Source organism: Mesorhizobium sp. CA4 (assembly GCF_020165075.1).
Lineage (GTDB): Bacteria > Pseudomonadota > Alphaproteobacteria > Rhizobiales > Rhizobiaceae > Mesorhizobium.
Map to the genome: position 1 here is coordinate 1 of NZ_JAIUHK010000029.1, position 81,652 is coordinate 81,652.

81 protein-coding genes, 1 tRNA gene and 2 pseudogenes are annotated in these 81,652 nt (G+C 63.2%); 39 read left to right on the forward strand and 45 right to left on the reverse strand.

The window, feature by feature from the left end:
- The first annotated feature begins 416 nt into the window (after nt 1–416).
- The 8 genes from LB528_RS21815 (at nt 417) to LB528_RS21850 (ending at nt 6,722) form a co-directional block, all read left to right on the forward strand.
- Nucleotides 417–1,025, forward strand: coding sequence for a hypothetical protein (locus LB528_RS21815; protein WP_224716272.1), 609 nt, complete (start codon nt 417–419; stop codon nt 1,023–1,025).
- Nucleotides 1,022–1,414 (forward strand): phage holin family protein, encoded by a 393-nt coding sequence (locus tag LB528_RS21820; RefSeq protein WP_224510196.1) that lies wholly within the window; start codon nt 1,022–1,024, stop codon nt 1,412–1,414. Before LB528_RS21815 ends, LB528_RS21820 begins: the two co-directional genes overlap by 4 nt.
- A complete protein-coding gene (locus LB528_RS21825; RefSeq protein ID WP_224716273.1) occupies nt 1,411–2,277 on the forward strand; it encodes a DUF3618 domain-containing protein in 867 nt (288 codons plus the stop codon). The genes LB528_RS21820 and LB528_RS21825 overlap by 4 nt, the downstream gene beginning before the upstream one ends.
- A gap of 75 nt (nt 2,278–2,352) precedes the next feature.
- Nucleotides 2,353–2,862 (forward strand): ferritin-like domain-containing protein, encoded by a 510-nt coding sequence (locus tag LB528_RS21830; RefSeq protein WP_224510190.1) that lies wholly within the window; start codon nt 2,353–2,355, stop codon nt 2,860–2,862.
- 161 nt (nt 2,863–3,023) lie between these two features.
- The gene (locus LB528_RS21835; RefSeq protein ID WP_224716274.1) at nt 3,024–4,247 is read left to right on the forward strand and encodes an ABC transporter substrate-binding protein; all 1,224 of its coding nucleotides are present in this window, start codon (nt 3,024–3,026) and stop codon (nt 4,245–4,247) included.
- Entirely contained in the window at nt 4,235–5,197 is a 963-nt protein-coding gene (locus LB528_RS21840; protein ID WP_224510182.1) for a PQQ-dependent catabolism-associated beta-propeller protein, read from the forward strand. Before LB528_RS21835 ends, LB528_RS21840 begins: the two co-directional genes overlap by 13 nt.
- On the forward strand, nt 5,194–5,919 hold the full coding sequence (locus LB528_RS21845; RefSeq protein WP_224716275.1) for an ABC transporter ATP-binding protein: 726 nt from the start codon (nt 5,194–5,196) through the stop codon (nt 5,917–5,919). The genes LB528_RS21840 and LB528_RS21845 overlap by 4 nt, the downstream gene beginning before the upstream one ends.
- Nucleotides 5,916–6,722, forward strand: a complete 807-nt coding sequence (locus LB528_RS21850; RefSeq protein ID WP_224716276.1) for an ABC transporter permease — start codon at nt 5,916–5,918, stop codon at nt 6,720–6,722. The genes LB528_RS21845 and LB528_RS21850 overlap by 4 nt, the downstream gene beginning before the upstream one ends.
- Here the strand turns inward: LB528_RS21850 and LB528_RS21855 are convergent, their stop codons facing one another.
- From LB528_RS21855 to LB528_RS30285, 13 genes are all read right to left on the reverse strand, one after another.
- Nucleotides 6,723–7,139, reverse strand: coding sequence for a c-type cytochrome (locus tag LB528_RS21855; protein WP_224510172.1), 417 nt, complete (start codon nt 7,137–7,139; stop codon nt 6,723–6,725).
- Nucleotides 7,120–7,998, reverse strand: a complete 879-nt coding sequence (locus LB528_RS21860) for a cytochrome c oxidase assembly protein (RefSeq protein WP_224716277.1) — start codon at nt 7,996–7,998, stop codon at nt 7,120–7,122. The genes LB528_RS21855 and LB528_RS21860 overlap by 20 nt, the downstream gene beginning before the upstream one ends.
- Complete coding sequence (locus tag LB528_RS21865) at nt 7,995–8,336, reverse strand: hypothetical protein (RefSeq protein ID WP_224637560.1); 342 nt, start codon at nt 8,334–8,336, stop codon at nt 7,995–7,997. The genes LB528_RS21860 and LB528_RS21865 overlap by 4 nt, the downstream gene beginning before the upstream one ends.
- Nucleotide 8,337: 1 nt before the next feature.
- Nucleotides 8,338–8,943: a heme-copper oxidase subunit III gene (locus tag LB528_RS21870; protein WP_224510163.1), complete on the reverse strand. Its 606-nt coding sequence runs from the start codon at nt 8,941–8,943 to the stop codon at nt 8,338–8,340.
- On the reverse strand, nt 8,940–10,916 hold the full coding sequence (gene ctaD, locus LB528_RS21875) for a cytochrome c oxidase subunit I (RefSeq protein WP_224716278.1): 1,977 nt from the start codon (nt 10,914–10,916) through the stop codon (nt 8,940–8,942). Before ctaD ends, LB528_RS21870 begins: the two co-directional genes overlap by 4 nt.
- Complete coding sequence (gene coxB / locus LB528_RS21880; protein WP_224716279.1) at nt 10,913–11,926, reverse strand: cytochrome c oxidase subunit II; 1,014 nt, start codon at nt 11,924–11,926, stop codon at nt 10,913–10,915. Before coxB ends, ctaD begins: the two co-directional genes overlap by 4 nt.
- Complete coding sequence (locus tag LB528_RS21885) at nt 11,923–12,456, reverse strand: c-type cytochrome (protein WP_224716280.1); 534 nt, start codon at nt 12,454–12,456, stop codon at nt 11,923–11,925. Before LB528_RS21885 ends, coxB begins: the two co-directional genes overlap by 4 nt.
- Nucleotides 12,453–13,322 carry a substrate-binding domain-containing protein gene (locus LB528_RS21890; RefSeq protein ID WP_411962232.1) on the reverse strand — a complete coding sequence of 290 codons (870 nt, stop codon included), beginning with the start codon at nt 13,320–13,322 and terminating at the stop codon, nt 12,453–12,455. The genes LB528_RS21885 and LB528_RS21890 overlap by 4 nt, the downstream gene beginning before the upstream one ends.
- Nucleotides 13,303–15,177 (reverse strand): methanol/ethanol family PQQ-dependent dehydrogenase, encoded by a 1,875-nt coding sequence (locus tag LB528_RS21895; protein ID WP_411962234.1) that lies wholly within the window; start codon nt 15,175–15,177, stop codon nt 13,303–13,305. Before LB528_RS21895 ends, LB528_RS21890 begins: the two co-directional genes overlap by 20 nt.
- Nucleotides 15,174–15,896: a heme-binding protein gene (locus LB528_RS21900; protein WP_224716282.1), complete on the reverse strand. Its 723-nt coding sequence runs from the start codon at nt 15,894–15,896 to the stop codon at nt 15,174–15,176. Before LB528_RS21900 ends, LB528_RS21895 begins: the two co-directional genes overlap by 4 nt.
- Before the next feature lie 378 nt (nt 15,897–16,274).
- Nucleotides 16,275–16,595 carry a helix-turn-helix domain-containing protein gene (locus LB528_RS30610; protein WP_411962236.1) on the reverse strand — a complete coding sequence of 107 codons (321 nt, stop codon included), beginning with the start codon at nt 16,593–16,595 and terminating at the stop codon, nt 16,275–16,277.
- 1,355 nt (nt 16,596–17,950) lie between these two features.
- Nucleotides 17,951–18,211, reverse strand: a complete 261-nt coding sequence (locus LB528_RS30615; protein WP_411962239.1) for a tyrosine-type recombinase/integrase — start codon at nt 18,209–18,211, stop codon at nt 17,951–17,953.
- A 1-nt stretch (nt 18,212) separates the two neighbouring features.
- Complete coding sequence (locus tag LB528_RS30285; RefSeq protein ID WP_263487407.1) at nt 18,213–19,085, reverse strand: tyrosine-type recombinase/integrase; 873 nt, start codon at nt 19,083–19,085, stop codon at nt 18,213–18,215.
- A 113-nt stretch (nt 19,086–19,198) separates the two neighbouring features.
- Here LB528_RS30285 and dusA point away from each other — a divergent pair, with 113 nt between their 5' ends.
- Nucleotides 19,199–20,197 (forward strand): tRNA dihydrouridine(20/20a) synthase DusA, encoded by a 999-nt coding sequence (dusA, locus tag LB528_RS21910; RefSeq protein ID WP_224716283.1) that lies wholly within the window; start codon nt 19,199–19,201, stop codon nt 20,195–20,197.
- Nucleotides 20,198–20,291: 94 nt separating this feature from the next.
- On the opposite strand, the gene LB528_RS21915 is transcribed toward dusA, so the two are convergent.
- A complete protein-coding gene (locus LB528_RS21915; RefSeq protein ID WP_224716284.1) occupies nt 20,292–20,996 on the reverse strand; it encodes a TIGR02281 family clan AA aspartic protease in 705 nt (234 codons plus the stop codon).
- Between the two features lie 10 nt (nt 20,997–21,006).
- Nucleotides 21,007–21,237, reverse strand: coding sequence for a DUF1289 domain-containing protein (locus LB528_RS21920; RefSeq protein WP_095765388.1), 231 nt, complete (start codon nt 21,235–21,237; stop codon nt 21,007–21,009).
- Between the two features lie 166 nt (nt 21,238–21,403).
- Between LB528_RS21920 and LB528_RS21925 the strand changes: the two genes are divergently transcribed.
- Complete coding sequence (locus LB528_RS21925; RefSeq protein WP_224716285.1) at nt 21,404–22,399, forward strand: nicotinate-nucleotide--dimethylbenzimidazole phosphoribosyltransferase; 996 nt, start codon at nt 21,404–21,406, stop codon at nt 22,397–22,399.
- Nucleotides 22,400–22,417: 18 nt separating this feature from the next.
- On the opposite strand, the gene LB528_RS21930 is transcribed toward LB528_RS21925, so the two are convergent.
- The gene (locus LB528_RS21930) at nt 22,418–23,941 is read right to left on the reverse strand and encodes an ATP-binding protein (RefSeq protein ID WP_224716286.1); all 1,524 of its coding nucleotides are present in this window, start codon (nt 23,939–23,941) and stop codon (nt 22,418–22,420) included.
- A gap of 76 nt (nt 23,942–24,017) precedes the next feature.
- Between LB528_RS21930 and LB528_RS21935 the strand changes: the two genes are divergently transcribed.
- The 4 genes and pseudogenes from LB528_RS21935 (at nt 24,018) to LB528_RS21950 (ending at nt 26,544) form a co-directional block, all read left to right on the forward strand.
- A complete protein-coding gene (locus LB528_RS21935; protein WP_224716287.1) occupies nt 24,018–24,641 on the forward strand; it encodes a thermonuclease family protein in 624 nt (207 codons plus the stop codon).
- A 47-nt stretch (nt 24,642–24,688) separates the two neighbouring features.
- A pseudogene (locus tag LB528_RS21940) lies at nt 24,689–25,299 on the forward strand (glutathione S-transferase).
- Nucleotides 25,300–25,327: 28 nt separating this feature from the next.
- Nucleotides 25,328–25,945, forward strand: a complete 618-nt coding sequence (locus LB528_RS21945; RefSeq protein ID WP_224716288.1) for a uracil-DNA glycosylase family protein — start codon at nt 25,328–25,330, stop codon at nt 25,943–25,945.
- Nucleotides 25,946–26,052: 107 nt separating this feature from the next.
- Nucleotides 26,053–26,544 (forward strand): Lrp/AsnC family transcriptional regulator, encoded by a 492-nt coding sequence (locus LB528_RS21950; RefSeq protein WP_224716289.1) that lies wholly within the window; start codon nt 26,053–26,055, stop codon nt 26,542–26,544.
- A 14-nt stretch (nt 26,545–26,558) separates the two neighbouring features.
- Here LB528_RS21950 and LB528_RS21955 read toward each other — a convergent pair whose 3' ends face one another.
- The 12 genes from LB528_RS21955 to LB528_RS22010 all read right to left on the reverse strand — a co-directional run bounded on the left by LB528_RS21955 (nt 26,559) and on the right by LB528_RS22010 (nt 34,785).
- Nucleotides 26,559–27,134, reverse strand: a complete 576-nt coding sequence (locus tag LB528_RS21955) for a DUF3299 domain-containing protein (RefSeq protein ID WP_224716290.1) — start codon at nt 27,132–27,134, stop codon at nt 26,559–26,561.
- A gap of 50 nt (nt 27,135–27,184) precedes the next feature.
- A complete protein-coding gene (locus tag LB528_RS21960) occupies nt 27,185–27,763 on the reverse strand; it encodes a GNAT family N-acetyltransferase (protein WP_224716291.1) in 579 nt (192 codons plus the stop codon).
- Complete coding sequence (locus LB528_RS21965; protein WP_224716292.1) at nt 27,723–28,427, reverse strand: DNA alkylation repair protein; 705 nt, start codon at nt 28,425–28,427, stop codon at nt 27,723–27,725. Before LB528_RS21965 ends, LB528_RS21960 begins: the two co-directional genes overlap by 41 nt.
- 6 nt (nt 28,428–28,433) lie before the next feature.
- Complete coding sequence (locus LB528_RS21970; RefSeq protein WP_224716293.1) at nt 28,434–29,303, reverse strand: NAD(P)-dependent oxidoreductase; 870 nt, start codon at nt 29,301–29,303, stop codon at nt 28,434–28,436.
- 113 nt (nt 29,304–29,416) lie between these two features.
- Complete coding sequence (locus LB528_RS21975) at nt 29,417–30,241, reverse strand: ABC transporter permease (RefSeq protein ID WP_224716294.1); 825 nt, start codon at nt 30,239–30,241, stop codon at nt 29,417–29,419.
- On the reverse strand, nt 30,238–30,954 hold the full coding sequence (locus LB528_RS21980; RefSeq protein WP_224510106.1) for an ABC transporter permease: 717 nt from the start codon (nt 30,952–30,954) through the stop codon (nt 30,238–30,240). Before LB528_RS21980 ends, LB528_RS21975 begins: the two co-directional genes overlap by 4 nt.
- Before the next feature lie 78 nt (nt 30,955–31,032).
- A complete protein-coding gene (locus LB528_RS21985; protein ID WP_224716295.1) occupies nt 31,033–31,818 on the reverse strand; it encodes an ABC transporter substrate-binding protein in 786 nt (261 codons plus the stop codon).
- A gap of 152 nt (nt 31,819–31,970) precedes the next feature.
- Nucleotides 31,971–32,486: a molybdopterin-guanine dinucleotide biosynthesis protein B gene (gene mobB / locus LB528_RS21990; protein WP_224510100.1), complete on the reverse strand. Its 516-nt coding sequence runs from the start codon at nt 32,484–32,486 to the stop codon at nt 31,971–31,973.
- Nucleotides 32,483–33,115, reverse strand: a complete 633-nt coding sequence (gene mobA, locus LB528_RS21995) for a molybdenum cofactor guanylyltransferase MobA (RefSeq protein WP_224510097.1) — start codon at nt 33,113–33,115, stop codon at nt 32,483–32,485. The genes mobB and mobA overlap by 4 nt, the downstream gene beginning before the upstream one ends.
- A gap of 4 nt (nt 33,116–33,119) precedes the next feature.
- Complete coding sequence (locus tag LB528_RS22000; protein ID WP_224716296.1) at nt 33,120–34,040, reverse strand: DMT family transporter; 921 nt, start codon at nt 34,038–34,040, stop codon at nt 33,120–33,122.
- 124 nt (nt 34,041–34,164) lie between these two features.
- A complete protein-coding gene (locus LB528_RS22005; RefSeq protein ID WP_224510091.1) occupies nt 34,165–34,521 on the reverse strand; it encodes a hypothetical protein in 357 nt (118 codons plus the stop codon).
- Nucleotides 34,522–34,608: 87 nt separating this feature from the next.
- Nucleotides 34,609–34,785: a hypothetical protein gene (locus LB528_RS22010; RefSeq protein WP_224510088.1), complete on the reverse strand. Its 177-nt coding sequence runs from the start codon at nt 34,783–34,785 to the stop codon at nt 34,609–34,611.
- 140 nt (nt 34,786–34,925) lie between these two features.
- On the opposite strand from LB528_RS22010, the gene LB528_RS22015 reads away from it, so the two are divergent.
- Nucleotides 34,926–35,135 (forward strand): hypothetical protein, encoded by a 210-nt coding sequence (locus LB528_RS22015; protein WP_224510085.1) that lies wholly within the window; start codon nt 34,926–34,928, stop codon nt 35,133–35,135.
- Between the two features lie 35 nt (nt 35,136–35,170).
- On the opposite strand, the gene moaA is transcribed toward LB528_RS22015, so the two are convergent.
- Entirely contained in the window at nt 35,171–36,166 is a 996-nt protein-coding gene (gene moaA / locus LB528_RS22020; RefSeq protein ID WP_224510082.1) for a GTP 3',8-cyclase MoaA, read from the reverse strand.
- 260 nt (nt 36,167–36,426) lie between these two features.
- Here moaA and LB528_RS22025 point away from each other — a divergent pair, with 260 nt between their 5' ends.
- Complete coding sequence (locus tag LB528_RS22025; RefSeq protein WP_224716297.1) at nt 36,427–36,780, forward strand: gamma-butyrobetaine hydroxylase-like domain-containing protein; 354 nt, start codon at nt 36,427–36,429, stop codon at nt 36,778–36,780.
- Nucleotides 36,781–36,865: 85 nt separating this feature from the next.
- The gene (locus LB528_RS22030; RefSeq protein ID WP_224510080.1) at nt 36,866–37,477 is read left to right on the forward strand and encodes a pyridoxamine 5'-phosphate oxidase family protein; all 612 of its coding nucleotides are present in this window, start codon (nt 36,866–36,868) and stop codon (nt 37,475–37,477) included.
- Between the two features lie 12 nt (nt 37,478–37,489).
- Here the strand turns inward: LB528_RS22030 and LB528_RS22035 are convergent, their stop codons facing one another.
- A complete protein-coding gene (locus tag LB528_RS22035; protein WP_224582445.1) occupies nt 37,490–37,942 on the reverse strand; it encodes a MarR family winged helix-turn-helix transcriptional regulator in 453 nt (150 codons plus the stop codon).
- A 48-nt stretch (nt 37,943–37,990) separates the two neighbouring features.
- Here LB528_RS22035 and LB528_RS22040 point away from each other — a divergent pair, with 48 nt between their 5' ends.
- Nucleotides 37,991–38,899, forward strand: a complete 909-nt coding sequence (locus LB528_RS22040; protein WP_224716298.1) for an alpha/beta hydrolase — start codon at nt 37,991–37,993, stop codon at nt 38,897–38,899.
- An 8-nt stretch (nt 38,900–38,907) separates the two neighbouring features.
- On the opposite strand, the gene LB528_RS22045 is transcribed toward LB528_RS22040, so the two are convergent.
- Both LB528_RS22045 and LB528_RS22050 read right to left on the reverse strand, forming a co-directional pair.
- Nucleotides 38,908–39,309 (reverse strand): rhodanese-like domain-containing protein, encoded by a 402-nt coding sequence (locus tag LB528_RS22045; RefSeq protein ID WP_224510072.1) that lies wholly within the window; start codon nt 39,307–39,309, stop codon nt 38,908–38,910.
- Between the two features lie 71 nt (nt 39,310–39,380).
- Nucleotides 39,381–39,992: a TetR/AcrR family transcriptional regulator gene (locus LB528_RS22050; RefSeq protein ID WP_224510492.1), complete on the reverse strand. Its 612-nt coding sequence runs from the start codon at nt 39,990–39,992 to the stop codon at nt 39,381–39,383.
- Nucleotides 39,993–40,101: 109 nt separating this feature from the next.
- Between LB528_RS22050 and LB528_RS22055 the strand changes: the two genes are divergently transcribed.
- Both LB528_RS22055 and LB528_RS22060 read left to right on the forward strand, forming a co-directional pair.
- Nucleotides 40,102–40,848, forward strand: a complete 747-nt coding sequence (locus tag LB528_RS22055) for a 3-oxoacyl-ACP reductase family protein (RefSeq protein WP_224510068.1) — start codon at nt 40,102–40,104, stop codon at nt 40,846–40,848.
- A 219-nt stretch (nt 40,849–41,067) separates the two neighbouring features.
- Nucleotides 41,068–42,948, forward strand: a complete 1,881-nt coding sequence (locus LB528_RS22060; protein WP_224510065.1) for a murein L,D-transpeptidase — start codon at nt 41,068–41,070, stop codon at nt 42,946–42,948.
- Nucleotides 42,949–43,011: 63 nt separating this feature from the next.
- Here the strand turns inward: LB528_RS22060 and LB528_RS22065 are convergent, their stop codons facing one another.
- Together LB528_RS22065 and LB528_RS22070 are read right to left on the reverse strand one after the other, a co-directional pair.
- Nucleotides 43,012–43,491 (reverse strand): hypothetical protein, encoded by a 480-nt coding sequence (locus LB528_RS22065; protein WP_411962237.1) that lies wholly within the window; start codon nt 43,489–43,491, stop codon nt 43,012–43,014.
- A gap of 246 nt (nt 43,492–43,737) precedes the next feature.
- Complete coding sequence (locus LB528_RS22070; protein ID WP_224510060.1) at nt 43,738–43,995, reverse strand: PepSY domain-containing protein; 258 nt, start codon at nt 43,993–43,995, stop codon at nt 43,738–43,740.
- Between the two features lie 416 nt (nt 43,996–44,411).
- On the opposite strand from LB528_RS22070, the gene LB528_RS22075 reads away from it, so the two are divergent.
- Both LB528_RS22075 and LB528_RS22080 read left to right on the forward strand, forming a co-directional pair.
- Nucleotides 44,412–46,193, forward strand: a complete 1,782-nt coding sequence (locus tag LB528_RS22075; RefSeq protein WP_224716300.1) for an adenylate/guanylate cyclase domain-containing protein — start codon at nt 44,412–44,414, stop codon at nt 46,191–46,193.
- Nucleotides 46,194–46,311: 118 nt separating this feature from the next.
- Nucleotides 46,312–50,538 (forward strand): cytochrome P450, encoded by a 4,227-nt coding sequence (locus LB528_RS22080; RefSeq protein ID WP_224716301.1) that lies wholly within the window; start codon nt 46,312–46,314, stop codon nt 50,536–50,538.
- Between the two features lie 123 nt (nt 50,539–50,661).
- Here the strand turns inward: LB528_RS22080 and LB528_RS22085 are convergent, their stop codons facing one another.
- The gene (locus LB528_RS22085) at nt 50,662–51,345 is read right to left on the reverse strand and encodes a Crp/Fnr family transcriptional regulator (RefSeq protein ID WP_224716302.1); all 684 of its coding nucleotides are present in this window, start codon (nt 51,343–51,345) and stop codon (nt 50,662–50,664) included.
- Between the two features lie 434 nt (nt 51,346–51,779).
- A complete protein-coding gene (locus LB528_RS30450; RefSeq protein WP_224716303.1) occupies nt 51,780–52,175 on the reverse strand; it encodes a hypothetical protein in 396 nt (131 codons plus the stop codon).
- Between LB528_RS30450 and LB528_RS22095 the strand changes: the two genes are divergently transcribed.
- The 4 genes from LB528_RS22095 (at nt 52,143) to LB528_RS22110 (ending at nt 57,551) form a co-directional block, all read left to right on the forward strand.
- Nucleotides 52,143–55,550 carry a S8 family serine peptidase gene (locus tag LB528_RS22095; RefSeq protein ID WP_224716304.1) on the forward strand — a complete coding sequence of 1,136 codons (3,408 nt, stop codon included), beginning with the start codon at nt 52,143–52,145 and terminating at the stop codon, nt 55,548–55,550. The genes LB528_RS30450 and LB528_RS22095 overlap by 33 nt on opposite strands.
- Nucleotides 55,543–57,060 (forward strand): MBL fold metallo-hydrolase, encoded by a 1,518-nt coding sequence (locus LB528_RS22100; protein ID WP_224716305.1) that lies wholly within the window; start codon nt 55,543–55,545, stop codon nt 57,058–57,060. Before LB528_RS22095 ends, LB528_RS22100 begins: the two co-directional genes overlap by 8 nt.
- A 135-nt stretch (nt 57,061–57,195) precedes the next feature.
- Nucleotides 57,196–57,366 (forward strand): hypothetical protein, encoded by a 171-nt coding sequence (locus LB528_RS22105; RefSeq protein ID WP_224510045.1) that lies wholly within the window; start codon nt 57,196–57,198, stop codon nt 57,364–57,366.
- Nucleotides 57,367–57,476: 110 nt separating this feature from the next.
- Nucleotides 57,477–57,551: transfer RNA gene (locus LB528_RS22110), tRNA-Val, on the forward strand.
- 67 nt (nt 57,552–57,618) lie between these two features.
- Here the strand turns inward: LB528_RS22110 and LB528_RS22115 are convergent.
- A complete protein-coding gene (locus tag LB528_RS22115) occupies nt 57,619–58,299 on the reverse strand; it encodes a phosphoglycolate phosphatase (protein WP_224510041.1) in 681 nt (226 codons plus the stop codon).
- A gap of 158 nt (nt 58,300–58,457) precedes the next feature.
- On the opposite strand from LB528_RS22115, the gene rpiA reads away from it, so the two are divergent.
- The 3 genes from rpiA (at nt 58,458) to gor (ending at nt 61,299) form a co-directional block, all read left to right on the forward strand.
- On the forward strand, nt 58,458–59,153 hold the full coding sequence (gene rpiA / locus LB528_RS22120; RefSeq protein ID WP_224716306.1) for a ribose-5-phosphate isomerase RpiA: 696 nt from the start codon (nt 58,458–58,460) through the stop codon (nt 59,151–59,153).
- A 21-nt stretch (nt 59,154–59,174) separates the two neighbouring features.
- Complete coding sequence (locus LB528_RS22125; protein WP_224510035.1) at nt 59,175–59,792, forward strand: DUF2059 domain-containing protein; 618 nt, start codon at nt 59,175–59,177, stop codon at nt 59,790–59,792.
- A 118-nt stretch (nt 59,793–59,910) separates the two neighbouring features.
- Nucleotides 59,911–61,299 (forward strand): glutathione-disulfide reductase, encoded by a 1,389-nt coding sequence (gor, locus tag LB528_RS22130; protein ID WP_224716307.1) that lies wholly within the window; start codon nt 59,911–59,913, stop codon nt 61,297–61,299.
- Between the two features lie 108 nt (nt 61,300–61,407).
- Here gor and mgtE read toward each other — a convergent pair whose 3' ends face one another.
- The 5 genes from mgtE to LB528_RS22155 all read right to left on the reverse strand — a co-directional run bounded on the left by mgtE (nt 61,408) and on the right by LB528_RS22155 (nt 68,492).
- Nucleotides 61,408–62,772 (reverse strand): magnesium transporter, encoded by a 1,365-nt coding sequence (mgtE, locus tag LB528_RS22135; RefSeq protein WP_224510030.1) that lies wholly within the window; start codon nt 62,770–62,772, stop codon nt 61,408–61,410.
- 280 nt (nt 62,773–63,052) lie between these two features.
- Entirely contained in the window at nt 63,053–64,942 is a 1,890-nt protein-coding gene (locus tag LB528_RS22140; RefSeq protein ID WP_224716308.1) for an ABC transporter ATP-binding protein/permease, read from the reverse strand.
- A 355-nt stretch (nt 64,943–65,297) separates the two neighbouring features.
- Complete coding sequence (locus LB528_RS22145) at nt 65,298–65,642, reverse strand: DUF6252 family protein (protein ID WP_411962238.1); 345 nt, start codon at nt 65,640–65,642, stop codon at nt 65,298–65,300.
- A gap of 306 nt (nt 65,643–65,948) precedes the next feature.
- Complete coding sequence (locus LB528_RS22150) at nt 65,949–66,632, reverse strand: DsbA family oxidoreductase (RefSeq protein ID WP_224510024.1); 684 nt, start codon at nt 66,630–66,632, stop codon at nt 65,949–65,951.
- A 39-nt stretch (nt 66,633–66,671) separates the two neighbouring features.
- Nucleotides 66,672–68,492 carry an extracellular solute-binding protein gene (locus LB528_RS22155; RefSeq protein ID WP_224716310.1) on the reverse strand — a complete coding sequence of 607 codons (1,821 nt, stop codon included), beginning with the start codon at nt 68,490–68,492 and terminating at the stop codon, nt 66,672–66,674.
- 295 nt (nt 68,493–68,787) lie between these two features.
- Here LB528_RS22155 and LB528_RS22160 point away from each other — a divergent pair, with 295 nt between their 5' ends.
- Nucleotides 68,788–69,408, forward strand: coding sequence for an invasion associated locus B family protein (locus LB528_RS22160; RefSeq protein WP_040982846.1), 621 nt, complete (start codon nt 68,788–68,790; stop codon nt 69,406–69,408).
- A gap of 197 nt (nt 69,409–69,605) precedes the next feature.
- On the opposite strand, the gene hspQ is transcribed toward LB528_RS22160, so the two are convergent.
- The gene (gene hspQ, locus LB528_RS22165; RefSeq protein ID WP_040983419.1) at nt 69,606–69,929 is read right to left on the reverse strand and encodes a heat shock protein HspQ; all 324 of its coding nucleotides are present in this window, start codon (nt 69,927–69,929) and stop codon (nt 69,606–69,608) included.
- Between the two features lie 172 nt (nt 69,930–70,101).
- Between hspQ and LB528_RS22170 the strand changes: the two are divergent.
- A pseudogene (locus LB528_RS22170) lies at nt 70,102–70,272 on the forward strand (AEC family transporter); the annotation flags it as partial.
- On the opposite strand, the gene LB528_RS22175 reads toward LB528_RS22170, so the two are convergent.
- On the reverse strand, nt 70,249–71,460 hold the full coding sequence (locus LB528_RS22175) for a UbiH/UbiF family hydroxylase (protein WP_224716311.1): 1,212 nt from the start codon (nt 71,458–71,460) through the stop codon (nt 70,249–70,251). The pseudogene LB528_RS22170 and the gene LB528_RS22175 overlap by 24 nt on opposite strands.
- A gap of 101 nt (nt 71,461–71,561) precedes the next feature.
- On the opposite strand from LB528_RS22175, the gene LB528_RS22180 reads away from it, so the two are divergent.
- The 8 genes from LB528_RS22180 (at nt 71,562) to LB528_RS22215 (ending at nt 80,041) form a co-directional block, all read left to right on the forward strand.
- Nucleotides 71,562–72,452, forward strand: a complete 891-nt coding sequence (locus tag LB528_RS22180) for a DUF2182 domain-containing protein (protein ID WP_224716312.1) — start codon at nt 71,562–71,564, stop codon at nt 72,450–72,452.
- An 11-nt stretch (nt 72,453–72,463) separates the two neighbouring features.
- A complete protein-coding gene (locus LB528_RS22185; RefSeq protein ID WP_224716313.1) occupies nt 72,464–73,078 on the forward strand; it encodes a DUF1326 domain-containing protein in 615 nt (204 codons plus the stop codon).
- 53 nt (nt 73,079–73,131) lie between these two features.
- Nucleotides 73,132–73,893, forward strand: a complete 762-nt coding sequence (gene pcsA / locus LB528_RS22190; protein ID WP_263483897.1) for a phosphatidylcholine synthase — start codon at nt 73,132–73,134, stop codon at nt 73,891–73,893.
- 134 nt (nt 73,894–74,027) lie between these two features.
- Nucleotides 74,028–75,005 carry a quinone oxidoreductase family protein gene (locus LB528_RS22195; protein WP_224716314.1) on the forward strand — a complete coding sequence of 326 codons (978 nt, stop codon included), beginning with the start codon at nt 74,028–74,030 and terminating at the stop codon, nt 75,003–75,005.
- A gap of 295 nt (nt 75,006–75,300) precedes the next feature.
- On the forward strand, nt 75,301–76,878 hold the full coding sequence (locus LB528_RS22200) for an ABC transporter ATP-binding protein (protein ID WP_224716315.1): 1,578 nt from the start codon (nt 75,301–75,303) through the stop codon (nt 76,876–76,878).
- Nucleotides 76,875–78,002 (forward strand): ABC transporter permease, encoded by a 1,128-nt coding sequence (locus tag LB528_RS22205; protein WP_224716316.1) that lies wholly within the window; start codon nt 76,875–76,877, stop codon nt 78,000–78,002. The genes LB528_RS22200 and LB528_RS22205 overlap by 4 nt, the downstream gene beginning before the upstream one ends.
- Nucleotides 78,002–78,922 (forward strand): ABC transporter permease, encoded by a 921-nt coding sequence (locus LB528_RS22210; protein ID WP_224716317.1) that lies wholly within the window; start codon nt 78,002–78,004, stop codon nt 78,920–78,922. The genes LB528_RS22205 and LB528_RS22210 overlap by 1 nt, the downstream gene beginning before the upstream one ends.
- Before the next feature lie 51 nt (nt 78,923–78,973).
- Complete coding sequence (locus tag LB528_RS22215) at nt 78,974–80,041, forward strand: BMP family ABC transporter substrate-binding protein (RefSeq protein WP_224510006.1); 1,068 nt, start codon at nt 78,974–78,976, stop codon at nt 80,039–80,041.
- Between the two features lie 80 nt (nt 80,042–80,121).
- On the opposite strand, the gene rimO is transcribed toward LB528_RS22215, so the two are convergent.
- A complete protein-coding gene (rimO, locus tag LB528_RS22220; RefSeq protein WP_224716318.1) occupies nt 80,122–81,435 on the reverse strand; it encodes a 30S ribosomal protein S12 methylthiotransferase RimO in 1,314 nt (437 codons plus the stop codon).
- Nucleotides 81,436–81,652 lie beyond the last annotated feature (217 nt).

Genomic DNA, 81,652 nt, shown 5'->3' on the forward strand with positions numbered 1-81,652 from the left:
GGCAATATCGAGGACGCGATCCAACGCGCTCTCGATAAAACCGCCGCGGGAACCGGAGAGGTGGAATCCAGTCCCGACGAGGAGAATTCACTGGCCCCGGTTGTCGATGCCCTGGAAGCCGCCGAGCCCAAGGCTTCGGGCGACGCAGAGGGCCGCCCGAAGCCGGCTGGTTAGCGGCTCTCCTCCGACGCGGCCCAGGCTGCTTTGCCCAGACGAGGGCCTGCCGTTTTGAGGCCAAAGCCCAGGGCAAATGACGAGTTGCTAAAAAGCTGCTCGTCCAGGGGAACATCGCAGCCGGCAGGAAGTTCGAACTAAATAGAGGAGGCTGCACCATGAACAGTGTCATCTATCTCATAGGTCTGATTGTCGTTGTGCTAGCAGTGCTTTCCTTCCTCGGCTTTCACTAGGAGGGCACCATGCAGCGCGAGACTGATCGGGGCCCCGAGTCCGCCGACTTTGCCAAAGCGAAGGACGAAGTTTCCGACCGAATCCGGCAAGAAACGCAAAGCGCCGGCGAAGCTCTCCACGACGCCCGCAACGAGGTCGCCCGCAGGGCTGGAGCTTATGCCGCCGAAGCCCAGCAAGCCGTCTCCGAAAAGGCCGAGCAGACGCAGCGCGATATCGGATCGAGTCTGTCTGCTTTCGGCGGCGCTTTGCGCGCCGCGAGCGATCACTTGGCTAACAGCGACCAGAGTGCGGCCTCGAAGTTCATGCAAGAGGCCGCAAGCGGCCTGGAGCGGCTGTCCTCCTCGTTGAAGGAGAAGCCGTTCGGACAAGTGCTCGAAGACGTTCAGTCTTTTGGCCGCCAGAATCCTGGAGCGCTTCTTGCCGGTTCGGTTCTGGCGGGATTGGCACTTGGCCGCTTCATAAAGGCTTCGCCGCCCGGCTCGCGCCACCCGACGCAGGGTGCCACCACGCCCGAATACCCCGGACAAACGGAAACGAGCGCGCGCCGGGGTAGCGTTCCAGCAAATTGGGGTTCCGACGGCGGCATACCCGGCAAGGCAGCGGAGCTGAAGAAATGAGCACTCAGGATAATCCAAGTCTCGGCACGCTGGTCGCCGATCTGGCGCAAGAGGTGAGCACGCTCGTGCAAACGGAGGCGAGGCTCCTAAGAGCAGAGATATCGGAGAACGCGACCAAGGCTGGCGCAGGCGCCGTCGAGGTGCTGGGCGGCGCGATATGCCTGCTGGCAGCGCTGCTGATTTTATTGCAGGCGCTTGTGATCGCCCTGGCCCGCCTTGGTCTGGGCGCCGGGTGGTCCGCTTTACTCGTCGGCGTGGTCGTTGCCGTGCTGGGCGTGATCCTGTTGCGGACGGGCATGGCGAGCATGGCGCCTTCCGAGCTCGCGCCGGATCGCACACAGGAACAGCTCAAGCGTGACGTGAACGTGATTAAGGAACAAGCGAGATGACCGAGAGATCCGCAGCCGAGCTCGAACGCGAGGCCGAAGCCACGCGCGCGAGGGTGGTGGCGACCGCCGACTCCATTCGCGACAAGATGACCCCCGGGCAGCTCTTCGATGAGTTCACTGGGCTTTTCAAAGGCGGCGCGGGCTCCGACATGCTTCACAACCTCAAGGCCCAGGTACGGGACAATCCGTTGCCGCTGACGGTGATCGGCGCGGGCCTGGCCTGGCTGATGTTGGGCAGCGGCGCTTCCGCCACCCCGGCTGGTACCGATGGCGTGACGCGGCGCGGTCCTGGCCTCGACCATGGAGCGTTCGGCGCTAGGATGGGTTCGACCGCCTCGGATGCGGCAGGTTCTGTCGCCGAAGCGGCGCGCGGGGCGGCCGGAACTGTCTCGGGAGTGGCAAGCGAAGCGGCCGGCACAGTGTCGAACATGGCAAGCAGCGCAGCCGACGCACTGGCGAGTTCGGCGGCAGCTGCGGCCGATATGGCGACGGGCGCCAGCCGATCGGCGCATAGTCTGCTCCAAGAGCAACCTCTCGCCGCGGCCGCCATCGGCCTCGCCATCGGAGCTGCGATCGGCGCCATGCTGCCCCACACTGAAGTCGAGGATGAGCGATTGGGCGCCTATCGCGAGAGGCTTAGGGACAGTGCCCAAGACACTTTGAAAGAAGGCCTCGACGCGGCAACGCAAGTCGCGGCGGAAGCCTACCAGTCGGCAAGCGACGAAGCCGGACGGCAGGCGTCGAGCGAGGGCACGCTGGCCGACAAGGTCGGCGGGGTCGTCAAAGCCGCGGCCGACAAAGCCGACGAATCGGTGCGCGAGAAACTTTCCGATTCCGACGCGTCCTCGTCCGGGAAATCGTAGCCGCTTTTTCAACACTCAAGGAACAATGCGCGCCTCCCTCGGTTCGGGCGGCGTCAGATAGATGGAGACACCGCAATGGCTGAATCGCGCGAATGGCTTGTCCAATGGCTGAGGGACGCTCACGCCATGGAGGAACAGGCAGAGACGATGCTGTCGGGGCAATTGAGCCGGATTGAGAGCTACCCTGAACTCAGCGAGCGAATTCGCACTCATCTGGAAGAAACGAAAGAGCAGGCCAGGCGGCTGAAGACCTGCCTGGACGGCATGGACGAAGGATCGTCCATGCTGAAGGACGCGGGCGGCAAGCTGACCGCCACGGCGCAGTCGATCAGCGGCGTGTTCGCCGGCGACGAGGTCATGAAAGGCTCGCTTGCGAGCTACACGTTCGAACACATGGAAATCGCGTCCTATACGATCCTCATCGCCGCGGCCAATGCCGCGGGCGAGGCAGAGATTGCCCGCGTGTGCGAACAGAACCTGCGTGAGGAGGAAGCCATGGCCGAGTGGCTAAAGAGCAACCTGCCGCAGGTCACGGAACAGTTCCTGACGCGGGCAGACGTAGACAGCGACAGCGCGAAACGCTGACTTGGGATCAGGAACAATGAGTTAGGGCCGCCGTCGGCGCTCCCCACTGGTCGAAGGCTTGGAGCCCGCCCCGTTGTGCGACTGGGGCGGGCTCAGCTCGCTTGAATCCAGGAACATTCCTTGCTCCAAAGCATTAGGGTCGCTGCCGTCCTGGAGTGCCCGTGCCGATTTCGAACATTCAGCTTCGCTTGCGCGACCTGAGCCGGATAAGGCTGGCGCTGGCATTGGTCATGCTCTTCCTCGCGGCACCCGTCCCAGGGCTTGCCGAGCCGCATACTATCGTGATCGGCTATCTTGGCCAACAGCGGACTCCGCCTTTGCCGCTGGGACCTCTCGATCAGACGGTCACCGACGATGGCCTCCAAGGTGCCCGGCTGGGCATTGGCGACGACGCGGGCGCTGGCCGCTTTCTCGGCCAGCAATTCCGGTTACAGCAAGTCATCCTCAAGTTCGGCGAGACGCCAGCCGAAGCGATCAAGGAATTCGCGGCCGCCGGCATCAGCTTTGTGGTTGCCGATCTGGATGCGCTCCAATTGCTGCAGGCGAGCGCAGCTCCTGGCGCCGAGCGGATGACGCTGTTCAACAGCCGCGCACCCGATGATCGCCTGCGTCAGGAGGATTGCCGCAGGAACGTGCTGCACACAATTCCGAGCCACGCCATGCTCGCCGACGCCCTGGCGCAATATCTGGTCTGGAAACGCTGGCAGCACTGGTTCCTGCTGGTCGGCCCGCATCCGCAGGATCAGGCGATGGCGGCCGCCTTCCGGCGCGCCGCGACGCGCTTCGGAGCCGAAATCACGGTCGACCAGCCCTGGACGTTCCGGCCCGCCAATGGCCGCGCGGACACGGGGCACGTCACGCTGCAGACCGAGATCCCCGCCGCCACGCAAGTTAGCGACTATGATGTGCTCGTCATTGCCGACGAAGCCGATGAATTCGGCGCCTATCTCGAGGGGCGCACCGCTCTTCCGAGACCGGTGGCCGGGACGCAAGGGCTGGTCGCAACCGGCTGGAGTGCGGTCAACGAGGAGTGGGGCGCTACGCAGCTCCAGGATCGCTTCCACAAGCTGGCTGGGCGCTGGATGCTGCCCAGCGACTACGCCGCCTGGCTTGCCGTCAAAAGCGTTGGCGAGGCGGCAACGCGGCTGCACAGTCTCGATCCAACCGCGATCGGAAACTATCTGCGCAGCGACGATTTCCTTCTCGCCGGCTTCAAGGGACAGGGGCTGAGTTTCCGTCCGTGGGACGGGCAGATGCGCCAGCCCATCCTGATCGCTGGTCCTCGCCTGCTCGTCTCGAGCTCGCCACAGCCGGGCTTCTTGCACCAGCGTTCGACGCTGGACACTCTGGGCATCGATCTGGAGGAGAGCACGTGCAAGTTCTGATCGCGCTCGTCCTTTCGATGTTGATCCTCGCTCGTTCCGCCTCGGCAGAGACGATTTATGTCTCCAACGAGCAGGACAACACCGTCGCGGTCGTCGACGGGGCGACCATGACCCTTCAGGACACGATCGAAGTCGGCCGGCGTCCGCGCGGAATGGCGCTTTCGATCGACAAGAAGACGCTGTTCGTTGCCGAAGGCGACGACAACCGCATCGACATGATCGATCTCGCCAGGCGGCAAGTGGTCGGTCGATTGCCTTCGGGCGCCGATCCGGAATTCTTCGTCGTCCACCCGGATGGCAAACGGCTCTTTGTGGCCAATGAGAACGACAATCTGGTTTCGGTCGTGGATATCGCGGCGGCCAAGGTTATCGGCACCGTCGATGTCGGGGTGGAGCCGGAAGGCATGGCGGTTAGTGCGGACGGACGCACGGTCGCCTGCACCTCCGAGACCACGAGCATGGTCCATCTTATCGATGCCGCCACGCTCGAGCTCATCGACAACCTGCTCATCGACACGCGGCCGCGCGCGGCGGCGTTCTCGCCGGACGGCAAGCAATTGTGGGTGTCGTCCGAAATCCGCGGCACCGCCACGGTGTTCGACGCCGCGACGCGCGCTCAAACGGGCAAGATCGAGTTCGAGGTGCCGGGTATTCGGCGCGAGGGCGTGCAGGCGGTCGGTATCGTGATGTCGCGCGACGGCGCGAACGCCTATGTAGCGCTCGGTCCGGCCAATAGGATTGCCGAGGTCGATACCAAGACCCTCGCGGTCCGGCACCTCTACCTCGTCGGCCAGCGGCCCTGGCATGTCGCGCTCTCGGACGACCAGAAGCGCCTGATCAGCGCCAACGGCAACTCGGGCGACATCTCCTTCATTGACCTGGAGAATCAGGAGGTGGTGAAATCGCTGCCGGTGGGGCGCGGCCCATGGAGCGTCGTGATCGGCCCATGAACGCGTTGTCGGTCGAGGAGCTGGGCCACAGTTTCGGAAACCGGCGGGTTCTCCAGGGGGTCTCGTTCGCTGTGGCTGAAGGGAGGATGTGCGTCCTGCTTGGACGCAACGGCGCGGGCAAAACGACTTTGTTCTCGCTGATCACTGGTCTCTATCACGCGCGGGCAGGATCTGTGCATGTCTTTGGCCAGGCGATGGAGGCGAACCCATCCGCCGCGCTCGCGCAAATGGGCATCGTTTTCCAACTGCCGACGCTCGATCTCGACCTGACGGCGGGGGAGAACCTGCGCTACCACGCGGCCCTGCACGGGATTCCCGCAGATCTGAGCAAGCAGCGCTCCAGGGAGGAACTCAGCCGCCTGGGGGTGCTGGACAGGATCGATCATCCCACCCGCGCGCTGTCCGGCGGTCAGCGCCGACGCGTGGAGATCGCAAGGGCGCTGATGCATGGTCCGCGCCTGCTGCTGCTCGACGAGCCGACCGCCGGGCTCGACGTGCCGGGACGGCGCGCGCTCGAGCGGCATGTGAGAGAGCTTTGCCGCGAGCGCGGCATTGCCGTTCTGTGGGCGACGCATTTCCTTGAAGAAGTGGGAGCCGATGACGACATCGTCGTGCTGGATCAGGGCAGGGTGCGCTGGGCCGGTCGCGCTGATCGCATCTCCACCGAGCTTGGGGTCGAAAGCACCGCGGAGGCATTCGCCTCGCTGACGGGGTCGCCATGAAGACGCATCACGCATTGCGGGCGCTCCACGGCATCTTGCAGCGGGAAATGCTGCGCACGCTGCGGCAGCGCGCCCGCCTGTTCTCCGCGATGGTCCGTCCGCTTGTCTGGCTGGCGATCTTCGCGGGCGGCTTCCGCTCGGTACTCGGCCTGTCGATCACGCCGCCTTACCAGACTTATGTCCTCTACGAGGTCTATGTTGTGCCCGGGCTGGTGGCCATGATGCTGCTGTTTCATGCCATGGCAAGCTCGCTGGCCATGGTCTACGACCGCGAGATGGGCAGCATGCGCCTGCTGCTGACGGCACCTTTGGCGCGCTGGTACCTGCTTGCCGCGCGCCTGCTGGCCAGCGTGATCGTCGGCTTGCCGCTGGTCTACCTGTTCCTTTTCGTGGCGCGCTTCTGGGACGTGCGGCCGCCGATCCTGGGCTATGTCGCCGTGTTTCCGGCGCTCGTGCTGTCGGGTCTGATGCTCGGTGCGTTCGGCCTATTGGTGTCCTCGATCTCGACCCAGATGGAGAACTTCGCCGGCGTGATGAACTTCGTCATTTTCCCGATGTTCTTTGCCTCGACGGCGCTCTATCCGATCTGGCGGCTCGCCGAAGCCGGCCCGGTGCTGGCGACGATCGCCGCCTGGAACCCATTCAGCTCGGCGGTCGAACTGATCCGCTTCGCGCTCTACCTGCGGTTCGATGTGGTTTCCATGCTCGTCGTTGTCGCCTGCCTTGGGGCATTCTTCCTGGCGGCGGTGGTCGGCTACGATCCAGGCCGCGGCCTGTGGTCCCGGCGCGGCGGCGAAGGCTGATTATCTGAGGGCATAGAGATAGGCCGCGATATCGCGCGCCTGCTGCTCGGTGATCCTTGTCGACGGCATGGCGGTGTGCGGGTTGATTTCCCTTGCCGACCGGATCCAGCGGATCAGGTTCTCCGGATTGTTTGCCAGAACGCCGCCGATATAGACACGGCCGGCTAGGCTGCCGTCGAGGCGCGGCCCGACCTGGCCTTGCGCTCCCGGCACGCCGGGAATCGTATGGCAGCCGGAACAGCCATTCGCGGTCATGATCGGAATGGCGCGTGCGCCCACGCCGCCGGTCGCCACATCCGACTCGTGCCGGACGCGCTCGCGCCGGTCGGTCCATAAGGCCGCCGCGCCGACTGCCGCGGCCAGCAGCAGGATCGCGGCAAGGGCGCCGCCGATCAGCCTAGCCAGGTCGGAGCGCATGCGTTGCCTCCCTGGTTCCGCTGTTGCTTATCCAAAGGCCGGCGAGCAGCAAGGCCGCTCCGCCATAGATCAAACCGGCCGGAACCCACATTACTAGCCCGGCGAGCTGCTGGTCCTCGATCGGGCTCAGGCCCCAGAGCGCCGCGCCGGAGGCATTCGCCGGATACCAGAGTTTTGGCGATAGCAGCAGCAGGACGCCGAGCAGGCCGGTATGCAGCGAGGTGAAGAAAAGATGCATGACGGAGCTGCCATAGGTTTGCCGTCGGCCAGAGCGTGGCAGAAGCGCCCACCAGAACAGCAAGGCAGTGCCGAGGAAACTCGCATGCTGCGCGTAGTGCAACACCCCCTGCTGCAGCGCTGCCTCGAACAGCGCCGGAACGTGCCAGGTCCAGATTGCTATCCCATGAAGGACCGTCGCGCTGAGCGGGCGCGCGGCGAGGGCCCAGAGCGCCTGCAGCACCTTGCCATGGGTGAGCTTTCCCGTCCCTCGGCGAAGTGTGGCCGGCAACGCCCACATCAAGGCCGCGCCGGGGCAGGCGGCGACAAGAAGCGGCGCCGCTACGGCCATCAGCAACTCGTGCTCGATCATATGGGCTGAGAACACCCGCTCGCCGAGCGCATGGATCGGGCTGACCAGCGCTCCCGTCAAAACTCCCCAGCCGGCGGCGAACAATAGAGCTTGGCGTAGCCGCTCGGGTCGGCCGCGGCCGCTGCGACGCCATAGCCGGCTTACGCCGAGCGCATAAATAAGCGCGAGCATTGCCAAGGGAAGCGTGATGGGAAACGCCAACGTCCATCCGGCCTCGGGCGCGCCGGCGCCATAGCAGATCGAGGTCGAAAAGAAGGCCTCGAGGCTCATCGCAGGCACTCGTCGAGAATAAGCGCCGCGCTACCCTGCATGAGGATGACGAGGGCGAACAGCAGTGCCGCGAGCATGCCGAGATCGGCGACGAAACGCTCGGTACTGCGCGTGCGCTCCGGCTTGAAGGCGGCGCCGCCTTGCCGCTTCGCCCGCCACGATAGCGCGCCGCCCAGCAGAGAAAATACGGCCAGCGACAGCGCCACCGGGAGCACGACCTGAACCTGGCGATTGCACTGCCAGTGCACAAGCGAATAGTTCAACTGCGTCGAGATTGCCCAGGCCAAGGGCCCCGACAACAAACCTCCCCAGGACGTGCCCAGTCGCAGCGCGCGCATCTCAGCCCCACCTTGGTAGCCAGTAGATGAGCAGGTAGATCGGAATCCAGGTGAGGACCACGAAATCCCAGTAGAAGACATTGTCGCCGACGTCGCCGAAGCGCCGGCCGCTGTAGCCATGGTGCGTGAACATCAGCACCGTCAGAACGATTGTGTCACCGACGTCGGTGATGAGATGCGTCGTGTGAAGGCCGAGCAGCACCCACAGCATCGAGCCGTAGGCGTTCGTGTCCCAATAGATGTTCAGCGCCGGAAACTCGAACCAGCGCACGACGAGAGGCGCGATGCCGAGCAGCGACATCACCACCATGCCGATCCGCACCGGTCCTATAGCGCATTGCTTCGCGTAGCCGTTTAGTATGTGGTTGGGAACCAGGCTGGCGATGAGAAGCAGCGTCACGATCGTTCCGGGCCAATGGTTGGGCTGCGGAGCGCTTAGCCGCCAGTTGGGCCACAAGGTCGCGAGATAGAGATAGGCGCCGGCGGCCAGCGCAAAGCCGGTGCCCTCCAACGCCATGAAGCCAAGCGTACCCCACCAGGTTGGGCTGCGCGGGCCATGTCCAAAGGTCGGGAGGCCGGAAAGATCCATCGCGGGGCGCTGGTTCATTCCTCGTCCTCCGGATCGCCCTTGGGCCAGAACCATCCGATCAAGGTGATGGCGATCGGCGCGGCGCCCCACACGATCGCCCAGGGCGTGAAGATCGAGTAGAGGAAAGTGCCGCCGACGGCGATCGCCGCCAGCAGCGGCCAGATCGACGGCGTCGCCGATTTCTCGCGGATGTCGGGATGGGCTTCCGCCACCGTCGAGACGACCAACTCGCGCACGTCGACGCGAAGCCCGGTCGCGACGGGGAGCGCCTCGCGTTCGGCCCAGAGCGGCTCGACATTCGTCACGATCGGAATGCGCGCGAAATTGTAGCTGGGCGGCGGCGAGGACGTCGCCCATTCAAGCGTGCCGGCGTCCCAGGGATTGTCGCCGGCAGGCGCACCCCTCAATGCGCTGTGGACGAGGTTGAAGGCAAACAGCACGAAGCTCAGGAAGAAGAGCACCGCGCCGGCGCTGATGAAGAAATTGATGTTCCCCCAGCCGAGCTCGGCCGGATAGGTGTAGACCCTGCGCGGCATGCCCCACAGGCCGACGATGTGCATGGGGAAGAAAGCCGCGTTGAAGCCGACCATCGCCAGCCAAAAGTGCCAACGCCCGAGGCGCTCGCTCATCATGCGGCCGGTGATTTTGGGAAACCAGAAATAGGCAGCTCCGAGCAGCGGAAAGACCGAGCCGCCGATCAGCACGTAATGGAAGTGAGCGACGACGAAATAGGTGTCGTGCACCTGCAGGTCGAGCGGCACGGAGGCAAGCATGACGCCAGTCAGGCCGCCGATGACGAAGATGAAGAAGAAGCCGAAGACGAACAGCAGCGGCGTGCGGATCACCGGTCTGCTGTCCCAGAGCGTCGCCAGCCAGCAGAAGATCTGAACGCCGTTGGGGATTGCGATCATCATGCTCGAGGCGGTGAAGAAGCTGGCCCCCAGTTTCGGCAGCCCGGTCGCGAACATGTGGTGGACCCAGAGGCCGAACGACAGGAAACCGACGGCGATCAACGACAGGACCAAGCCGAGATGGCCGAACATCGGGCGCCGGGCGAAGGCCGGGATGATGGCGGAGACCATGCCGGTCGCGGGCAGGAAGATGATGTACACTTCGGGATGGCCGAAGAACCAGAAGAGATGCTGGAACAGCAGCGCGTCACCGCCTTCCGCCGGGTTGAAGATATGCGTGCCGACCAGCCGGTCGAGGATCAGGAAGGTCGAGGTGACCATTACCGCCGGCATGGCGAAGACGACTACGAAGGACGTGACCAGCAATGCCCAGACGTAGAGCGGGATCTTGTCGAGCGACATACCGGGTGCCCGATGCTTGAACACGGTGACGATCGTCGCGACGGCGACCGCCAGGGATGATACCTCTGTATAGGTGATCATCTGCGCCCAGACGTCGGCGCGCTTGCCTGGAGCGTATTCCGGCCCGGACAGCGGCACATAGGCGAACCAGCCGACATCCGGCGCCATCGAAAGGGCGAAGGACACCCAAGCGAAGAGGCCTCCTGAGACGTAGACCCAATAGCTGAAGGCATTGAGGCGCGGGAAGGCGATGTTGCGGGTGCCGACCATTAACGGCACCAGATAGATTCCTGTTGCCTGGACGATGGGCACAGCGAACAGGAACATCATGGTGACGCCATGCATCGTAAACAGCTGGTTGTAGAGATCTGGCCCGATCAGGCCCCGCCGCGGACCCGAGAGTTGGATGCGCATGACAACGGCGTTGAGGCCGCCCAAACACAGAAACAGGAAGGCGGTGATCAGGTATCGGCGGGCGATGACCTTATGGTCGACGCTCGATAGCGCGCCGATGATACCGGGAGGCGTGCGCCACGTCCGCGCCAGCCACCGATGCAGGCTGGCATCGTCCAAGCCGGTGTCGCGCGGTCCGTCACGTTCGGGGGCGACATCGCCTTTGGCGGACGCTTCGCTTTCGGGAGGCAGATCGCGTTCGCTGGTGATATCGGCGCTGCTCATTTCAGCCCCTCAAGATAAGCGACGATGGCGTTGAGCTCGTCGCCGTTGAGATCGACCACCGGCATGTGCGAGCCAGGCTTCACGCCCTGCGGGTCGGCTATCCAGGCGGCGAGATTGCCGCGGCTCATCGTCAATGTTCCGGCCGCAAGCGTCTGCCGGCTGGCTATATGGGTGAGATCGGGCGCGACCGTTCCGCCTGCCGGGGTGCCGCCGATCTTGTGACACATCACGCAGGGGCGTTTGAGGAAGAGGTTCTCGCCGGTCTTGGCCTCGTCGCTCATTGGCGCGGCCGCCGGCCCCAACTGATCGTTCCACCAGGCGTCGAATTTTTCGCGCGGTTCGGCGATGATGAAGGTGCCCATGTTGGCGTGCTGCGCGCCGCAGAACTCGGCGCATTGGCCTCGGTAGACGCCGGGTTTGTCCGCTTTGATGTCGAGCACGTTCATGCGGCCGGGAATGAGGTCGAGCTTGCCGGAAAGGCTCGGGACCCAAAAGGAATGGATCACGTCGGTCGAAGTGAGAAGAAGCCGCACCGGCTCACCGGCGGGAATATGGATCTCGTTCGCCGTGGTAAGGATGTGGCTCGGTGTGGCATCCTCGTAGCGCACCTCCCACCACCATTGATGACCTGTGACGCGAATGGTCAACGCGGCATCCGAGCCGATCGCCGCAAGCGTCCTGTTGGCAAAGAAGCTGAGCAGCGTGAGCCCGACCAAGATCACGGCGGTCAGCCCGACCGCGGTTAACACCACGCGCAGCTTGCGATTGTCGGCATCGGCGTCGATTACAAGCGGCTCGGCGCGCTCTCGTGGCCGCATCATCAACGGCAAGGCAAGGGCGATCATCACCAGCACCCACACCGCCGCGCACAGGCCGGTGAAGAACCAGATCAGCCATGCGAGCTCGCTTGCCGCGGGACCTTTCGGGTCGAGCGCCGATTGCCAGCCGGCGCACCCCTGAAGAAACAGGGCGATTGCCGTGACGAACGCAATCGGGGCGAAGCGCTTCACGGCGACTTCCCCAGCGTGGCGGCATTCGGCATACGGTTTTCCGATGGGTGCGCCATCATGTCGTCATTGCGCGACGGCGCGGCGGAGGAAGGCGCTTTGCCGCTCAACGAGCGAACGAAGGCCGCAAGCTCCCAGATCTGGTCGTCCGGGATCTTGTCGCGGAAGCTGGGCATGCCGTTCGGCCGCCCGTCACGGATGGTGGCGTGAATGCTTTCCATCGAGCTGCCATAGATCCATTTCTCGTCCATCAGCGCCGGGCCCATGCCGCCGCCGCCATTGGCATGGCATCCTGAACAGTTGAACCAACCGAACAGGCGCTTGCCTTCGCTCAGATGAAAGGCATTGGCCTCGAAGCTCGCCGCTTTGTTGTCTGTGGGAGAGGGCCGCTGCCCGCCGGGTTCCAGAGTTGTCACCGGCGTCGGCTGCTCGCCCGAGCCGAGGGCCGATTGCGGGCGCGTGTCCCGCTCCTCGCGCTGGCAGGCGACGAGCATCAGCACCACAGGAAAGAGCACAGCGACAGCGCACCTCATCGCACCGTGCTCCCCGAGGCATCGAGGCGCGGTACGCCATACTGCGCCAGCAATGCGTCGATCTCCGCCTTGTGCTTGGCCAAGGCATTGTTCACGTCGCCGCGCAACGCGTCGTCCTCGCGCCGCACGCCCATCGAAATATCGTAGATCATGGGTAATTGCGGTCCGTCGATGCGAGGCGCAACCGGCGTGATCCGCAGTGGGACCTTCTGCATCCGGGCAAAATAGCCGGCAAGCGGGCCCCATACCACGGCTAGGTCGATCTCGCCGCTCGCCACCGCCTCGACGATGCGCGCCGGCGGATTGGGGGCGGAGTAATCGCCATAGACCGGATAGCCTACGAGGTGTCCGACTATGCCACGACGACCGAGAGCCTGGACCGGAGGCGAGTTGGCGCCGTCGTCGCCGACGAGTTGAACGCCGATGCGCATGTCGCGTAGCCGCGGGTCGTTAAAGGACGCGACGTCGGGGTCGTTCTGGCGGGTCACGAAGACATAGGACGAGCGGTAGTAAGGCCTCGTGGTGCGCAGCATTTCGAGATTGGCCGGCGTGCCGGGCACGAGGTCGCAGAGACCCGCCTTCAGCGTGTTGCGCACGAAGCCGCGGCGCTGCGCCCACCAGGTGTAGGTCAGCTTCGCGCCGAGATCGGCAGCGATGATTTCGGCGATCCTGTTCTCGAATCCCTGTCCGGCTGCATTGGAAAAGGGCAGATTGTTCGGGTCGGCGCAGACCCTGAGTTCACGAGCGCCGGCCGCCGCCGGAAAGAGCAGCAAGGCGAGCGCGGTGATGCCGAGCGCTATCGGCGGGAAAGCCTTTCGCGCCACGTTGTGGATCACGCCGAATACATTAGGGCAGACGGAACACATAGAGCGTGCCTCCCGCCGTGGTCGCGTTCTTCAGGTCCTTCATCGCATTGACGAAACCGAGCGCGGCGGTGGCATCACGCGGGTCGAGGTCGCCCGACACGATGGCGCCAGCCCAGCCGCCGACGCCGGACAATACAGCGACATATTGGTGGCCGTCCGGGCCGCGATAGGTGATGGGCTGGCCGATAATGCCGGACGAGGTCTTGAATTGCCAGAGCAGGTCGCCGGTCTTGGCGCTCACCGCCTTGAACCAGCCGTCCATCGTTCCGTAGAAGACCACGTCGCCGGCGGTGACGACAGCGCCGCTCCACACCGGGAAATTCTCCTTGAGGCTCCAGGCGGGTTTTTCGGCCGCTATATCCCACGCCGTGAAGGCGCCGCGATTACCGCCCGGCCCCGGGATCATGCGGACGTTCATTCCGACATAGGGCGTGCCGGCGATGTAGTTCACCTCGACGCCTTCTTCGTCCATGCACAGATTGTTGTGCGGGATGTAGAGTAGGCCGGTCTTCGGAGAGAAGGCGGAAGGCTGCCAGTCCTTGAGGCCCGACGCGGTCGGGCAGATGTCGCGGACGACCTTGCCGGTGCCCGTCACCTTGTCCGGGTTTTCCATCAACCTGCCGGTCTTGAGGTCCACGCCCTTGCTGGAGTTGACGGGGCCATAAGGTTTTGCAGACAGGACCTCGCCGGTGGTTCGATCAAGGACGTAGAGATAGCCGTTGCGTTCCGGCCGGACCAGCACCTTGCGCGGCTTGCCCTGCCAGTTCATGTCGAGCAGGACTTGCTCATTGATGCCGTCATAATCGTGCAGATCGTGCGGGGTCCACTGATAGAACCATTTCGCCGCTCCGGTATCGGGATCGCGGGCGAAAATGCCCGATGTCCACTTGTTGTCGCCGGGCCGCAGATCGGGATTCCAGGGGCCGGGATTGCCGGTGCCGTGGAAGATGAGGTTGAGATCCGGATCGTAGGAAATCCAGCCCCACACATTGCCGCCGCCGATCTTCCAGGCTTCAGGCGGCCATGTCGTGACGCCGAGATCCTTGCCCTTGTCCATGTCGTAATGCGGCTTGAAGTCCGGGCCGATCAGCACGTCCTTGTCGGGGCCCGTGTTGTAAGCCGTCCAGGCGACATGGCCGTCGCCGGCGTCGAGCGCCTTGACCCAGCCGCGCACGCCCATCTCGCCACCGGAATTGCCGACCAGCACTTTGCCTTTCACCACAAGCGGCGCCATGGTGATGGTTTCGCCGATATTGATGTTGCCTACATGGGCGTTCCAGACCGGCTGGCCGGTGTTCGCGTCGAGCGCGATGGTATGGCCGTCGAGCGTGTTGAAGAATATGCGTCCATTCGCGAAGGCAGCGCCGCGGTTGACGACATCGCAGCAGGCAACCCCTTGCGCGGCAGGCTCAGGATTGGGCTCGTATTTCCATTTTATCGGCGCGCCAGACCTGGAAAGGTCGAGCGCGTAGACGATGTTGGGAAACGGGCTCACGATGTACATCGTGCTGCCGACCACCAGCGGCGCCGCTTCCTGGCCCTTGTTCACCCCGGTGGAAAAGGTGAAGGCGACCTGCAGATTCTTGACGTTACCTTCATTGATCTCGGCGAGCTCGCTATAGCGGGTCGAGGCGTAGTTCTTGGCGGGCATCGTCCATTGCCCGTCATCGGGCGGTGCGGCCGCGGCAGGCGGTGAGATAGCGGGTGCCGGCGACGGTTCCGAAGCGGCTGTCAGCAGGGGGGCGCAGACCAACAGCATCGCTGCAAGGCCGGGTGAATATCTTCGGAGTGCCGACGAGCGTTTGGTCATCGGGGCGTCCCCGCAGGATCGTGCCGGTTGCGCTGCTTGCTTCATTTCGGCGTCGAACCTCCGACGCCGGAACCGATTTCCGCCGCTATATCGGCCTCATGCCCGGCGCAAAGGGGGTGGCCCCAGCCCGAGGCGCTTTTCCCGCCGGGATCAAGATCGTAAATGATGGCATCCTTGCGGTTGGGATTGACGCCCGCCGGAACCTTATCGAGCCCCAGGGCGGCGCGAACGCGCCAGGCGACGTTGTGGTCAGCGCAGGAGGAATCGCCGCTGATCCCGAGCGCCCCGACGATCGTTTTGCCGTCGTAAAGAGCCAGCCCCCCGCCGAACACGACGACGCCTCCGATCGGCTTGCCGATCAGCGGATCGTTGGCGCTGCCGAACGTCTTGGGGTCGCCTGCGTAAGCCGCTGCCTGGTTGACGGGATTAGTGGTCTCTAGGCCGAACAGCGGTCCGCCTGGTTGCACCCCGGCATAGAGATTGGCTGTCGAAAGCGCCATGTTCGCCAGGCTGAGCCCGTTGGCCGTGTTGGCCTTCTCGGCCGCGATCAGCCGGCTGCCCGGCCACTGCGCATCGGCCGTGGGTCCGCTGAAGGCAACGGCGCAGACGGTGCCGTCGCGGGCAACGATTGCCGCCCATTCGTTGGTGTCGAAGCCGCCATTCGCCGGGCCGCCGCTCGCCTTCACGTTCGCCTTCACGGCCGAAAGCAGCTTGTCGTGATCGGCAGGGCAGGGCGCCTGCGCGTGAGCGGCGTTTTGCTGCATCGAGCCAAACGCCAAGACCAGAAGGCCCAAAGCTAGCAACGAAAACCGACGATGAGCCATGATCCGGAACATTTGTTGAATGTTACCGAACTGACAACCGGCTGCTTTGTTCCTCCTCATGAAGAGGTTTGTAGCCGACCGAGTCCGCTGGCCTGTAAGGACGCCGGGCAGCGGAACCAGTTTGGATCACCGGCCGCACCAAATGCGTCGGCGACAGGTCGGATCATGGCGTTGGCAAGCTCGGCTGTTTTGCGGCTGCGGCAGGCTTGCAAAGCTATCTCGACCTGTCTGAGAGGCGATTTCCCCGAACCGCTCGCCCCGATCGGGATGAAGAGCGGCTACATTTCGCTGTTGCCGACTATCCCGGCCCCGCCATCACTACGATTGGTGACCGGAACACGAGCCGGTATTGCAACCGGAGGACAGGTTTGCCCGAGCTGTCCTGGCCGAAAAACACGATACCGGCGGCCCGGAATGCCTGGCGCAGGCAAGCAGCTTTTCTGGCGAGGGGAGACGGCCACCACGCTCAAATTCGCGAATATCCGCCTCGCTCAAATCGCACTTGGCCCCGAGGCTGACCCGAGACCAGTTCAACAGGGCCCGAGCCGCCGTCACCTGCTCTGGCGTTAGAGGAGCCACCAAACATCTCCACTGCTTTTTGATCCTGCCATGAATTGAAAACTCAAGAACATGTTCCATTGCTGGCAAAAATCGGGAACGTCATGATGCGCTCGGACCGTTGCCCCCTTGGAACAACGATGTCGGCGCATCGTTTGGTGGCAATGCAACAGCTTCGCTCAGATTTCGCGGCAATAGCGCAACCGGGCTATTGGATCGCCCTCGGACTCCTCGTCATCCCTTATGGAGTGGGCGTATTTTTCCTTGTTAGGATTTGCCACTGTATGTAATTGCGTGTGTGGTGCGGTCCAGGGGACGCATTGGTAGCTTTCATGGCTAAATCGCCATTCAAAAGGTAGGGCCGAGCCACACGGAGCCATCCTGGAGAGCTTCTGATCTTTGCCCGCGATAAATCATGAACTTCGACGCCCCCTCCGGGCCCATGACCTTTAAATTCATTGATGAAAATTGCCCTCGGCCCAAAACGTTTTGGGCCCATTATGGGCCCAAGGGTGCGGAGTCGGCGCTGATTTGCTCCGGTTCCGTTGATCAATTGACGTCTCGCAGGATTGCTCGTTGCTTCATGACATCGTGCTTAGCCTCGCGTTCGTTGATGGCACGAGCATGACCTTGCCCCCAGTTTCTATCCAGTTTTGAGTTCGTTTCCGGCGTGGGCTGTGCCCTGCTGGGCGGGTGAAAGCCAGCATGGGCGTGGCGAGCTACCCCAAGGACGGGCTGATGCCGACCTGCTGCTAGCCAATGCCGATGTGGACATTTACGGGGCCAAGGAGCTCGGCCGCGACAATTTCCAGTTCTACACGCCCGAGTTCAATGCGACGGTCCACGAAAATTCCTGCTGCAGGAAGAATTGCGAAACGCCCTGGCACGCTCGGAGTTTACGCCGCCGATGCCAAGATTGGGTATTCAAGAACAGACGAATTAATACGGCAATCGGAAATGGCGGAACAGGCCCTTCTGGATGGCTTGCCGCAGTCGCCAGCATGCTCCGTTGAAGGCGCATTGGCTAAGCTCCTCGTTATCCTGCGCTACGGTCAGCGGTGGGAATTCCAGATGATTTCCATAGCCCCATATCCGTTCGGTGCTTGATGACCTTGCTCGCCATTATGACATCGATCCGGCAACCGTCGTCGCGTAGTGCTCGCCAGGAGGGCGCTAGGAGGGCAAAAGAACGCGCTGGCGTTGACATGGCCGTAGGGCGCCGTGGCGATTTATACGACGACATTTCGATCAAGGGGTCTGATCGGCCTTGTAGCAAGTGTAGAATAGAACGCGAGCTTGAGAGTAGGATTTTCACGGCGGCGCTGACCCATTGTCGCATCGCGACAGACTTTTCCGGAACTTTCGATGCCACTCCCGAGCGGACCCTGTGATGGCGGTCTTCTTCATAATCTCCTGCAAGCGGACGACGCTGAAATTCATCTTCCTAGCGCGAATGTCCATTGAATCACGTTTTCAATGGCCTCCTCCAAAGGCGATCGGATCACTTGCGTCATCGCTACCCTCGATGTTGGAATAGTGTGAAGCATTTCAGGCCTCAAATGGGTGTACCGTCTCAACATCTTCCAGTCCTTATGCCCGGTCACCAGAGCTACTTGTTCAATCGTGAAATCCGCCTCGAAAAGGCGGCTTGTGCCCTCATGACGCAAGTCATGGAAATGCAGGTCGGCGATGCTCAGGTCAGCGCATCCTCGACGGAAAGCGGTGCCGACTGATTTGTGATTGAATGGGAAATTCGCTTATCGTCATTGCTTCGCTTTGCGCGCTGTTCCTCAACGATGGCCCAGGCATCGTATCCAGTTGCCGCGAATAGCGGTATGCGCTGATTGTTGCCTTTCTTGTGCGCGGGTCTTTCCGGTCGCGAATGAGAAGCATCCGCGTGCGGTTCTCCAAGTCGGACCAACGAACCCTGCAAATTTCCTCCTGGCGCATCGCGGTTGCAACGGCGAACCGTATGATCTGGCCGACCGGCCCTCTCTGGAGAGGGTTTGCATCGAAGTGAGCGATTAGCCTGTCGAGTTCATCCTGGGTCAGCCGCCTTTCGCGCTCACATCCCTTGCCGAGAAGTCCGAGGCGCTTAAGTGCGATGCGCGCGAGATCGACAGGTTCGATCTTGACCGGTAGCCCATGGACGGCCGCAGCATGAGACAGGACAAGCTTTATGAAGCCAATGTCGATACCGAGCGTCATCGGGCCGGCACCCTGGGCGGCGCGCTCGCGGCCGAACTGAATGAGCCGTTCGCGATCGAGCGCTGCGATGCTGGTCTTGCCAAGATGTCTCCGGATCATATCGGGGGCCGCGGCCTTGGAGCGGCGAGGGGACTTGCCTACCTCGCACATGTCGTCGATATGGAGGTCGATGAGCTCGCCGAAGGTCTTAAGACGCGCTATGCGGGACTTGGTCGGCGTCTCTCCACAATCGACTTGGCGCTCGGTTTCGGTCGCCCAGCGGCGTGCGTCGTCACGGCGCAGGAAGGTCTCGCTGACGTAGCGACCTTTGCGACGGACTTGCACGCGCCAGGAACCGGACGAGAGCTTTGTGTAGGTGGCCATTTTTTCGTGTGCGCTCCGTGTGCACTGAGAGATCGAAACGTGGCGAAAAGGGTCGTATTCTGGCGTAAATTCGGGTTGGCGCGCAAAGTGCTAGCAATTTAATGTTAAACAAAATGGCGAAAAATCAAGACCATAGACTGGCCATTGCGCCCATGATGGATTGGACGGACAGGCATTGCCGGTTCTTCCACCGTCAGTTGACGCGCCGCGCGCTGCTTTACACCGAGATGGTGGTGGCGGACGCGGTTATCCATGGCGCGAGCGAAAGACTGCTCGGTTTCGACGACGTCGAGCACCCGGTTGCATTGCAGCTTGGCGGATCGGATCCGGTAAAACTTACCGAGGCTGCGCGGATCGGCGAGACCTTCGGCTATGACGAGATAAACCTCAATGTCGGCTGCCCGTCCGACCGCGTCCAGTCGGGGACGTTCGGCGCCTGCCTGATGAAGACGCCGGCTCTGGTCGCCGAGTGCGTCGCAGCGATGAAAGCTTCGGTGAAAATCCCCGTCACGGTCAAATGCCGTATCGGTGTCGACGATCAGGACCCGGAACCCGCTCTCGACACGCTCGCCGACGGCGTGCTCGCCGCCGGCGCCGATGCGCTCTGGGTGCACGCCCGCAAGGCCTGGCTGGAAGGGCTCAGTCCCAAGGAGAACCGCGAGATCCCGCCGCTCGATTATCCGCGGGTTTACCGGCTGAAGGCCAGAAAGCCGGACGAATTCATCGGCATCAACGGCGGCATCCGGTCGCTCGCCGGGGCGTCGGCGCATCTTTCCCATGTCGATGGCGTGATGCTCGGCCGCGCGGCCTATCATACGCCGGGGATCCTGACCGGCGTCGATGCCGCCTTCTACGGCGAGGCGCCTGCCGCCTTCGATTATTTGGCGCTGGTCGACGCCATGGCCGGCTATGCGGCGCGCCATATCGAGCGGGGCGGGCGGCTCGGCCACATCACCCGTCATATGGTCGGACTGTTCCACGGCTTGCCCGGCGCCCGCCGCTTCCGGCAGATTCTTTCCACCGACGCGAACAAGCCCGGAGCCGGGGCGGAGGTGTTGCGGAGCGCGTTTTCCGCAGTCGATTTCGATGCGGCGGAAGCCGAAGCAGCCTGACTTCGGCTGAACAAACGCTGTGCCGAAGCAGATTCAGACGATGTGTCGCAAGGCATGTCGTCGCCGCAGAACCGCTGCGCGCTTCTCGGCAATATTAGTCCCGCAGGATCATGCGGTCGCCACGCACGTCGAAACCCGACAACGAGCCGATGAAGTTCATGCCGAGCAGGCTTTGGTCCAGCATGCCGGGCGCCGCGACCATCACCGACATGTCCTTGCGCACGATGCCGCCGATCGCCACCTCGTTGGTCCTGACCATCGCCGCGCGCGCCATGCCGTTGGCCGTGGCGACATCCACGCTGTAGCTGAGCCCCGCCGGGTTGAACCCCGCGGCCTGGGCATCTTCCGATGTCAGCACCGTGCTGGTCGCGCCGGTGTCGACCACGGCGCGCACCGGCGTGCCGTTGACCAGGATGCGAGCTTCGAAATGGCCGTTGTCGGCTTTGTCGAGCGTGACGGTCGGGCGGCCATTCTCCACGCCGAGCGCCAGCGGACTGCCCGGGACAAAGCCCGCGGTCACACGGCTCGCCACATCCTGCAACTCGTAGCGATACTGGTAGCCGGCGATCAGCACGAGGATCAGTGCGGCCCAGACACCGATATTGCGTGCCATGTCGCCCATCGGCCGGCCGGAGCGGAGCAGGCTCGCACCGATCACCATCACCAGCACGCCGACCCAGATCAGCCGGCCGAAATCGTTGTTGTTCATGCCGAAGGTGTGGCCGGCCGAATTGTTGAGCATGAGCAGCACAACCCCGGCGCCGATCACCGCCATGACGACCCAGAACAGCCGGTTCATCGGTTTCTTCTCACAAAACACCGCGCTCGCGCGCCATGCGGGTTCGGCGGGTTTCGCGGCGCGGCCGCCGCTCCACCGTTTCGAGCCGTGCCGGCAGTTCCGCCATCACCGCCCGGCGCGTTTCGGGGGTCATCGCGAGCCAGGCGGAAATCTCGTCGCGCGTGCGGCCGCAACCGAAGCAGAAACCGGTTTTCATATCGATCGAACAGACCAGGATGCAGGGGGATTCGATGGCGGTCATGCTGTTCTCTTGGCTTTATTCCACATGGTGCAACCGCCGGAGCAATGCAAGCCCTCCGCATTGCGCCGCAAGGCAGCGCGTTCGCGGCATCGTCCAGGCGGTTGTGCCGGTTGGAGAAGGCGGCTATGCCGCTTGCGATTTCCGCAACGAAGCGCGACCGATATAAATGCCTGCTAAGCCTTTCGACGATTTCCGAAGCCTCCTGGCAGCCCTGCCGCCGGCCGATGATGCGGCGGGCACGCGTGTCCGCGCGCTGTTAGCCAAGGCGGATAAGCCGAAAGAATCGCTTGGGCGCATCGAGGACATCGCGGCCTGGATTGCCGCCTGGAGCGGGCGCGCGCCGCCCACGATCAACCGGCCGCTGATGGCGATCTTCGCCGGCAATCATGGTGCCGTCAGGCACGGCATCTCGCCGCTGCCGGTGGCGGCAACCGCCAATGAGGTCGAGCTCTGCGCCGCCGGCGGCGCCGCGATCAACCAGGTCTGCATCGCCAACGATCTCGGCCTGAAAGTCTTCGATCTCGCTTTGGATATCCCCACAGGCGACATCACCGAGGAGGCCGCGCTCGATGAACGCGGCTGCGCCGCAACCTTGGCCTTCGGCATGGAGGCGGTCGCGGGCGGCGCCGACCTTCTGTGCCTTGGCGATCTCGGAGTCGGCAATTCGACGATAGCCGCCGCGCTTTGCGCCGCGCTGTTCGGCGGCAGCGGCATCGACTGGGTTGGCCCAGGCGCGGGCGCAGACGCGGCGATGATCGCGCGCAAGGCCGAGGTCGTCGATCGGGCGCTGGCATTCCATGGCCCGGGTCTGAGCGATCCGCTCGAGGCCTTGCGGCGGGTCGGCGGGCGTGAGTTCGCGGCGATCTGCGGCGCCATTCTCGCGGCGCGCATGGAGAAGATCCCTGTCCTGCTCGACGGGTTCGTGGCGACGGCGGCGGCCGCTGTCCTTTATGCAGGCAATCCAGGCTCGCTCGATCATTGCCTGCTCGCCAGCCTGTCGCCAGAGCCTGGCCACGCCAAGGCGGCCGAAAGGCTCGGGCTGCGGCCGCTGCTCGATTTCGGCATCGGCCATGGCGAAGGGGTAGGGGCGGCTCTCGCCGCCGGTATCGTCAAGGCCGCGGCATTGACCAGTTCCGGCATGGCGATGGCTATCCGGCTTTAGCGCCCGGCGGAAATTGCTTCAGCGGCGCCCTCGCGCCGCAACCGTCTTGGTCGGCAAGGCCGGCAATTCCTCCATCACCCGGCTCAACGGGAAGATGGCGATCGCCTCGGTGCCTTCGCGCAGCTTGGAATGAAGCTCGAACTCGCCGCCATGCATGGCAAGCAGCCCCTGCACGATCGGCAGGCCGAGGCCGGTTCCCTGCTCGGCGCTCTTGATGGCGATCGAGCCCTGGCCGAAAGCGGAAAGCACCACTGGGATTTCTTCTTCCGGTATGCCCGGGCCGTTGTCCTTGACCGAAATGTACTGGCCGCCGCCGGCGGTCCAGCCGACACGCACGCGCACTTCGCCGCCGGACGGGGTGAACTTGATCGAATTGGAGAGAAGGTTGAGCGTGATCTGCCTGACGGCGCGCTCGTCGGCGAAGAGGCGCGGCAAGGTCTCCTCGAACTCCTGGATGATGCGGATATCCTTGTTGCGGGCGCGCAACTCCATCATGTGGCAGCAGTCCTCGACGATGGTGACCAGCACGACCGGCTCCTCGTTGAGCTGATAGCGGCCGGCCTCGATGCGCGAGAGGTCGAGGATCTCGTTGATCAGGTCGAGCAGGTGCTGGCCGGACTCGTGCACGTCATGGGCATAGTCGCGGTAGGTCGGATTGTTCATCGGACCCAGCACTTCATTGGCCATCACTTCGGAGAAGCCAAGGATGGCGTTGAGCGGGGTCCTTAGCTCGTGGCTCATCGAGGCGAGAAAACGCGATTTCGCCAGATTGGCGTCCTCGGCCCGCCGCCTCGCCTCGTCCGACATCGATTTCGCCGTCTCCAGCTCGGCGATCAGCGCGTCCTTCTCCGAGCGGAAGGACAGCACCATCAACGAAGCCTGATTGAGATGACGCGCGACGTAACCGAAGAAGGGAAGCGCTGCGATGAGCAAGGCCGCCATCGTGGCTTCGATCGGCGTCCACAGGCGCATGACAGTGTAGGCATAAACGGCTACCGGAATGGCAAAGGTCGCGAACAGCGCGCCGCCAAGCGAGGAGGCCATCACGGCTGTCGTCGCCATGGCGATCAGCAGCACCATGGCCTTGGCCACATGGAACTGGTCGACCTGGCATGTGGTGCAGCCGAACCAGGCGAACCACGCCCAGCCAAGGCCACAGAGGAAATGGCCGATCAGGAAGTCGCGACGCGTCTGCACCGGGTCGAGTTCGGCCGCCTCGGCCCGCTCCACGCGACGCGCCATGAAAGCGACGATCGTGTAGCAAAGCAGCGTCGACAGGGCCCAGATGGCGATCTGGCTGTCCAGACCCGCCAGCCGGCCGATGGCTGCCACGGCGAGCACGAGCAAGGGGATCGCGACCGCGCTGACCGCCATGGCGCGCGCATGCAGCTTCAGCAGTTCACGGTCGAAATCGAGGCTGCCCGCCTGCTGCGAAAGGCGGTCGCGCGTCTTGCGCACCGCGCGCGCCACATCGCTGTTGCGGTGCGGTTTACGGCGGTCCACAATAAATTTATCCGCTGTGTTCGAGCGTTGCAAAGGCATACAGACTTCAATTTCTGCGCGCAGCGACTTCCGGTTCGTTAAGCTACGTTCGAATGATTAAGAGACTGTTTGCCATATGAGCCGTTTCGGGCCGCGAGGACCGCGCCGACGCTATGCGGCGAGCCCGCCGCGCAGCCTCTGGCGCAAGCTGCTGGACTATGGGCTGGCATTCCTGTTGCTCGGGTTGTTTATCCTGGTGGCGGCGCGGCTCGATCGCTTCGAGACACGCAGGGAGCAAGGCACTGCAATCATCAATGACGGCGATTCGATCACGCTCGGGACCGAGCGCATCCGCATGCGCGGCATCGACGCTCCGGAATATCAGCAGACCTGCCGGAAGGCCGGCGCCGACTATCCCTGCGGCAAGCTGGCGCGGCAATCGCTGGTGCGGCTGATCGCCGGCAGGCCTGTTTTCTGCAGCGGCTGGCAGCGCGACCGCTATGGCCGGCTGCTCGGCGATTGCAGGGCAGGCGACACCGACCTAAACCGGGCCCAGGTGCAGGCCGGATGGGCGGTTGCCTTCGGCGGCTTCGAAACCGAGGAAGCGGTGGCGAGAGCGGCCAAGCTCGGCATCTGGGCAGGCACTTTCGAGGAGCCGCAGGACTGGCGCAACAGCCATCATGACGCGCCGGTCGAGAGAAGGCACGGCGTGCTGGCCTCGTTCGGCGATGCGTTGCGGGAATTTGTTCGCTTCTGGTGATGGGTGGACCAGCGCCCTATGATCCGGTGGAGAAGCTGGAGGATGGAATGAAGCTGTTCGACGGTGGCCGCGCGCCCAATCCCCGGCGCGTGCGTGTTTTCCTTGCCGAGAAGGGGCTGACGGTGCCGCTGGTGCCCGTCGACATGGGCGCGCTGGAGCATCGCGGCGGGCAGGTGGCTGAGCGCAATCCGCTGCGGCGCCTGCCGGTGCTCGAGCTTGACGACGGCACCATCATCACCGAATCAATCGCATTTGCCGCTATTTCGAGGAGTTGCATCCCGAGCCCGCGCTGTTCGGAAAGGGCGCGCTCGGCAAGGCCGTCGTCGAGATGTGGCAAAGACGCATGGAACTGAACCTGATGGCCAGCGTCGCAGCCGCATTCCGGCACATCCATCCGGCGATGAAGGAATGGGAAGTGCCGCAAATTCCGGAATGGGGCGAGGCCAACAAGCCGAAGGCGATCGAATTCCTGCACCTGCTCGACAATGAACTGGCGAAGCGCGAATTCGCCGCCGGCGATACCTATTCGGTCGCCGACATCACCGGCATGATCGCCATCGATTTCATGAAGCCGGCCCGCATCAAGGTGCCGGAAGAGTGCACGAACGTGCTGCGCTGGTACGCGGCGCTTACAAGCCGGCCGAGCGCGACGGCCTGAGCGGCAGAAATTGGATAATCCGCCCGATATGAGACAAGCGCTGGAGCGCCTCACCGAAAGGGTGCGGGCCTGCCGTATCTGCGTCGACGAGCCACACGGCCGGCCCCTGCCGCATGAGCCGCGGCCGGTGCTGCAGCCGTCCTCCACGGCGCGGATCCTGCTTGCAGGCCAGGCGCCGGGCACCAAGGTGCATGTGTCGGGCCTGCCGTTCACCGATGCCTCGGGGGACCGGCTGAGAAACTGGCTCGGCGTCAGCGCGCAGGAATTCTACGACACAGAAAAGTTCGCCATCGTGCCGATGGGCTTTTGCTTTCCCGGCCAGGACGCCAAGGGCGGCGACCTGCCGCCGCGTCGCGAATGCGCTCCGGCTTGGCGCCCGGACCTGATGGCGCTGATGCCGCAGATCGACCTGGTGCTGACCATCGGCGGTTATGCGCAGGCATGGCATTTGGGCACGGCACGGCTGCCGTCGCTGACCGAAACGGTCAGGAACTGGCGCGCCATCTGGGATGGACCGGCCATGCCGAAAGTGCTGCCGCTGCCGCATCCGTCCTGGCGAAACACCGGCTGGCTGAAGAAGAATCCCTGGTTTGAAATGGATTTGCTGCCCTTTCTCAGGTCGGAAATCCGCTATCGCATCGATTAGGCATCCTGCAAGAAATCACTCGCTTTTACGGCGGTTGGCAGAATTTCTTTCTTGTGAAAGGCTCGGATAAAAGGGATTATAGCCAAACTATTCCCCTGGAGCCTCCCATGGATCGCCTCGATAGAAAAATTCTCCGCCTCCTGCAGGAGGACGCGACGCTCGCGGTCGCCGATGTCGCCAAGAAAGTCGGCCTGTCGACCACACCGTGCTGGCGGCGCATCCAGAAGCTCGAGGAGGAGGGCGTCATCAAGCGTCGCGTCGCCATCCTCGACCATGAGAAGGTCAATGTGCGCGTCACCGTCTTCGTGTCGATCCGCACCAATTCGCACAGCCATGAATGGCTGCGGCGCTTCTCCGAGGTCATCCAGGAATTCCCGGAAGTGGTCGAGTTCTACCGCATGAGCGGCGATGTCGATTACCTCCTGCGCGTGGTGGTTCCGGACATCGCCGCCTATGACGCTTTCTACAAGCGGCTGATCGCCAAGATCGAGATCCGCGACGTCTCGTCGTCCTTCGCCATGGAGCAGATCAAGTACACGACCGAAATCCCGCTCGACTACATTGTGCTGGACAAGGAATCGGGCGCCAACGCGGCGTAGGCCCCAGGCAGGCCTTAGTTTTTCTTCTTGTCGAGGAAATTCCACGGCGAGTTGACCGGCAGCGTCACGGTGTCCGGCATGCTGTCGACGCTCGCCACTTCGGCCTTGCGCACGGTGTAGCCGGACTGGACGATCGAGACGCCGTCGAGGATAAACAGCTGGCTTTTCTCCATGCCGGGCCTCAGCACGCCGGTGACCGCGACCGGCTCGTAAGCCTCTTTCATCTTGTAAGGATGCGCCGGCGTGACCAGCACGATCTGGTTGGGTGGCGGCGTCGGCATGTGGCTGCAGGCGCCGGTCCACGGCACCAGCAGGAATTGGTAGACAAGGTCACCCTCGCGATCGACCGGCAAAGCATAGCCGGCTAATTGTATCGTCTTGTCCTGCAGATTGAGCGACAAGGTCTCGCCATGGTCGGGCAGTTTTGCCGCGATCATCGGCAGGTTTGCGTCTTCGGCTATCGCCTGCGTCGGGGGGCGCAGATCCTTCCAGAGAATATGCGCCACGTCGGCCGCGGCATCGGCTGCAGTAGCTGCGAGGAGGAGCGCAGCCGCCAGCGCCGCCCATGACTTGAAACGCTCGCCCGTCATCGCTCTATCCTCCGTCAGTCCATTTGTAAAAGCGTCGTCACCGATCCGGCTCACCGATCCAGCCGCATCAGATGCCGGCGCGTACCGGCGGTCCCAGTCTCATGGAAGCCGCGCGCGGCGAACATCTCGCGAAATCCCATGAAACGGTAGCTTGGTGCTATCTCGTCGACGGGATAGGCCTCGATTATATGCGCGCCTTTGCTGAAGGCATGGTCGATCGCAGCGTCAAGCAGGGCGGAGGCCAGTCCGCCGCGGCGCAATGCCCTTGGGACATAGAAGCAGACGATCGACCAGATGCCGATTTCGGAGTCGTCCTGCTGTTTTGAAAGGCTGCGATAGGTCTCGCGTGGCGCGACCGAGCACCAGCCGACCGGTCTGCCGTCCAACTCTGCGACAATGCCGACCGGGGTGCCGGCATCAATGAGCGCCATCATCATGCGCTTCTTCTCGTCGTTCTCAATGTGCTCGCGGCTGGAATGGCGCCAGGCCATGCACCAGCAATATTTCGGCGCACCCGGCTGCTCGAACAGGTTCTCGAAGTCGGCGCGTGTCTCTGGCGTCACCTCGACGAACCGAATCCCGGAAAGGTCAGGTTTTTGCGGCAGCGAGCCTTGCGAGCTGTTTGGCATCCGTCAATTCCTTCACCGCATCCTTGCCGATCCAGCGCGCCGTCTTGTCGGACGATGCTGCCAATCTTTCCGCCAGCTCAAGGGCAGGGGCGTGCAGGCTCATCGACCGCTTGCCGATTTGCCGCAGCGCCCAATTGACCGCCTTGCGGACGAAATTGCGCGGATCGGCGGCATGTTTCTCGATCAGCGGCACATACGCAAGGAAGGTCGTGTCCGGCTCTTTCTTGAGATGCACCGCGCTCCAGGCCAGCATGGCAAAGGCGGCGCGCCGAACGAACTCGCGGTCGTCTTCGGCGAACTCGTCTATCAATTCACGCCAGAATGGCGTCTCGGCAAAGAGGTCCGCTGCCGTGTCGACGATCTCCCAGCTGTCGAAATCCGCGGCCCAGCGCCGGCATTGATCGATGTCGACCTTCTTAGGCTCGCCGGTGAAGGCCGCCATCAGCCGCGCTTCGCGGACACCGCTGTCCCACAGCAGAAGCGATCGCTCGTGGTTCTTCTTCAGCTTGCGCGCCAATGGCCGCAATTGCGAATTGCCGATGCCGAGCGCGCTGGCGGTGTCGATGCCGAAGCGCGCCATGCCCGCCCGGTTCGCCTCGGTGCCGATCGCGCGCAAATGCGCAACGATGTCGTCGGCGCTCCAGCTCGGATCGGGCAGAGGCATAGTCGCCTATTTTTCCAGTCGCGCAAGCAGCGAGGACGTATCCCAGCGCTTGCCGCCCATGTCCTGCACGTCCTTGTAGAACTGGTCGACAAGCGCCGTCACCGGCAGCTTGGCGCCATTGCGGTTGGCCTCCGCCAGGCAGATGCCGAGATCCTTGCGCATCCAGTCGACCGCGAAGCCGAAATCGTATTTGCCGGCATTCATCGTCTTGTGGCGGTTCTCCATCTGCCAGGAGCCCGCAGCACCCTTGGAGATCACCTCAATGACCTTCTCGATGTTGAGGCCAGCCTTCTTGCCGAAATGGATGCCCTCGGCCAGACCCTGGACGAGGCCCGCGATGCAGATTTGGTTGATCATCTTTGTGAGCTGGCCGGCGCCGGCCGACCCCATCAGGCCGACCATGCGGGCGTAGGCGTCGATGACGGGCTTCGCCTTGTCGAAGGCGGTCTTTGAGCCGCCGACCATGACTGTCAGCACGCCGTTCTCGGCGCCGGCCTGGCCACCGGACACCGGCGCATCGAGGAAGGAGAAGCCGGCCTTGCGCGCGGCTTCGTCAAGCTCGCGCGCAACCTCGGCCGAGGCGGTGGTGCTGTCGATGAAGATGGCGCCTTTCTTCATTGCAGCGAAGGCGCCGTTCGCACCGGTCGTGACCGAGCGCAGATCATCGTCGTTGCCGACGCAGGAGAAGACGAATTCCTTGCCTTCGGCTGCCTCGGCCGGCGTCAACGCCAGTTTGCCGCCATGCTCGGCCACCCACTGCTCGGCCTTTGCCTTGGTGCGGTTGTAGACGGTGACGTCATGGCCGCCCTTGTTCTTGAGGTGCCCGGCCATCGGATAGCCCATGACGCCAAGACCGAGAAATGCAACCGATGCCATAAGCCTGCCTTCCAACAAAACACAGTTTCCAGTGGCGGAAGGTCTAGGCCATGCGAAAAATTCGTCAAGGCACGCAGCGCTGCATCGACTGGTGCAGGCGACCGAGCGGCAATCTATCGATGCAGATGGACGGTGATGCGGCGCTCGATCCACTCGACGCCATGGCGCAGGATTTCGACCATCACCAGATAGACGATCGCCACCCAGATATAGGCTTGGATGTCGAAGGATTTCGCATAGGCGAGCTTGGCGTTGCCCATCAGGTCGTAGACCGTGATGATGGCGACGATCGCCGAGGCCTTGATCATCAGGATGAGCTCATTGCCGTAAGGCCGGAGCGCGACGATGATCGCCTGCGGCAAGACCACTTTGCGCAGCGTCTGCAATTTGTGAAGGCCAAGCGAAGCGGCACCTTCCCATTGGCCGCGTGGCACGCTTTCGATGGCGCCGCGCAGGATTTCCGCCTGGTAGGCGGCGGTGTTGAGCGAGAAGGCAAAGACGCCGCAATAGAAGGCCTCGCGGAAGAACCACCACAGTCCGACCGTCTCAAGCTCAGGGCGGAACGAGCCGATGCCGTAATAGACCAGATAGGTCTGCACCAGCAGCGGCGTGCCGCGGAAGAAGTAGACATAGCAATAGGCGAGCCCGGACAGGAACGGGTTCTTCGACATGCGGCCATAGGCGACCGGAAGCGACAGGATGGCGCCAAGGACCATCGAAATGCTCACCAGCGACAGGGTGGTTCCCAAGCCCTGGAGATAGGCGGGAGCATATCGGGCGAAGAATTCGGCGTTCCAGGCATAGACAAGGTAGGCGACGATGCCGAGGCCGAAAAGCATCCAGATGCCGACCAGCGTATAGCCGAGGATGCGGACCCGCGGCCAGCCGCGCGCTTGCGGCGGCGGCTTGTCGATGGCGATAGCCTGGCTGACGCTCATCGCGCTTCCCTCCGTCCGAGATAGCGCAGGATATAGCTCGTGGCGATTGACGACAGGACGGCCAGCGCCAGGAAGATCAGCGCCGCGACGCTGTAGAAGAGGAAGGAATGCTTGGTGACGCGCGCCGCCACGCCGGACTGGCGCAGGGTCTCCGCGAGATTGACGACCGACACCAGCGAGGTGTCCTTGAGCAGGCTCAGCCAACAATTTTCGAGGCCCGGAAAAGCGATACGTATCAGCTGCGGCAGGATCACCAGCCGCATCGTCTGCCATGTCGACAGGCCAATGGCGTAGCCACCCTCATATTGGCCTTTCGGAATGGCGCGGAACGCGGAGAGGAAGACCTCGCTGGCATAAGAGGAAAAGATCAGCGCCAGCACGATCATGCCGGCGACGAAGCTGTTGACGTCGATCGTCGCGTCCGGATTGAACAGCCGCACGACATATTGCAACAGAAGCGGCATGCCGAAGAAGAACAGGAACAGCGTCACCAGTTCCGGCAGGCCGCGAAAGACCGTGGTGTAGATGTTGCCGGCCAGGCGCAGCGACGGCTCTTCATGCTGCTTGGCGAAGGCGACGAAAAAGCCGATCACCAGGCCGATCGGCAGTGTGGCGAGCGCCAGTGCAATGGTGACCAGCACGCCAGAGGCAATGTCGTCACTCCAGCCATCCGGTCCCCAGCTGAGAAGTGTCCAAATGCTTTGGGCCGGCATTGACGGGTCGTGTCTCCGTGGCGATCCCGGAAGGATTTAAGGGCGGTGAGGGATGCCTCGCCGCCCTTGGCTTATCGATCAGGATTCGGCGCCGTAGACGTCGAACTTGAAGTACTTGTCGTTGATTTCCTTGTACTTTCCGTTCTTGCGGATGGCGTCGATCGCGTTGTTCAGCTTGTTGACCAGATCGGTCTCGCCCTTGCGCACGGCGATGCCGGCGCCCGGTCCGAAAATTTCGACCGGCTGCGGCGACGGCTGGCCGAGGATCTTGCAGCAGGCGCCGTCCGGCGAATCCAACCACTGCTGCAGCACGACGATGTCGTCCTCGATCGCATCGAGACGACCATTGGCGAGGTCAGCCTGTTCCTCGGGGCTGCTCGGATAGCCCTTGATGGTGCTGTCCGTGTAGGTCTTCGAAGCATAGTTGTAGTGCGTGGTGGTGGTGGCGACGCCGATGGTCTTGCCGGCGAGATCTTCCTTAGTCACACCCTTGACCGGCGAATCCTTCGGCACGGCGATGGCAGACGGGGTGTTGTAGTATTTGTGGGTGAAGTCGACCTTTTCCTGTCGTTCGGGCGTGATCGACATCGAGGCGACGATGGCGTCGAATTTGCCGGCCTGAAGCGCCGGGATGATGCCGTCCCAATCCTGCGCGACGAAGGTGCATTTCACTTTCATCTCGTCGCAGAGCGCCTTGGCGATATCGATGTCGAAGCCGACCAGCTGGCCGTCGGAGGTCAGGTTGTTGAAGGGCGGGTACGCGCCTTCGGTGCCGATCCTCAGGGTCTTTTCCTGAGCCTGGGCGACGCCAAGTGTCAGCAGCGCGGCCGAAGCGGCAAGCGCGATACGCAGTGCAATACGCATGATAATCCTCTCATATTGTCATGGCCGCTGTCCCGGGCGGCTCTTGTGGGCGGTCGTTTCCTGACCGCCCGCTGGGGCGGATACTCCCACTCTTTCCAAGAAAAAAGCAACTGCAAATCAACGGCAAACGACAGTCAGGACGTGCCGCTGCGTTACTTGGTTCGAGCAACGAGACCTGTGCTGCGCTCGACAAAGTCGGCTATCGATTTGGTGTCGTTGAGGTCGAAAACCGGCAGGTCCTCGCCTTCGACTGCAAAGTCGGCGGCGACCGCGACGATGTTGGGATCGTTGGCCGAAAGTGGCGTTCGGTCCTTGGCTTCGAGCCGCCTTGCCTCGATTTTCTTGTGCGCTTCGCGCTTGTAGCCTTCGACCAGCACGATGTCCGTGGGCGATAGCCGCGCCAGGATATCGTCCAGCGTCGGCTCGTCCTCGGCCCGCAATTCGTGCATCAGCGCCCAGCGCCGACCGGAGACGATCGCGACCTCCGTCGCGCCCGCCTGCCGATGGCGGAAACTGTCGGTGCCCGGCTTGTCGATGTCGAAGTCATGGTGGGCGTGCTTCACCGTCGACACTGTCCAGCCACGCGCCACCAGTTCGGTGACCAGCTTTTCCGTCAGGGTCGTCTTGCCGGAGTTCTTCCAGCCGGTGATGCCGAATACGCGTCTCATGGCCTGAGCCTTTGCAACAGACGCTCCGCCGCCGCAAGATCGTCCGGTGTGTTGACGTTGAAGAACGGATCGATCGTTTTGTCGTCGGCCTCGATCATGGGGAACTCGACCTCGACATAGCCCTGGCGCTCCATGAAGGCGGAAACCCGCCGGTTATCCTCATCGACCAGGAAATGGCGCAGGGCGTCGCGCAGGCCGAGCGGCCAGAGCGCGAAGGTCGGGTGCCATCTGCCGTCCGAACTGGCGACGGCGATTGCGCCTGGGCGGTCGCGGGTTGCGGCTGCGAGGCGCTCGACGAGGTTTTCGGGGAAGAACGGCGTATCGCCGGCGGCGCTTATCAGCCACCGGCAGCCCGTTTGCCTCGTCGCCCATTCGAGGCCGGTGAGAATGCCCGCCAGCGGCCCGGCATGGCCCGGCACCGTATCTTCGAGCACCGGCAGGTCCATGGCGGCAAACCGCGCCGGATCGCCGTTCGCGTTGAGCCCCAGGGTCGCGACCTGCGGCTTCAATCGCGCGGCAACATGATCGATCAGCTTGGCTTTGCCCAGCGAAAGCAACGGCTTGTCGCCGCCGCCCATTCGGCGCGACTGGCCCCCCGCCAGAACGATCCCTGCGACATTTCGGTCCATCGGCCTATATGCGGTCCGGCGCCATGTCGGGTCCAGCGCTTTCGGCAGCAGGTTGCTGCTTGCCGACGACGCGCTCGCGGTAGAGCGCATAGAGGCCCGAGCCGATGATGGTGGCGGCGCCAACGATCATGGGCAGGTCGGGGACGTCGCCGAAAATGACGAGGCCGAGCAGGATCGACCAGAGCAGGGCCGTGTAGCGGAAAGGCGCGATGAAGGAGATGTCGCCCGAGCGCATCGCCATGATGATGAACTGATAGCCGATAAGCACCAGCACCGCCGCGAGCGCCAGAAGCGTGGTCGCCCGGCCGCTCATCGGCGTCCAGCCGCCCATTGGCGACAAAAGCAGCGCGCCCAGAACGGTCATGGCAAGCGCGGTCGCCGTCGACACCAGCATGGTCGGGATCGCCTCTGGGATGCGCTTGGTGGCGAGGTCGCGCACCGCGCAGCAGGCGACGCTGGCCAATGCCAGCAGCGAATAGACGCTGAACCCTTCGAAGCCCGGCCGCACGATGATCATCACGCCGGCGAAGCCGACGGCAATAGCAAGCCAGCGCCGCCAGCCGACGCCTTCGCCGAAGAACAGCGCCGCGCCCATGGTCACCGCCAGCGGCAGCGCCTGCAGCACGGCCGAGACGTTGGCGATCGGCAAATGCGCAAGCGCGATCAGGAACGATACCGTGGCGCCTGCTTCGCCGGCCACGCGCGTCGCCACCATCGGCTGCAGCATGGCGGCCGGATTGGCAAGCGCGCCGCGCCGCCAGGCGAGCAGGCCGACGAACAGGGACGCGAAGGCGCCGCGCACCAGCATGACCTGCGCCATGTTCATCGATTCGGACGAGAATTTGGTGATCGCATCGTTCAAGGTGAAGCCGACCATGGCCACGACCATGAACAGCGCGCCGCGCAGATTTGGCGAGAGGGGCAAAGGCGTTTCCGGATTTAGTTCTAGATCAGCGTCTAGCAGGCAGCCGGAAAACAGCAACGGCAAAGAAATGGGCCACCAATTTCTGCGTGGCCCACGAGATCGATTTTGCCGAGGCTGCGGAGACTTACTTCGGCGTCAGCACTTCGGTGCCGTTGCCGTTCTGGCCGGCGATGGTCCACAGTCCGTGCAGGGAGCCGTCCTTCTCGATCTTGTAGACGACGAGACCGATTTCCTTGCCCATCGCGTAGCCGGCGGAAAACGCATTGTCGTTACGCATGCAGATGCCGTCCGAGGTCGAGCCGCCGGTTTCCCAGTGGATCGTACAGGTCGTGTCGCTGGTCAGCGTGATGGTTGCCTCGCCGCCATACTTCGAGCCGTCGAAATTGGTGCCGGCGACGGTGTAGGTGCCGCCGATCGACTGAGCCGCGGCCGGCACAGGGGCAATCCCAAGCACTGCAAGTGAAAACATGATTGTGCGCATGTGCACTCCCCCTAGAGCGAAAATCGCGCTCGAAGGCTAGGCTGGAAAAGGCTGGCGGTAAATCGGGCGGAAGGCTGTGTGGATGGTTTATTTCCGGTGTGGCCCGGACGCCTCGTGCAGGCTTGCAGCGATGGCGCCGACCAGCGGGTCGTATTTCGCCTTGAGTGCTGCTGGATACTCGATGGAGACGGTGTGGATGACGTCCTCTTTTCCGAACACGGACCGCTGATAGAAGATCTTGTCGCCCTTCGTGCCCGACAGCACCGCCCAGTTCTTGCCGGTCTTGCCGTAGGTGACTTTTTCTTTGGCTCGGGGCTAGCTTTTTCGTTCTTGACGAGGCTCTCGGGGGTATCGTCGAGTGCATTGTAGCTACCATAACACGCAACGCTGGCGCCATCGGCGCTATGCCATTCCAGACCATCGCCGTTTTCCGGCTCGGGCATGCGCTTGGTGAAAATCTGGTCCGGGAACGTGCACACGGTGCCGAACCGCGCGTTGATGTAGGTGAACGGCTTGGCCAGCGCCGTCATCGTCAAATTCGTCGACAAGAACAGAAGCGCGGAAAACAAGCCGAGGCGACGAAGATTCTGCATGATCCCCCCTCTGGTCAATGACCAAAGGTAGATCCTGCACCAAATCGTAGAAAAAATCAGCCGCCGGTGACGCTCATATGCCGCGACACCGAAGGGCGGCTGGTGCGGCGGTCGATGATGAAGTCATGGCCCTTGGGCTTGCGGCCGATGGCCTCGTCGATCGCCACGCTGAGCAACTCGTTGCCTTCGGAGGTGCGCAGGGGCGCCCGGAGGTCGGCGGCGTCCTCCTGCCCAAGGCACATATAGAGCGTGCCGGTGCAGGTCAGCCGCACGCGGTTGCAGCTTTCGCAGAAATTATGCGTCATCGGCGTGATGAAGCCGAGCCGGCCGCCGGTCTCGGCGACATGGACATAGCGGGCAGGGCCGCCGGTCTTGTAAGGAATGTCGGCGAGGGTGAACTGGCGCTCCAGCGCGGCGCGCAGCAACGACAGCGGCAGATACTGGTCGGTGCGGTCGGCCTCGATCTCGCCCATCGGCATCGTCTCGATGAGGGTGAGGTCCATGCCGCGGCCATGCGCCCAGCGCATCAGCTCGGGGATTTCGGCATCGTTGAAGTCGCGCAGCGCAACCGCATTGAGCTTGATCTTGAGCCCTGCCTTCTGCGCGGCGTCGATGCCTTCCATCACCTTGGCGAGATTGCCCCAGCGCGTGATCTGATGGAATTTCTCGGCATTAAGCGTATCGAGCGAGACGTTGATGCGCTTGACGCCGCAATCGGCGAGTTCGGCCGCGAAGCGCGACAGCTGCGAGCCGTTGGTGGTCAGCGTCAGCTCTTCCAGGGCGCCGCTTTCGAGATGCCGCGACAGCTGGTGCACCAGATGCATGATGTTCTTGCGCACCAGCGGCTCGCCGCCGGTCAGCCTGAGCTTCTTCACGCCTTTCTCGATGAAAACGGTGCAGAGCCGGTCAAGCTCCTCGAGCGACAGCAGATCCTTCTTCGGCAGGAAGGTCATGTCCTCGGCCATGCAATAGGTGCAGCGGAAATCGCAGCGGTCGGTGACCGACACGCGCAGATAGCTGATTGTGCGACCGAAGGGGTCGATCATGTCCATTGCAAGCGTTTCCCGTGGCCTAGCGGCGTCGTTATATACAGCTATGTGATACGATCCAATGCCGCATTCAAGATAGAAGGTCTTGATCTTTGGTAACATTCCCCGGCCGACATCGCGTGTCGGCTGGCTAAAAGTCTCTGTCTGATGCATGTCGTTTGTCCCCGAACCGCTGCACACTTCTGGGCGACATGCATTGGCACCGGTCTTTCCGGATCGCGCGAAGCGGCGTAGGGAAGGGCGCAACCCAGACAGGACCAGCCATGACCGCGCCAAAGGAACTCAGGGTCTCGAAGGACCGCAAGCTGCTGACCGTGACCTTTCCGGGACATCAGCCTTTCGAACTGCCGGCGGAGTTCCTGCGCGTGGCCTCGCCGTCGGCGGAAGTGCAGGGCCATTCGCCGGAGCAGCGGGTGACAGTTCCGGGCAAGCGCAATGTTGCGATCCTCAAGATCGAGCCGGTCGGCAATTATGCGGTGCGCATCACCTTCGACGATTTCCACGACACCGGCATCTTCACCTGGAATTATCTGCATACGCTCGGCCGCGAAAAGGACGAGCGCTGGAACGCCTATCTCGCCGAGCTGGCCGAGAAGGGGCTGAGCCGGGATCGCTAGCCTGGCGCGTGGCAATCCAATGTCGGCTGTCGTCAAGGCGTCACGGACTTGGGGTAGCGCCGGCAAAAGGTCAGGAGGCGAAAAGATGTCGCGCATCACATCCGTCGAGCAGTTCGAGGCCCTCTACGGGCTGCCGGGCGAGGCTTCGGTCGTCAAGGAACTCGACCATGTGATTCCCGAATATGCCGCCTTCATCGAGGCCTCGCCTTTCGTGGCGCTGGCGACCAGCGGGCCGGAGGGGCTCGACTGCTCGCCGCGCGGCGATCTCGCCGGCTTCGTGCGCATCGTCGATGACAAGACGCTGATGATGCCCGACAGGCGCGGCAACAACCGCGCCGATTCGCTGAAAAACATCATTCGCGATCCGCGCGTCGGGCTGTTCTTCCTGGTTCCGGGATCGGGCACCACGCTGCGCGTCAACGGCCGCGCACATATGACAACCGATGCCGAGCTTTGCGCGTCGTTCACGGTCGACGGCAGGCCAGCCCGCTCGGCCACCATCATCGATGTCGATACGGTCTATTTCCAGTGCGCCCGCGCCATTGTGCGCTCCGAGCTCTGGAACCCGGCCAGGCATGTCGACCCGAAGTCGCTGCCGACGCCCGGCCAGATCCTCGAGGTCACCAGCCGCAAGAACATCGACGGCGAGGCCTATGATAGGGAGTGGCCGGAACGGGCGAAGAAGAAGATGTGGTGATTGGAAGCCGGCTCAGGCTTCCTTGAGGACATCGGCGATCTTGCGCATCTGCTCGCCGATCATATCGCACTGTTCCGGCGTCGACTGGCTCATCGCCTTCTCGATCAGCGCCATGTGAACCTTCAGCGCCTTCATCAGCAGCGCCTCGCCCGCCTCGGTTAGGTTCAAGCGCAGCACGCGCTTGTCCTTCTCGTCGCCTTCGCGGCGCAGCAGGCCGCGGATTTCCAGCTGCGGCAACAGCATGGTGATGTTGGAGCGGCCGACCAAGAGCTTGCGGGCAAGGTCGTGCTGCGACATGCCGGGGTGGCGGTAGAGGTTCATCAGCACGTCGAGCTGCGCCGGCTTGAGGTCGAGCGGGGCGAGCTTCACCGCCAGGGTGCGCTCCAGCACATGGCAGGCGCGCGCCACCGCAACCCAGTTGCGAAAGCGAGGATTGTCCCAGGGCAGCTCTTGCTTAATGTTCATGTTTGAACTATTATGTTCATGCTTGAACGAATGGAATGGACTGCCAATATGGCATCATTTGGAATGAAGGTCATCCGGAGCGTTTTTGGCGCGGCCGAGCATGTTGCGCCGGGTCTTAGCGGCCGCGCCGCGTTCGAATTGTTTTGCCGCACACCGAGCGTCAAGGCCTTGAGCGACGGCGAACGCCGCGCCGTCGAGCGTGCCTCAGCCTTCATGGCCGAGGCGCGCCATCACAGGCTTAAGACCAGGACGGATTGCGTCGCCGTGCATGAATTCCGGCCGGAGCCGGGCAGGGAGTCGCGCGGCACGGTGCTCGTCATCCATGGCTGGCGCTCGCGCACCGAATATATGCGCGCCTTGATCGAAGCATTTCGTGGAGCCGGCTACAAGGTCGTGTCGCTCGACCTGCCCGGACATGGCCATTCGCTCGGCCGTCATCTCAACATGGTGAATGCCGTGGACGCTGCGCGGGTTGCCGGCGAATGGTTCGGCCCCTTTGCCGCTGTCGTCGGCCACTCCTTCGGCGGCGCGATTGCCGCCAACGCCGTCGCGGCGTCGATCAAGGGCATGCCGCCGCTTCCGGCGCAAAAGCTGGTGCTAATTGCCGCGCCGAGCTCCTTGCCTGCGATCTTCGACGATTTCAGCCGCATGATGAATGTCGGGCCGCTCTCGCGCGTCGCCATGGCAGACCGGGTGAAGCATCTGTCTGGGCGGCCGCTCAGCGAATTCACCGGCGATCGCCAACTGGCCGCAGCGTCGGTGCCGACGCTGGTCATCCACGCGCCGGATGATCGCGAGGTCCATGCCGACCATGCCAAGCGTTATGCGGGCGCCGGCGAACATGTCCACCTGCACTGGGCCGGCGGGCTCGGCCACCGCCGTATCCTCGCCGACAGGGATGTCGTCGCGCGCGCGGTCGGCTTCGTGACTGGGCAGCGGGAAGCCACCCTGCACTAATCGACCTATCAGTCCGCCTTCTTTTTCTGCCCCGGCTCTACGGGCAGGCCGGCCGCCTTCCAGGCGGTGTAGCCGCCGAGGATATGCTTGACCGGCGTCAGGCCCATGTCCTGCGCCGTCTTGGTGGCAAGCGCCGAGCGCCAGCCGCCGGCGCAGAAGAAGATGAAGGTCTTTCCGCTTGCGAAGAACGGCTTGTGATACGGGCTTTCGGGATCGATCCAGAATTCCAGCATGCCGCGCGTCACATGCTTGGCGCCGGGGATCTTGCCGTCGCGCTCGACCTCGCGCGGGTCGCGCAGATCAACGAAGATCGTCTCGTCATCCTCCAGCAGCCCCGCTGCCTCCTCCGGCGACACGACCTCGATCTCGGCATTCGCCTCGTCGAGAAGCTGGCGATAACCTTTCTTCACGGCAAATCCTCCCGGCCACGCTCGCTGCGACCGCCGAAATTTCGATCACAAAGCCTTGCGTTTGTCACTGGTCAGGCGTCGGCGCCGGCCATCGTCGTCCACGCCGCCATAGCGCCGGCAACGGTCGCCATAAGGGCGGCATGGGTTGCGCCGTCGCGCGCCTGGATGGACATGCCATGCTGTACAGTCGCGAAGAAGGTGGCCGCGGCTTGGCAGTCGAAGTCGGCAGGCAACTCGCCTTCAGCCACTGCCCGTCCCAGACGCCTTTCAAGCGCCGTCTGATTTTCGGCGCGGCGACGGCGCAGATCCTGGCAGATCAGCCCTTGCGTGGAATCCTGATGCAAGGCTCCGAGCGCGATGAGGCAACCCTGCGGCCGGTCGGTCTGTGCGTAGGCCCGGGCGGTCTGGGTCAAGAAGCCTTCGATCGCGAGCCGCGCGGTCGGAGCTTCTTCCAGCGTCGACCAGATGTCGGTGCCTTCGCTGCGCGTGTAGAGGTCCGTCGCCTCAAGAAAGAGCGCTTCCTTGCTGCCGAAAGCGGCATAGAGGCTGGGCGAATTGATGCCCATGGCCGCGGTCAGGTCGCTGAGCGACGCGCCCTCATAGCCCTTCGCCCAGAAAACCTCCATCGCCCGGCGCAATGCAGACGCTCGATCAAAGCTTCGCGGGCGGCCCCTTTCCGGCATGGTGTCCTTCTGTTGGGTTTTCTGTGTTGATCGATACATAATCCACTTGACGGCATCCGGCAAGCTTGGCAGGTATTTATGTATCGATCGTTACATAAAGGAGAGTCCGATGTCTTCCAACCAGTTGCGCGGCAAGGCCGCATTCGTCACCGGCGGCAGCCGCGGTATCGGCGCGGCAATCGCGAAAAGACTGGCGCGTGACGGCGCGAACGTTGCCTTGACCTATGTGAATGGCGAGGCGCAGGCGCGCATCGTGGTCAATGAAATCGAGGCGGCCGGTGGGCGCGCCATCGCCATCAAGGCCGATGGCCGCGACGCCCAGGCGATCGAGAGCGCCGTCGATGAGGCGATGGATGCGTTTGGGCGACTTGACATCCTGGTCAACAGTGCCGGCATCTGGCGCGCCGCGCCGATCGACACCTTGTCGCTCGCCGATTTCGACGAGAGCATAGGGGTCAATCTCAGAGCGCCTTTCATCGCCTCCAAGGCCGCCGCGCGGCATATGGCGGATGGCGGCAGGATCATCTCGATCGGCAGCAATCTGGCCGAGCGCGTGACCTATCCTGGGCTCAGCGCCTATTCGACCAGCAAGGCGGCGCTGATCGGACTGACGAAGGCCCTGGCGCGCGATCTCGGTCCGCGCGGCATCACCGCCAACATTGTTCATCCGGGGTCCACCGACACCGACATGAATCCCGCCAACGGGCCACATGCGGAGCACCAGCGTCGGAAGATGGCGACGCCGCGCTTCGGCGAGGCCGAGGAGATCGCGGGAATGGTGGCCTGGTTGGCAGGCCCTGAAGGACGCTTCGTCACGGGGGCATCGTTGACCATAGATGGCGGCGCCAACGCCTGATTGTTTTCGACACCTTTGCGAGCGCGTGGGGCCCGGCGCAATCGCCGCTTTGGGTCTCACGGTGATGTGAAACCGTTCTGCAACACGGCTCCGAAAATTTATGGAAGCTTAACCAAATCAGTATGAATCGGTATGGTCACGTCATACATCCGCCTTGCGGAGGGCGGGACCGTCCAGCGGCGTGGAACGGGAACCGGTTTCAACCGGTGCGGGTGAAGCATGAAAATCCTCGGGAACAAAAAAGCCATCCTGCCGATCGCGATGGCGGCGACGCTGGCCCTTGGGCAGCAGTCGGCAAGCGCGCAAGGGCTGTTCGACATGCTGTTCGGCGGCGGCATCCGGCACAACCCGCAAGGCGAGTTTCCGCCGCCGCCGAAACCGCGCAAGGTGCGGCCGGCCGGAGAGGATGGTGGCGGCGTCAGGATCAGCAGCCCGACCTACAACACCTACAGGGCCGACAAGCTTGTGCGGGTCGATTTCAAATCGCTGCTGCCGGCGCCGCAGCCGACGACTGCGCAAGACGCCGCCTTTGTCCCGTCGGTGACGAGCAACAGCTTCCGTGATGCCGTCGCAGGCTTGAGCGATTACGAATTATTCGCCGAGCCGGATATCGCCAAGGCCCTGATCGCCTATTATTCGGCCAATCCGGATTTCATCTGGGTGAGCGACAATGCCCCCAACAGCCGGGCGCAGGATGCGGTGCGCGTCCTGGGCGAGGCGGCGAGTTACGGCCTGACGCCGGCCGACTACTCCGTCGATATCCCAGCAGCCGCCAGTTCCGCCGCCACACCGGAAGAACGGACCAAGGAACTGGTCCGCTTCGAGATGGCGCTTTCGGCGCGCGTGCTGCGCTATGCGCATGATGCCCAGAGCGGCCGCGTCGACCCTAACCGGATGACCGGCTACTACGATTTCCCGGCCAAGCCCTTCGATCTGGAAGGCGCGTTGAAGACGCTGGCGCATACTCAGGAGGTCCGCACCTATCTTGAATCGCGGCATCCGCAGAATGCCGAGTACCAGGCGCTGCGCGTCGAGCTGGAGGCGCTCGAGGCCAGCGAGGAAAACGAGATCGTCGTCGATCCCAAATTGCTGCTCAAGCCGGGCGAGAGCAGCCCGGAACTGCCCAAGTTGCTGACGCTGATCGCCCGCAATCTTGATGATGAGATGGGCGGCAACTACGGCGAAGTGCTCTCCAGGCTGGGCAAGAGCGAGGTCTACGAACCCGAGCTGGTGCCGGTGATCAAGGCCGTGCAGCAGCGCGCTGGCATGAAGGGCGACGGCGTCATCGGCCCGCGCACCGTGGCTTCGCTGGCTGGCGCGTCGAAGGCTGACAAGATCGAGAAGGTCAAGGTGGCGCTCGAGGAACTGCGCTGGATGCCGTCGGATCTCGGCAGCCCGCGCGTCTTCATCAACCAGCCGGCCTTCACCGCCAGCTATATCGACAATGGCGAGGAGAAGCTGAAGACCCGCGCGGTCATCGGTCGGGTCACCAACCAGACCGCGTTCTTCTACAACCAGATCAAGCAGGTCGACTTCCATCCTTACTGGGGCGTGCCGCAGTCGATTATCGTTAACGAGATGCTGCCAAGGCTGCGCGGCGATCCGGGCTATCTCGACCGTGCCGGCTATGAGGTGACGGATTCGCGCGGCAAGCGCATCCCGTCGGCGGCGGTCGATTGGGGTGCCTATGGCGCCAACATTCCGTTCAGCGTGCGGCAGCAGCCGAGCGAGGCCAATGCCTTGGGTGAATTGAAGATTCTCTTCCCCAACAAGCATGCCATCTACATGCACGACACGCCGCAGAAGTCGTTCTTCGCGCGCGACATGCGCGCGCTCAGCCATGGCTGTGTGCGGCTGCAGGATCCGCGCGGCATGGCCGCCGCCGTGCTGGGCACCACGATCGACGACATCGCCGAGAAACTGAAGCATGGCCATTCGACCGAGAATGTCACGCGCGTCATTCCGGTCTATGTCGCCTATTTCACCGCTTGGCCGGACATGTCCGGCAAGGTCGAGTATTTCGACGACGTCTACGGCCGCGATTCCAAGCTGATGCAGGCGTTGGACGCGACTGAAGCGGTGCGCACGCCGTCAAGCTGAGCGCTTTTTACTCTCAAGCAATTACGGACGAAGGCTACGGCGAAGCCGCCGAGCCTGACCGCTTCACACTTTTCCTGGAATTGCTTTGATCAACGGCCGGCGGAAGCCGGCGTCGCGCCCGGCGATCAACCAGTAGAGCAGGCCGGCCACCAGGCCGGCGCCGGCGATGATGCCGATGTCGGCCCAGCGCGCCGGATCATCGGCGGCGCCGGGCCAGATCAGCATGAAACCGGCAGCCGCGGCGGCGGCGCCGAAGAACATGTGCAGCCAAGAGCTTCGCAGCGAGAAGAACTCGGCCATCTTTGCAAAGACCAGCGTCTGCATCGCCGTCAGGATGATCGTCAGGAAATAGACGAACATGCCAAGCGGCGGCACCACCAGCACGGCGACCGGCGTGAATTCCATAAGCCCGAAATAAGCTGGCGCGTTGGGCAGCGAGCTCAATAGCGCGTAGATCACCACTACGGCGATCAACCCGACAAGCACGGCGACCAGATAGCCGACAAGCACCATCAGGATGCGCTTCAGGACGTAGCTGATCATCGCCATGCACCCGTGCCCGCAATCATGGCGGAAGTCAGCCACCGAAGAAGGGGCAGCCTGTCACGCCGGAGCGCGGCACCGGAGCGTTCAGGCGCTGGATCAGGATGACGTTTTGTTGCATCGCCATCCTGATCGAAAACCGATTCCCACTTGTCGGGATCACGCTCTAACCCACAGATGCCGGGGATCGGGCAGGGGTCCATTTGCCCTAGCAGGCCTGGCTGAACGGCCGCGGGCGGGCGTGGCCTATCTGGGTTCGCCGCTGACAGGATCGTAGGTGATTTGGACCTTGGCCTTGTCCGTCGTGTAGTAGGTGATGGTGTAGCCGTCGCTGTCCCATTCCACCTCCTTCACATAGCGGAAGTCGCTGCGGTGCTCGACCTTGGCGACGATCTCCGAGAGTTTCTTGGCATTTTGCGGCGGCAGTGGCCGGTCGTCCGCCGCAAAGGCCGATCCGCCGGCAAGGCAGACCGCGATACCGGTTGCCAAAACAACAGTGCGCATGAGAGCCCTCAAATCTCGGTTGGCAGGTGCGGTCAGAAACCCGCACCTGGGCAGGTTGGTTCCGCTAGGTAAGAATTACGCTTCCCGAGGCGTTTGTCTCGATACGGCCAATCCATATCCACCGGTAATCAATTCAGCGCCTCGGGGCGAGAAAGATCGTTTGATTTCAAAAGGTAGAGGCGTGATCCGGATGTGTCGCCCGATGTAACAAATGACTAACCATGCGCCGTATGGGGAGTTCGTCATATTAGCTCTTCGTAGTAGAGCTTTCGGCAAGACCCTGATAGAATTCTGATCACAACAGGGTGGCAACAGCGCGCCGGACCTGCCGGTGAATATCCATCGGCAGACGGCGACGCGTTTCTTTTGAGCGCAGGTCGCCTGTTCTGGACTGGAAGCGGGACTGGGGGCGGATCATGGCTGAACGGAATTACACCCGTCAGCTTGCGACAATCATTTCGATCGACGCCGTAGGATTCTCTCGGCTGATGGGCATCGACGACGAGCTCGCCGTCGCCGCCTTCGAGGAGAGGCGCGACATCATTGCCGACAGTTGCGGCGCCTTCGGCGGGCGCACGTTCGGCGATGCCGGCGACAGCATCATGGCCGAATTCGGCAACCCGATCGAAGCCTTGCGGGCGGCCTTCGATTTCCAGGACCGGATCGTGGCGCTGAATGCCGCGGTCGACGAGCACATGCGCATGCCGTTTCGGGCCGGGATCAACACCGGCGACGTCATCGCCCGGGAAGGCCGTCTCTACGGTGACGACGTGAATATCGCAGCCCGGCTGCAGGAATTCGCACCGCATGACGGCGTCGCCATCTCGGCGACGACGTGGCATCACGTGAAGGACAAGACGTCGGCCGTCTTCACCGACCTCGGCGAATTCAGCCTCAAGAACATCGCCCTGCCGGTGCGGGTCCTGATCGCCGGCCGCGGGGGCAACGGCCCCGCGGCGACGGCTTCCTTCGCTTCCATCCCTGCCACGCCCGGCCATTTCAGGCCGATCGCCAAAGGCCCCCCTGCGATCGCGGTGCTGCCGTTCCAGGGCAATGGAAGCGAACCCGATGTCGGCTATATGGCCGACGGCATCGCCGAGGACATCATATACGGCCTTTCCAACACGCGCTGGCTTTCGGTAATCGCCAAGGGGTCCAGCTTCCAGTTTCGCGACGACAGCCTGGGCACAAGGCTCATCGGCAATGCGCTCGGCGCCCGCTACATCGTCAGCGGCACGCTGGCGCGCTCCGACAGGCAGATCCGCCTCAATACGTCGCTCACCGACACCTCGAACGGACGCCTTGTCTGGTCGCAGCGCTTCGACCGCGATCTCGTCGACATCTTCAGCCTGCGTGACCAGATCGGCAGTGAGATCGTTTCCATCCTCGACAAGGAGGTCGACCGCGCCGAGCAGGCGCGCACGTTCCAGGTGCCGTGGGAAAGCCTCGAAACCTGGCAACTGGTCAGGCGCGGCTGCTGGCACATGAACAGGCGGACACGTCGCGATACCGAAATCGCGCTCGACTTCTTCGACAAGGCCTATCAGGAAGATCCGAATTCAAGCGCCGTGCTCAACGAGCTCGCATGGTGGTATTTCTGGCGGGCATGGCTGCGTTTCGGCGACAGCGACGATTTGGAGAAAGTCGAGACGCTTGCGCGCAAGGCGCTTCTGATGGACAGCCTCGATGCGCGTCCGCATGCCTATCTCGGCGCAGCCGACATCATGCGCGGCCTGCCGGCATTGGCGGCCGAGCATCTTGCCGAAGCGATCCACATCAATCCGAGCTTTGCCTTCGCCCGCTCGGCCATGGGCAGCGCGCACCTTTTGCTTGGCGATGCGACCAGCGCGATCCCCTTCTTCCTCGACACTGACCGATTGAGCCCGTTCGACCTTTATCGCTTCCACAATCTGGGGGAACTGGCCGCGGCCTATTGCTTCGTCGAGGACTGGCCGGCTGCGATCGCCACCGCCGAGCGCTCGCTCAACCTGTCGCCAGGCTACTTCTACGCCAGGTTCCTGAAGATAGGCGCGCTGATGAGAAGCGGCCGGCGCGACGAGGCGGCGCGCGAGCTTGCGATTTTCATGACTAGGCATCCCGATTTTTCCGAGCAGAGGATACGCTGGATACCGTTCGTCGACCCGGCCAAGAACAATTTCCTGATCGGCAATTTCGATCTGGCCAAGTCTGCCGCATAATCGCTTAGGCCGACAACAAATGACTGTGAACGGGTTCACATACGCCGGACCGATGCAAACCTAGGCCAGAACAATGCCGGCATCGCATTGACGTGGATAGCCGGGGGGCTTGAACGCGATGATCACTTTAAAATACTTCGCCGCCGTCCGCGCCGCTCAGAAGAGCCAGCGTCCAGTCGTCGAGATGCCGCCTTTCGACATCAACCGCCTGCGTTCCAAGAGCGGCATTGCTTCCCGCATCGCCGGCTTTCTTCTTAGCGATCCGCGCTGGCTGCTGTCGCTGCTGCGCCGTTTCTGGCCCAATCTCGGCTTCGGCAATTTCCTGCTCGTCACCAAGGGCGCGGATGTGCGCGACATATTGGAGCGGGGCGATGAGTTCGAGACGCCCTATGGGCCGGAAATGGTCGAACTCGCCCGGGGCTCGAATTTCATTCTCGGCATGCAGGACGGCGCCGCATACCGGCAGATGAAATCGGCGGTGCTGAGCGCTTTCCCGCCAGCGGAAGTCGAAGCCATCGTCCGGCCGATCGCCGAGCGCCATTCGCGCGATATCATGACTCGCGCCAGCCCCGGTTTCGATGCCATCGCCGGGTTGATGAAGATCGTGCCGGTGCGCATCTGCCGCGATTATTTCGGCCTCGAGATCGACGACGAAACCGAATTCGCCGACTGGTCGATCGCGCTCAGCGCATTGTTCTTCTCCGACCCGACAGCAAACCCCAGCACGCGCCAGCTTGCTGTGGTCGGCGGCGATCGCCTGATCAAGGTCACAGACCGCTCGATCGCAGCGATCAGGGAAAGACCGGGCAAGGACGACCGGCCGCTGGCCCGCCTCGTCGCGCTGATGGATCAGGGGCGCCTGTCGCTGCCCGACATCCATTCCATCATGCTCGGCATGGTCGCCGGCTTTGTGCCGACCAACGTGCTTGCCGGCAGCAACTGCCTGGATGTGATCCTGTCGCGCAGCGATGCGCGGCAAGCCATCGATCAGGCCATCGCTGCCGGCGATACCGGCAAGCTCGACCGGGCCGTCCTGGAGGCCATGCGCTTCAAGCCGATCTGGATCGGGCCATGGCGCTACACGAGGCGTGACGCGGTCATCGGCAAAGGCACGCGCCGCGAGCGCCTGGTGAAGGCCGGAACGGTGGTGATGCCGGCGACGCTTTCAGCCATGTTCGATCCGGACATTGTGCAGCGGCCGAACGAATTCGATACGTCGCGCCCGCATCGCGACTACATGGTGTTCGGCTACGGCATCCATCTGTGCATCGGCGCCGAGATCGCCCGCATCCAGATCGGCGAATGCGTCCGCGCCCTGTTCAGCAAACCGAAGCTCGCCCGCGCGCGGGGCAGGGCCGGCAAGATGGTCAGTGTCGGCGCCTATCCGGCAAGCCTCAAGGTCGATTTCGAGCGCTCGCCGCTTTGCCGCACCGCCGATCAATCGATGGTGACGGTTGTCTGCCCGATCACTCGACTGCTGCCGCTCGATGCGGTGCGCGACAAGGTTGCGGATCTCGGCAATCCGGCGATCGGCGAACTCAGCGCCGCGCTGGACAAGGTCGGCACCATTCATTTCACCAGCCTGGCCGTCGCTCCCACCGGCAAGGACGAGAAAACCGGGACAGAGACCGGCGCGCTGGTGTTCGAAATCTCCGGCGACGGCAGCACCGATGACGTCATTGCCGCCATTGCGCAATCGATCGGGCATCGGCTGCGCCCGATCTTCAGGGATGTCTACGGCCTGCCGGACGGCGGCTCGCTGGAGGACTTCCTGAAGAAGAACCATATCGAGATATCGCCCTCCTTCGGTAGCGCCGCCGGGCTGGTTTTCTCCGGCACGCCGGGACATTCCGTGCGGCGGATCCTGGCCGAGGCCAAGCTCGCCGACAGCGTGCGCGAGATCGTCGAGAAGCCGCGCGTAGGCCCCGGCAATGCGATGGACGTGCTGGCCGAGGCGCGCCGGCATGTGCGCTGCCTCGGGCAATTCAGCTGGGCGTTCGAGCCCGCAGAAAGCCTGCTGGAAAGGCCGCCGGGCCACTGGTCGCGCGTGCTGACAACGACGCTTTTGACACCGGCGATGTTCGCCACCGTCGCGCTCGTCGTTCTCGCTTTTTGGCGCATGACCTATGTGCTCGTGTTCGGCAATCCGCATGGCGTCACCTTCGCCAATGTCGCGATCGCCGGCGCTGCGCTTCTGCTTTCGGTGCTCGGCCTGCTGGCCATCCTCGTCCTTTTCGTCGGCCTTTGCTTCCTGGCGCTGCGGCGGCTCGAGGACAAGGACCGGCCGGCGAACACGCCTGTCGATGTGAGCGCGCTCGAAAATATCCTCGCCAAGGAGGACCACGCCGCGCAGAACAATTTGACGGCGATCTCGACGATGAAGCCGGGGATCTTGCGGCGGCTGGCGCTGCGGCTCTCCTTCTATCTCATCTCGATATCGGCGCAGAAAGTGTTCCGTCCGGGCTTCCTCGCCACCATCAACACCATTCATTTCGCTCGCTGGGTGCTGCTGCCCGGCACCGACAGGCTGGTGTTCTTCTCCAACTACGGCGGCAGCTGGGAAAGCTATCTCGAGGATTTCATCGCCAAGGCCGCGGCCGGCCTGACCGGCGTGTGGAGCAACACCGAAGGCTATCCGCGCACGCGCTGGCTGTTCCTGGACGGCGCGCGCGACGGCGATCGTTTCAAGCGCTGGGCGCGGCGCCAGCAGGTGCCGACGCTGTTTTGGTATAGCGCCTATCCGCATCTCAACACCACGCGCATCCGCATCAACTCCAGGATCAGGCGCGGCATAGCCTCGGCCACCGGCAACGAGGCGCGCGACTGGCTGAGCCTGTTCGGTTCGCTCCCGCGGCCGCAAGCGCGGCCGGCAGACGCGACCAGCCTGGCTGGACCCGCGTCCGCGCCGCTCGAAGAACTGGAATCCGGGGAAATCCAGTCGATCTTCTTCGGGCCGTTCGGCGCACTCGGCCATGCGCATATGCTTGCGATCGAGGTGCCGGACGGTTTGCCGGCAGCGAAGCGCAAGGCGTGGCTCGACTTCGTGACCGAAAAAGCCAGCTTCGGCGACGGCGTGCCGGCCGGCCGCGCCATGACGGTGGCGTTCGGCCCCAACGGCCTGCGCCGGTTGGGGCTCGAGGGCGGCGTCGACGATGAGCCGCTGGACACGTTCCCCGTGGCTTTTCGCCAAGGCATGGGAACGCCCGAGCGCAGCCGCATCCTCAACGATATAGGCCCCGACGCTCCCGACAAATGGCAGTGGGGCTCGCCCAAAAATCCTGTCGACCTCGTCATAGTCTGCTACGCCGAGACGCCGGCCACGTTGAAGGCCGAGATCGCGGCCATGAAGCGACAGACGACGGGCGCTGGCATGTCCTTGGCCGCCGAACTGCCGCTGATGGTTCGGCGCGACGGCAAGCGGGCCGTCGAGCATTTCGGCTTCGTCGACGGCATCTCGCAACCGATCGTTCGGGGCACGTCGCGCGCCGCCAAGGGAGCCGCGCCGATGCATTTGCTGGCACCGGGCGAGTTCCTGTTCGGCTACCGCGACGAGCACGGCTTCTACCCGGCTTCGCCGTCGGTGGACGCGGCGCTGGACCGAACCGGCATCCTGTCGCAGGTGCGGTGCAACCGTCAGATACCGGGGCAGCCGCCTCCGCCGCGCGATTTCGGCCGCAACGGCACCTTCCTCGTCCTGCGCCAATTCGAGCAGCATGTCGAACGGTTCGACGATTATTGCAGGAAGGCCGCGACGCAGGCAGCATACGAGACAGGCGACGCCGCCATCACACCCCATTGGGTGGCGGCAAAGATGCTCGGTCGCTGGCAGGACGGAAGCTCTCTGGTGCGCAATCCGAACGGACGCCCGGGCCGCGGCGTCGACAATGATTTCGCGCTCGGCGCAGAGGATCCGCAGGGGCATGCCTGTCCGCTCGGCTCCCACATACGCCGGTCCAACCCGCGCGATTCGCTCGGCGAGGACCGCGAGACGCAGATCAGGATCGGCAAGCGCCACCGCATCCTGCGCGTCGGCCGCACCTATGAGAAGAAGGGCAGAGGCGGAAAGACCGAGAAGGGCCTCCTGTTCATGTGCCTCAATGCCGATATCGAGCGTCAGTACGAATTCATCCAGCAAACCTGGGTCTCGTCGAACTCGTTCCAGGGTCTTGTCGGCGAGACCGATCCGACGATCGGCGCGCGGGGCGGCGGCGGCCGGTTCTCGATTCCATCCTGGGAAAAGGTCACGGTGCTCAAGGATGTGCCGCAGTTCGTCACCACGAAAGGCGGCGGCTATTTCTTCATGCCGAGCCGGTCGGCGCTGCGCTATCTTATCTCGCGACTCTGACCGGGTGCGCTGAAAGCAGTTCGTTGTTTCTCGAAAGCGACGAACCAGCGGAGCAATGGCGAAGGCGCCGCGCGGGCTACAGCGAAGGCGTCGAGCAAGCTACGGCGAAGGCGTCGAGCTCGCTCAGTCGTCGTCCTGCGATTCGGCGATCTGGTTCAGCGCGGCGGCGTTGGTGATGCGCAGGCCGCCGCGCTTGATGGCGATCATGTGCCGGCTGCGCCAGTCGTTCAGCGTCTTGTTGACGGATTCGCGCGTCGCGCCGAGGAATTCGCCGAGCTCCGATTGCGAAATCGGAATCCAGCCGGCGCTGTCGGCCATGACGCCGCTCAGGAAAACCAGCCGCTTTGCCAGCCTGGCTTCGATGCCGAAAAAGGCCTGATCGCCCAGCTCGCCGCTGACCCAGCGCAGCCGCGTGCACAGCAATTCGATCATCGCGCGGGCCAGAGATGGGTTTTTCTCAATGCGGTCGAAGAGTTGTGTCCGGCTCAGCGAAACCAGCTCGCATGCCGTAAGGCAGATGGCGGTCGCCGTGCGCGGGCGCCCATCCAGGGCTCCGATCTCGCCTACGAGGCTGCGCGACAGCTCGATATTGGCCACCAGCTTTTGCCCACCGGGCGAATAGATCGAAATCTCGACGGTGCCGCTCATCACGCCGTAGATGCGGTCGGAAGCGTCCTCCTGGACGAACAAATGCTGGCCGGCGGCATAGCGCTCAATCTTGCAGCCGCCGAACAACAGATCGAAGTGGCGCGGGTCGATGCGCGCCAGGCGCGGCAGGTTCCTGTCGTCCGCGCCATTTGTAGCCATGATACGATTCCGCCTCTCGTTAGACGGAAATTGTAGGATAAGTGCGTGCTCGATCAAAGCGTCGTCTCCTTCTGTGGTGGCTGACCGAATTCGGCAGGTGGCGGACAGACGTTCCGTGTCACGCGTCACACGCCGAAATTGGATAAGCCGGCAAACTGTAAGGAGACCGGGCGCACTGGCGGTTGCGGGCCGATCTTGGAAACGCCATCCGCGCGCTTGGGTGAGAGGTGCCCATGCGCGCAGACAGCAAATCTGAAAATGGCTAGGTGATCGAAATTTCTTTTCGAGAAACCGGTGCAGTATCTGCGCGCAGATCCTGTTTGGCGTATGTGAAGGCGCTCACAGATGTGCATGTCCGGCGGAGCGACTGTCGTTTCTGAATATGCGGGTTCATGTCTCGATCGGCTTTGCTTTGAAAGAGGCTGCATCATTGCCTACTCGGCAAAGAGATCAATCGAAGCATGGCAGGAACCTTGGCTTGACTGGAGCGGATGGTCGGCGCCATGGTTCGCATTGGGGAGGGGCACGCCATGGCAGCCGTGAAGGGACTCCTTGTCAAGGTTCGTGACGGCGCGGGACTCGCGGTGCGAGGCGGGCCGCTCCGGATTGGCGGAATCGAAGCCGTACCAATCCTTGCTCTCCCGCCTGGTGTTGATAGCGCAGGTCCGGCCGCGGCCGGGGATCGCGGCGCCACCTGGCTGCGGCTGCCCACGGATGCCGCCGATACGGACAATCCCTGGGACCACGCCCACGATCTTCTTGGCCGCACTCCAGCGCTTGCGGCCGCAGGCGGCGAGGTGCTCGCGATCGAGCCCGACATCCAGCAGCAATGGGATTACAGGAACGGCGCCGGCGACCGCGGCATGGCGGCAAGCGCCAGTCCCGTCTGCGCTTTCGACGATCAGGACCCGCAGGGCGGACAGGCGGTGGTCGCGGGGCGCATCGCCTGGAATGCCGCGCCGGACTTCAGCCAGTTCGCGGCGGCGCGCAACAGGGTGGGCGCCAAGCAGGCCAACATCACCATCGCCCATCTCGATACCGGTTTCGATCCGGGGCACCAGACCCTGCCAGTTGGGCTTCTTACAGAGAAGCAACGCAACTTCGTCGACGACGGGACCGGTCCGGACAACGCAACCGATCACGCTCCGGCAGGCACGCTCACCAGCAATCGCGGCCATGGCACCGGCACGCTCAGCCTGCTTGCCGGCAACAAGCTCGACGGCTCCTCGCCGCACTGGCCGGGCTTCACCGATTTCGTCGGCGGCGCGCCGCTGGCGAAGATCCTGCCGGTGCGCATCGCCGACTGGGTGGTGCGGCTGACCACCGGCACCATGGTGCAAGGTATCGACTATGCGCGCCAGCAGGGCGCGCAGGTGCTGTCGATGAGCATGGGCGGCCTCGCCTCGCAGGCCCTGGTCGATGCCGTCAACCTTGCCTACGAGCACGGTCTGGTCATGGTCACGGCGGCCGGCAACAATTTCACCATCACGCCGCGCAGCATCGTCTATCCGGCGCGCTACAACCGCGTGCTCGCGGCCTGCGGCGTGATGGGCGACGGGCGCGCCTATGCCGGGCTCGGTCTCGGCACCATGCAAGGCAATTACGGGCCGCCTTCCAAGATGAACACGGCGCTCGGCGCCTACACGCCGAACGTGCCTTGGGCCGAAATCGATTGCCGCAAAGTGGTCGACATGGACGGCAAGGGCACATCGGCGGCCACCCCGCAGGTCGCCGCCGCGGCCGCACTGTGGCTCGCCGAGCATTGGGACGTGGTGAAGAATTATCCTCAGCCTTGGATGCGCATCGAGGCGGTACGCAAGGCGTTGTTCGCAAAGGCCTTGAAATCGACTGCCAAAATGAATGCGGCGGAGACGAAGGAGAAGATCGGGCAGGGCGTGTTGCGGGCTCTTGATGCGCTGGACTTCCTGCCGCCGGCGGCGGGGAGCCTGACGAAGCTTGCCCCCGCCACTTACACATGGAGCTGGCTCGACCTTCTGACCGGCGGGAATTCGTTGGCGCCGCTATCGCCGTCGATGATGCGACAGCGGATGATGTTTGCACTGGAGCTGACCCAGATGGCGCAAGCCTCGGCGGCAATCGAACAGACGATCGCCGACCCGGACGGCGATCCGGATCAGGTTTCGGCCGCGGCACGCAACCGCTTCCTCGAAGCGGCGCTCGACCAGGGCAAACCGTCGAAGCCGCTCAAGGCGTTTCTGGAAGATTTGCTCGGCCGGCCCGGCGTCAGCGCAGCGGTTCCCGCACCGGTCATTGGCACCGCGCCGGCCATCAGGCGCAAGCCGCGGCCGCTGCCGCCGCCGCAACGGCGCCTGCGCATCTATGCGCTCGATCCGTCGGTCGCCAAGCGGCTGGATTCGGTTTCGGTCTACCAGGCGACACTTTCGGTGCCGTGGGACGACGAGCCGGCGACGGACAGGCCGCTGCTGCCCGGTCCGATCGGCGAATATCTCGAAGTGGTCGATGTCGACCCCGCGTCCGACCGCGTCTATTATCCGGTCGATCTCAACGACAAGGTGCTTCTGGCGCAGGACGGCCTGCCGCCTTCGGAAGGTAATCCGAAATTCCACCAGCAGATGGTCTACGCGGTCGCCATGACCACGATCGGCCATTTCGAGCGCGCCCTCGGCCGGCGGGCATTGTGGGCGCCGCATTACGCCGAGGCTCCCGGCCGCACCGGCGACATGACGGTGAAGGCGCATTATGTGCCGCGCCTGCGCATCTACCCGCATGCGTTGCGCGCCGAGAATGCCTATTACAGCCCGGAAAAGAAGGCGCTGCTGTTCGGCTATTTCCCGGCGACCGGCAATGAAGGCGACGTCACCACGCCCGGAACGACGGTGTTTTCGTGCCTATCCAGCGATATCGTCGCGCATGAGATGTCGCATGCGCTGCTCGACGGGCTGCATCGCCGCTTTCAGGAAGCATCCAACCCGGATGTCCCGGCCTTCCACGAGGCCTTCGCCGATATCGTCGCGCTGTTCCAGCATTTTACGCTGAAGGAACTGGTCAGCTTCGAAATCGGCAAGGCGAGGGGCGAATTGTCGGCCGCCTCTCTGCTTTCCGGTATCGCCAAGCAGTTCGGCGAAGGCAGCGGCAGGGCCGGGCCGTTGCGCGAATATGGCGGCGCCGGCATGGCCGACCTCGACTACGACAAGTCCTTCGAGGCGCATGATCGCGGCTCGATCCTGGTCTTCGCGGTCTACCAGGCCTTCCTGGCGATCACCTACCGGCGGACTGACGATCTGATCCAACTTGCCACCGGCGGCTCCGGCATCCTGCCGGCGGGAACCTTGCATCCGAGCCTGGTCGAGCGCCTGACCGACGAGGTCGCCAAGACCGCGAGGCAGATGCTGACCATGTGCATCCGGGCGCTCGATTATTGCCCTTCCGTCGACATCACCTTCGGCGAATATCTGCGCGCCCTGATCACTGCCGACCGAGACGCCTATCCGGACGATCCGCTCCACTATCGCCTGGCCTTCCTGGAATCGTTTCGCAAATGGAAGCTGTTGCCGCGCGACGTCCGCACCATCTCGGAAGAGACGCTGGCCTGGAGCGCGCCAGAGGACCCGTCGCCTGCCTGGCTGAAGGGGCTGCTCAGCAAGATCGACCTCGGCTGGAACCAGAAATTGAAGCGGGCCGAGATCTTCGCGCTCAACGACAGGAACCGCTATGCGCTGTGGAAGGCGATGCACAAGGCCTTCGCCTCCGATCCGGACCTCTACAAGCAGTTCGGCCTGCTGCCCGATCTGCCGCGCTACAATGAGGACGGCACGGTCATGCATGCGCCCAAGAAAGGCGAGACGACCTTCGACATCTACAGCGTGCGCCCGACACGCCGCGTCGAGCCGGACGGCTCGTTTCGGGTCGAGGTGGTGGCCGTGATCCAGCAGCGCATTCCGGTTGCGCTGGACGGCACGGCGATGCCCCAAGGCATGGCCAAGGGCGACGGCTTCTTCTGGTTCCGCGGCGGCGCCACGATCATCATCGACCCGCGTGAGGGGTTCGAGGAGATCCGCTACTCCATCATCAAGAACACCGGCAGCACGGACCGGCAGAAGCGTCAGGCCGGGACGATGGCGGCCAATTATCTGTCGCCGCTGCGAGCGCTCTATTTCGGCGGCGAAGTGTCGGAGCCCTTTGCCTTGCTGCACGCCAGCGACGGAGACGACGACCATGTCTAGAAAGCCGGCGACGAGGACTAGGCCGGCAAAAACGGCCGCGAAGCCGGTATCGGGCGTTACCGTGCGGCATTATTGCCAAGGGATCGGCGATTGCCATCTGCTGACGTTCAAGAAGGCGGATGGAAAGCCTTTCCGCATGCTCATCGATTGCGGCATTCATGTTTCGGTCGCGGGCGGCCCAGCGCTGGTCGCCGACATTGTCTCCGACCTCAAGAAAGAGACCGGCGGCAAGATCGACGTCCTCGTCGTCACGCACGAACACTGGGATCATGTCTCCGGGTTCCTGACCGCCAAGGACCTTTTCAAGGATTTTGTCGTTGGCGACGTCTGGATGGCGTGGACCGAAAATCCCGCCGACGCCGAGGCCGCGGAGCTCGACAAGTTCAAGGGCCAGGCGATCGCCGCGCTGCAAGGCGTGGGTCAGAAGCTCGACGCAATGCAGGGGCTCAGTTCCTACATGGCCGGCGTCCGCGACAGGCTGCAATCGGTGCTCGGCTTCCAGTTCGGCGCGGCCGGCGAGCGGGTGCGCTCGGCCCGCGACGCAGCGGCCAGGCTTTCGCAAAAGCCGTCACCGACCTATTTCGAGCCCGGCGGGCCGCCGGTGACGATCGACGCATTGCCCAACCTGCGCGTCTATGTGCTCGGCCCGCCGCGCGACAAGGCGGCGCTTCGCCTGGAGGAAAAGGCGAGCGAGATGTTCCCTCTGGCCAGCGGCGGCCCGTTCGCGCGGGCGCTGGCAAGCGGCCTCAAGGTCAACGAGGCGACCGATGCCGATTACGTCGACGAGCTCAGTCCGTTCGAGCGCAATGTCGGCACGCCGCTTTCCGCGGCGCTCACCGGCGACAAGGGCAGCGACCCGGCCATCGACATCGCCGCCTTTGTCCGCAAGCACTATTCCGGACCGGTTTCGGCCGCGGCATCCATTGAAGACCGCGACCAGTCCTGGCGGCGCATCGACGCCGATTGGATGGGGATCGCCGCCGACCTTGCTTTGCAGCTCGACCGCGGCGTGAACAACACCAGCCTGGTGCTAGCCTTCGAGTTCACCGACTCGGGCCGGGTGCTGCTGTTCCCGGGCGACGCCCAGATCGGCAACTGGCTGAGCTGGAAGGATCTGAAGTGGCCGGTCGGGCAGGGCACCGTCACATCGGCCGATCTTCTGGCGCGTACCGTCTATCTCAAGGTCGCCCATCACGGCAGCCAGAACGCCACGCCGCAGAAACAGGGTTTCGATCTGCTGACCAGCGCTGACCTGTCGGCCTTCATCCCCACCAACAAGCTCGACGCCTTGAAAGTGCACTGGGGCGAGATGCCCTATGAGGGCATCCTGACCGCGCTCGATGCAAAGACCAAGGGCCGCGTCATCCGCGCCGATGATCCTTGGCTGGCGGACAAGAACGGAAAGCCGGCCTTTGCCGCGCCATCCGGTTCGATCCAGGCGGTGCGCAGTCTGCCGCGCGACGCTACCGGGGGACCGGGCGGGCTGTGGGTGGAAGTGGATCTGGTCTAGGACCACCGGAACGCCGCCGCGCGGCAGGCGCTGATCAGTACGGCCTCAAGACCGATTGCGAAAAATCGAAAACCGATTTATGGAGCGAGCGGCTGAGTGAGGGCGGCCACTCAACACATTGCACAAGGTCGCCCCATGCCCGATCAATTCTCGCGCGTCATCGCTTTCCTTGCGGTGGTCACAGCCCTGCTGTTTGCCGGGCTGCATTTCCATCAAGGCCACATCATCGCCACGCTCTATTTCATGACCGGCGCCGTTCTGGTGACGGCCGTGACGCGCATGAATGTGAGGCGGGGGCTGATTTAGCATGCTGTGCGATCGACGTTTTGCGACTTGGAAGATCGTCGGCAGATCGCCTTGACTTCGAGAGCTTGCCTACCTTATATCGCGGCTCGCTTGGCCTTCGGGCAACGAGCGGGCGATTAGCTCAGCGGGAGAGCACACCCTTCACACGGGTGGGGTCGCAGGTTCAATCCCTGCATCGCCCACCATCCAACGTTCTGAAAAAGTTGGATGATCCGACGAGTTTCCACCAAATCCAGTTTGGTTGTTAGCCGCTCAGCGCGCCGCGGCGATCAACCGCTCCGCCAGTTGCGGCGTCAGCGTGTCGAAGTGCGAGATCACCAGCGTAGGCTCGAATTCGCGCACATGGCGATCTGTGTAGCCGAAATCGACCGCGACCACGGGAATGCCGGCCGCCTTGGCGGTGTCGATATCGGTCTGCGAATCTCCGACCATGACGGCGTTGTGCGGATCGCCGCCGGCGAGCCTGATCGTCTCGGTGAGGTGGCGCGGGTCGGGCTTGCGGAAGGCGAAGGTGTCCTGGCCGCAGATCGCGGCAAAGTAGTTCGACATGCCAAGCGCGCCGATCAGCGTCGCGGAATTCGCTTCATATTTGTTGGTGCAGACCGCCATCAGATAACCCGCGGCCTGAAAACGATCGAGCGCAGCGATGACGCCGGGGTAGGGGCGGGATTTGCCGGGAATGTTCAGCGTATAATGGTCCAGGAACAGCTTTAGCAGCCGATCGTGCTCCTCGGCCATCAGTGTCTTGTTCTGCGCGGCATGCGCGCGTTCGATCATGACGCGCCCGCCATGGCCGACGAAGCGCCTGAAGCCGGCCTCATCGACAGCGGCAAGATCGTTTGCCGCCAGGCTGTGGTTGAGGCTGTCGAGCAGGTCGGGCGCGGTGTCGATCAGCGTTCCATCCAGGTCGAAGACGATGATCGGGCGAGTCATGGGCGGTCCTGCGGCAATTGAGTTGCCGCAGCCGATACAGGCTGGGCCGGGTTCAAGCAAGAAGCCTCGATCGGTCCACAGAGGCTTTAACGGGAGCCTTTGACGGGGCAGGCAAAAATGCTAGGAGGCGCGTGAAACCGGCGAAATCGGGGCTTCCCATGGATGCAAGGCAGTTGAAGGTCGAAGCCGCGCGGGCCGCGCTCGCCCATGTCGGCAGCGGCATGCGGCTCGGCATCGGCACCGGCACCACGGCGGAAGAATTCGTGCGGCTGCTGGCCGAGAAGGTTGCGACCGGCCTCAAGGTCATCGGCGTGCCGACTTCCGAGCGCACCGCGGCGCTCTGCCGCGAGCTCGGCGTTCCTCTGTCTACACTGGAAGACACGCCGGAGCTCGACCTCACGATAGACGGCGCCGACGAGATCGATCTGGACCTGACCTTGATCAAGGGCGGCGGCGGCGCGCTGCTGCGCGAGAAGATCGTCGCGGCGGCGTCCGATCGCATGATCGTCATTGCCGACAAGTCCAAGCTGGTCGAGACCCTCGGCCGGTTCCCGCTGCCGATCGAGGTCAACCAGTTCGGCCTTCGCGCCACCGAGATCGCGGTTCGAGCCGCCGCGGCAAAGCTCGGCCTTTCCGGCCCGGTTACATTGAGGATGACGGGGGGCCAGCCATTTGTTACAGACGGCGGCCACTTTATCCTCGATGCATCTTTTGGCCGCATTCCGGATACAAGAGCGCTTTCGAATGCTCTCTTCGCCGTTCCAGGCGTTGTCGAGCACGGTCTATTCATCGGGCTGGCGTCAACGGCCATCATCGCCGGCGGCGACGGTATCGAAACCGTCCATGCAGCCTGAAACCAGGGAGTTCTACTGACTATGATGTTGTCTAAACGAGTTCGCCGCCTTTCGACGCTTCTGGCGGCCTCGGCCGTTCTTGCGCTGTCCTCGCCGGTGTTTGCACAGGACGTCAGCGAATCGCATTTGAAGGCCGCCCGCGCGGCGGTCGCAGCGATCCACGCCACGGACTCTTTCGACAACATCCTGCCGCAGGCGGCAGCGGCACTGGAATCACAGCTCATCCAGAAGAACCCCGACATGCAGGAGCTGATCGGCAAGACCGTGACCGAGAAGGCGCTTGGCATGGCTTCGCGGCGCGCCGACCTCGAAAAGGAGGCAGCCATGGCCTATGCCAAGGTTTTCTCCGAGAAAGACCTCAATGACATCGCCACCTTCTACAGCTCCGAAGCCGGTAAAAAGCTGCTCGACAGCGGACCCGCGGTGACGCGCGACCTCGTGAAGGCCGCCGACATCTGGCAGAACGGCGTTGCCCGCGACCTAGCGCAGCAGGTCGGCGAGACGCTTGCCGCCGCTGCCAAGGCCAAGGCGCCGGCGGCACCGGCTCCGGCCGCCACGGCGCCCGCCGACGGCGCCGCTCCGGCCGACAATTCAGCCCCAGCCGACAATTCGGCTCCTGCGGACGACTCGCAGAACTGATCTACATTACAGGCCCACGACCACTGGACCACAAAGCCCGGGGTTCCCCGGGCTTTTCTTTTACCGCTTGTCAGCCTACCTGTGACCCCCGACTTTCTCATCCGCAGGAGCCCAAGCGATGGCCGCTTATGACTATGATCTGTTCGTCATCGGCGGCGGCTCAGGCGGGGTGAGGGCGGCCCGGGTGGCGGCGGCCCTCGGCAAGCGGGTCGCCATCGCGGAGGAGTACCGGTTCGGCGGCACCTGCGTCATCCGTGGCTGCGTGCCGAAGAAGCTCTACGTCTATGCTTCGCAGTTTCCCGAACATTTCGCCGACGCGGCCGGCTATGGCTGGACCGTGCCCGAGGCGAGCTTCGACTGGCCGACGCTGGTCGCCAACAAGGACAAGGAAATCGCGCGGCTCGAGGCGATCTATAAGAGGAATGTCGAAGGCGCCGGCGGCGAGACCTTTCATTCGCGCGCAGTGCTCGTCGACGCGCACAGCATCTATCTGGTTGCCGAGGACCGCACGGTCAGCGCCGACCAGATCCTGATCGCCACCGGTGGCCGTCCGGCCCCCCATCCGGCGCTGCCAGGCCATGAATATTGCATCTTCTCCAACGAGACCTTCGACCTCAAGGAACTGCCGAAGGCGATCATGATCGAGGGCGGCGGCTACATCGCCGTCGAATTCGCCAACATTTTCCACGGCCTGGGCGTCGACACCACACTGGTCTATCGCGGCCAGGAAATACTCAGCCGCTTCGACATGGATCTGCGCCGCTCGCTGCATGAGACGATGGAGAAAAAGGGGATCAAGATCCTGTGCCCCGCGGTTTCGGAATGGGTGCGCAAGTCCCCGGAGGGCAGGCTGGACGTGTTACTGTCATCCGGCCAAACACTGACGGTCGACCAGGTGATGCTGGCGATCGGACGTATTCCCAACACCGAGAATATGGGCCTGGAAGGCGTCGGCATCGAACTCGGCAAGACGGGCGCAATCGTCGTCGACCGATACTCACGAACCAATTTCGACAACATCTGGGCGATCGGCGACGTCACCCATCGCGTGCAGCTGACGCCGGTCGCCATCCACGAGGCCATGTGCTTCATCGAGACCGCCTTCAAGGACAATCCGACCGCGCCGGACCACGACACCATTCCGACGGCGGTGTTCTCGCAGCCGGAGATCGGCACCGTCGGCCTGTCGGAAGACGACGCGATCAAGCGCTTCTCCGACGTCGAGATCTATCGCGCGTCATTCCGTCCGATGCGGCACACGCTGTCCGGCCGCGACGAGAAGATGCTGATGAAGCTGGTGGTCGACGGAGCGTCCAGGAAGGTGATCGGCGCCCATATTCTGGGCCCCGATGCCGGCGAGATGGCGCAGCTTCTCGGTATCCCGCTGAAGGCTGGCCTCACCAAGGAGGACTTCGACCGCACCATGGCCGTGCATCCGACCGCGGCCGAGGAGCTGGTGACGATGTACAAGCCTACCTATCGCGTGAAGAACGGCGAACGGGTCTGACATTCAGCTGGTCTGCAATTGGATGGGCGCTTCCCGACGCGATCTATGGTGAGCAAGCCCGATGATGAGACAAGCCGCCTCCGGCAACGCCGGCGGCGCTAGAGCGTTTTAAAGCAGCGTGCCGCGCAGGATCACCAGCGCCACCGAGAAGTAGATCACCAGCCCGGTGACATCGACCAGCGTGGCGACGAACGGCGCCGAGGCGCTTGCGGGATCGAAGCCGATGCGCTTCAGCGCGAAGGGCAGCATCGATCCCGACAGCGAGCCGAAGGTGACGATGCCGACCAGCGCCGCGCCCACCGTCGCCGCGATCAGCATCCAGTGCGGACCGTAGTCGTAGAAGCCGAAATGTTGCCAGAGCGCGATGCGGCAGATGCCGACGATGCCGAGGATCGAGCCGAGCACCACCCCGGTCGGCAACTCGCGCAGCGCTACCCGCCACCAGTCGCGCAGCCCGATCTCGCGCAACGCCAGCGCGCGGATGACGAGCGACGTCGCCTGCGAGCCGGAATTGCCGCCGGAGCTCATGATCAGCGGGATGAACAGCGTCAGCACGATCGCCTTCTCCAGCTCGCCCTCGTAGCTCTGCATGGCGTTTGCCGTCAGCATCTCGCTGAGGAACAGCGCGCAGAGCCAGCCGGCGCGCTTCTGGATCATGGCGAGGAAGCCCATCTTCATATAGGGTTCGTCCAGCGCCTCCATGCCGCCGAAACGATGCACGTCTTCGGTCGTCTCCTCGATCATCGTGTCGATAATGTCGTCGACGGTGACGATGCCGAGGATCCTGCCGTGATCGACGACAGGCAAGGCCAGCAGGTCGTATTTGGAGATGGTCTGCGCCAGGGTCTCGCGATCGGTGAGCGGCGTCACCGTCACCGGCATGCGGTCGGGCGCCACCGACAGGATCGAATCCTCGGGGTTGCCGGTGATCAGCCGGCGCAATCCGGTCGAACGCAGCAGGAGCTGCGTGTCCGGATCGACGATGTAGATGGCGTAGATGGTTTCGCGCGTGCGCTCGACTTTGCGGATGTAGTCGAGCGTGCGGCCGACGGTCCAGTCCGAAGGCACGCTGACGAATTCCGTCGTCATGATCGAGGCGGCACTGCCTTCCGGGTATCCCAGGATGGACAGCAGCGTCGCCCGCAGCGGCGGCGCCAAGGCGCCGAGCAGCTCCGAGCGGGCCGGTTCGTCCAGCTCGCGCAGGATGTCGGCGGCGCGGTCGACCGACATGGCGGTCAGGAGCTTGCTCGCCTTCGGGCGCGGCAGGGCCTCGGCAAGTTCGGGTGCTGCTTCGAGCTCGGGCTGATCGAAAATCTCGACCAGCCGCTCGAACGGCACGGCGCAGAGAAGCTCGATGGCTGTCTCGCGGGGCTCGTGGTTGAGGGCTTCGACGACGTCGGCGACGTGATCGTTGGCAAGAACACGGGCTACGGCGACGGCTTCGTCGTCCAATACGGGTGCGAATTCGTTCATGGCTCACTCCATGCCGTCCGGCAGGACGTGAGCCGTCAGGTCACGTCAGGGCGGACGGCGGTTGCGTTCGACTGTGACTGTCGCCAGGCATGGCGGGTTGACCTTTCTGCTCGCGGGGTTCGAGTTTGAATTTGGCGAGCGGGCGCAACATAGGAGCCGTTCTTGCCGAGTCAATCACGAAGGGCGCTGAAAAGGGATGCGGGGAGGCCGGATCGCGAGACTGTGATCGAAGACAGCCCGAGCCGGGCTACGGTCGCCGGTCAAAGGCTTGGTATGACTGCTATTTCTGCTTCAGCCGGCGGAAGCGCAGCCACTTGTCCTCGACCGGCCGGGGCTGGGTGAGAATGGTGGTGAGCTCACGCGGCAGGCTGGGCGCAAGCGGCTTCTTGGTGGCAACGCCGTCGGCGATCGAAACCACGCTGTGGTAGAATTCCTCGCCGGACAGCGAGCGCGGCGCCACCGCCTCGTGCATGACGCTGATGACGGTGACGTTCGGGCAATTGTCCTTGATCGCCTGGTGGAAAGCGATCTTGCCTTCGGGGTCGAGCGCACCGGTCGCCTCGTCGAGGAACAGAAGTCCGGGCTGCTGCAGGATAATGCGTGCGACCACCAGCTTCTGCTTCTGGCCGCCCGAAAGCACCTGGTCCCAGATCTTGCCCTCGCGGCTTTCGTCGGCCAGGTGGCCGATGAAGTCGCCGAGACCGGCCTTGTGCAGGGCGGCCGCAACCTGCGTGTCGCTATGATCGCTCTCTGAACCCGGCAGGCAAACGAGCTGCTTCAGCGAAACCTGCTGCAGCTTCACTTCCTGCGCGGCGTAGAAGCTCGTCACGCCCTCGGGAAAGACGATGGTGCCGCGGCCATAGGGCCACAGGCCGTTGATCGCCTTGATCAGCGAAGTCTTGCCGCAGCCGGACTCGCCCTTGAGGAAGGTCCATTCGCCGCGGCGGAAGCGCAGATTGGCGGCGCTGAGGAAGGGCGTCGCATCTTCGCCCTGATGCGCCAGTTCGAGCTTCTGGATGCTCAGGCCGAAGACCGGATTCTGGCTGCCGTAGCTGAAATCGGAGCGGCCGGTCTGCTGATAGAATTCGCGCGGGTGCTGGACATTTTCGATGGCGTCGGCGAGTTCGGTCACGCGCTGGCTGTTGGCCCTGAGCGTCGCAATCGCCGGCATCACATGGATGAACCACGAGCACTGGCTGATCAATTGCGCGACCATTTCGGAGCCAGTGATGTAGCCCTTGTAGTCGAGACGGTTGTGGATGAACGACACGAGGCCCGGGGCGTAGGCAACGATACGGGCGCCGACAAAATTGTAGATCAGCTCGAAGGACGTGTAGCTCGTGTTGACGATATTGAGCCGCCCCCACGTCTTGTCGATATCGACATAGAGCCTGTCATGCATCGACTTTTGCACGCCCTCGCCATGCGAGGCGGCGACATGGAAGCTGCGGCGCAGGAATGTCGTCAGCTCGCTGCGGTAGCTGCCCTCGGCCTGCTGCATCCGCACATTGAGCCGCTCGAGCAATCGCCCGAGCTTGATGGCGATCCAGGTATTCAGCGGCACGTAGGTGGCGACGGCAAGGAAAGCCAGCACCGCCGTGCCATAGCTGCCCAGGAATTCCAGGCCTTTGACCTCGACCGAGGATCCGATCAGGTTCTCGCCGATGAAATAAAGCGAAGTCGTCACACCCAACACGCCCATGGCAAGGCCGATGGCGCCGCCGGTCATGTCCTTGATCGATTCCTGGATGCGCTGATCGATGTTGTCCGGAGCGACGATGCCGCCCGCCACCGAGCCGTGCTGCGCATGGAAATGGGTATGGTTGCCGTCGAGCAAGGCCCGGTTGAACTGGTTGTTCAGCCAGCCCCGCCATTTGCGGTGCAAAGTCGTCGAAACGAGATTGCGCACGCCGGTAAGGCCGGCATCCTTCAGCACCACCAGCAGCACCAATATGCCGGCATTGGTCAGAATGGTCTGCAAGGGGTGAGTGTTGGCGGCGTCGTGCAGGAAGGCGATCGAATTGCCCAGCTCGCCCAGCGCCACGGCAAACCAGACACCTGCCTTGCTGGACAGCGCCGTCAGCAGCGCGATGACGATGGTGAGGGTCCAGGCTTCCTTCCACCGGTCGGAAAACCAGTAGGCTCGCATAAGCCCCCAGAATGTACGCATCGACGATACCGGCGTCAGAGACGAGGTCTTTGCCTCGCTGGATATTGGCTCCGGTATTGTACGTCGCGGTCTACCGACCCGAATCACGATCCCGCCCAAACCTTTCTTAGTTTTGTTACACAGGGTAACACCAATTGATCATCTTCCATTAATTTTCTGGCGGAGAATGTGAACAAGGTTACCCGCCGTGGCGCGCGGGCAACAGGAGGCCGGTGCCGGGAGATCATTCAGCGCGCAGATTTTGGGTTTTATTCCAGGGCGTTAAGGGCAATTGAGCCAGCCGACGAACGCTTCCCCAGGGGAAGCAAAAACACGAGCTTGTGAACGAAAAAGGGGCGCCGCTCAGCCGTAATGGCTACTGCGCGCTGACTGGAATGCCCGAAAATTTACCGTCCGTGAGCTCTTCAGGCTTGCGCGATTCGTCTTTTCCCGAGGCACTAAAATGACCGGAAATGGTCTTTGCCGCTGTGTCGTACTTGTCGACGACGATCTCGCCGCTGGCAAAACGGACATGACCGACCATGGCGCCGGAATCAAGCATATCGAAATTGGCGCTGTTCGCGGCGGACCCGGTCTTGAGCTTGTAGCTGCCGGCAAGGTCGTTCGGATCCTTGAGCACCAGCATCGAATTGAAGGTCTTGGTCGGCGAGCCCTGCTCGGTTCCCGACAAATTCAGCACTGGCTTGCCGCCCATCTGCATCGTCTGGGCCATGGTGAAAGACGCTGTCCAGGGTCTGCCTTCAAAAGTCGCCGACATGACGGCTTCCTCGGCGGACACGCGCTGCAATGTCAGCGGAAGCCCGAGAGCGAAAGGCAAGCACAGCAGCAACAATGCGCGACGCCTGACCGCCATTCGGTGCCCCTCAAATCAGTTAAACTCTTGTCTAGCTCAGCGCCATCTTCAGGGCGATTCACCAGATCGTGTTTTGGCGAGCCGACTGTCAGGTAGGAGCAATCCAGGAAAAATGCGCGACGGCTTTCCGTCCGAAATTGCGTAGAAGAACGCTCAGCCTGCGGCGGTTTCCAATTCGCCGCGCGCCTTGGCCTGGGCCACCTGGCGGATCGCGTCCGCAAGCGTGTCGGCGTCCTGCGCGCCCATCACGGCGTATTTGCCTTCGAGCAGGAAGCAGGGCACGCCGGTGATGCCCATGCGCGAGGCGGTGGCGATCTCGTTGCGGACTGCCTCGACGTCGGCATCGGTCGGTAGCAGCGTCTCGACCACGGATGTATCCATGCCAGCCTCGCCGGCGGCCTTCACCAGCACGGCATGGTCGCCGATATTGGCGCCTTCCTCGAAATTCAGCTGGAAGAGGCGGCGCACCAGGCGGTTCTGCACGTCCTCGCCGGCAGCGCCCGCCCAGCGGATGACCCGATGAGCGTCCAACGTGTTGGCGGCGACCTTGATGGCGCCAAATGCAAAATGGATGCCCTCGGCTTCGCCGAGCGGCTCGATGCGCGCATGGATCTGCTGGATGCGTTCCTCGCTGCCGAACTTGCCGAGCATGTATTGGCGGCGGTCCATACCTCCCTGCGGAATGGTCGGATCGAGCTGGAATGGCCGCCAGCGGACATGCACGTCGATGCCGCTTGCAGCAGCAATGGCCTTATCCAAACGCTTCTGGCCGATGAAGCACCAGGGACAGACGACATCGGAAACCACGTCGACGGTGATCGAGTTCTCGGCGCTCATGCTCGTCTCCTGTTGGGTCCCGATTGGGTTGGATTTGCGTCAGTTTGGCTTTCGCCACCAGGTCGGCAGCTGATAGCCGAATATGGGGGTCTTTTGCGGATGTTCCAGATAACTCCAGTAAGCGAGCCATTGCTGCGTGTTGTATTGCATCGGCACCATGTAGTTGCCTGAAATCAGAAGCCGGTCGAGGACACGCACCGCCGCGACATAGTCCTCTTTGGTGCGGGCGTTCAGCATGGCGTCGATCGCGGCATCGATCGCCGGATCGGCGACGCCGGCGAGATTGAACGATCCTTCCGTTTGCGCGGCGACCGAGCCCCAGCGGCCGACCTGCTCGCTGCCCGGCGACAGTGAATTGCTGAAGCCGCTTGTCCCGATCAGAACCTCGAAGTCGAAACGCTGCTTGCGCGACTGGATCTGGTCGCCGTCGAGCGTACGGATGCGGACGTCGATGCCGATTTTTTCCAGCGTGCGCTGATAGATGGCCGCCAGCCGCTCTTCATCCTGCGAGGAGGTCAGGATCTCGAAGCCGAAAGGGTTTCCCTGCGGGTCGAGCATCTTGCCGTCCTGCACGTGGAAGCCCGCGCTCTTCAGCAACTCGAAGGCGGCTTTGAGCACCTTGCGATCCTGGCCCGAACCATCGGTCACGGGTGGGCGCCAAGTGCCGTCCATCACGTCGGGCGGCACGCGGTCAGGATAGGGCGCAAGCAGCGCCTTTTCACGATCTTCGGCCGGGTGGCCAAGCGCGGACAGGTCCGAATTCTGCCAATAGCTCATGGTGCGGTTGAACTTGCCGCCGAACAGATTCTTGTTGGTCCATTCGAAGTCGTAGAGCATGCCGAGCGCGCGGCGGACCACGGGATCAGCGAATTTGGGCAACCGGGTGTTGAACAAGAAGCCGGTCACCACGGGGGGGATACCGGTGTTGAAATATTCTTCCTTGACTTCGCCTCTTCGGAAGGCCGGAAAATCGATGTCGCGCTCGCGCTTGACCGGATCGGTCTCGTCGTCGAGGGCACAGATGCCTTTCTTGAACGCTTCCGTCTTGGCGTTGGCGTTGAGAAAATACTCGATGGTGACCTGGTCGAAATTGTCGAAGCCGCGCTTGGACGGGAGGTCCTTGCCCCAGTAATCCGGATTCCGCTTGAAAACGATACGCTGTCCCGGCAGCACCTTGCCCACGGTGTAGGGGCCGCTGCCGATCAGCGGCTTCAGCGTGGTCTTGTCGAACGTGTCCTTGTCGAAGGCGTGCTTCGGAACGATCGGCGTCAGCGCGACGATCAGCGGGAATTCTCGGTTGGCCTTGTCGTTGAAGGTGAACTTCACGCTGTGCTCGCCGGTCTTCTCCAGCTTGGCGATCATGCTCATGCGGTCGCTATAGGGCGGGCGGCCCTTTTCGGCGAAGACGTCATAGGTGAACAGCACGTCCTCCGGCGTCACCGGCTGGCCGTCCGACCATTTTGCGTTGGGGTTGAGATGGAACTCGATGCTCTTGCGATCCGGATCCATGTCGGCGCTGTCGGCAAGCAGTCCGTAGAGGCTGAAGGGCTCGTCATAGTTGCGCTGCATCAACGGCTCGAAGACGAGATTGCCGTAAACCGTATCGATCATCCCACGCGCCGTGGTGCGCAGGCTTTTCAGGATGAAGGGGTTGAGGTTGTCGAAGGAGCCGACGACACAATAGGTCACGCTTCCGCCTTTCGGCGCGTCCGGATTGACGTAGTCGAAATGCTGGTAGTCGGGCGGCAGCGCCGGCTCGCCCTGGATGGCGATGCCGTGCTTCGGCTCCGACTGTGCCGGAAGCAGCGAGAGAGCCAGAAACGAGGTCGCGGCGATCAGCCGAACGAGAACGCGGTCCATGACCGTCTCCTTGCCGGGCGGCTTTGTGATTCGCCGTGCACCGTAGAGCATTTCGCCATCCGATTGAATCGGCGCGCCAACAGGAATAAGGCTCAGCCGCTCCACCGCCGATCGACGCCCCGCCCTGGCACACGAAACCGCTAAGAAATCGCGGAAACCGGGCTGGATTCGGCGCCGCTGGCAGTGTAACACGCGCTCCGAAGTCATCCTGTTGCCTCATTTGGGCAACAGGTAGCTGGACCACACGGCACGAAGACGCCGGTTCCCGGGATCATTTGAGAGGAAAGTGCACCATATGACGATCAACGCGTACCGCCTTTCGGTGCTGGCCGCAGGCGTGGTCGGCGTTCTGGGCGCCGGGCTTTTCACCGCCTCGGCCCAACAGCAGCCGCAGATCCCGCAGGGCTGGTTCAAAGCCTGCACCAAGCAGGAAGACGTCGACATCTGCAATGTGCAGAATATCGTCACTGCCGGCAACGGCCAGCTCGTCACCGGCGTCAGCCTGATCGAGCTCAAGGGCAAGGTGAACCGTAAGGTCTTCCAGGTCACGGTCCCGACCGGCCGCCTCGTTCCCCCGGGCATTGCGCTTCAGATCGATTCCGGCAAGGCGCAGAAGCTCGATTATGTGATCTGCTTCCCGGATCGTTGCGTGGCGGAAGTGCCGCTGAGCGACCAGCTCGTTGCTTCCTTCAAAAAGGGGCAGGGCATCACGCTCACCTCGATCAACTTCCAGAACCAGCCGAACCCGATCAAGATCGCGCTCACCGGCTTCAGCGGCGCCTATGACGGCCCGCCGCTGCAGCAGTCGGACATCGAGGACCGGCAGAAGAAGCTGCAGGACTTCGTCGCCAAAAACAACCAGGACTTCGCCAAGAAGCTCAAAGACGAGCAGGACAAGGCCAAGACCGCGAACTAATCGCGCAAGCGCGTTTTCGGAACAACAAAAGCGGGGCAAATGCTCCGCTTTTGTTGTTGTTGACGCGCTGCGCTCCTTGGAGCAATTCCAGGAAAAGTGTGAGCGGTTTTCCGTCCGGAATAGCGTAAAAATAAGGAGATGGAGCATTTCACCGTTTCTGTGAACGGTGAAATACTCTGGCGATGTGCTTTTGCGCTTCAGTGCTTCGACTGGCGCTTCGGCTCGTAGCGGCCGTCCGGCAGCTTGTCGAACATCTCGCCGATCTGCGGGTGCCGCACCGGCTCGCCCGATCGGTCCTCGAGCAGGTTCTGCTCGGACACGTAGGCGATGTACTCGGTCTCAGAATTCTCCGCCAGAAGATGGTAGAAAGGCTGATCCTTGCGCGGGCGCACGTCGGCCGGAATGGCCTCGTACCATTCTTCGGTGTTGGCGAATTCGGGATCGACGTCGAAGATCACGCCACGGAATGGAAACAGCCTGTGGCGAACCACTTGCCCGATCGAGAACTTGGCTGTTTTCATAGCATTCACCACTTAGGTTCCGAGGCGCCTCTCTTGGCCGCGCACAGGGCGCCTAAGACCTTGAATTTACACGTTAGCCAGCCAAAAATCGACCCCGACTTTGGGCTTGGGCCTATTTGGCGCAGACACTTCCGCAATTCAATAGCCGAACGAGTCAAGCAACGGGCCAGCGGCGGCGCTGCCGACGGTGACCAACGTCCTCGTGATCGCATAGCAATATGACGTGTGGGTGCAGCGGGCCTCGGCCAGCGTGCTGATCACGACATGCTTCCCGGTGGTGACGGCGACCGCGCTGCTTTATGCGATCCGGCACGGAATCCTATCGGCCGGCCTCCTTCCTTAAGCCGCCGGCAATGGCGCGAAAACCACTGCCGGGCCGCAGCCCCTCGCGCATGAAGAAGGCGCGCAGCGGGGCGAAGCTGCCCAAGGCATTCAGGCCGGCGCTGCGTGCTAGCTGTGCCGGCAGCATGTCGGACAAGAGCGACATGTTGAGCAGGTTCACCGCGCCGCTGCGCGCCCATATGTCGGGCCGGCGCCTCGTGTCATAGGCGGCGAGGGTCCGGCGCGATCCGGGATCATTGCTGTTTTCACTCGCAATTCCAATCAGATCTTCGATATCCCTGATGCCAAGGTTGAGGCCTTGGGCGCCGATCGGCGGAAACACATGCGCCGCTTCGCCGACCAGCGCCACGCGATTTTGCGCGAAACGGCCGGGCGAGGCCGCCGACAAGGGATAGACCTGGCGGCCCGGCTCGACCGAGACCCGGCCAAGCATCGACTGCATCTGTTCCTCGACACGGCCCGACAGGGCTGCATCGTCGAGCGCCGCAAGCTCCCGCGCCGTCTCCGGCTTCACCACCCAGACAAGGCTGGAGCGCTTGCCGGGCAGCGGCACCTGTGTGAACGGTCCCGTTTCGGTGTGGAATTCGGTCGAGACGAAGCCGTGCTCGCTGCGGTGGCCGAAATTGAGGACGAGTGCCGACTGCGGGTAGGGCCGCGCGGAGGCGCGAATGCCGGCGGCTTCACGCGCCGGAGACAGACGCCCATCGGCGGCGACCGCCAGCGACGCCGAGACTTCGCCGCCGTCGGCCAGCCTTGCATGGGCCTGGTCGGCGTCAAGGTTCCAGGACTCGACGGTGGATTTCAGCCAACGAATGCGACCATGAGCTGAAACGGCCCTGGCAAGGATGGGGATGAGAGCCTTGTTCGGCAAATTGAGCCCGAACTGCTCCTCGCCGATCTCGCTGGCGCGAAAGGTCACGGTTGGGCTTCGGATCAGCCGCCTTGTGGCGTCGACGATGCGCATCGCCTTGAGCGGCGCGGCCTGCGTCCTCAGTTCGGCAAGGACACCCAGCCGGTCGAGGACCTTCAGCGCCGGATTCATCAGGGCCGTGGTGCGGCCGTCGGCGGTGTTGACCTCAGGGCCGACCAGCGTCACGCCGAAGCCGGCCTCGGCAAAGCCGAGCGCCGCAATCAGGCCGGCGGGACCGCTGCCGGCAATCAGGATGCGGGCTTTGTCGTTGTGCTCCACGCCAAGCTTCCACAATGCGAGGCGACCCGTCGGGCCTTTATCGGGATATAGGTCAGATCGGCCGGCTTGATCAACGCGGCGATTCAGCCCATTCGATTGCCATGAGCGGCGAGCAGCATGATTTCAGCCATCTCGACCGCGCCGGCCGCGCGACGGCGGGCGTGGCGCGGAGCCCGCGCCGCGCGGTCATGCTCACGATTGGCATCGGCATCGCCTTTGCCTGGTTCCTTCTCGGCGCAATGGCGATCCGCGGCGCCGAAAGCCGCCCCGCCGGCGCGCCGGGCGACATGCTGCTGAAAAATCTGCCGAGCCTGCCATTGCCGGATTTTCTCGACCGGTTCTTCGCCCTTTGTCTTGCGCCGACGCCGCTTGCCGGCCCGACCGGCCTGCAAACGGCGGCGCTTGTGCTGATGTGGTTCCTGATGGCTGTGGCGACGATGCTACCTTCGGCGGCGCCCCTGGTCCGCACCTATTGCGAAATCGCCGATACCGCGAGAATCAAGGGCGAGCCCGCCGTTCATCCGCTGGTGCTTGTCGCCGGATATCTCGCTACATGGCTTGGCGCTTCCGTGGGTTTCACCGTGTTGACGCTCGCGGTCTACGCCTTTGCCGGTTCCGGCCGGATGCTCGATCCTGCCGTTGGCATTGCCGGCGCCGCCGCGCTGCTTGTCGCCGGCCTTTATCAATTCAGCGGCTTGAAACAGGCGTGCCTGGAAAAATGCCGCAACCCGTTCTCGATCCTGTTCGCCAACTGGAGCGCGAAACCAGGCCGCATCTTCGGGCTCGGTCTGGAACAAGGCGTCTGGTGCCTCGGTTGCTGCTGGGCGCTGATGCTGGTGATGTTTGCCGTAGGCGCCATGAACGTCTTCTGGATGGCGCTGATCGGCCTGTTCACCCTGATCGAGAGACAGACCGCCGGCAGGGTGGCCAGCCGGGTTGCCGGTGCGATACTGCTTGTGTGGGCGGCTGCCCTGCTATTAGTTTCGGCATGAGGGAGAATTCGATGACCGACCAAAGCTGGGCAATGAAAGGGGAGCTGGTACTCTCCTGCAATTGCACGGTCTTTTGTCCCTGCGTGCTGTCGCTCGGCAGCCATCCGCCGACCGAGGGCTACTGCCAGACCTGGGCAGGCTTCCGCATCGATGCGGGCCATTTCGGCGAGGTCGACCTTTCCGGCCTCAATCTTGGCCTGATCATGGAAATTCCCGGTTACATGAGCCGCGGCAACTGGACGGCCGGCCTGTTCATCGACAAGCGCGCCTCGATCCATGCGGTGAAGGCGCTGACCAAGATCTTCACCGGCAAGGCTGGCGGCACCACCTCGCTGCTGTCGATCCTCGTCGGGAAATTTCTCGGCGTCGAGCAGGTGCCGATCACCTATGAGACCCGCGACAAGACACGTGTCTTCCAGATTCCCAAGATTATCGACGGCGCGGTGACGCCCATTCCCGGCAAAGACCGTGAGAAGGATACGGTAATCACCAATTCCGAATATTGGATCGCGCCGGAGATCATCGTAGCGAAGTCCGACAAGAGCAAGATGCGCGCCTTCGGCCGCAACTGGAATTTCGCCGGCCGCTCGGCCGAAATCTGCAAGCTGGACTGGCGGGGACCGTGAGCAAGAACACAAGGGCCGGCAAGGCAGCCAAGAAGATCGCGCAACGCATCCCGTTGCCGAAGAAGAAGGTGACATGGCCGCAGGCGCGCGCGTTCTCCGTGCATCTGCTCACCGCGTCGGGGTCGTTCCTTGCCTTCCTGTCGCTGGTGGCGGCAAGCGAGCAACGCTGGACGGCGATGTTCTGGTGGCTGGGGCTGGCGCTGTTCGTCGACGGTATCGACGGCCCAATCGCCAGGAAGCTCGAGGTCAAGGAAATCCTGCCGACATGGTCGGGCGAACTCCTCGATAACATTATCGACTATGTCACTTACGTGCTCATTCCGGCCTTCGCGCTCTATCAGCGCGGCTTCATGGGCGAGAATCTGTCCTTCCTGTCGGCGGCCATCATCGTCGTCTCCAGCGCGATCTACTATGCCGACACCGGAATGAAGACGAAGGAGAACTTCTTCAAGGGGTTCCCGGTCGTCTGGAACATGGTGGTGTTCACGCTCTTCGTCATCGAGCCTGGGCAATGGGTGTCTTTCGCCGTGGTGGTGGTCGCCGGCATTTTGACCTTCCTGCCGATCAACTTCATCCATCCGGTGCGGGTGGTGCGGCTCAGGTCGCTCAATCTCGGCATGATCCTTTTGTGGTGCGCCTTCGGCGCGCTTGCGCTTGCGCAGGCCGCGCTTGCCAGCTTCTACAACAAGATCGGCGTGCTGGGGGAGCAGGTCAGCGACTTCACCAAGATCGGCATCACCATCACCGGGCTCTATCTCGCCTGCATCGGGGGCGTCATGCAGATGTTCCCCAATCTGGGCGCCAAGAAGCCCTGATCCTGGATCACGATATTTTTTGGCTGAATGGTCATCCTGACCTAACTGTCCATCGGTGCATGCCCTCCCGAAAATGGTTCTTCCTTTCGGAATCACGGTCCAGATTGTGTGCCTACTCTTCGGAGAATTGAGCGATGTCCAAGGCAATTCGCATCCACGCCAATGGCGGCCCCGAAGTCCTGGCTTATGAAAATGCCGATCCCGGCCAGCCGGGAGAAGGCCAGATCTTGATCCGGCACACAGCGATCGGCCTCAACTTCATCGACGTCTACTATCGCTCCGGACTTTACCCGCCGCTCGGCGGTTTTCCGCTGATCCCTGGCGGCGAGGCGGCAGGCGTCGTGCTGGCGCTCGGCACCGGTGTCGACTGGCTGAAGCCGGGCGACCGCATCGCCTATGCCGTCAATGTCGGGGCTTACGCTGAGCAACGGGTGATTGCCGCCGAGCGCGTGGTCAAAGTGCCGGACGGCATCAGCGACGAGCAGGCAGCGGCAATGATGCTGAAGGGCATGACGGCCGAATACTTGTTGCGCCGGACCTTCCCGGTGAAGGCCGGCGACACGATCCTTTACCACGCAGCCGCCGGCGGCGTCGGGCTGATCCTCGGCCAATGGGCAAAGCATCTCGGCGCAACCGTGATCGGCACCGCGAGCTCCGCCGACAAGATCGAGCTCGCCCGGGCGCATGGCTTCGATCATGTCATCAACTACAAGGAGCAGGATTTCGTCGCCGGCGTCGCGGCGCTTACCGGCGGGAAGAAATGCGACGTTGTCTACGATTCTGTCGGCGCCGACACTTTTCCGGCATCGCTCGATTGCGTTCGGCCGTTGGGCATGTTCGTCAGCTTCGGCCAGTCGTCCGGGCCGATCCCGCCTTTCTCGATATCGCTGCTGGCGCAGAAAGGCTCGCTCTACGCGACCCGGCCGACGATCTTCGTCTACAACGCCAGGCGCGAGGATCTGGTAAAATCGGCCGAAGCGCTTTTCGACGTGGTCAAGAGCGGCGCCGTCGAGATCAAGATCAACCAGCGCTATGCGCTGAAGGATGCTGCAAAGGCGCAAGCGGATCTCGAGGCCCGCAAGACGACGGGAACGACCGTCCTCATTCCCTAAAGCGCTTCACGAAAGCGGCGTGCCGCTCTATCGCAATTCCGGACGGAAAACCGCTTTACACCCTTCGGCACGGTGTTCTATCCGGCTGCCTTGTTTTTCAGCAGCTTGCCGAGCCCGAAGGCACGGCTTGCCTGAAGAGGGGTGCGGATTTTGCCGTTGTTCTCAAGAGATCTATCTTAGCCCTTGAGTTTCCGCTGAAATTCTTGAAGCTCTTTCAAGTCGGGTGCTGCTTTCCGACTGGAGCCGGCCGCGCATACCATGCTTTCGGGAACACAGAACATATCTGGGAAGCCGGATGGGAGGCACTGTGAGTGCAAATCATGACAGGGCGAACCTGCTCGAGGTTCGCGGCCTAACCAAGATATTCGGCACGCTGACGGCGTGCGATCACATCGATCTCAATATCGCAAAAGGCGAGATCCACGCGCTGCTCGGCGAGAACGGCGCCGGCAAGTCGACGCTGGTCAAGATGCTGTTCGGATCGCTCGAGCGGAACTCGGGCGAGATCTTCTGGGACGGCAAGCCGGTCAAGATCACCAGCCCGGGCGTGGCCAAGAAGCTCGGCATCGGCATGGTGTTCCAACACTTCTCGCTGTTCGAAGCGCTGACGGCGGCCGAGAACATCGCGCTTTCGCTCAATGACGGTTCGCCGATCAGCACCATTGCGGCGAAGGCGAGGGCGCTGTCCTTCAGCTATGGACTGCCGCTCGATCCGGACTCGCTGGTCGGAGACCTCTCCGTCGGCGAACGCCAGCGCATCGAGATCATCCGCTGCTTGCTTCAGACACCGCAGCTAATCATCCTGGACGAGCCGACCTCGGTGCTGACGCCACAGGAAGCCGACAAGCTGTTCGAGACGCTGGAGCGCCTGCGCTCGGAGGGCAAGTCGATCCTCTACATCTCGCACCGGCTGGAAGAGGTCAAACGCATCTGCGACCGCGCCACGGTGCTTCGCCACGGCAAGGTCGTCGGCCACTGCAATCCGCGTGAGGAGACGGCCGCATCGCTTGCCCGCATGATGGTCGGCAGCGAGGTAAAGGCGGTGGTGCGTGCGCCGGCGGAAGGCATCGAAACGGCGCCGGCCCTGCTGGAAATCCGCGGCCTCAGCCGCAAGCCGGCGACGCCCTTCGCCATCCCGCTGAAGAACATCAACCTCACCGTTCGTGCCGGCGAAGTGATCGGCATCGCCGGCGTCGCCGGCAACGGTCAGGGCGAGTTCTTCGAATCCGTCTCCGGCGAGGTGCTGCAGCACGATGCCGGTTCCGTGCGCATCCGCGGCAAGGATGCCGGCGGCCTGTCGATCACCGGCCGCCGCCTGATGGGCGCCGCCTTCGTGCCGGAGGAGCGGCTAGGTCATGGCGCGGCGCCGCGCATGAAGCTTTCGGAGAACCTGCTTCTGTCTCGTCACGCCACCGACGGCAAGGCTTTCGTCGGCTCGGGCGGCACGGTCAAGAACGGCGCGGTTTACAGCGCCGCCCAGCGTATCATTAAAGCCATGGACGTGCGCAAGAGCGCGCCCGATCCGGAGGCCGCCGCACTATCGGGCGGCAATCTGCAGAAATTCATTGTCGGCCGCGAGCTCGACCGCAGGCCCAGCGTCATGATCGTCAACCAGCCGACATGGGGCGTGGACGCGGGTGCTGCCGCTCACATCCGCCAGGCTTTGATCGAGCTCGCCCGCAGCGGCTCCGCTGTCCTGGTCATCAGCCAGGATCTCGACGAATTGTTCGAACTGTCGGACGCCATCGCTGTCATGCACAACGGAGAACTGTCGACGCCGCTGCCGATCGCCGAGGCGACTTTCGAGAAGGTCGGCCTGTTGATGGGCGGCGCCGAGCCCGGCCATGCCGAACACAGCTTGGAGGTCGCATGATGCGCATCGAACTCGTCAAACGCCCGCAGCGCTCGGCGCTGTTCTCGATGCTGTCGCCCTTCATCGCCTTCGCGCTGACGATCATTGCCGGCGCCATCATGTTTGCGCTGCTCGGCGTCAATCCGCTCAGTGCATTCGAGATCTATTTCGTCGAGCCGATCAGCCAGGTCTGGCAGCTGCATGAGCTGGCGATCAAGGCAGCGCCGCTGATCCTGATCGCGGTCGGCCTCTCGGTCTGCTACAAAGCCAACATCTGGAACATCGGCGCCGAAGGCCAGTTCATTTTCGGCGCGATCTTCGGCTCGATCATGCCGGTGCTGTTCCCGCAATTCGAAGGCCCGCTGGTGATCCCGCTGATGCTTTTGCTGGGCATGGTCGGCGGCGCCTTCTACGCATCGATCCCGGCGCTTCTGAAGACGCGCTTCAGCACCAATGAGATCCTCACCAGCCTGATGCTGGTCTATGTCGCGCAGCTTTTCCTCGACTGGCTGGTGCGCGGCCCCTGGCGCGATCCGCAAGGCCACGGCTTCCCGCAAACCATCCAGTTCGGCGATTCCGCCGTGCTGTCTGAACTGATGCCGGATGCCGGCCGCGCCAATTGGGGTTTCGTCTTCGCGCTGGTCGCCGCGGTAGCGATCTGGCTGATGATGAGCCGCATGCTGAAAGGGTTCGAGGTCCGCGTGCTGGGTTCAAGCCCAAGGGCAGGGCGCTTTGCCGGCTTCGGCTTCAACAAGATGGTGTTCTTCGCCTTCCTTCTGTCCGGGGCGCTGGCCGGCCTGGCCGGCATCTCCGAGGTCTCCGGCGCCATCGGCCAGTTGCAGCCGGTGATCTCTCCCGGCTACGGCTTCACCGCTATCATCGTCGCCTTCCTTGGGCGCCTCAACCCACTGGGCATCGTCGCGGCGGGCCTGGTGCTGGCGCTGACCTATCTCGGCGGCGAGGCGGTGCAGAGCGCGCTCGGCATTTCCGACAAGGTGGCGCGCGTGTTCCAGGGCATGCTTTTGTTCTTCGTGCTCGGCTGCGACACGCTCATCCATTACCGCATACGCCTGATCGGCATGGCGCTGACGAAGCCGAAGGGCGCGGCGCTCGAAGCAGCGCCCAAGCTCGGGGAGGCCCGCTGATGGACATCACCGTCAATATCCTTTTGACCATCGCGACCGCGGCGACACCGCTTCTGATCGCGGCGATCGGCGAGTTGGTGGTCGAGCGCTCCGGCGTGCTCAATCTCGGCGTCGAGGGCATGATGATCATGGGCGCCGTGGGCGGCTTTGGCGCAGGGTATCTGACCGGATCGCCGTGGATCGGGCTGCTTGCCGCGATCATCGTCGGCGCGCTGTTCTCGCTGCTGTTTGCCGTCATGACGCTGTCGCTTGCGACTAACCAGGTGGCGACCGGCCTGTCGCTGACGCTGCTCGGCCTCGGCCTCTCCGGCATGATCGGCACCAGCTTCGTCGGTCAGCCGGGCGTGAGATTGCCCAATTTGGACATCCCGGGGATCAGCTCGATCCCGGTGGTCGGCAAGCTGGTCTTCGGCCAGGACCCGGTCTTCTACATCTCGATCGCCCTGACCGCGGCGGTGATGTGGTTCCTGTTCAAGACGCGCACGGGGCTTACGCTGCGTTCGATCGGCGACAGCCATACCTCGGCGCACGCGCTCGGCATCAAGGTCATCCGCTACCGCTATCTCGCCGTGATCTTCGGCGGCGCCTGCGCCGGCCTTGCCGGCGGGCACCTGTCGCTGGTCTACACGCCGCAATGGGTCGAGAACATGAGCGCGGGCCGCGGCTGGATCGCGCTGGCACTGGTGGTGTTCGCTTCCTGGCGCCCGTGGCGGGTGCTGGCCGGCGCCTATATCTTCGGCGCGGTGTGGATCGGCCAGCTTCATGCACAGGCTTTTGGCATTCCGGTGCCTTCGCAGTTTCTTTCTTCGCTGCCCTATCTGGCAACCATCATGGTTCTCGTTCTAATCTCGCGCAACAAGCGGCTGACGATGATGAACACGCCGGCTTCGTTGGGGCAGCCATTCGTTCCGGATCGTTGACGACAACAAAAAGACGGGAAGCTCCAAGGCTTAACTCAGAGAGGTAACACAATGAAAAAATTGCTTATTGCGTTGATCACCACGGCCGCAGCCCTGTCGCTGGCGGCGACCGCCGAGGCCGCCGACAAGCTGAAGGCCTGCTGGGTCTATACGGGTCCGATCGGCGATTTCGGCTATTCCTACCAGCACGATCAGGGCCGCCTCGAGGTCGAGAAGGCGCTCGGCGACAAGGTCGAGACCGCCTATCTCGAAAACGTGTCGGAAGGCCCGGACGCCGACCGCGCTTTCGAGCGCCTGGCGCGCGAGAATTGCAAGATCATCTTCGGCACCTCCTTCGGCTTCATGGATGCCGAGGTGAAGGTCGCCAAGAAGTTCCCCAAGGTGATGTTCGAGCATGCCACCGGCTTCAAGACCGGCGACAATCTCGGCATCTACAACGCCCGCTTCTATGAAGGCCGCTATGTGCTCGGCCAGATCGCGGCCAAGGAATCGAAGAAGGGCCTTGCCGGCTACATCGTCTCCTTCCCGATCCCGGAAGTGGTGATGGGCATCAACTCCTTCATGCTCGGCGCCCAATCGGTCAATCCCGACTTCAAGGTGAAGATCGTGTGGGTGAACTCCTGGTTCGATCCGGGCAAGGAAGCCGACGCCGCCAAGGCGCTGTTCGACCAGGGCGCCGACATCATCGTCCAGCACACCGACTCGACCGCCCCGCTGCAGGTGGCCGAGGAGCGCAAACTGCATGGCTTCGGCCAGTCGTCGGACATGATCAAGTTCGCGCCGCACGCGCAACTGACCTCGCTGACCGACGAATGGGGTCCGTATTACATCAGCCGCGTGCAGGCGGCGCTCGACGGCACCTGGAAGCCGGACAATGTGTGGCTGGGCATCAAGGATGGCGCGGTCAAGCTCGCCCCCTACACCAACATGCCCGACGACGTGAAGGCGATGGCCGAGGCGACCGAGAAGAAGATCGCCGGCGGCTGGAATCCCTTCACTGGCCCGGTATCCAAGCAGGACGGCTCGCCCTGGCTGAAGGACGGCGAGGTTGCCGACGACGCCACGCTGCTCGGCATGAATTTCTACGTCAAAGGCATCGACGACAAGCTGCCGCAATAAGCGGCAAGTCGCGGAACCGAAACGGAAAAGGGCGCCGCAGGGCGCCCTTTTCATTGCAGATGTCAGCTTTCGCGAGGCTGTCAGACCGCCGAGCCATATAGATCGTACGCATCCGCGCGATCGATCTTGACCGTGACGATCTCGCCGGCGCGCAGCGGCCGCCGCGATTGGATGTGCACCGAGCCGTCGATCTCCGGCGCGTCGTATTTGGCGCGGCCTTTGCCGGATGTGCCATGTGCCTCGTCGATCAGCACCGGCAGGCGCTTGCCGACCTTCCTGGCGAGCTGCGTTGCCGAGATCTTCTGCTGGCGCTGCATGAAACGGTGCCAGCGCGCTTCCTTGACTTCCTGCGGCACCTGCTCGAGCCCGAGATCGTTGGAGCGCGCGCCCTTGACCGGCTCGTATTTGAAACAGCCGGCGCGATCGATCCTGGCTTCGTCCAGCCAGTCGAGCAGCATCTGGAAATCGTCTTCGGTCTCGCCGGGGAAGCCGACGATGAAGGTCGAGCGGATAGCGATATCCGGGCAGACCTCGCGCCAGCCACGGATGCGGTCCAGCGTCTTTTCGCCATGCGCCGGGCGGCGCATGTTCTTCAGCACTTGCGGCGAGGCGTGCTGGAAGGGAATGTCGAGATAGGGAAGGATCTTTCCTTCCACCATCAGCGGAATGACGTCGGCCACATGCGGGTAGGGGTACACATAGTGCATGCGTATCCAGATGCCGAGCTTGCCGAGCTCCTCGGCGAGATCGAGGAATTTCGCCCGCACCTCGCGATCGCCGAAGATCGACGTCTGGTACTTGATGTCGACGCCGTAGGCGCTGGTGTCCTGCGAGATGACGAGGATCTCCTTGACGCCGGCCTTGGCGAGCTTTTCGGCCTCGCGCAGCACGTCCGCGGCCGGGCGCGAGACGAGATCGCCGCGCAACGCCGGGATGATGCAGAAGGTGCAGCGGTTGTTGCAGCCCTCGGAGATCTTCAGATAGGCGTAGTGGCGCGGCGTCAGCTTCACGCCCTGCGGCGGCAACAGATCGACATAGGGATCGTGGCTGGGCGGAGCCGCTTCATGCACCGCCGCCATCACGCTTTCATAGGCCTGCGGGCCGGTGATCGCCAGCACATTGGGATGCTTCTCGCGGATGACCTCCGGCTCGGCGCCGAGGCAGCCGGTGACGATGACGCGGCCGTTCTCGGAAAGGGCGGAACCGATGGCGTTAAGCGACTCGTCGCGCGCGGAATCGAGGAAGCCGCAGGTGTTGACGACGACGAGGTCGGCGCCGTCGTGCTTGCGCGCGATCTCGTAGCCTTCGGCGCGGAGCCGTGTGATGATGCGCTCGGAATCGACGAGCGCTTTCGGGCACCCGAGACTGACGAAACTGACGCGTGGGGCGGACATAAACTTTGTTTCCAAGAGGTGAGGGCGAGATCGAAGATTGAGCCTCAGGCTCTGAATTTCGATCTAAGGCGCGGCTTTGAGCCATTTCGCGCGGCGCAATAGCACGCTTCGGCCCAGAAGCAAACCTGCCCGTGACCGAGTGTCGTAAGCGCATGAGTTGTCCGGGTTAGGTAGCACATGAGTTGTCCGGTTTTATCGCCAGCGAATGGAGGCTGGG

Excerpts from the sequence above, each read along its gene's own strand:
- LB528_RS22050 (WP_224510492.1), bottom strand. The coding sequence starts at position 39,992 with ATGCCGGAAAGGGGCCGCCCGCGAAGCTTTGATCGAGCGTCTGCATTG.
- LB528_RS22140 (WP_224716308.1), bottom strand. The coding sequence starts at position 64,942 with ATGCGTACATTCTGGGGGCTTATGCGAGCCTACTGGTTTTCCGACCGG.
- LB528_RS22005 (WP_224510091.1), bottom strand. The coding sequence starts at position 34,521 with ATGCGCACAATCATGTTTTCACTTGCAGTGCTTGGGATTGCCCCTGTG.
- mgtE (WP_224510030.1), bottom strand. The coding sequence starts at position 62,772 with ATGAACGAATTCGCACCCGTATTGGACGACGAAGCCGTCGCCGTAGCC.
- LB528_RS22080 (WP_224716301.1), top strand. The coding sequence starts at position 46,312 with ATGATCACTTTAAAATACTTCGCCGCCGTCCGCGCCGCTCAGAAGAGC.
- LB528_RS21935 (WP_224716287.1), top strand. The coding sequence starts at position 24,018 with ATGAGCCGTTTCGGGCCGCGAGGACCGCGCCGACGCTATGCGGCGAGC.
- LB528_RS21855 (WP_224510172.1), bottom strand. The coding sequence starts at position 7,139 with ATGCGCTCCGACCTGGCTAGGCTGATCGGCGGCGCCCTTGCCGCGATC.
- LB528_RS22055 (WP_224510068.1), top strand. The coding sequence starts at position 40,102 with ATGTCTTCCAACCAGTTGCGCGGCAAGGCCGCATTCGTCACCGGCGGC.
- rimO (WP_224716318.1), bottom strand. The coding sequence starts at position 81,435 with ATGTCCGCCCCACGCGTCAGTTTCGTCAGTCTCGGGTGCCCGAAAGCG.
- LB528_RS21870 (WP_224510163.1), bottom strand. The coding sequence starts at position 8,943 with ATGAACCAGCGCCCCGCGATGGATCTTTCCGGCCTCCCGACCTTTGGA.
- LB528_RS21925 (WP_224716285.1), top strand. The coding sequence starts at position 21,404 with ATGCCTGCTAAGCCTTTCGACGATTTCCGAAGCCTCCTGGCAGCCCTG.
- LB528_RS21980 (WP_224510106.1), bottom strand. The coding sequence starts at position 30,954 with ATGCCGGCCCAAAGCATTTGGACACTTCTCAGCTGGGGACCGGATGGC.
- gor (WP_224716307.1), top strand. The coding sequence starts at position 59,911 with ATGGCCGCTTATGACTATGATCTGTTCGTCATCGGCGGCGGCTCAGGC.
- LB528_RS22205 (WP_224716316.1), top strand. The coding sequence starts at position 76,875 with ATGATGCGCATCGAACTCGTCAAACGCCCGCAGCGCTCGGCGCTGTTC.
- LB528_RS21900 (WP_224716282.1), bottom strand. The coding sequence starts at position 15,896 with ATGCAGCAAAACGCCGCTCACGCGCAGGCGCCCTGCCCTGCCGATCAC.
- LB528_RS22075 (WP_224716300.1), top strand. The coding sequence starts at position 44,412 with ATGGCTGAACGGAATTACACCCGTCAGCTTGCGACAATCATTTCGATC.
- LB528_RS22180 (WP_224716312.1), top strand. The coding sequence starts at position 71,562 with ATGAGCGGCGAGCAGCATGATTTCAGCCATCTCGACCGCGCCGGCCGC.
- LB528_RS30610 (WP_411962236.1), bottom strand. The coding sequence starts at position 16,595 with ATGGAACATGTTCTTGAGTTTTCAATTCATGGCAGGATCAAAAAGCAG.
- LB528_RS22065 (WP_411962237.1), bottom strand. The coding sequence starts at position 43,491 with ATGATCAGCTACGTCCTGAAGCGCATCCTGATGGTGCTTGTCGGCTAT.
- LB528_RS21945 (WP_224716288.1), top strand. The coding sequence starts at position 25,328 with ATGAGACAAGCGCTGGAGCGCCTCACCGAAAGGGTGCGGGCCTGCCGT.
- LB528_RS21825 (WP_224716273.1), top strand. The coding sequence starts at position 1,411 with ATGACCGAGAGATCCGCAGCCGAGCTCGAACGCGAGGCCGAAGCCACG.
- LB528_RS21830 (WP_224510190.1), top strand. The coding sequence starts at position 2,353 with ATGGCTGAATCGCGCGAATGGCTTGTCCAATGGCTGAGGGACGCTCAC.
- LB528_RS21960 (WP_224716291.1), bottom strand. The coding sequence starts at position 27,763 with ATGCCAAACAGCTCGCAAGGCTCGCTGCCGCAAAAACCTGACCTTTCC.
- LB528_RS21965 (WP_224716292.1), bottom strand. The coding sequence starts at position 28,427 with ATGCCTCTGCCCGATCCGAGCTGGAGCGCCGACGACATCGTTGCGCAT.
- LB528_RS22160 (WP_040982846.1), top strand. The coding sequence starts at position 68,788 with ATGACGATCAACGCGTACCGCCTTTCGGTGCTGGCCGCAGGCGTGGTC.
- LB528_RS22185 (WP_224716313.1), top strand. The coding sequence starts at position 72,464 with ATGACCGACCAAAGCTGGGCAATGAAAGGGGAGCTGGTACTCTCCTGC.
- LB528_RS21970 (WP_224716293.1), bottom strand. The coding sequence starts at position 29,303 with ATGGCATCGGTTGCATTTCTCGGTCTTGGCGTCATGGGCTATCCGATG.
- LB528_RS21845 (WP_224716275.1), top strand. The coding sequence starts at position 5,194 with ATGAACGCGTTGTCGGTCGAGGAGCTGGGCCACAGTTTCGGAAACCGG.
- LB528_RS22105 (WP_224510045.1), top strand. The coding sequence starts at position 57,196 with ATGCCCGATCAATTCTCGCGCGTCATCGCTTTCCTTGCGGTGGTCACA.
- LB528_RS21815 (WP_224716272.1), top strand. The coding sequence starts at position 417 with ATGCAGCGCGAGACTGATCGGGGCCCCGAGTCCGCCGACTTTGCCAAA.
- LB528_RS22015 (WP_224510085.1), top strand. The coding sequence starts at position 34,926 with ATGCCATTCCAGACCATCGCCGTTTTCCGGCTCGGGCATGCGCTTGGT.
- LB528_RS30285 (WP_263487407.1), bottom strand. The coding sequence starts at position 19,085 with ATGGCCACCTACACAAAGCTCTCGTCCGGTTCCTGGCGCGTGCAAGTC.
- LB528_RS21975 (WP_224716294.1), bottom strand. The coding sequence starts at position 30,241 with ATGAGCGTCAGCCAGGCTATCGCCATCGACAAGCCGCCGCCGCAAGCG.
- LB528_RS22030 (WP_224510080.1), top strand. The coding sequence starts at position 36,866 with ATGTCGCGCATCACATCCGTCGAGCAGTTCGAGGCCCTCTACGGGCTG.
- LB528_RS21915 (WP_224716284.1), bottom strand. The coding sequence starts at position 20,996 with ATGAACCGGCTGTTCTGGGTCGTCATGGCGGTGATCGGCGCCGGGGTT.
- LB528_RS21895 (WP_411962234.1), bottom strand. The coding sequence starts at position 15,177 with ATGAAGCAAGCAGCGCAACCGGCACGATCCTGCGGGGACGCCCCGATG.
- mobA (WP_224510097.1), bottom strand. The coding sequence starts at position 33,115 with ATGGACCGAAATGTCGCAGGGATCGTTCTGGCGGGGGGCCAGTCGCGC.
- LB528_RS22145 (WP_411962238.1), bottom strand. The coding sequence starts at position 65,642 with ATGCAGATGGGCGGCAAGCCAGTGCTGAATTTGTCGGGAACCGAGCAG.
- mobB (WP_224510100.1), bottom strand. The coding sequence starts at position 32,486 with ATGAGACGCGTATTCGGCATCACCGGCTGGAAGAACTCCGGCAAGACG.
- LB528_RS21985 (WP_224716295.1), bottom strand. The coding sequence starts at position 31,818 with ATGCGTATTGCACTGCGTATCGCGCTTGCCGCTTCGGCCGCGCTGCTG.
- hspQ (WP_040983419.1), bottom strand. The coding sequence starts at position 69,929 with ATGAAAACAGCCAAGTTCTCGATCGGGCAAGTGGTTCGCCACAGGCTG.
- LB528_RS22040 (WP_224716298.1), top strand. The coding sequence starts at position 37,991 with ATGGCATCATTTGGAATGAAGGTCATCCGGAGCGTTTTTGGCGCGGCC.
- LB528_RS22125 (WP_224510035.1), top strand. The coding sequence starts at position 59,175 with ATGATGTTGTCTAAACGAGTTCGCCGCCTTTCGACGCTTCTGGCGGCC.
- LB528_RS21920 (WP_095765388.1), bottom strand. The coding sequence starts at position 21,237 with ATGACCGCCATCGAATCCCCCTGCATCCTGGTCTGTTCGATCGATATG.
- LB528_RS22070 (WP_224510060.1), bottom strand. The coding sequence starts at position 43,995 with ATGCGCACTGTTGTTTTGGCAACCGGTATCGCGGTCTGCCTTGCCGGC.
- LB528_RS21865 (WP_224637560.1), bottom strand. The coding sequence starts at position 8,336 with ATGCGCGCGCTGCGACTGGGCACGTCCTGGGGAGGTTTGTTGTCGGGG.
- LB528_RS21955 (WP_224716290.1), bottom strand. The coding sequence starts at position 27,134 with ATGACGGGCGAGCGTTTCAAGTCATGGGCGGCGCTGGCGGCTGCGCTC.
- LB528_RS22115 (WP_224510041.1), bottom strand. The coding sequence starts at position 58,299 with ATGACTCGCCCGATCATCGTCTTCGACCTGGATGGAACGCTGATCGAC.
- LB528_RS21930 (WP_224716286.1), bottom strand. The coding sequence starts at position 23,941 with ATGCCTTTGCAACGCTCGAACACAGCGGATAAATTTATTGTGGACCGC.
- rpiA (WP_224716306.1), top strand. The coding sequence starts at position 58,458 with ATGGATGCAAGGCAGTTGAAGGTCGAAGCCGCGCGGGCCGCGCTCGCC.
- LB528_RS22100 (WP_224716305.1), top strand. The coding sequence starts at position 55,543 with ATGTCTAGAAAGCCGGCGACGAGGACTAGGCCGGCAAAAACGGCCGCG.
- LB528_RS22200 (WP_224716315.1), top strand. The coding sequence starts at position 75,301 with ATGGGAGGCACTGTGAGTGCAAATCATGACAGGGCGAACCTGCTCGAG.
- LB528_RS22215 (WP_224510006.1), top strand. The coding sequence starts at position 78,974 with ATGAAAAAATTGCTTATTGCGTTGATCACCACGGCCGCAGCCCTGTCG.
- moaA (WP_224510082.1), bottom strand. The coding sequence starts at position 36,166 with ATGGACATGATCGACCCCTTCGGTCGCACAATCAGCTATCTGCGCGTG.
- ctaD (WP_224716278.1), bottom strand. The coding sequence starts at position 10,916 with ATGAGCAGCGCCGATATCACCAGCGAACGCGATCTGCCTCCCGAAAGC.
- LB528_RS22060 (WP_224510065.1), top strand. The coding sequence starts at position 41,068 with ATGAAAATCCTCGGGAACAAAAAAGCCATCCTGCCGATCGCGATGGCG.
- LB528_RS22155 (WP_224716310.1), bottom strand. The coding sequence starts at position 68,492 with ATGGACCGCGTTCTCGTTCGGCTGATCGCCGCGACCTCGTTTCTGGCT.
- LB528_RS21885 (WP_224716280.1), bottom strand. The coding sequence starts at position 12,456 with ATGAGGTGCGCTGTCGCTGTGCTCTTTCCTGTGGTGCTGATGCTCGTC.
- LB528_RS22150 (WP_224510024.1), bottom strand. The coding sequence starts at position 66,632 with ATGAGCGCCGAGAACTCGATCACCGTCGACGTGGTTTCCGATGTCGTC.
- LB528_RS22210 (WP_224716317.1), top strand. The coding sequence starts at position 78,002 with ATGGACATCACCGTCAATATCCTTTTGACCATCGCGACCGCGGCGACA.
- LB528_RS22035 (WP_224582445.1), bottom strand. The coding sequence starts at position 37,942 with ATGAACATTAAGCAAGAGCTGCCCTGGGACAATCCTCGCTTTCGCAAC.
- LB528_RS21850 (WP_224716276.1), top strand. The coding sequence starts at position 5,916 with ATGAAGACGCATCACGCATTGCGGGCGCTCCACGGCATCTTGCAGCGG.
- LB528_RS22025 (WP_224716297.1), top strand. The coding sequence starts at position 36,427 with ATGACCGCGCCAAAGGAACTCAGGGTCTCGAAGGACCGCAAGCTGCTG.
- dusA (WP_224716283.1), top strand. The coding sequence starts at position 19,199 with ATGGCGAAAAATCAAGACCATAGACTGGCCATTGCGCCCATGATGGAT.
- LB528_RS21950 (WP_224716289.1), top strand. The coding sequence starts at position 26,053 with ATGGATCGCCTCGATAGAAAAATTCTCCGCCTCCTGCAGGAGGACGCG.
- LB528_RS21860 (WP_224716277.1), bottom strand. The coding sequence starts at position 7,998 with ATGAGCCTCGAGGCCTTCTTTTCGACCTCGATCTGCTATGGCGCCGGC.
- LB528_RS21890 (WP_411962232.1), bottom strand. The coding sequence starts at position 13,322 with ATGTGTTCCGTCTGCCCTAATGTATTCGGCGTGATCCACAACGTGGCG.
- LB528_RS22085 (WP_224716302.1), bottom strand. The coding sequence starts at position 51,345 with ATGGCTACAAATGGCGCGGACGACAGGAACCTGCCGCGCCTGGCGCGC.
- LB528_RS21820 (WP_224510196.1), top strand. The coding sequence starts at position 1,022 with ATGAGCACTCAGGATAATCCAAGTCTCGGCACGCTGGTCGCCGATCTG.
- LB528_RS22195 (WP_224716314.1), top strand. The coding sequence starts at position 74,028 with ATGTCCAAGGCAATTCGCATCCACGCCAATGGCGGCCCCGAAGTCCTG.